The 112,201-nt window shown below is 68.4% G+C and carries 113 protein-coding genes and 3 pseudogenes (2 of these 116 cut by a window edge); 63 read left to right on the top strand and 53 right to left on the bottom strand.

Annotated elements, in window-relative coordinates:
- A protein-coding gene (locus PSS76_RS23545) for a response regulator (protein WP_005514250.1) crosses the window boundary here: on the top strand, window positions 1-25 show its end. Its footprint begins 620 nt before the window's first position; only the last 25 of its 645 coding nucleotides appear in the window; its start codon lies off the left edge, out of view; it ends in the stop codon at window positions 23-25.
- Window positions 26-32: 7 nt separating this feature from the next.
- Here the strand turns inward: PSS76_RS23545 and PSS76_RS23540 are convergent, their stop codons facing one another.
- Window positions 33-377 (bottom strand): hypothetical protein, encoded by a 345-nt coding sequence (locus PSS76_RS23540; protein WP_064058129.1) that lies wholly within the window; start codon window positions 375-377, stop codon window positions 33-35.
- Here PSS76_RS23540 and PSS76_RS23945 point away from each other — a divergent pair.
- Window positions 303-596: an Rv1535 domain-containing protein gene (locus tag PSS76_RS23945; RefSeq protein WP_350317251.1), complete on the top strand. Its 294-nt coding sequence runs from the start codon at window positions 303-305 to the stop codon at window positions 594-596. The two genes, PSS76_RS23540 and PSS76_RS23945, sit on opposite strands and share 75 nt — an antisense overlap.
- Window positions 597-661: 65 nt before the next feature.
- Here the strand turns inward: PSS76_RS23945 and PSS76_RS23940 are convergent.
- Together PSS76_RS23940 and PSS76_RS23530 are read right to left on the bottom strand one after the other, a co-directional pair.
- Window positions 662-3,088 (bottom strand): annotated as a pseudogene (locus PSS76_RS23940) (cation-translocating P-type ATPase); the annotation flags it as partial.
- 1,551 nt (window positions 3,089-4,639) lie between these two features.
- Complete coding sequence (locus PSS76_RS23530) at window positions 4,640-5,026, bottom strand: hypothetical protein (protein ID WP_005514244.1); 387 nt, start codon at window positions 5,024-5,026, stop codon at window positions 4,640-4,642.
- A gap of 352 nt (window positions 5,027-5,378) precedes the next feature.
- On the opposite strand from PSS76_RS23530, the gene PSS76_RS23525 reads away from it, so the two are divergent.
- The 9 genes from PSS76_RS23525 to PSS76_RS23485 all read left to right on the top strand — a co-directional run bounded on the left by PSS76_RS23525 (window position 5,379) and on the right by PSS76_RS23485 (window position 13,990).
- Complete coding sequence (locus PSS76_RS23525; RefSeq protein WP_013415517.1) at window positions 5,379-6,413, top strand: NrtA/SsuA/CpmA family ABC transporter substrate-binding protein; 1,035 nt, start codon at window positions 5,379-5,381, stop codon at window positions 6,411-6,413.
- A 2-nt stretch (window positions 6,414-6,415) separates the two neighbouring features.
- Window positions 6,416-7,273, top strand: a complete 858-nt coding sequence (locus PSS76_RS23520; protein ID WP_013415518.1) for an ABC transporter permease — start codon at window positions 6,416-6,418, stop codon at window positions 7,271-7,273.
- Window positions 7,270-8,082 (top strand): ABC transporter ATP-binding protein, encoded by an 813-nt coding sequence (locus PSS76_RS23515; RefSeq protein WP_337456709.1) that lies wholly within the window; start codon window positions 7,270-7,272, stop codon window positions 8,080-8,082. Before PSS76_RS23520 ends, PSS76_RS23515 begins: the two co-directional genes overlap by 4 nt.
- A complete protein-coding gene (locus PSS76_RS23510; RefSeq protein WP_064058131.1) occupies window positions 8,079-9,116 on the top strand; it encodes an ABC transporter substrate-binding protein in 1,038 nt (345 codons plus the stop codon). The genes PSS76_RS23515 and PSS76_RS23510 overlap by 4 nt, the downstream gene beginning before the upstream one ends.
- Complete coding sequence (locus PSS76_RS23505) at window positions 9,113-10,159, top strand: LLM class flavin-dependent oxidoreductase (protein ID WP_106851234.1); 1,047 nt, start codon at window positions 9,113-9,115, stop codon at window positions 10,157-10,159. The genes PSS76_RS23510 and PSS76_RS23505 overlap by 4 nt, the downstream gene beginning before the upstream one ends.
- Window positions 10,156-11,313 (top strand): LLM class flavin-dependent oxidoreductase, encoded by a 1,158-nt coding sequence (locus PSS76_RS23500; protein WP_106851235.1) that lies wholly within the window; start codon window positions 10,156-10,158, stop codon window positions 11,311-11,313. Before PSS76_RS23505 ends, PSS76_RS23500 begins: the two co-directional genes overlap by 4 nt.
- Window positions 11,314-11,323: 10 nt before the next feature.
- Window positions 11,324-12,031 (top strand): class II aldolase/adducin family protein, encoded by a 708-nt coding sequence (locus PSS76_RS23495; protein ID WP_242420355.1) that lies wholly within the window; start codon window positions 11,324-11,326, stop codon window positions 12,029-12,031.
- A 24-nt stretch (window positions 12,032-12,055) separates the two neighbouring features.
- Window positions 12,056-13,000 (top strand): ABC transporter substrate-binding protein, encoded by a 945-nt coding sequence (locus tag PSS76_RS23490; RefSeq protein WP_022595013.1) that lies wholly within the window; start codon window positions 12,056-12,058, stop codon window positions 12,998-13,000.
- A 102-nt stretch (window positions 13,001-13,102) separates the two neighbouring features.
- Window positions 13,103-13,990, top strand: coding sequence for a spermidine synthase (locus tag PSS76_RS23485; RefSeq protein WP_221278587.1), 888 nt, complete (start codon window positions 13,103-13,105; stop codon window positions 13,988-13,990).
- A gap of 361 nt (window positions 13,991-14,351) precedes the next feature.
- On the opposite strand, the gene PSS76_RS23480 is transcribed toward PSS76_RS23485, so the two are convergent.
- The 7 genes from PSS76_RS23480 to PSS76_RS23450 all read right to left on the bottom strand — a co-directional run bounded on the left by PSS76_RS23480 (window position 14,352) and on the right by PSS76_RS23450 (window position 20,619).
- On the bottom strand, window positions 14,352-15,653 hold the full coding sequence (locus tag PSS76_RS23480; RefSeq protein WP_337456708.1) for an HNH endonuclease signature motif containing protein: 1,302 nt from the start codon (window positions 15,651-15,653) through the stop codon (window positions 14,352-14,354).
- 31 nt (window positions 15,654-15,684) lie between these two features.
- Window positions 15,685-16,080, bottom strand: coding sequence for an SdpI family protein (locus PSS76_RS23475; RefSeq protein WP_337456707.1), 396 nt, complete (start codon window positions 16,078-16,080; stop codon window positions 15,685-15,687).
- 62 nt (window positions 16,081-16,142) lie between these two features.
- On the bottom strand, window positions 16,143-16,550 hold the full coding sequence (locus PSS76_RS23470; protein WP_064079219.1) for an OsmC family protein: 408 nt from the start codon (window positions 16,548-16,550) through the stop codon (window positions 16,143-16,145).
- Entirely contained in the window at window positions 16,547-17,911 is a 1,365-nt protein-coding gene (locus PSS76_RS23465) for an LLM class flavin-dependent oxidoreductase (RefSeq protein WP_337456706.1), read from the bottom strand. The genes PSS76_RS23470 and PSS76_RS23465 overlap by 4 nt, the downstream gene beginning before the upstream one ends.
- A gap of 8 nt (window positions 17,912-17,919) precedes the next feature.
- A complete protein-coding gene (locus PSS76_RS23460; RefSeq protein WP_064079205.1) occupies window positions 17,920-19,002 on the bottom strand; it encodes an NrtA/SsuA/CpmA family ABC transporter substrate-binding protein in 1,083 nt (360 codons plus the stop codon).
- Window positions 19,003-19,039: 37 nt separating this feature from the next.
- Window positions 19,040-19,771, bottom strand: coding sequence for an ABC transporter ATP-binding protein (locus tag PSS76_RS23455; RefSeq protein WP_064075945.1), 732 nt, complete (start codon window positions 19,769-19,771; stop codon window positions 19,040-19,042).
- Window positions 19,771-20,619, bottom strand: a complete 849-nt coding sequence (locus PSS76_RS23450; protein WP_081185381.1) for an ABC transporter permease — start codon at window positions 20,617-20,619, stop codon at window positions 19,771-19,773. Before PSS76_RS23450 ends, PSS76_RS23455 begins: the two co-directional genes overlap by 1 nt.
- 192 nt (window positions 20,620-20,811) lie before the next feature.
- On the opposite strand from PSS76_RS23450, the gene PSS76_RS23445 reads away from it, so the two are divergent.
- Entirely contained in the window at window positions 20,812-21,435 is a 624-nt protein-coding gene (locus tag PSS76_RS23445; protein ID WP_049910272.1) for a GntR family transcriptional regulator, read from the top strand.
- On the opposite strand, the gene PSS76_RS23440 is transcribed toward PSS76_RS23445, so the two are convergent.
- Window positions 21,436-22,221, bottom strand: coding sequence for an enoyl-CoA hydratase/isomerase family protein (locus tag PSS76_RS23440; RefSeq protein WP_064079207.1), 786 nt, complete (start codon window positions 22,219-22,221; stop codon window positions 21,436-21,438).
- Between the two features lie 142 nt (window positions 22,222-22,363).
- On the opposite strand from PSS76_RS23440, the gene PSS76_RS23435 reads away from it, so the two are divergent.
- Both PSS76_RS23435 and PSS76_RS23430 read left to right on the top strand, forming a co-directional pair.
- Window positions 22,364-23,290, top strand: coding sequence for an SPFH domain-containing protein (locus PSS76_RS23435; protein WP_005514225.1), 927 nt, complete (start codon window positions 22,364-22,366; stop codon window positions 23,288-23,290).
- An 11-nt stretch (window positions 23,291-23,301) separates the two neighbouring features.
- Complete coding sequence (locus PSS76_RS23430; RefSeq protein WP_005514223.1) at window positions 23,302-23,505, top strand: type II toxin-antitoxin system antitoxin; 204 nt, start codon at window positions 23,302-23,304, stop codon at window positions 23,503-23,505.
- Window positions 23,506-23,549: 44 nt separating this feature from the next.
- Here the strand turns inward: PSS76_RS23430 and PSS76_RS23425 are convergent, their stop codons facing one another.
- Together PSS76_RS23425 and PSS76_RS23420 are read right to left on the bottom strand one after the other, a co-directional pair.
- Window positions 23,550-24,548 carry an MBL fold metallo-hydrolase gene (locus tag PSS76_RS23425; protein WP_337456704.1) on the bottom strand — a complete coding sequence of 333 codons (999 nt, stop codon included), beginning with the start codon at window positions 24,546-24,548 and terminating at the stop codon, window positions 23,550-23,552.
- Window positions 24,549-24,654: 106 nt separating this feature from the next.
- The gene (locus tag PSS76_RS23420; protein WP_013415528.1) at window positions 24,655-24,933 is read right to left on the bottom strand and encodes a GNAT family N-acetyltransferase; all 279 of its coding nucleotides are present in this window, start codon (window positions 24,931-24,933) and stop codon (window positions 24,655-24,657) included.
- Between the two features lie 205 nt (window positions 24,934-25,138).
- On the opposite strand from PSS76_RS23420, the gene PSS76_RS23415 reads away from it, so the two are divergent.
- From PSS76_RS23415 to PSS76_RS23400, 4 genes are all read left to right on the top strand, one after another.
- Window positions 25,139-25,588, top strand: coding sequence for a DUF6325 family protein (locus tag PSS76_RS23415; protein ID WP_172504570.1), 450 nt, complete (start codon window positions 25,139-25,141; stop codon window positions 25,586-25,588).
- A 16-nt stretch (window positions 25,589-25,604) separates the two neighbouring features.
- A complete protein-coding gene (locus PSS76_RS23410; protein WP_022595024.1) occupies window positions 25,605-25,940 on the top strand; it encodes an SHOCT domain-containing protein in 336 nt (111 codons plus the stop codon).
- A gap of 21 nt (window positions 25,941-25,961) precedes the next feature.
- Window positions 25,962-26,339 (top strand): SHOCT domain-containing protein, encoded by a 378-nt coding sequence (locus PSS76_RS23405; RefSeq protein ID WP_013415531.1) that lies wholly within the window; start codon window positions 25,962-25,964, stop codon window positions 26,337-26,339.
- Window positions 26,340-26,413: 74 nt separating this feature from the next.
- Entirely contained in the window at window positions 26,414-26,692 is a 279-nt protein-coding gene (locus PSS76_RS23400; protein ID WP_013415532.1) for a hypothetical protein, read from the top strand.
- Window positions 26,693-26,704: 12 nt separating this feature from the next.
- On the opposite strand, the gene PSS76_RS23395 is transcribed toward PSS76_RS23400, so the two are convergent.
- The 4 genes from PSS76_RS23395 to PSS76_RS23380 all read right to left on the bottom strand — a co-directional run bounded on the left by PSS76_RS23395 (window position 26,705) and on the right by PSS76_RS23380 (window position 30,488).
- Window positions 26,705-28,108, bottom strand: coding sequence for a hypothetical protein (locus PSS76_RS23395; RefSeq protein WP_337456703.1), 1,404 nt, complete (start codon window positions 28,106-28,108; stop codon window positions 26,705-26,707).
- Window positions 28,105-28,554 carry a DUF7144 family membrane protein gene (locus tag PSS76_RS23390; protein ID WP_005514211.1) on the bottom strand — a complete coding sequence of 150 codons (450 nt, stop codon included), beginning with the start codon at window positions 28,552-28,554 and terminating at the stop codon, window positions 28,105-28,107. Before PSS76_RS23390 ends, PSS76_RS23395 begins: the two co-directional genes overlap by 4 nt.
- Before the next feature lie 131 nt (window positions 28,555-28,685).
- Window positions 28,686-29,705 (bottom strand): TY-Chap domain-containing protein, encoded by a 1,020-nt coding sequence (locus PSS76_RS23385; RefSeq protein WP_084867317.1) that lies wholly within the window; start codon window positions 29,703-29,705, stop codon window positions 28,686-28,688.
- Window positions 29,706-29,831: 126 nt separating this feature from the next.
- Window positions 29,832-30,488: an NUDIX hydrolase gene (locus PSS76_RS23380; protein WP_084870830.1), complete on the bottom strand. Its 657-nt coding sequence runs from the start codon at window positions 30,486-30,488 to the stop codon at window positions 29,832-29,834.
- 64 nt (window positions 30,489-30,552) lie between these two features.
- On the opposite strand from PSS76_RS23380, the gene PSS76_RS23375 reads away from it, so the two are divergent.
- Complete coding sequence (locus PSS76_RS23375; protein ID WP_081185388.1) at window positions 30,553-31,521, top strand: ADP-ribosylglycohydrolase family protein; 969 nt, start codon at window positions 30,553-30,555, stop codon at window positions 31,519-31,521.
- Entirely contained in the window at window positions 31,518-32,027 is a 510-nt protein-coding gene (locus PSS76_RS23370) for an O-acetyl-ADP-ribose deacetylase (RefSeq protein WP_084870831.1), read from the top strand. The genes PSS76_RS23375 and PSS76_RS23370 overlap by 4 nt, the downstream gene beginning before the upstream one ends.
- 1 nt (window position 32,028) lies before the next feature.
- Here PSS76_RS23370 and PSS76_RS23365 read toward each other — a convergent pair whose 3' ends face one another.
- Window positions 32,029-32,760, bottom strand: a complete 732-nt coding sequence (locus PSS76_RS23365) for a FadR/GntR family transcriptional regulator (protein ID WP_005514202.1) — start codon at window positions 32,758-32,760, stop codon at window positions 32,029-32,031.
- 35 nt (window positions 32,761-32,795) lie between these two features.
- Entirely contained in the window at window positions 32,796-34,463 is a 1,668-nt protein-coding gene (locus tag PSS76_RS23360; protein ID WP_069856015.1) for an L-lactate permease, read from the bottom strand.
- 214 nt (window positions 34,464-34,677) lie between these two features.
- Between PSS76_RS23360 and PSS76_RS23355 the strand changes: the two genes are divergently transcribed.
- Genes PSS76_RS23355 through PSS76_RS23345 form a run of 3 tightly spaced genes read left to right on the top strand, consistent with a single transcriptional unit; the run spans window position 34,678 to window position 37,582 of the window.
- Entirely contained in the window at window positions 34,678-35,433 is a 756-nt protein-coding gene (locus PSS76_RS23355; protein ID WP_022595031.1) for a (Fe-S)-binding protein, read from the top strand.
- A complete protein-coding gene (locus PSS76_RS23350; RefSeq protein WP_337456702.1) occupies window positions 35,430-36,944 on the top strand; it encodes a LutB/LldF family L-lactate oxidation iron-sulfur protein in 1,515 nt (504 codons plus the stop codon). Before PSS76_RS23355 ends, PSS76_RS23350 begins: the two co-directional genes overlap by 4 nt.
- Window positions 36,941-37,582 carry a LutC/YkgG family protein gene (locus tag PSS76_RS23345; RefSeq protein ID WP_337456701.1) on the top strand — a complete coding sequence of 214 codons (642 nt, stop codon included), beginning with the start codon at window positions 36,941-36,943 and terminating at the stop codon, window positions 37,580-37,582. The genes PSS76_RS23350 and PSS76_RS23345 overlap by 4 nt, the downstream gene beginning before the upstream one ends.
- Here PSS76_RS23345 and PSS76_RS23340 read toward each other — a convergent pair.
- From PSS76_RS23340 to PSS76_RS23315, 6 genes are all read right to left on the bottom strand, one after another.
- Entirely contained in the window at window positions 37,563-37,949 is a 387-nt protein-coding gene (locus PSS76_RS23340) for a VOC family protein (RefSeq protein WP_337456700.1), read from the bottom strand. The genes PSS76_RS23345 and PSS76_RS23340 overlap by 20 nt on opposite strands.
- Window positions 37,950-37,960: 11 nt before the next feature.
- Complete coding sequence (locus PSS76_RS23335; RefSeq protein WP_337456699.1) at window positions 37,961-38,758, bottom strand: helix-turn-helix domain-containing protein; 798 nt, start codon at window positions 38,756-38,758, stop codon at window positions 37,961-37,963.
- Window positions 38,759-38,817: 59 nt separating this feature from the next.
- A complete protein-coding gene (locus tag PSS76_RS23330; RefSeq protein WP_139809649.1) occupies window positions 38,818-39,135 on the bottom strand; it encodes a hypothetical protein in 318 nt (105 codons plus the stop codon).
- A gap of 273 nt (window positions 39,136-39,408) precedes the next feature.
- A complete protein-coding gene (locus tag PSS76_RS23325) occupies window positions 39,409-39,792 on the bottom strand; it encodes a hypothetical protein (RefSeq protein ID WP_139791971.1) in 384 nt (127 codons plus the stop codon).
- 1 nt (window position 39,793) lies between these two features.
- Window positions 39,794-40,507, bottom strand: a complete 714-nt coding sequence (locus PSS76_RS23320) for a hypothetical protein (RefSeq protein ID WP_337456698.1) — start codon at window positions 40,505-40,507, stop codon at window positions 39,794-39,796.
- A 23-nt stretch (window positions 40,508-40,530) separates the two neighbouring features.
- A complete protein-coding gene (locus tag PSS76_RS23315; RefSeq protein WP_081187937.1) occupies window positions 40,531-40,839 on the bottom strand; it encodes a type VII secretion target in 309 nt (102 codons plus the stop codon).
- A gap of 151 nt (window positions 40,840-40,990) precedes the next feature.
- Here PSS76_RS23315 and recC point away from each other — a divergent pair, with 151 nt between their 5' ends.
- The 3 genes from recC to recD are packed head-to-tail and all read left to right on the top strand — an operon-like array spanning window position 40,991 to window position 49,397.
- Entirely contained in the window at window positions 40,991-44,248 is a 3,258-nt protein-coding gene (recC, locus tag PSS76_RS23310) for an exodeoxyribonuclease V subunit gamma (protein WP_337456697.1), read from the top strand.
- Window positions 44,249-44,262: 14 nt separating this feature from the next.
- Window positions 44,263-47,556 (top strand): UvrD-helicase domain-containing protein, encoded by a 3,294-nt coding sequence (locus tag PSS76_RS23305; RefSeq protein ID WP_337456696.1) that lies wholly within the window; start codon window positions 44,263-44,265, stop codon window positions 47,554-47,556.
- Window positions 47,553-49,397, top strand: coding sequence for an exodeoxyribonuclease V subunit alpha (recD, locus tag PSS76_RS23300; RefSeq protein ID WP_337456695.1), 1,845 nt, complete (start codon window positions 47,553-47,555; stop codon window positions 49,395-49,397). The genes PSS76_RS23305 and recD overlap by 4 nt, the downstream gene beginning before the upstream one ends.
- Window positions 49,398-49,400: 3 nt before the next feature.
- On the opposite strand, the gene PSS76_RS23295 is transcribed toward recD, so the two are convergent.
- Entirely contained in the window at window positions 49,401-50,048 is a 648-nt protein-coding gene (locus PSS76_RS23295; RefSeq protein ID WP_337456694.1) for a hypothetical protein, read from the bottom strand.
- A gap of 38 nt (window positions 50,049-50,086) precedes the next feature.
- Here PSS76_RS23295 and PSS76_RS23290 point away from each other — a divergent pair, with 38 nt between their 5' ends.
- The 4 genes from PSS76_RS23290 to PSS76_RS23275 all read left to right on the top strand — a co-directional run bounded on the left by PSS76_RS23290 (window position 50,087) and on the right by PSS76_RS23275 (window position 52,460).
- Window positions 50,087-50,458 (top strand): type VII secretion target, encoded by a 372-nt coding sequence (locus PSS76_RS23290; RefSeq protein ID WP_337456693.1) that lies wholly within the window; start codon window positions 50,087-50,089, stop codon window positions 50,456-50,458.
- Between the two features lie 33 nt (window positions 50,459-50,491).
- Window positions 50,492-51,241, top strand: coding sequence for a hypothetical protein (locus tag PSS76_RS23285; protein ID WP_337456692.1), 750 nt, complete (start codon window positions 50,492-50,494; stop codon window positions 51,239-51,241).
- 118 nt (window positions 51,242-51,359) lie between these two features.
- Complete coding sequence (locus tag PSS76_RS23280; protein ID WP_337456691.1) at window positions 51,360-51,620, top strand: hypothetical protein; 261 nt, start codon at window positions 51,360-51,362, stop codon at window positions 51,618-51,620.
- Between the two features lie 129 nt (window positions 51,621-51,749).
- A complete protein-coding gene (locus PSS76_RS23275; RefSeq protein ID WP_337456690.1) occupies window positions 51,750-52,460 on the top strand; it encodes a DUF2510 domain-containing protein in 711 nt (236 codons plus the stop codon).
- Between the two features lie 82 nt (window positions 52,461-52,542).
- On the opposite strand, the gene PSS76_RS23270 is transcribed toward PSS76_RS23275, so the two are convergent.
- Complete coding sequence (locus PSS76_RS23270) at window positions 52,543-53,226, bottom strand: SIMPL domain-containing protein (protein WP_337456689.1); 684 nt, start codon at window positions 53,224-53,226, stop codon at window positions 52,543-52,545.
- A gap of 236 nt (window positions 53,227-53,462) precedes the next feature.
- Between PSS76_RS23270 and PSS76_RS23265 the strand changes: the two genes are divergently transcribed.
- Window positions 53,463-54,218, top strand: a complete 756-nt coding sequence (locus PSS76_RS23265) for a hypothetical protein (protein WP_337456688.1) — start codon at window positions 53,463-53,465, stop codon at window positions 54,216-54,218.
- Between the two features lie 109 nt (window positions 54,219-54,327).
- On the opposite strand, the gene PSS76_RS23260 is transcribed toward PSS76_RS23265, so the two are convergent.
- Entirely contained in the window at window positions 54,328-55,092 is a 765-nt protein-coding gene (locus PSS76_RS23260; RefSeq protein ID WP_337456687.1) for an 8-oxoguanine DNA glycosylase OGG fold protein, read from the bottom strand.
- Between the two features lie 140 nt (window positions 55,093-55,232).
- On the opposite strand from PSS76_RS23260, the gene PSS76_RS23255 reads away from it, so the two are divergent.
- Both PSS76_RS23255 and PSS76_RS23250 read left to right on the top strand, forming a co-directional pair.
- Window positions 55,233-55,700 carry an NfeD family protein gene (locus PSS76_RS23255; RefSeq protein ID WP_337456685.1) on the top strand — a complete coding sequence of 156 codons (468 nt, stop codon included), beginning with the start codon at window positions 55,233-55,235 and terminating at the stop codon, window positions 55,698-55,700.
- A complete protein-coding gene (locus PSS76_RS23250; protein WP_443147382.1) occupies window positions 55,694-56,566 on the top strand; it encodes a slipin family protein in 873 nt (290 codons plus the stop codon). The genes PSS76_RS23255 and PSS76_RS23250 overlap by 7 nt, the downstream gene beginning before the upstream one ends.
- Before the next feature lie 6 nt (window positions 56,567-56,572).
- Here the strand turns inward: PSS76_RS23250 and PSS76_RS23245 are convergent, their stop codons facing one another.
- The gene (locus PSS76_RS23245) at window positions 56,573-57,157 is read right to left on the bottom strand and encodes a T3SS (YopN, CesT) and YbjN peptide-binding chaperone 1 (protein ID WP_337456684.1); all 585 of its coding nucleotides are present in this window, start codon (window positions 57,155-57,157) and stop codon (window positions 56,573-56,575) included.
- A 359-nt stretch (window positions 57,158-57,516) separates the two neighbouring features.
- Between PSS76_RS23245 and PSS76_RS23240 the strand changes: the two genes are divergently transcribed.
- Together PSS76_RS23240 and PSS76_RS23235 are read left to right on the top strand one after the other, a co-directional pair.
- Window positions 57,517-60,606 carry an N-6 DNA methylase gene (locus PSS76_RS23240; RefSeq protein ID WP_337456683.1) on the top strand — a complete coding sequence of 1,030 codons (3,090 nt, stop codon included), beginning with the start codon at window positions 57,517-57,519 and terminating at the stop codon, window positions 60,604-60,606.
- 869 nt (window positions 60,607-61,475) lie between these two features.
- Window positions 61,476-62,303, top strand: a complete 828-nt coding sequence (locus PSS76_RS23235; protein ID WP_337456682.1) for a hypothetical protein — start codon at window positions 61,476-61,478, stop codon at window positions 62,301-62,303.
- Between the two features lie 945 nt (window positions 62,304-63,248).
- Here the strand turns inward: PSS76_RS23235 and PSS76_RS23230 are convergent.
- The gene (locus PSS76_RS23230; protein WP_337456681.1) at window positions 63,249-64,628 is read right to left on the bottom strand and encodes an FAD-binding oxidoreductase; all 1,380 of its coding nucleotides are present in this window, start codon (window positions 64,626-64,628) and stop codon (window positions 63,249-63,251) included.
- 93 nt (window positions 64,629-64,721) lie between these two features.
- On the opposite strand from PSS76_RS23230, the gene PSS76_RS23225 reads away from it, so the two are divergent.
- The 5 genes from PSS76_RS23225 (at window position 64,722) to PSS76_RS23205 (ending at window position 68,726) form a co-directional block, all read left to right on the top strand.
- The gene (locus PSS76_RS23225) at window positions 64,722-65,369 is read left to right on the top strand and encodes a maleylpyruvate isomerase family mycothiol-dependent enzyme (protein WP_337456680.1); all 648 of its coding nucleotides are present in this window, start codon (window positions 64,722-64,724) and stop codon (window positions 65,367-65,369) included.
- On the top strand, window positions 65,366-66,106 hold the full coding sequence (locus PSS76_RS23220) for a DUF429 domain-containing protein (RefSeq protein ID WP_337456679.1): 741 nt from the start codon (window positions 65,366-65,368) through the stop codon (window positions 66,104-66,106). Before PSS76_RS23225 ends, PSS76_RS23220 begins: the two co-directional genes overlap by 4 nt.
- A 106-nt stretch (window positions 66,107-66,212) precedes the next feature.
- Window positions 66,213-66,743, top strand: coding sequence for a DUF3558 domain-containing protein (locus PSS76_RS23215; RefSeq protein ID WP_084960876.1), 531 nt, complete (start codon window positions 66,213-66,215; stop codon window positions 66,741-66,743).
- A 30-nt stretch (window positions 66,744-66,773) separates the two neighbouring features.
- Window positions 66,774-67,148, top strand: coding sequence for a hypothetical protein (locus PSS76_RS23210; protein WP_226347485.1), 375 nt, complete (start codon window positions 66,774-66,776; stop codon window positions 67,146-67,148).
- 93 nt (window positions 67,149-67,241) lie between these two features.
- Window positions 67,242-68,726, top strand: coding sequence for a PPE domain-containing protein (locus PSS76_RS23205; protein WP_337456678.1), 1,485 nt, complete (start codon window positions 67,242-67,244; stop codon window positions 68,724-68,726).
- 21 nt (window positions 68,727-68,747) lie between these two features.
- Here the strand turns inward: PSS76_RS23205 and PSS76_RS23200 are convergent, their stop codons facing one another.
- Genes PSS76_RS23200 through PSS76_RS23185 form a run of 4 tightly spaced genes read right to left on the bottom strand, consistent with a single transcriptional unit; the run spans window position 68,748 to window position 74,572 of the window.
- Entirely contained in the window at window positions 68,748-69,338 is a 591-nt protein-coding gene (locus PSS76_RS23200) for a hypothetical protein (protein ID WP_337456677.1), read from the bottom strand.
- Between the two features lie 13 nt (window positions 69,339-69,351).
- Window positions 69,352-70,791, bottom strand: coding sequence for a bifunctional HAD family hydrolase/lysophospholipid acyltransferase family protein (locus PSS76_RS23195; protein ID WP_084845252.1), 1,440 nt, complete (start codon window positions 70,789-70,791; stop codon window positions 69,352-69,354).
- Window positions 70,788-73,088, bottom strand: a complete 2,301-nt coding sequence (locus PSS76_RS23190; protein WP_081122358.1) for a glycerol-3-phosphate 1-O-acyltransferase — start codon at window positions 73,086-73,088, stop codon at window positions 70,788-70,790. Before PSS76_RS23190 ends, PSS76_RS23195 begins: the two co-directional genes overlap by 4 nt.
- Complete coding sequence (locus PSS76_RS23185; RefSeq protein ID WP_337456676.1) at window positions 73,085-74,572, bottom strand: wax ester/triacylglycerol synthase domain-containing protein; 1,488 nt, start codon at window positions 74,570-74,572, stop codon at window positions 73,085-73,087. The genes PSS76_RS23190 and PSS76_RS23185 overlap by 4 nt, the downstream gene beginning before the upstream one ends.
- A gap of 194 nt (window positions 74,573-74,766) precedes the next feature.
- Between PSS76_RS23185 and PSS76_RS23180 the strand changes: the two genes are divergently transcribed.
- The 3 genes from PSS76_RS23180 (at window position 74,767) to PSS76_RS23170 (ending at window position 77,063) form a co-directional block, all read left to right on the top strand.
- Window positions 74,767-75,054: an FmdB family zinc ribbon protein gene (locus tag PSS76_RS23180; protein ID WP_037085402.1), complete on the top strand. Its 288-nt coding sequence runs from the start codon at window positions 74,767-74,769 to the stop codon at window positions 75,052-75,054.
- A gap of 30 nt (window positions 75,055-75,084) precedes the next feature.
- The gene (gene fmdA, locus PSS76_RS23175; protein ID WP_013415584.1) at window positions 75,085-76,338 is read left to right on the top strand and encodes a formamidase; all 1,254 of its coding nucleotides are present in this window, start codon (window positions 75,085-75,087) and stop codon (window positions 76,336-76,338) included.
- Window positions 76,339-76,691: 353 nt separating this feature from the next.
- A complete protein-coding gene (locus tag PSS76_RS23170; protein WP_005514112.1) occupies window positions 76,692-77,063 on the top strand; it encodes a hypothetical protein in 372 nt (123 codons plus the stop codon).
- On the opposite strand, the gene PSS76_RS23165 is transcribed toward PSS76_RS23170, so the two are convergent.
- Genes PSS76_RS23165 through PSS76_RS23155 form a run of 3 tightly spaced genes read right to left on the bottom strand, consistent with a single transcriptional unit; the run spans window position 77,021 to window position 79,200 of the window.
- Window positions 77,021-77,680, bottom strand: coding sequence for a Type 1 glutamine amidotransferase-like domain-containing protein (locus PSS76_RS23165; protein WP_013415586.1), 660 nt, complete (start codon window positions 77,678-77,680; stop codon window positions 77,021-77,023). The genes PSS76_RS23170 and PSS76_RS23165 overlap by 43 nt on opposite strands.
- Window positions 77,681-77,683: 3 nt before the next feature.
- Window positions 77,684-78,505, bottom strand: a complete 822-nt coding sequence (locus tag PSS76_RS23160; protein ID WP_013415587.1) for a maleylpyruvate isomerase family mycothiol-dependent enzyme — start codon at window positions 78,503-78,505, stop codon at window positions 77,684-77,686.
- Window positions 78,502-79,200, bottom strand: a complete 699-nt coding sequence (locus PSS76_RS23155) for a mycothiol-dependent nitroreductase Rv2466c family protein (protein ID WP_337456730.1) — start codon at window positions 79,198-79,200, stop codon at window positions 78,502-78,504. The genes PSS76_RS23160 and PSS76_RS23155 overlap by 4 nt, the downstream gene beginning before the upstream one ends.
- A gap of 201 nt (window positions 79,201-79,401) precedes the next feature.
- On the opposite strand from PSS76_RS23155, the gene PSS76_RS23150 reads away from it, so the two are divergent.
- Window positions 79,402-80,940: an AMP-binding protein gene (locus tag PSS76_RS23150; RefSeq protein ID WP_337456675.1), complete on the top strand. Its 1,539-nt coding sequence runs from the start codon at window positions 79,402-79,404 to the stop codon at window positions 80,938-80,940.
- A 14-nt stretch (window positions 80,941-80,954) separates the two neighbouring features.
- Here the strand turns inward: PSS76_RS23150 and PSS76_RS23145 are convergent, their stop codons facing one another.
- Window positions 80,955-81,317, bottom strand: a complete 363-nt coding sequence (locus PSS76_RS23145) for a DUF488 domain-containing protein (RefSeq protein ID WP_005514105.1) — start codon at window positions 81,315-81,317, stop codon at window positions 80,955-80,957.
- Between the two features lie 269 nt (window positions 81,318-81,586).
- On the opposite strand from PSS76_RS23145, the gene PSS76_RS23140 reads away from it, so the two are divergent.
- From PSS76_RS23140 to PSS76_RS23130, 3 genes are read left to right on the top strand one after another with little or no spacing between them, the layout of a single operon-like run.
- Window positions 81,587-82,702 (top strand): Re/Si-specific NAD(P)(+) transhydrogenase subunit alpha, encoded by a 1,116-nt coding sequence (locus PSS76_RS23140; protein ID WP_037084388.1) that lies wholly within the window; start codon window positions 81,587-81,589, stop codon window positions 82,700-82,702.
- A complete protein-coding gene (locus PSS76_RS23135) occupies window positions 82,703-83,029 on the top strand; it encodes an NAD(P) transhydrogenase subunit alpha part 2 (RefSeq protein WP_005514102.1) in 327 nt (108 codons plus the stop codon).
- Window positions 83,029-84,459: an NAD(P)(+) transhydrogenase (Re/Si-specific) subunit beta gene (locus PSS76_RS23130; RefSeq protein ID WP_005514100.1), complete on the top strand. Its 1,431-nt coding sequence runs from the start codon at window positions 83,029-83,031 to the stop codon at window positions 84,457-84,459. The genes PSS76_RS23135 and PSS76_RS23130 overlap by 1 nt, the downstream gene beginning before the upstream one ends.
- A 115-nt stretch (window positions 84,460-84,574) precedes the next feature.
- On the opposite strand, the gene PSS76_RS23125 is transcribed toward PSS76_RS23130, so the two are convergent.
- The 4 genes from PSS76_RS23125 to pdhA form a co-directional block, all read right to left on the bottom strand.
- Entirely contained in the window at window positions 84,575-85,762 is a 1,188-nt protein-coding gene (locus PSS76_RS23125; RefSeq protein ID WP_084969010.1) for an MFS transporter, read from the bottom strand.
- Between the two features lie 125 nt (window positions 85,763-85,887).
- Complete coding sequence (locus PSS76_RS23120) at window positions 85,888-87,000, bottom strand: dihydrolipoamide acetyltransferase family protein (protein WP_084870860.1); 1,113 nt, start codon at window positions 86,998-87,000, stop codon at window positions 85,888-85,890.
- Entirely contained in the window at window positions 86,997-87,998 is a 1,002-nt protein-coding gene (locus PSS76_RS23115; protein WP_337456674.1) for an alpha-ketoacid dehydrogenase subunit beta, read from the bottom strand. Before PSS76_RS23115 ends, PSS76_RS23120 begins: the two co-directional genes overlap by 4 nt.
- Entirely contained in the window at window positions 87,995-89,092 is a 1,098-nt protein-coding gene (gene pdhA / locus PSS76_RS23110) for a pyruvate dehydrogenase (acetyl-transferring) E1 component subunit alpha (protein WP_337456673.1), read from the bottom strand. The genes PSS76_RS23115 and pdhA overlap by 4 nt, the downstream gene beginning before the upstream one ends.
- Window positions 89,093-89,259: 167 nt before the next feature.
- On the opposite strand from pdhA, the gene PSS76_RS23105 reads away from it, so the two are divergent.
- The gene (locus PSS76_RS23105) at window positions 89,260-89,769 is read left to right on the top strand and encodes an Lrp/AsnC family transcriptional regulator (RefSeq protein WP_084956993.1); all 510 of its coding nucleotides are present in this window, start codon (window positions 89,260-89,262) and stop codon (window positions 89,767-89,769) included.
- A 118-nt stretch (window positions 89,770-89,887) separates the two neighbouring features.
- The gene (locus PSS76_RS23100; protein WP_013415596.1) at window positions 89,888-90,916 is read left to right on the top strand and encodes a phosphotransferase family protein; all 1,029 of its coding nucleotides are present in this window, start codon (window positions 89,888-89,890) and stop codon (window positions 90,914-90,916) included.
- A gap of 7 nt (window positions 90,917-90,923) precedes the next feature.
- Here the strand turns inward: PSS76_RS23100 and PSS76_RS23095 are convergent, their stop codons facing one another.
- The 5 genes from PSS76_RS23095 to PSS76_RS23075 form a co-directional block, all read right to left on the bottom strand.
- On the bottom strand, window positions 90,924-91,382 hold the full coding sequence (locus tag PSS76_RS23095) for an acyl-CoA thioesterase (protein WP_013415597.1): 459 nt from the start codon (window positions 91,380-91,382) through the stop codon (window positions 90,924-90,926).
- 28 nt (window positions 91,383-91,410) lie between these two features.
- Window positions 91,411-91,893, bottom strand: a complete 483-nt coding sequence (locus PSS76_RS23090; RefSeq protein WP_005514086.1) for a DUF6328 family protein — start codon at window positions 91,891-91,893, stop codon at window positions 91,411-91,413.
- Between the two features lie 9 nt (window positions 91,894-91,902).
- The gene (locus tag PSS76_RS23085) at window positions 91,903-92,745 is read right to left on the bottom strand and encodes a shikimate 5-dehydrogenase (RefSeq protein ID WP_013415598.1); all 843 of its coding nucleotides are present in this window, start codon (window positions 92,743-92,745) and stop codon (window positions 91,903-91,905) included.
- Window positions 92,746-92,788: 43 nt separating this feature from the next.
- Window positions 92,789-93,493 carry an HNH endonuclease family protein gene (locus PSS76_RS23080; protein ID WP_337456672.1) on the bottom strand — a complete coding sequence of 235 codons (705 nt, stop codon included), beginning with the start codon at window positions 93,491-93,493 and terminating at the stop codon, window positions 92,789-92,791.
- 78 nt (window positions 93,494-93,571) lie between these two features.
- Complete coding sequence (locus PSS76_RS23075; protein ID WP_005514083.1) at window positions 93,572-93,889, bottom strand: hypothetical protein; 318 nt, start codon at window positions 93,887-93,889, stop codon at window positions 93,572-93,574.
- Between the two features lie 88 nt (window positions 93,890-93,977).
- On the opposite strand from PSS76_RS23075, the gene PSS76_RS23070 reads away from it, so the two are divergent.
- Window positions 93,978-96,785: a DEAD/DEAH box helicase gene (locus tag PSS76_RS23070; protein ID WP_491963294.1), complete on the top strand. Its 2,808-nt coding sequence runs from the start codon at window positions 93,978-93,980 to the stop codon at window positions 96,783-96,785.
- A complete protein-coding gene (locus PSS76_RS23065) occupies window positions 96,782-97,585 on the top strand; it encodes an SWIM zinc finger family protein (protein WP_069855966.1) in 804 nt (267 codons plus the stop codon). The genes PSS76_RS23070 and PSS76_RS23065 overlap by 4 nt, the downstream gene beginning before the upstream one ends.
- A 17-nt stretch (window positions 97,586-97,602) precedes the next feature.
- On the opposite strand, the gene PSS76_RS23060 is transcribed toward PSS76_RS23065, so the two are convergent.
- The 3 genes and pseudogenes from PSS76_RS23060 to PSS76_RS23050 form a co-directional block, all read right to left on the bottom strand.
- A complete protein-coding gene (locus PSS76_RS23060) occupies window positions 97,603-98,850 on the bottom strand; it encodes an amidohydrolase (protein WP_084969012.1) in 1,248 nt (415 codons plus the stop codon).
- Between the two features lie 104 nt (window positions 98,851-98,954).
- Window positions 98,955-99,120 (bottom strand): annotated as a pseudogene (locus tag PSS76_RS23055) (thioredoxin-disulfide reductase); the annotation flags it as partial.
- Window positions 99,121-99,282: 162 nt separating this feature from the next.
- Window positions 99,283-99,834, bottom strand: coding sequence for a helix-turn-helix domain-containing protein (locus PSS76_RS23050; RefSeq protein WP_084846432.1), 552 nt, complete (start codon window positions 99,832-99,834; stop codon window positions 99,283-99,285).
- A gap of 81 nt (window positions 99,835-99,915) precedes the next feature.
- Between PSS76_RS23050 and PSS76_RS23045 the strand changes: the two genes are divergently transcribed.
- From PSS76_RS23045 to PSS76_RS23035, 3 genes are read left to right on the top strand one after another with little or no spacing between them, the layout of a single operon-like run.
- On the top strand, window positions 99,916-100,281 hold the full coding sequence (locus PSS76_RS23045; protein ID WP_084846433.1) for a hypothetical protein: 366 nt from the start codon (window positions 99,916-99,918) through the stop codon (window positions 100,279-100,281).
- Entirely contained in the window at window positions 100,278-100,997 is a 720-nt protein-coding gene (locus tag PSS76_RS23040) for an ABC transporter ATP-binding protein (RefSeq protein WP_084846434.1), read from the top strand. Before PSS76_RS23045 ends, PSS76_RS23040 begins: the two co-directional genes overlap by 4 nt.
- The gene (locus PSS76_RS23035) at window positions 100,994-101,791 is read left to right on the top strand and encodes an ABC transporter permease (RefSeq protein ID WP_084846435.1); all 798 of its coding nucleotides are present in this window, start codon (window positions 100,994-100,996) and stop codon (window positions 101,789-101,791) included. Before PSS76_RS23040 ends, PSS76_RS23035 begins: the two co-directional genes overlap by 4 nt.
- A 159-nt stretch (window positions 101,792-101,950) precedes the next feature.
- Here PSS76_RS23035 and PSS76_RS23030 read toward each other — a convergent pair whose 3' ends face one another.
- The 3 genes from PSS76_RS23030 to PSS76_RS23020 form a co-directional block, all read right to left on the bottom strand.
- Window positions 101,951-102,214 carry a hypothetical protein gene (locus tag PSS76_RS23030; RefSeq protein ID WP_139810579.1) on the bottom strand — a complete coding sequence of 88 codons (264 nt, stop codon included), beginning with the start codon at window positions 102,212-102,214 and terminating at the stop codon, window positions 101,951-101,953.
- Window positions 102,215-102,725: 511 nt separating this feature from the next.
- Window positions 102,726-103,397 (bottom strand): response regulator transcription factor, encoded by a 672-nt coding sequence (locus PSS76_RS23025; protein ID WP_272818716.1) that lies wholly within the window; start codon window positions 103,395-103,397, stop codon window positions 102,726-102,728.
- Window positions 103,382-104,716, bottom strand: coding sequence for a sensor histidine kinase (locus tag PSS76_RS23020; RefSeq protein ID WP_337456667.1), 1,335 nt, complete (start codon window positions 104,714-104,716; stop codon window positions 103,382-103,384). Before PSS76_RS23020 ends, PSS76_RS23025 begins: the two co-directional genes overlap by 16 nt.
- A gap of 132 nt (window positions 104,717-104,848) precedes the next feature.
- Between PSS76_RS23020 and PSS76_RS23015 the strand changes: the two genes are divergently transcribed.
- The 9 genes and pseudogenes from PSS76_RS23015 to PSS76_RS22975 all read left to right on the top strand — a co-directional run.
- The gene (locus PSS76_RS23015; RefSeq protein ID WP_084846439.1) at window positions 104,849-105,736 is read left to right on the top strand and encodes an ABC transporter ATP-binding protein; all 888 of its coding nucleotides are present in this window, start codon (window positions 104,849-104,851) and stop codon (window positions 105,734-105,736) included.
- Between the two features lie 131 nt (window positions 105,737-105,867).
- Window positions 105,868-107,271: a hypothetical protein gene (locus PSS76_RS23010; RefSeq protein WP_337456666.1), complete on the top strand. Its 1,404-nt coding sequence runs from the start codon at window positions 105,868-105,870 to the stop codon at window positions 107,269-107,271.
- On the top strand, window positions 107,258-107,899 hold the full coding sequence (locus PSS76_RS23005) for a hypothetical protein (RefSeq protein ID WP_084846441.1): 642 nt from the start codon (window positions 107,258-107,260) through the stop codon (window positions 107,897-107,899). Before PSS76_RS23010 ends, PSS76_RS23005 begins: the two co-directional genes overlap by 14 nt.
- Window positions 107,900-108,247: 348 nt before the next feature.
- Window positions 108,248-108,679, top strand: a complete 432-nt coding sequence (locus tag PSS76_RS23000; protein WP_084846442.1) for a hypothetical protein — start codon at window positions 108,248-108,250, stop codon at window positions 108,677-108,679.
- A gap of 21 nt (window positions 108,680-108,700) precedes the next feature.
- A pseudogene (locus PSS76_RS22995) lies at window positions 108,701-109,090 on the top strand (MmyB family transcriptional regulator); the annotation flags it as partial.
- Between the two features lie 72 nt (window positions 109,091-109,162).
- Window positions 109,163-110,158, top strand: coding sequence for an alpha/beta fold hydrolase (locus PSS76_RS22990; RefSeq protein ID WP_337456665.1), 996 nt, complete (start codon window positions 109,163-109,165; stop codon window positions 110,156-110,158).
- Window positions 110,104-110,475, top strand: a complete 372-nt coding sequence (locus PSS76_RS22985) for an alpha/beta hydrolase (RefSeq protein ID WP_337456663.1) — start codon at window positions 110,104-110,106, stop codon at window positions 110,473-110,475. Before PSS76_RS22990 ends, PSS76_RS22985 begins: the two co-directional genes overlap by 55 nt.
- A gap of 141 nt (window positions 110,476-110,616) precedes the next feature.
- A complete protein-coding gene (locus PSS76_RS22980) occupies window positions 110,617-111,141 on the top strand; it encodes a WxL domain-containing protein (RefSeq protein ID WP_084846473.1) in 525 nt (174 codons plus the stop codon).
- Window positions 111,142-111,214: 73 nt separating this feature from the next.
- Window positions 111,215-112,201: the 5' portion of a COG1361 family protein gene (locus PSS76_RS22975; RefSeq protein WP_084846444.1), read on the top strand. 42 nt of this gene lie beyond the right edge of the window; only the first 987 of its 1,029 coding nucleotides appear in the window; the start codon lies at window positions 111,215-111,217; its stop codon lies off the right edge, out of view.

Here is a 112,201-nt window from a genome sequence, read left to right as displayed (position 1 = left end):
GGTGCTCGCGCACCTGCGGTCGTGATCCGGGGTCACGCGCTCTCGAGTGCCTCGCCCACCTCGCGCAGTGCCCGGTGCCGCTGGTCCTCGGCGAGCGCGTGGCCGACCGCGATCGCCAGCGCGACCGGCCAGTCGATCACTTCGAACGCCGCGAGCAGACCGAGGGCGCCGAGGTAGGCGAGTTGTTCCGGCTTGGGGACACCGACGTCGCCGATGAGCGGCAGGCGGATCGCGAACCGCGATCCCTGCGCGATGCGTTCGAGGGCGTCCCGGTGCGAACCCGGACCGTGCGCTGACGAGTCGTGCGCTCCGGAGCCGGGGGATCCCCCGCTGCGCGACGCCCGGTCGGCGCCGCGGTCGAGCGTTGCTTCGGTCATCGTTCGTCCTGCCCATCCTCGTCGTTCACCTGCCGTACACCTGGGCCCGTCATCGTGGGAGTCGTGATCGTTTCGTTATCCACGCTCTCCGCGTTCGCCTCGGCCGTCCGCCCGTCGGGACCGGATCCGTTGACCGGTGTGGTCACGTCCGTGCTCACGCCGCCGTTGCGCCATGCGTACGCGGTGCTGCTGCGGACCGGGGTTCTCGTCGTCGACTGACCACCCCGGCCGTCGCGCGCCGACCACCACGCGAGGGCGTGCGGGGCGAGCGCGGCGGCAGCCGTCGCGCCCACCGCCGGGCCCAGCGCCTGCGCCCACGCGACCGGTCCCAGGGGCGTGCATCCGAGGAATTGGCTCAGCCCGGGAACGCTGACCACCCCGGCCAGCGCCGCCAGCGATCCCGCGGCGGTCACGACCACGAGGGGACTGCGGGAGTCGATCAGTGTCTGCCCCAGTTGGGCGCCGACCAACGCCACGAGTCCCACCGTCGACGCTCGCCGCGGCCGCCCGGTGAGCGAGGCGATGCCCCACGCGACGCCGGCGCCGGCGGCTGTCGCGGTCCCGCGGATCGCGACGGTCCGCCACAGTGCGGCGCTGTCCGGTCCGCGGCCGTCGTAGGCGTGATTGCGGTTGGGCGGGCTCACGGCGAGCGCCGCGGCGGGTAGCGCGTCGGTGAACAGGTTCACGAGCAGCAGCTGCCGCGCGTTGAGCGGAGCCCGGCCGCCGATCGCGCTGCCGATCAACGCGAACGCCACCTCGCCCGCGTTCCCGCCGAGCAGGACCGCGACCGCCGACTGGACGCGTTGCCACAGCTGCCGGCCCTCGTCGACGGCGTCGAGGATGGCGTCGACGTGCCCGCCGATCAGCAGGATGTCGGCGGCGCTGCGGGCCGGATGACTGCCGTGGGAGGTCACCCCGATCCCGATGCTCGCGGCGCGGATGGCGGCGGCGTCGTTGGCACCGTCGCCGACCATCGCGCACACGCTCCCGGAACGTTCGAGCGTCTGCACGATCTGCACCTTCTGCTCGGGGGACATCCGGGCGAACACCCGCCGCTCGCGGACCGCGGCCTCCTGCCGCCGATGGGAGAGCGACTCCCATTCGCTCCCGCTCATCACGTCGTCGGCGTCCACGTCCAGTCCCAGGTCCCGGGCGATGGCGGCCGCGGTCACCGGATGGTCCCCGGTGATCAACCGCACGGACACGCCGCGGTCCTCGAGTTCGGGCAGCAGGTCGGTCGCCTCGGGGCGGATGGTGTCGGACAGACCCAACAGTCCGAGCGGTTCGAGTCCACGGCCGCACAGGGATTCGACGACGTCCGGGTCCTCGGCGGCCCGTGCGACCGCGTCGTCGGGCACGGTGCGTCGGGCCACCGCGATCACCCGCAGACCGTCCTCCGCCATCGACCGGACGTCGTCGACGATCGTTTCGAGCGCGTCGGGGGCGGCCCCGGTGCACGCGGCCAGAATCACCTCGGGGGCACCCTTGACGAGCAGCTCGGTGCCGTGCAGCGCCGCCGCGTACGGCCGTCCGGCGCGGAACGGCAGGACCACGTCCGAGACCGGTGCCTCCGCTCCTTCCTCGGTCGCCTCGGCGGCCTCGACGACGGCGCGGTCGGTGGCGTGCGCGGCGGTGCGCCCGTCCGGCGTCACCGACGTCCGGGCGGCCGCACGGACCACCCGGGCGTCGTCGCACGTGCCGATCGGACGGATCTGCGTCACCCGAAGCCGGTCCTGGCTGAGGGTTCCGGTCTTGTCGAAGCACGCGACGTCCACGCGGCCGAGGGCCTCGACCGACCGTGGGGTGCGCACGAGCACCGAGGCGCGGGTCAGCCGGCGCGCGGCCGCCTGCTGTGCCAGCGTCGCGACGAGCGGAAGCCCCTCGGGGACCGCGGCGACCGCCACCGCCACGCCGCTCGTGACCGCGGAGCGCAGGCCCCCGCCGCGCAGCATCGACGTGGCGGTGACCAGCGCGCCACCCCCGATGCTGACCGGGAGCACCCGGTCGGTGAGCTCGCGCAACTGCGACTGCAGGCCCACCTTCCGGACCGGCGCGGGGGACAGGGCCGCGGCCCGGCCGGTCTCGGTGTCGTCGCCGACGGCCGTGACCAGGGCCGTCGCGGTGCCGGTCAGCACGGTCGTGCCGGCGAACAGCATGCAGGTCCGTTCCGCGAGCGGCACACCGGGAGTCGCGTCGGTCTGCTTGTCGACGGGCATCGACTCGCCGGTGAGCGACGACTCGTCCACCTCGACCCCGTCCGCCTCGACGAGTCGTCCGTCGGCTGGCACCACTTCACCGGGCCGGACCACGATCACGTCGCCCGGCCGGAGCAGCGCGGCATCGACCGACTCGGTGGTGTCGGTGCCCGGGCGGATCCGTCGTGCCGGGGCGTCCTGGCCTGCGAGCAGACGGGTGAGGAGCCGTTCGGCATGCAGTCGCTGGGCCGCCGACAGCGCGGCGTTGCCGACCAGAACCGTCCCGACGAGGATCGCGTCCACGGGAGACCCGAGCACGGCACTGGCCGCCGAACCGGTCGCCAGGATCGGGGTGAGCGGATCGGCCAGTTCGGTGCGCAGTGACCGGCCGAAGTCCCACACACCGGAGGCGGGACCGCGGATTCGGCCGACCGTCGTGCCGATCCGTCCGGGACCCGCAGCGGCACGACTCGGCGGCGGCGACTCGACGGTCCGGCGCACCCTGTCGACCGACATCGCGTGCCAGTCGTGCTGCGGGCTCGGGCGGGGCGGCTCCGCGCGGAGCACGCCGCGGGCGAGGCTGCGCCCGGTCCACAGGGCCGCACCGGCGCCGACACTGACGGGCCCCGGGCCGCGCCCGTGGGTCCCCGGGATCATCAGCAGTGAGCCGAGAAGTGACGCGCCGGAAGCGATCTCGATGCCGCGCCGACTCGCGGTACGGGCGGCGGGCAGTGCGCGCAGGATGCGCCAGACCGCCCCCAGATCCGGCACCAGCAGATCCGCCGGCGCCGCCGATTCCGGGCGCAGGGCCAGGCTCACGTCGGCGGCGAGCACGGCTCGGGGGCAGTCGACGCTCAGCACGGCGACGGTCGCCCCGGATTCCTGCAGGCGTTCGACGGTCGACCGGAGGTCGGAATCGGTGGAATCGCCGGGCTTTCCGAGGTCGTCGAACGCCGAGCGCAACGTGCCCAGCGCCTCGTCGTCGACGGAGTGCACGGTGATGCCCGCTTGGCGGGCCTGTTCGAGCAGGGCGCCCGCCAGCGCGTCGCGGACGGGGGAGATCAGCACGGCGGCGTCGGGATCGTCTCCGGGGTCGGCAGCGTTGTCGATGCCGGCCAGGGAGTGCCACCCGGTGTCGAGTTCTCCCGACTCGATCGCCGTCCGTGCCGCTTCCCACACCCCCGCGCGGCGGTGGTCGTCGACGCCGCGGATCCGGCTCACCCGCAGGTCCGCGGTGAGGAGCGCACGCGGATCGACGACGAGCGCGGTCACGGCGTCGAGCCGGCGCAGCACGTCGGGCCCGCGGCTCAGCACACCGTGGTCGTCGGCCAGTCCGCGGCCCAGGGTGCTCGCGAACGACTCGCGGGCCGTGCGGGCCGCCTTGGGTGCGGTGACGAGCGCCGCCGTTCCCGCCGCTCGGACGCTCCCGGTGGCCGCTCCCACCGCCGCGACCCCGCCCAACTGTGCCCACGCCGCGCGCTCGAGGTGACGGTCCACCGGTCCGGCCGCGGCGAGGTCGGGGGCCGCGGTTTCGGGCACCGGGCGGTGCGTGCTCCGTAGCCACGCGCGCCGGTTGGCCAGCACCTCGCCGACCACGGAGGCGCGGAGCAGGGCCTCGATCGCGAGCGGGGGCGGCGCCTGCACGAGCGTGAAGCTCGCGGCGGTGAGGGTCGAGAGGAGGAGGTCGGTGCGCGGACGCCCGATGCCCGCCTCGAGCAATCGGCGCAGCGCGGGTTGATAGTCGAGTAGGACGATCGGTGCGGCGACGGCGGACGGTAGCCGCGGCACCCGGAACAGGCGGCCGGTGGCCGCGGCCCCGAACCCTACCGAGTGGGCGGCCAGCGCGATGACGCGCGCCGAGAGCACCCCGTCGTCCCACGCGGTCGGCACCCGGGGGAGAACATCGGCCGTCGCGTCGCGGGATCGGGTCGGGGGCGCGAACACGCCCGTGAGCACTCCGGCGGTCGCGGCGGTTCCCACCGTGACGGTCGTGATCGCGGCGTGCGCCGTCCGTCCGGGAAGGCTGCGAGCCCGCTCGACGAGTGATCCGACCCCCGGAATCCGCACCTAAGTGGCACGTCCCGGCGGCCGCGAGGCGGAGGACTTCGCTGCGCTGTCGTCCTCCGCGCCGGCCTCGTCCGCGCGGGAGCCGTCGGTGGGCGCGCCGCGCTCGTGCAGTTGCCGGAGCACGAGCGCGGCGCCCCCGACTGTCAGGACCACCGGCCATTCGACGAGTCCGACGGCGCCGGCCGCGGCCATCGTCAGCACCGCGGCGGGTGTGGAGTGGCTGCCCCGCTCGAGGCCGCGGCGGGTGCCGCCGGCGACGCCTCCGACGGCACCGCGGACACCGCCGACGAGGCCTCCCACGGCGGCGCCGCCCAGCGCGCCGATGGACGACGTGGTCACCTCGGCGATGCCGGAGACTGCGCGCACCGCGCCGCCGGTCAAGGACATCGACCCGTTGCCGGATCCGTGACCGGTGTGGGGGGTGTTGTGCGGGGTACTGCCTGTTTGTTCCATCGAACGCCCATCGTTCGGTTCGGGGTGGGCCCGCGCCCATGTCCGACGCGGGATCACGATTCACCGCTCCAGGCGAGTCTAAACCGGACCACTTGCGATGTGAACCTCTGTCGGCCCGGACGACACGAATTCCCCTGTGTGTCAAGCGTTGTGTTCACGTAAAAGGCAAACGGTGGAATCTCGACCGTTCGGTCCTAACGTTGTTCACCGTCACCCCCGCACCACGCCGTCGAATCGATGTGGCGCGTTCGCTTTTCATGTGTTCCCTTCCTCCGAGGAGTGCCCGATGTTCCGTATGCGCCGACTGCCCCGAGCCGCTCTCGCGCTCGCGCTCGTTCCCCTGGCGGGTATGGTCGTCGCGTGTGGCGGCGAAGAGGCGTCGGCGTCCGCCGACGCTCCGGCCGGTCAGAGCTTCACCCTCAAGGTGTACGACCCGGGCAACTCCGGGGCGATCGCGGTCGGCAAGCGCGACGGAGACTTCGACCGTGCGCTCGCCCCGCTCGGTGCCAAGATCGAATGGGTCAAGACCACACCGGGATTCAGCTCCAACCTCAAACTGTTCAACACGGGTGAACTGGACATCCAGACCGGCGCGTACAGCCCGGTGGTCGGCGCGCTGTCCAAGGACGTCGGCGTCCGGATCTTCGCGACGTCGGATCCGTACAACAAGGATCAGAGCGGCATCGTCGCCACCGCCGCGTCGGGGATCTCGTCGCTCGAGGACCTGAAGGGCAAGCGGGTCGCGGTGAACCCGGCCGCCAAGGGCGAGTACATCGTCCTCAAGGCGCTCACCGAGGCGAACATCCCGATCGACTCGGTCGAGCGGGTGCCCCTGCAGCAGACCGACGCGGCATCGGCGTTCTCGACCGGACAGGTCGACGCGTGGGCGTCGTTCCTGGCGCCGTACCAAGAGGCGAAGGCCAAGGGCGCCAAGGAGATCGTCACCGAGGGCGACATCAAGTCGGTCGACAACACGATCATCGCCGGCCGGACCGCGGTGCTGCAGGAGCATCCCGAGGTGGTGCAGAAGTTCCTCGAGGTCACCAAGGACCTCACCCGCCGTCAGCGCGAGAATCCGGCCGCGTTCGAGAACGTCTTCGAGCAGGCCGGGCCGCGCGCACTGAGCGGCCAGCGCCTCGACGACGCGATCGCGCTGGGAGGCCAGGTCACCGACTTCCGCTACCCGACCGCGGCCGACGAGGCCGATCTACAGTCGGTGGCCGACCTGTTCTACCGCAACGGCGTCATCCAGCGGCAGCTCACCGCCGCCGACCTGACGTTCGACCTGCAGGGTGCGGTCGCGTCGAAGCCGGGAGCCTGACGGTGACCGCGACGTTGAAGGACGCGGGACGCCCGAGCGCGGCGGCGGCGGGGCTCGAGCTCGAGACCCCCGCGTACCGCCGGCACCGCAGCCGACCCGCGTGGCTGTCGCTGCCGTTGCGTCTGCTGGTGCCCGCGGTGCTCGTCGCAGGGTGGTGGATCGGATCCGCCACCGGCCTGATCTCCGAGGCCGTGCTGGCCTCGCCGGTCAAGGTGTGGGACGCGTTCGTCGAGCTGTACTCCACCGGCCAGCTGGTCGACTTCTCGCTCGCGTCGTTGCAGCGGGCCGCGATCGGTGTCTTCTTCGGCACCGTCATCGGCTTGGTGCTCGGGGTTCTGTCGGGGCTGTCGACGCTCGGTGAGGAGCTCATCGACTCGACGATGCAGATCAACCGGGCCGTCCCCTTCCTCGCGCTGGTGCCGCTGTTCATCGCGTGGTTCGGGATCGACGAGACGTTCAAGGTCGTCCTCATCGCGGTCGCGACGGTGGCACCGATGTACGCCTACACGTACCTCGGCGTCCGCAACGTCGATCGCAAGATGGTCGAGGCCGCCCGCGGATTCGGACTCACCGGATGGCGCCTGGTCGCCGAGGCCATCCTCCCGGCCGCGCTGCCCGGCGTGCTGATGGGACTGCGGATCTGCCTGTCGCTCAGCATCACCGGACTCATCGCCGCCGAACAGGTCGGCACCCGCGAGGGCATCGGCTACCTGGTCACGCTGGCGCAGGAGTACAACCGCACCGACTACATGGTGCTGTGCGTGGTGTTGTACGCGGCCCTCGGTCTGGTCTTCGACGCGATCGTGCGGGTCGTCGAACGCTTCGCGATGCCCTGGCGTCGCCTGGCGGTGGTCCGATGAGCGCGGCGCAGGCCCCCCTGCCTCCGCTCGCGGAGCGGGAGCGGACGGCGACGACCGCTGCCGCCCGCCGCGCCGGGGAACCGGTCGCGGTGCGGCTGCAGGGAGTCCGGAAGAGCTTCGGCGACAAGACGATCCTCGGCGGCGTCGACCTCACCATTCATCGCGGCGAGTTCGTCGTGCTGCTCGGTCCCAGCGGCACCGGCAAGACCACATTGTTGCGCCTGCTCACCGGACTCGAACGGCCCGACGGCGGCGAGATCCTCGTCCCGCACCAGCGCACCGTCGTCTACCAGGAACCGCGGCTGATCCCGTCGAAGCGGGTTCTCGGCAACGTCGTCGTGGGGCAGCGCCGCGGCACGGCGGTGAAGCAGGCCGGGACCAAAGCGCTCGGCGAGGTCGGTCTGGCCGGCAAGCAGCGGGACTGGCCGGCGACGCTGTCCGGTGGTGAGGCGCAGCGAGTCGCGCTGGCTCGGGCACTGGTCCGCGAGCCGGAACTGCTGCTGCTCGACGAGCCGTTCGCCGCGCTGGACGCCCTCACCCGCCTGCAGATGCAGGACCTGGTCGGCGATCTGGTCGCTCGGCACCGGCCCGCTGTCCTGCTCGTCACCCACGACGTCGACGAGGCCGTCCGTCTCGCCGATCGCGTGCTGATCCTCAACGAGGGATCGTTCGCGGTCGATGTCGACATCGACCTCGCACGTCCCCGCGATCGGAACGACCCCGAGGCCCTGCGCTACCGCGCGGCGTTCCTCGCTGAGCTCGGCGTCGGCAGAGACGCCACTCACCACCCCGGAAGGAGTGCCCCGTGACCATCGCATCACCCCTCGACACCCTCTGGTACACACGGTGCCCCGTCCCGACCGCGAGCGGGCTCGCGAATTCGCTGGGCTGGTTGTCCGAGACGGCCGACGACGCCGGGCTGCGGTTCGGCATCCTGCAGGACGCCGACGCCGAACTGGCCGGCAGGCATTTCGACCACGGGCTGCCGAGTCTGATCCGGGAGGGCGGCAACGTGCCCGCGCTCGCGGCGCGGGCCGAGGGTGCACCGACCCGGCTCGTCGGACTGACGTGGATCGACGAATCCCAGGCGATCCTGGTCGGACCGGCCGCATCCCTGGATTCCCCCGCGGAACTGGCGGGTCTGCGCATCGGTATCCCCGCGTGGGCGGACGACCGGGCCCGCAGCTTCCCGCGGGCGATGGCACTGCACGGCTTCGCGTCGGCGCTGCGCCTGGGCGGTCTCACGTTCGCCGACGTCATCACCGTCGAGGTGCCGGCCGAGCCGAACCCGCAGGTACGCACCGGATCCCGGTCACGCACCACCACGTGGGGCGTCGAGGCCCTGCTGCAGGGCGATGTCGATGCGATCTACGTCAAGGGCGCGCGGGCGCAGGAGGTGGCCCGCGAACACGGTCTGCAGGTCGCCGTCGACCTCGACGCCACCGCATCGAAGCGGCTGCGCGTCAACAACGGCACCCCGCGGCCGATCACGGTGCACGCCGACCTGCTCGAGTCCCGGCCCGAGCTGGTCACCGCGTTCCTCGCGCAGACGCTGCGGGCCGCCGACTGGGCCGCCGGCAACCTCGACGAGGTCCGCGACGTCCTGGCCCGGGAGACGAACTCGGGGGCGGCCGGCGTCGAGGCCGCGTACGGCGACACGTTCCACCGCGACCTGCACCCGACGCTCGACGCCGACCGGCTCGAGCTGCTCGACGTCCAGAAGCAGTTCCTCTACACGCACGGCTTCCTGGCCACCGACTTCGATCTCGCATCGTGGGCGGCACCCGAGCCGCTGGCCCAGGCCCGTGAGCTGCTCGCATCCGAACGGAAGGTGGCATCGTGACCGAGTTCCTGTGGGAGCTGCCGGTACGCGGCGACGGCCGGCACGTCGGCGCCGTGTCCGAACGTCGGGACGGTTTCGACTTCCTCGACCAGGCGATCCTTGCTGCCGAGCTGTCCGGTCTCGACGGCGTCGTGGTTCCGTACGACCCCGAGGGGGACGACTCGTGGGTGGTGGCCGGCACCGCTCTGCGCCAGACCCGGCACGCCCGCGTCACCGTCGAGTTCCATCCGGCGTTCGGCACCCCGGTGTACGCGGCCAAGCTGTCGGCGACGCTGCAGCGGCTGTCCGCGGGGCGGCTCGACTGGCGAGTGCGGGTGGACGTCGACGACGATGATGCGCGTTCGCGCGGCGACGGTGTCACCGGGACCGACCGCTACCGTCGGGCCCGCGAGTTCCTTACCGTCGCACGCGGTGTGTGGAACGAGCAGCAGGTGCTACCGGGGCGTTTCGGGGGCACCGGCTTCGAGTTCGCGGGCGAGTTCTACGACGTGATCGACGGCGGCTTCCGCGGAATCCTCTCCGGATTGCCTGCACCCACGGTGTATCTGTCCGGGACGTCGCCCGAGGCGATCGCACTGGCGGCCGAGCACGGCGACGTGCACCTGTTGGACGAGCAGTCGCACGGCATCGCCGCCGTGGCCTCCGAACTACGCGGCACCGCAGCCGAATTCGGACGCGAGGTTTGCGTCGGGCTCGAACTCCCGATCGTCGCCCGCGAGGACGCCGACGAGGCCTGGGCCCGGGTCCTCCGGCAGTGGCGTGAGGTGCATCCCGAAGCGACGGCGGCCGACGTGCGCGCGCTCGCGTTGGACGGATCCCGTTGGGCCGGCTTCGACCGCATCGGCTACCGGCAGCAGATCGGACTGGTCGGCAGTTACGAGGACGTGGCGCAGGCCCTGTCGCGTTACCGGGAAGACGGTGTCGAGGTCTTCGTCCTCACCGGACACCCGCACCTCGAGGAACTGCACCGCGTCGGGGAACACCTGCTGCACCTCGTCGACCCCGCCGGCCGCACGCTCGCTGGACAGGAGATCTCCGCATGAGCACCGACTTCTACTGGCGCATCGGGATGGAGGGCGACCACGCGTCGCTGCGCACTCCGCGCCGCTACAACCGTGGACACGCGGGCGGGCACGGTCCCGGCAACATCGCCCCGGCGATCCGCGGCGGTGAACTCGACGGGTACAGCTACATCGACCACATGGCGGCGGTGGTGAAGGCGTCGGAGTCGGCCGGATTCGTCGGGGGTTTGCTCCCGTCGTTCCCGATCACCGAGGACCCGTGGGCGGCGGCGTCGGCGCTGGCGCGGGAGAGCGACACGTACCGGTTCATGGTGGCGTTCCAGCCCGGGTTCCTGCATCCCGTGCAGGCGGCACGGATGTCGGCGAGCCTGCAGCGTGCCACCGGCGGCCGGCTCGTCTACAACATCATCAGCGGCGGCGGGGGAGCACCGCAGCTGTGGTGGGGTGACAAGGTCGCGCACGACGACCGCTACGCGCGCACCACCGAGTTCCTCGACGTGCTGCGCGGGGTGTGGGACGGGACGCCGTTCGACTACGACGGACGCTTCTTCCGCACCGAAGGTGCCGCACTGCCACCGCTGCTGGCGGGCCAGCCGTTCCCGGAGGTGTTCTTCTCGGGGTCGTCCGGTGCGGCGGTCGCGGCGGCGGGCGCGCACGCCGACTACTACCTGTCCTGGCTCGAGCCGTTCGCGGACCTGCGCGCCAAGTTCGACGGTGTCCGCGAGCATTCCGCGAAGCTCGGACGAACTCCGAAGTTCGCGGTGCGCATCGACGTCGTCGCGCGGCACACCGAGGAAGCGGCGTGGGCCGAGATCGAGAAGGGGTGGGCGTTCGTCGATCGTGAGGCCGCCAATCGCGCCGCGCAGGGTGATTCGGTGGGAGCTGCCCGCATCGCGGGCTGGGTGCCGGAGACCATCACCGGTTATCGCGACCTCGAGGTCCAACCCAACGTGTGGTGCGGCTTCAGTCTCATCCGCGGGGGACCGGCGTTCGGGCTCGTAGGCAGCTACGAGCAGGTCGCCGAGCGCCTCGACCAGCTGATCGATCTCGGCGTGGACGCCTTCATCCTCGCCGGCAACCCCCACCTCGAAGAGGCCTACCGCGTGGGCGAGGAGGTGCTGCCGCTGTTGCGCCGCACCACGCCCACCCCGGTCCGCAGTCTTTCCGTCCGATAGGAGCAGTCCCATGACCAGCACCGAAGTTCGAATCACTCCCGCGATCGAGGCGTTCGTCGACGACGCCCGCCGCGCCGCCGACACCGCGTTCCGGGTGTTCCGGGAGACCGGCACCGTCTCCGCCAACGGCACCGTCAACTTCGTCGAGCGCGTGCCCGGCGAGGAACTGGCGGTCGCGCTCAACGAACCCGGACCGTGGGCCGAGGACCGCAGTGCGAAGCCGATTCTCGCGACGTTCGACGGCGAGGTGCTGTCCGGCGACGGACCCGCAGGCTTCGTCACCGGTTACGCCAAGGTGTTCCGGGAGCACCCCGAGATCACGTCGATCGTGCACGTGCACACCCCGTGGCTGGGCGGGTGGGCGCAGACCCACCGCACGCTGCGCATCAAGTACGCAGCCTCGCAGCGCCTGACGCTCTCGCGGGACATCCCACCGCACATCGACCGCAGCCAGTCGCCGGGCGATTTCATCCTCGACCGCCTCGTCGACGACCCGGATCTCGTCGCCATCTTCGAGGCCAACGGCGGCGTCAACGTCATCGGCCGCGCCGGACTGCTCGAGCTCGCCAAGTTCGTGGTGCTGCTCGAGGAGGGTGCGCAGTACCAGGCGCTCGGCGAACTGGTCGGCGGCACCGCCGATTTCGATGCCACCAATCTGGTCGCCCAGTGGGGCCGCAGTGGCCTGCTCGACGAGGCCCGCCGCCGCGGACTCGTCTGAGCCCGGACAGTCAGGAGCATTCCCATGACGATTCGAGTCGGGTACTTCCCGAACAACAACTCCCTGTTCGCGCTGCGCCACAACGGACTGCTCGAACTCCGCCTGCCGGACGTCGAGTGGGTCGACCTGCGTGAGCTGCCCGCGCCGCAGCGGGTCGATCCGCGGCACGGGTTGCCGACGCTGCACTCGGACTGGCTCTTCGAGGCCGGCGGTTACGACGTCATCGGCACCGGCTTCACTCCGCCGATCACCGGTCTCGGTCAGGGCCGCGACCTCGTGTACGTCGGCATCTCGGGACCGCGGGTCGAGAACGGCCGGCTGGTCGCGCTGTCGGAGTCCGGGATCCGGACGGTTTCGGACCTGCGCGGCAAGCGGGTCGGTGTCGCGCACGGCTCGTGGCAGACCACCCTGGTGTTGCTGGCACTGGACCGCGACGGCCTCACGTGGTCGGACATCGTCCCGGTGGACGTCGACGTCGACCGCGGCGGAGCCGCGCTCCTCGCCGGGGAGATCGATGCGTGGGTCGGCGCCTACCCGGGCCTGGCCGAAGTGGAGGCGCAGACGAAGGTGCGGACCCTCGTCGACACCGACGGACTGTTCAGCCACCCGTCGCTGTGGTTCGTGCGGCGGGAGTTCGCCGAGACCCGCCGCCCGGAGCTCGAGGCGGTGATCGCGGCGCTGCAGGAGTCGGACGCCTGGATCGTGGCGAATCCGCGCGAAGCGGCGCGCTTCTTCGTCGAGGACGCGGAGCGTCGTGGCGGTACGGCCGACCTGGACCGATGGGAACAGGCGCTGCGCGGACGACCCTTCGGGATCGGCGCGGTGACCGATGAGTTCCTCGACGAGCAGCAGCGTGCGGCCGACCTGTTGCACGCCAACGGTCTGCTGCCGCGTGCCGTCACCGTGCGCGACGCGGTGCTGCCGTGGATCGGGGAGGTCGTCGAGGCGAGCCGTCCGGCGACGGTCTGAGGGGAGGGGAATCCGGCGGCCGTCCCGCTGCCGCCCACCGCTACCCTGGTATCCGAGCGTCTGCTGAGGTTGCGGCGCTGGTGAGCAGCAGGGATGGCGTCGATGGGCAGGCAGCGGGGCGGCCGCAGGAGCGAGGGCCGCGATCCTCGTGGCGACGGCGGGCCTGTCGCCGGCACCTACGAGATCGATACGGGAAACTGCGAGCTCGAGGAGGATCCGTTCGACCAGCAGAGCTGGATCCTGCGGATCAACGGTGAGCCGAGTTCCCACATCGATCTCGCCGATCCGCGAACGCTGGCGTTCGACTACATGCGGTGGATCTCGGAACTGGTTCTTTCCCAGTGGGATTCGTCGTCGAAACTGCGTGTACTCCACCTGGGCGGTGGGGCCTGCACGCTCGCGCGGGCCTTCGCGTCCCTGTACCCCGATGCGCGGCAGGTGGTCGTCGAGCTGGACGGCCGACTCGCCGTGCTGGTGCGGGAGTGGTTCGACCTGCCCCGCGCGCCGCTCCTGCGGGTGCGGGTGGGGGAGGCGCGGGCGGTGACCGAGACGCTCACCGAGGACAGCCGCGATGTGATCGTCCGGGACGTGTTCGCGGGCAACAGCACCCCACATCTGTTGACCACCCTCGAGTTCACCCGCCAGGCACGCCGTGTGCTCGCGCCGGGCGGAATCTACGTCGTCAACTGCGGTGATACCCCGGACCTGCGTGGCGCCCGGGCCGAGGCGGCGACCATCGGCGAGGTGTTCGAGCACACCGCGATCATCGCGGACCCGGCGATGCTCAAGGGCAAACGCGACGGCAACATCGTGATCGCCGGCAGCGACGTCCCGATCGCGACGTCGTCGGCCCTCGCGAGCCGCGTCCTGGGCGGAGGTACTCAGGCACACGTATGGCAGGACGCCCAGGTTCGGAAGTTCGCCGAGTCGGCCAGGGTGCTCCGGGACGATGCAGCAGCCGCTGCGGAATCGCAACCCCCGCAGGGCTGAGGCGGCGAGCGCCATCTTTGCGGTGGCAGCCGTCGACGCCACCGCAGGTTCTCTGTAAGCGCCCTGCTCCGTCAGCCGTTGCTGCCGCAGCCGTTCACCGATCGCGTTCGCCGGGTGGACTTCTCACTCACGACACCTTGCTGCGCGGCGCTCAGCGTGCACAATGCCACGCATCGCGCTGCTGCTCGGACACCGGGATGTGAGGCGATAGCGCGGATCATGCCGACCGTCGATGACATGGAAGCTGCCCTTCTCTTCGAACTCGGTACTCGCGGAACCCCACATAGAATACCCTGAGGGGGTATACCCGATTCGGCGCTGCGTGGTCACGCGCCTGTGCACGTCCGCGCGCAGGCGTCGATCAGGCCGCGCGGGGTCCGGCTCGGCCGTGTGCGGGGATGGGCTTCTTGTGTGGGTCGACGGTGGATGGTGGGGTGAACCACGGCTTTCTGTCCGGGCCTATGTGGACTTCCCAGTGGGAGTGGTGCAGCAAGGTGTGGTGGTAGCGGCAGAGTAGGACGAGGTTGTCGAGGTCGGTGGGTCCACCGTCTGCCCAATGCTTTACGTGGTGGCCTTCGCAGTGGGCGGGTGGTGTGCCGCAGCCGGGGAAGGCGCAGCCGTGGTCGCGGGCGATCAGGGCGCGGCGCTGTTTCTTCGACACGGTCCGGCTGCTGCGGCCGAGATTCAAGGGGATGCCGTCGTCCATGACGATGGGTGTGAGGTGACAGTCGCACGCGAGCCGCCGGGCGGTGGCGATGGACAGCGGCCCCGTGTGGGGCATGCGTGCGATGTCTTTGTCGCCGAACAGGTCCGAATCGCCATCCGTGGGCGTCCACTCGTGTGCCGACTCGCTGCGGGCGAGATCGCTGGCGTTCACATGCAGCGACAGGTGGGGCCGCTCGCCGCCCTCGATCGGCGCGTCGCCGGAGTCGAGGTAGCGGCGCAGGATCTCGGCGAACGCATCGGCCCGCTGCCGTGCCGGGGTGCGTTTCTCGGCCGGGTCGTCGAGAAGAGTCCGTGGTTTGGTCAACGCTGAGAGTGCCGTCAACAGCATTTCACCGGTCACGGCATCGAGGTCACCTTTGACGGAGACGCGGCCGTTCAGAGTTTTCGAGGCGTGGAATTCGTTGCGTTCGGTGTCTTCGCTGGGTGGGAGTTCGTCGGATTCGAAGATCCGCTCCAGCCGGGAGATGCAGGTGCGGACGGTCGTGGTGGTCGCGGCGGGACCGGACGCGGCGTCCAGCAACACTTTCCGGCACGAACCAAGCGCTTCGTTCGGCATTCCGCGGGTTGGGGTTTCGCAGAACTTCCCGATCAACGCCGCGTGCTCGGCCGATACAACTCCCGCATTGAAGGCGTCGGCGATCTCGGGCTGCCGGCTGAGCATCCGGCCCAACGCGAGGATCCGTGCCGCGGCCGGCACTTCCAACAGTGAGTTCGCGGCCAACCACTGCTTGACACTGCGAAATCCGAGGGTGTCGAACGAGACTGCGCGCTCATCGATTTCGGCAACCGCGACGACCCTGAGAGCCTCCAGACGTTCGATCTCGCGAGACATCTCGATCACCGACCGCACGAGGTCGGGTTCGACGAGCCGACGCACCTCGGCAGGCTGCAGCGCGGTGGCCGTGATGCCCGAATTGTTGAGTCCCCCCGGATTCATGACACGAGCCTAGTTCGAACTGATGTTCGAGTCAATGCTTCATGGTGCGACTTGCCTCTGAGGTGTCCTCGTCCGAAGCCACCTCGCGCGCTGCTCGTACTCCGACCCAGGCTCCGCCGAGGGTGAACCCCAACAGGCACGCGGCGCCGGCGAAGCCGAGAGCGGTGAGCATCGCTTCGGGCATCGGGATCAGTGCGCTCAGGCCGGCGACGATCGCGAGTCCGCCGCCGATATCGGTCCACGGCCTGCTCGCGCCGTGTGCAGCGGACCAGGTCTCGTCGCTGTGCATGGTCGTCGGGGTGCGGATGCCCGCGAGGGAGTTCCTCCCAAGGCGTCCGGTGGCGGCCGCGCGTGAGGTCCAGGTGATCGCGATACCGGCGATCACGAACGTCAGACACAGGGTTATCCGCAAGCCGATCGAGTCCATGCCGCCACGCTAGGCCATCGAGTCCGGAATCGGCCTTTCCGGACGTCGATGGCCTAGCGCCGTCAGCGTGCGATCACCATCAGTTCGATGTTGCCGCCACGTCTGATCGTGTTGTAGATCGGACAGGATGCGACGAAGCGGGCAGCAAGCGTGTCCGCGTCGGCCTGCTCGACACCGTCGACGGTGATCGTCACGTGTGTGAAGTCGTAGCGGGTGGGGTCGATGGTTCCGCGGCCGTGCGAGGCGACCACCTCGATGCTCGTCATGCCGAGGCCCTCGGCTGCGGCGTTGGCTTCGAAATTCGCCATGGCACACGAAGCCAACGCCGACAGCAGCAACTCACCCGCCTGGATCGACTCGCCGGGCCCGAGACGAGAATCGCTGACAAGGTGGTTGGCGCGGGCGTCGAGCACGTACCGCCCGGGGCGGCCCGCGATCGTGTGTCCGGTGACGACAGCGACGTTGCTCATCGGATCCCGGCCGCGGCGCGGGGGACGCGGTTGGTCCACTCGCCGCGATCCGGGCGGGCCAGGCCGAGATTCTCGCGAAGGGTGGCGCCCTCGTAGTCGGTGCGGAAGAGGCCCCGCCGCTGCAACTCCGGTACGACGAGTCTCGTGAAGTCTTCGAAGCCGCCGGGCTGGTACGGAGCCTGGACCATGAAGCCGTCGCATGCGCCCCCGGTGAACCACTGCTCGAGACCGTCCGGGACCTCCGGCGCTGTGCCGATGAAGCCGCCCTCGACGCGGCCCCCGTACTGTTTGCCCAGTTCGCGCAGCGTCAGACCCTCGCGCTCGGTGATCTCTCGGACCTCGCGGTAGTGGCCCTCTACGCCGGGTACCTCGACCTCGGGCAACCTCTCGTCGAGTGGAAAGGTCGATAGATCGACGTCCAAGTGGTAGGCGAGTGTGGAGAGGCCACCGAGAGGAGGGATGAGCTCGAACAACTCGTCGAACATCTGGTGCGCAATGGCGTTGGTGGGACCGATGATCGGCGCAATCGACGGCAGGATCTTCACCTGCTCGGGGTCCCGGCCGTGGGCGGCTGCTCGGCCCTTGATCTCGGCGTAGAAGTCCTGCGCGGACTCCAACGATGCATGGCTGCAGAAGATCACGTCCGACCAACGCGCTGCGAAGTCCTTGCCCTTCGCCGACGCGCCGGCCTGGATCACGACTGGGTACCCCTGGGGTGGCCGCGGGACGTTGAGCGGGCCCTGGACCGTGAACCACTCGCCCTTGTGCTCGATGGCATGCACCTTTTCGGGATCGGCGAACAGCGGCGCCTCGGTGTCGACTACCAGGGCGTCCTCCTCCCACGAATCCCATAGCTTGCCCGCGACCTCGAGGAACTCGTCGGCACGCTCGTATCGCTTGTCCCGGGGGAACTGTGCGTCGCGGTCGAAGTTTCGGGCCTCGGACTCCTGGAAGGATGTGACGACGTTCCAGGCAGCGCGGCCATCGGTCAGATGGTCGAGCGTCGCGAACGATCTGGCGACGGTGAACGGCTGTGCATAGGTGGTTGAGACGGTCGCTGCCAGGCCCAGATGGTCGGTGACTGCGCTCATCGATGTCAGCACGTGTAGCGGGTCGAGGCGCAGGGACCCCAGCGCGCCGTTGCGCAACTGGGTGTCGGTGCTGGAACCGAAACGGTCCGGCACCGAGAGGATGTCGGCAAAGAAGGCGAGGTCGAAGCGGCCGTCTTCGAGCGTGCGGGCGATGTCCTGGTAGTACCGAGCGTCCAGCCACCCGGGAACCGAGCTTGGATATCGCCAGCCACCAGGGCGTCCGGGGCCGGCCGTGACGAAGGCGGCAAGGTGCATCTTGTTGTCGGACATGTCGTTACCTACTTCGCAAGTTCCTGGTCGATGACGGACTTGATCGAGTCGAATCGCGGATCCTGCAGCCACGTGGTCACATCGACCCGGTCCGGATACACGCCGAGTCGATGGAAGTTGTCTGCGAGATCCTGCGTGCCCGCTATCGCGTCCGCTCCGATCGTGGTGAAATCTCCGGCCCCGGAATAGGACAGGCGGCCGGCGCGCACCAGATCGAGGTAGACCTGGGCTTCGAGCTCGCTGCCGGCGAACCCTCCGAGGCGGGTGAACTCGGAGACAGCCGCCTCCGGGTTGGCGTCGATCCAGCGCTGAGCGTCACGAACGCTGCGGACCAGGGTGGCGGTTTGCTGCGGGTGGTTGTTCGCGAACGACTCGCTCGCGACGAAGAACGCGTAATCGTAGGTGCGCACACCGGGCAGCGTGACGGCGTTGTGCTTGCGCTGGGCCAGTTCCGCCATCGGCTGCCAGGTGATCCACGCGTCCACCTTGCCCTGTGCGAACGCGGCTTCCGCATCCGCGGCGGTGAGGTTGACGTACTCGATGTCGTCGATCGTGAGACCGGCGGACTCGAGGTACTTCACCAGACTGTAGGTGCCGGTGGTCCCGCGATGATCGGCGACTTTGCGGCCCTTCAGATCGGTGACGGATCGGATAGTGGACCCCTGCGGGACCAGGATGTCGACCTCGTCGGACGGGAGGGGATACGCGACGAGCGGAACGATCGGCACGCCGCCGCCGATCGCGTAGATCACCGCGGTCGCGGTCGCGAAGGAGAAGTCGACGCTGCCGGACTTGATCGCCTCCATGACAGGCAGCGACGCCGGGAACCCTGTGGGCCATTGGATCGGGACCCCGCCGAGGTCGGCCGAGACGTCGAAGCCACCGAGGCCGTGGCGCAGCACGGTACCGGGCTCGGCGTTGCCGTCTCCGATCAGTGCGTACCGCACCTGGGTCAGCGGACCGGTGTCGGTAGTCGAGGAGTTACCGGTGCCGCATCCGGTCAGTGCGAGGGCTGACAGACCGAGCAGACCGGCACCGGTCGCGCGCAGGAACCCGCGTCGATCCAGGGTCGAGGAGGAGGAGGGGGGCATGAGAGGTGATCCTTCTGTCGATTGCGCTGGGTGTAGATCAGACGCCGGATGGTGCCGCGTCGGCTTCGAGGAGCCCGTCGAGGAACTCCTCCTTCCAGGCCGCGAGATCTGGGTTGCCGCGGGCGCGGGGGCGGGGGAGATCGATTCGAAGTTCACGAGTGATTCCGCGATCGGTGAGGAGCAGGACTCGATCGGACAGCGTGAGTGCTTCCTCGACGTCGTGGGTGACGAGTAGAACGGTACGGGGGTACTCGGCCAGGACTCGCTCGAGAAGTTGTTGCATCTGGACGCGGGTGATCGCGTCGAGCGCGCCGAACGGCTCGTCGAGCAGCAGGACATCGGGGTGGTGCAGTAGAGCGCGGGCGAGCGCCACGCGTTGCCTCTGACCACCCGACAGCTCCGAGGGCCAGTCGTTCTCGCGTCCGGCCAGACCCACTTCGGTCAACAGCGCGGCCGCCTCGTCGCGTCTGCCGCGCGTCCCGAGCTGGACGTTGTCGAGGACACTCCGCCAGGGCAGAAGGCGATCTTCCTGGAACATCATCCGCGACACGGTTTTTCCACCGCCGGTGGTGTCGATCCGGCCGGAAGTGGGTTCCTCGAGTCCGGCGATGATCCGCAGCAACGTGGACTTGCCGACGCCGCTCGGTCCGAGGAAGGTGACGAACTCGCCGGGGGCGATGGACAGGTCCAGATCGGCGAGAACGTGTTTGTCGCGGTAGCGGTGCCCGATGCCCGTCAGTTCGAGACCGATCAGCTCCATCGCCGTCATCATCGATTTCCTCTCCGATAGTTGGGGTTCCAACGCAGGACGCGGGCCTCGACGAGTCGGATGATCTGGTCGGCGACAAGTCCGGCGAGGGCATACAGCACGATCGCCAGCACGATGCGGTCGTTGCGTAGGAGATCGCGTCCGTTCTGCGCGAGATAGCCGATGCCCTCGCTCGTCGCGATGGTTTCGGCCACGACGAGCGTCAGCCAGGCCACGCCGAGCGCATAGCGGATTCCGGTGAGGATCATCGGCATTGCACCGGGGACGACGATCTGACGGATCAGCGCACCTCGGCGGAGTCCGTACGAGCGCCCGAGCTGGACGAGTTTGGGATCAACGGTGCGGATCCCGGCGACCGTGTTGAGATACACGGGAAAGATCACACCGAGCGTGACGAGCACAATCTTGGGTAGTTCGCCGATTCCGAACGCTGCGATGAGCAGCGGCACCAGCGCTAGGTGGGGCAGTGCCCGCAGCATCTGCAGGGTGCGGTCGACGACGCCCTCGGCGATCCGGGACAGACCGACAGCGAAGCCGAGTGCGAGACCGATCGCCGCGCCGATGCCGAAGCCGATCACGATGCGACGCACGCTCACCGACAGATGTCGTTGGAGTTCGCCGTCGCTCCACAGCCGGGCGGCGGTGTCGAACACCTTGCTGGGCGGCGGAAGGATCGTGGCCGAGATGGCTCCCGTCGACGAAGCCCACTGCCAGCCGATCAGCACGAGCAGAGGCACGATCCACGGCAGTACCGCCGAGGCCGACGGGAGCGGCCGCACGCGGCGTCGGCGGGCGGAGGCGGGCGACCCTGTGGGCGCCGTCGGCCGGGTGAGCGTGGTCTCAGACATGGGGGCGTATCACTGCGTGCACGGATGACAACATCGGATTCTCCTGAGAGGAAGGGGATTTCAGGAGAGTAGATGCAAGGGGATGCAAATGACGACATCTGTATACACATGGATTTGAAGTCTTTACAGTGGCTCACGACCTCTGGTAAGCGTTGCCGGACGGAAGACTGCGAACAGAGGGGGACAGTGGTGGTGGCGAATGGGTCGAACCCGTACATCGAACTACGGGGGCGTATCACCGGCGGCAGGTACCGCCCGGGTTCGACGCTCGTGCCCACTGCGGTGGGCGCGGAGTTGGGATTGTCCCGAACTCCCGTGCGGGAGGCGCTGCACCGACTCGAGTTCGACGGTCTGGTGGTCCAGGTGTCGCGGGGTTACCGAGTGCGGGAGCGAACCGCGGAGGAGGTGCTCGAGATCTGCGATGCGCGCATCGCCCTGGAATCGGCGGTCGCCCGATCCGCGGCGGTCAAACGCACCGATCTCGACCTGGCCCGGCTCACGCGGTTGTTCGACGAGGCCGGTGCGGCTGCCGACCCGGCCGACGCCCTACGTCTGCACAACGCGTGGCACGGGGCGTTACGGGACGCCGCCCATAACGCGACCATCACCGAACTGATGGAGCGTCTGGACGCGCAACTCGCGGTGTATGACGCGGAGGAGTCGCGGGCGCCATCGAATCTCGAGCAGATCGAGGCCGAGCACGAGGCGATTCTCGCTGCGGTGCGTGCCGGCGACGGGGAGCGGGCGCGTGCTCTGATGATCACGCATCAGGAGCGCACCCGCGACATCCGGCTCGCGGCGATGGCCGCACGCTGATCATGCTCCCGCCGGCAGTTTCGTGAAGTCGGCGGGTCGGCCTTCCGCGAACGCCGCCAGGGCTTCCTCGTTCGCCGGTCCGCCCAGCATCTCGCGGAAGTGAGCATTCTCCCGTTCCCGTGCCTCTGCGATCGCGGTCCGCAGCGGTTCGGTCATCGTGCGTTTGACCGCGACGAGGCTGGAGATCGGTTTGGAAGCAAGGATTTCCGCGTGTTCGCGGGCGACTGTCAAGAGCTCGTCCGGCGTGCACACGCGCCATGCCAGACCCATCTCCTTCGCCTGTGAGGCGTCGATCCACTCCGAACTCAGCAGTGCCCACGCCGCGTTCTGCCGCCCGATCAGCGCCGGCATCAGGTAGCTCGATCCGGCCTCGGGGACGACGCCGAGGTTGGTGAACGGATAGCGGAGACGTGCGGTGTCGGCCATGAACGTGAGGTCGGCGAACCCCAGGATCGTCGCACCGGCGCCGAGTGCAAGACCGTTGACGGCGCAGATCAGCGGCTTCGGGAAGGCAGCCAGTGCGTCGACGAGTCCATTGAAACCGTGCTTGCCGCGCTGATAGTCCGGGTCGGTGTTGAGCGCCTGCATCTCTCGGAGATCGGTGCCGGCGCTGAAGGCGCGGCCGTTCCCGGTTAGCAGCACGACGGCGACGGTCGGGTCGTCTGCCGCGTCCAGAAGCGCTTCGGTGGTGGCGTCGTACAGGACTTCACTGAACGCGTTGAGTGCCTCGGGGCGGTCGAGTGTGAGGGTTCGGACGCGGGCGTTGTCCTCTACCAGGATGCTCATACTCGAAGACTAGAACGAATTTCAGGGGCCGGGTAGGTCTTTCTCAGGCCCGGTCCGCGCTTTGCTTAAAAACTGATATCACTTTAATATCTGTTTCGAACGAGCGCGGCCGAGCGGGCCGTGCGGACGAGGAGGGCACGCGATGGCATCCGAAACCGAAGTCGCCGGTAGGGGTGTGGTGGAAGCGACCGGGGTGGTGGAGCGTCTCGGCTGGTCCGCCAACGGGTGGCCCGTCGCGGTCGGCGGACTGCTCGCGGTGCTCGCGGGCGCCGGGGTGATCACGGCTGGGGTTCTGCTGTGGTCGGACGTGAACATCCCGCTGATCGTGGCCGGCTCCCTGGTGGTCGTCGCGGCGCTGATCGCGCTGGTCGGACTCGTCCTCGTCGAACCCGGCCAGGCTCGAGTCCTCCAGTTGCTGCAGGGTTCGTACGCCGGGACGCTGCGCGAGGACGGACTGCGCTGGATCAATCCGCTCAACACCCGGCGGGCCATCTCCACCCGAATCCGTAACCACGACACCGGCAAAGCGAAGGTGAACGACGCCGACGGCAATCCGATCGAGATCTCCGCCGTCATCGTCTGGCAGGTGCGCGACACCGCCCGCGCGACGTTCGACGTCGACGACTTCGAAGAGTTCGTGGCCGTCCAGACCGAGGCCGCGGTGCGCCACATCGCCGGCAGTTACCCGTACGACGGTGACGGCACGTCGATCTCGTTGCGGCAGAACGCCGACGAGATCACCTCCCGGTTGTCCGAGGAGGTCGGGGAGCGGGTGCGGTCGGCGGGTGTGCAGGTGATCGAGTCGCGCATCAACCAGCTGGCCTACGCGCCGGAGATCGCGCAGGCGATGCTGCGGAGGCAGCAGGCCGGTGCCGTCATCGCGGCCCGTGAGCAGATCGTCCACGGCGCGGTCGGGATGGTTGCGTCGGCGCTGGATCGGCTCGAACGTGAGCACACCGTCGAACTCGACGAGGAACGCAAGGCCGCGATGGTCTCCAATCTGCTGGTGGTCCTGTGCGGAGACCAGAGCGCCCAGCCGATCGTCAACACCGGCACGCTCTACCAGTAGGCTGCGTCGTCATGGTCGAACGCAAGAAGGTGCTGTTGCGCCTCGACCCCGCGGTGCACGACGCGCTCGCACGGTGGGCTGCGGACGAGCTGCGAAGCACCAACGCCCAGATCGAGTTCCTGCTGCGCCGCGCACTCGACGACGCCGGACGGGCTCCGGCCGGTGCGGAGCGCATGCGGCGGCCGGGGCGTCCACGTAAGGACGAGGAACAGTAGAAGGGGCCCGGCGGTGAAAACCGCCGGGCCCCTTCTCGATTCGTTCAGCTGCGGGTGAAGCGGGCGGGATCGCTGCCCGGTACTTCCGCCACCTGGCCGCGAGCGACGAGGTGGCGCAGGTGGGCTGCGGCCTCGGACAGCGCCATGCCCTTCGCCATGGGGTGGAACTTGTCCCACGGCCGGTACCACTTCATCCGTTCGGCCACCTGCCACACCGTGATCTCGTCGTCGGCGAACGCGCCGTAGAGGTGGTCGAGCCGCTCCTCGTGGTGATCGAGCAGTTCCCCGGCCCGGCCCGCGACGTCGGTGATGGGAACGCCGTGCGCCCCCAGCCCGCGGGTGATGTCCATCTTCTGCACCCGTCGCAGCGAGTCCATGAACTCGGCGAGCGCGTCACGCTCCTCGAGCGGGTACACGAAGTTGCCGACGTGCGGGGTGGTCTTCTGCAGCACATGGTCGCCGGTGAACATCACGTCGGCGTCCTCGAGGTAGAAGCACACGTGGCCGGGCGTGTGGCCCGGTGTGTAGACGGCCTGCAGGCTTCGACCCGCCAGGGCGATCAGTTCGTCGTCGGCGAGGATCCGGTCGGGGGCCGATTCCGGCCCGACCGGCGGATCACCCTGTGCGGACTTCTGGAAGGCCTCCCGATCGGCGACCGGCGCGCCGGCGCGCTCGAGGTTGGACAGCTGGAAGTCCATCCACTCCTGGTCCCGGCCCGACGACATCTTCTCGAACATCTCGTGGTCGGCCTCGTGCATCGCGATCCACGCCCCCGACGCCTCCCGGACGCGTCCGCAGAGGCCGGTGTGGTCGGGGTGGAAGTGAGTGAGCACGACCCCCTCGACCTCGGACACCGAGTGCCCGACCGACTCGAGGCCCGCGGTCAGCCCGTCCCAGCCCTCGTCACCGTCCCATCCGGCGTCGACCAGTATGAGTCCGCCTGGCGACTCCATGGCGTAGACGAGCGTGCTGCCCAACGGATTGTGGGACATAGGAACCGTGATCTGGAAGATGCCATCTCCGATGGCCGAAGCATCACTCATGCGCGCAACCTCGTTGACTAGTTGAAACCCGTTCTAACTATGTCTCCATAGTTACCCCGTGGCGCGCGGCCGCGGTGAGGCAGGTCCCACTCGACGGAAAACCGGGCTAGGCGACCAGGTCGGCGTACTCGGGATGGGACTGGACGTACTTCGCGACGTACGAGCACGACGGCACGATCTTGAGGCCCTGTTCGCGCGTCGCGTCGAGTGCTGCCTTGACGACCTGACCGGCGATGCCCTGACCACGGAAGTCGGGCTCGGTCACGGTGTGCCCGAAGTCGCGGACCCCGTGCGCCTCGACGTAGTCGGCGTATCCGGCGAGGGCGTCGTCGACGTAGATCTCGAAGCGGCTCTGATCCGCGTTGTGCTCGATCCTGTTCGCCACGGTCGGGCTCCTTTCGTGTTGCTTACGATCGCACGTTACCTCGGTACAAGGCCCGGCCCGGATCGGTCTATTCCCGCGGACCGGCTTTGCCGAACACCGCTTCGGTCGCGCGCCCCGATGAGATACTGATGACGCAGCATCGAGGCTCTTCCGTTTCAGACTCAGCCCTTCGAGGAACAGAGGTCGTGCGGTGGACGACAAGCAGTTGGACGATTCCGAGTTCGACGAACTCGGTCCCATCGATTACGCGGTCGTGGAATTCCCGGCCGGGCGGAATCCCGACGGCTCCGCGCTGCCGATCCTGGTCGACCTGGTCGAACGCGGCATCATCCGGGTCCTCGACCTGGTGTTCGTCCGGAAGGACGACGACGGCTCGGTGGTCGGTCTCGCGATCGAGGATTTCGGGTTCGGCAGCGAAGTCGACGTCACGCTGTTCGCGGAGGCGTCGTCGGGGTTGCTCGACCGCACCGACCTCGACGAGGCGGCCGTCGCGCTCGAGCCTGGCAGGTCCGGAGCGATCCTCGTCTACGAGAACTGCTGGGCGGCACCGTTCGCGACGGCGCTGCGACGTCAGGGCGCGCAACTGGTGGCGTCCGGGCGCATTCCGGTCCAGGGCGTTCTGTCGGCGCTCGACGCGCTCGACGCCTCCACCTGAGAATCGAGGAGCAATCATGCCGGGTCTTCTCCGAGGCGTAGCCCGCACCGCCGTGGTCGCAGGAACCGCCACTGCGGTGTCCAATCGGGTGTCGCGCAGGCAGGGCCAGCGCTGGGCAGCACAGCAGGCTCCGCCCCAGTACGAGTCCGCGTCCCAGTACGAGCCCGCACCGCAGTACCAGTCGGCGCCGCAGTACGAGGCCGCACCGCCGCCCCCTGCGGCGCAGGCGCCGGCCGCCGCGGGAACCGTCGACCGGATCAGCGCGCTCAAACAACTCGGCGAACTCAAGGCGCAGGGAGTCCTCACGGAGGAGGAGTTCGCCGCGGAGAAGGCCAGAATTCTGGCGTCGTGACCCACCGAGGAGGAGCCGAAGATGGACAGCTTCTGGAACGTCGTCGCAGTGATCCTCGCCTGCTTCATCTTCGGCGCATACCTCATCGTCTTGTTCGCGGTGTTCGCCGATCTGTTCCGAGACCACAAGATGTCGGGGGTTGCGAAGGCGTTGTGGATCGTCTTCCTGATCTTCCTGCCGTTCGCGTCGACGCTGGTCTACGTCATTCTCAAGGGCGACGACATGGCGCGCCGGGCGCACTCCGACTTCGAGCGGGTCGAGCACGCCGAGCACGAATACGTCGAGCGCATATCTCGGGGTTCGCGCGCGCACCAGATCCACGAGGCGAAGCAGATGCTCGACGCGGGCCTCATCGACGACTCCGAATTCCAGGAACGGAAGCAGCGGGCGCTGAGCTGAGCCGCCGCGCTTACCCCATTCCGGCCGTCCGGCCTGGAATAGTGCGCAGTCATGGAATCTGTCGGGGCGCCACGATGCGTGCGCTGAAGGTGCTTGCGACCTGTTTCGGGTTGGTGCTCGGTCTGCTCACCCTCGCGGTCGTCACTCTCGTCGAGTGGGTCTGGCTGTCCGAACCCGTCCGGACCAACTTCGCGTACGTCGGCGAGTACTCGTACGGCAGCGTCTCCGTGGCGGTCGATCGCTCGTGGATGCTGGTGGCGCTCATGTATCCCGTTGTGGGCGCAGTGCTCGGGTGGCTGTCGGCCGTCGCCGCGATCCGGTTCGGCTGGAAGCTCACGCGTGGCGACTCGTGACCGACGTGTGAATCACGGTGCCGGAGATACCTCGTCGGCCTCCCGCTCGTCCCCGGACTCGACGTAGCCGCGGGTCGGCCGCGCCAGGACCTCGAGCACCAGGAGCGCGAGGAGGGTGCCGACGACGATCCAGAACACGACGAGACCGGTGGGGTAGCGCCAGAAGACCAGGAGCAACGCTGCGATCCCGATGATCGTGCAGCGCAGCGGAACCCGAAGCTGGAATGCCCATCGTTCGATGCTGCTCGGGGTGTGGCCGTGCACGGGACGGTTGACCACGGTGACGGCACGACCGAACCCCCGCCGCACGGCCATGGCCGAGGAGGATCCGCCGACCAGATAGGCGCCGACCGCGACCACCAGCGCCGCCACCGCCACTGCACGCAGGCTGGTGCGCAGCGGCACGAGCACCGTGTCGACCACCGCGGCCGCGGCATCGGCGGACAAGACGTCGGCCGGGATGTCGTCGATGTAGATCGCGCGGGCCACGAGTATCGCGATCGCGAGGACGAGCATCCCGAGTGCCACCGACAGCCCGGCGAGTGACAGGGTGCGCAGGCGACGACCACGTGGAGCGAGCGCGACCGCACCGGCGATGCAGGCTATGCCGAGCCACGGCAGTACTGCGGACGCCTTGTCGAGTGCGTTGACCGCGCGTTGGGCCTTCACCAGATTCGGGGACTGGAACAGCACGAACTGCTTGTCGACCGACGGAATGTTCTGCGCGATCGTGAAACCGCGGTCGGTCAATGCGGTCTTCACATTCTCGATGATCGTTGCCAGCGAGATGCTCACGGTGCCGCTCTGATCGACCTCGACGGAACTGATCCCGTAGTTGCCGGTGACGACCGACACGAGGGCGCTGTGGGCGCGGCGGTTGGCCTGGATCCACAGATCCTCGAACTGTTGGGATTGCACGAACGTCGACACCGTGTCGTGGACGAAGCTCTTCGCCTGACCCGCGATCACGGGCGACAACCCGGTCAGGAGCTGATTGACGCGCGGAGCGTTGGACGCGACGTTCGAGGCCTCGGTGATCGCGCCCAGCGCTTCCGCAGTGAGCGCGTCGATGTCGACGCGGCTGAAGATCTCGTCGGTGATCTGGTTGGTGACCTCGGCCTGGATCGCAGGATCCTCGCCGAGCGGTGCGACGGTGGTGATGTACCGGTCAGTGTCGAGGATCTGGCTGCGCACGAAGCGGGACGTCACCGACACGATCGCCAGCACGGCGACGAGGACCAGGAGCACCGTAACGCCGATCCACCGCAGGGTGTGCCGTGGGGGGCGGGCGGGCGCCGCGGTGGCCGAACCCGATCCGGCGACCTGGGTGCGCAGCGTCGCAACCTCGGCGCGAAGGCGTCGCAGTTCCGCCCGTTCGTCGTTGTCGAGCAGACCGTTTCCGGCGTCGTTCGTCATGGCCGCGACGTCTCCTCGGGGTTCCAGGTGGCAACCGCCCAGATGACCACGGCGTTGAGCGCGATGATCGAGATCGCCCACATCGGGTAGTTCGGCAACCACAGAAAGTTGACGAGAATCGACACGCCGCAGATCACCATCGCGGCCACCCGGGCCCACGCGCGGCCGGTGAACAGCGCCGCACCGGCGGCGGCGACGACAATGCCGAGTACCACGTGGATCCAGCCCCACCCGGTCTCGCCCAGCTGGAATCGGTAGTCGGCGTCCAGGTCCAGCACCTTGTCACCGTCGACGGCGGACAGGCCCTGGAGGGCTTCGAGCAGGCCGACCGTGACGAGCAGGACCGCGCCGCCCAGTGCTGTTCCCTTCGCGACGGCCTGCTCGACCACGGTGTCGCCGGCGAAGAGCCCGTCGTGACCGTGGTTCTCGGGCGTGCGGTCGGACATGGGTGCCCCTTCCGTCGGCGCAGAATCGTGCACGGAACCTGATTGTGCTCCGCTCCCGCGATTCCGGGACCGAGTTCGTCCAGGTTCCTCAGTCCGTCAGGAGCCGCGATCGGCGAGCGCGACGGCGTCCGTCACTCGGCACCTTTCGGTTCGTGGCCGGAAGGACCGAGGGAATTCGGTGCCTCGCCGTCGATCTCGTCGTCCGGCGGGTCGTCGACGATGCGGGCGCCGCCGAACCGCGCCGCGAATGCCGTGTCGACGGAGGCCGCGAACCGGCCCAGCTGGTCGAGGGCGTCCGCGAGGTGGCGCGGCACGAACGGATTGGCCGAGACGTCGACGGACGCGTTCAGCCGGTCCTCGTCGAGAGTGAACCGGATCGCGGGCCAGCGGCGGGTGAGGTCGCAGATCATCTCCGCGGCGCGGGTCCGGCCGCTGATCGAGTGCAACAACGGCATCCACGCCCGCACCAGTGGTTGATCGGGGTGCGCGATCACGAACACCGGATGGTCGTCGAGCGTGAGCACGACGTCGCCGTCCTGGTCGAGGCGTGGCATGAACCCGAGCGACTGTTCGACTGCCCGCGCGATCAGTTCGCGTAGCTGCTGCGGATCGTCGGGGACCGTCGCGACAGTGTCGTCCACGTACGGGACGGCGAACTCGTCACCGGTCTCGACGTCCGGGATGCCCAGCAGGTCGGAGCCGGCGAGGGTGCCGACGATCTCGGGTCGCAGGAAACTCGGATGCGGGACGCTCCACACCTCGCGCAACGTCGTCACGGTCATTGCGGCACACTGGTCGGCCCAACGTTGTTCGCGATCGACGAAGAACGCGGACGAACCCTCGTCTGGGTCGTCGTCGGGTCCGTGGGTGGGTGCGGACCAGCCCAGGTTGCGGAGGATGTTCTCGGCTGCCGGGGCCAGCTGGTGGCGGGGTGCGAGGTACGCGTTGGACGACACCTCCCCACGCAGCATGACCTCGTCCCACACGAGGAACTGCACCCACGGGGCGAAACCCTCCACCGTGGATTCCTCGGCCCACTCGAGGACGAGGACGTCGTCGTTGCGCATGGCAGCGAGGTGGTCGGCGAGGCGGCGCTGGAAGCGGTTCCAGGACCGGTCGATTGCTGCGTCGAAGGTGTCGGAATCGATCATGAGCCCCCTGTCATTCCGGATGGAGCCTCACCGGGCAAACCTGGAAACGGGCGCCCGGTGATGTGGTGATCAAGGTAGCGCGGACCCCCGACAGGATCGTGGACGGCGACCCCGGCGTGTGGCCGTTCAGCCCGCGAGCAGCGCCGTCGCGCCGGCGGGGAGCTCGGCCCCGGTGCGGCGGAAGATCTCGGCGGGCCGTCCGGCGCCACCACTGCTGGTCCGCCCGGTCGTCTCGAGTGCCTCGACGACCAGTCGCCGGAACGTGTCCTTGGGGAGGGGGCGGTCGTAGATCGCTTCGTAGAGCCGGCGCAGTTCGAGCACCGTGAACTCCTCGGGCAGCAGCCCCGACGGATCGACGTGCCGGGAGTAGCGGGCCCGTAGATCGTCGACCGCGTGCGACACCATCTCGGCGTGGTCGAATGCCAGGGGTTCGCCGGGGCCGCGGTCGTCGATCCGCACCAGTCGCACGTCGTGGGGCAGTCGGTCGACCGGCAGCGCCGCGCCGTGGGCCATCGACAGCACCCAGCCGCGGTCGTCGCGGTCCGGCGCGTCGAACATCGCGAGCTGATGGAAGTCGGTGCCGGTGAGGTCGGCCTTCGTGCTCAGGGCCCGCTCGGCCGCATCGGACAGGCGTTCACCCGGATGCAGGAAAGTGCCCGGCAGCGCGAGGCCGCGCGGCCCGTCGACCACCACGACGGCGAGTCCGCGCTCGTCGACGGTGAGTACCGCGACGTCCACGGCGACCGATGGACGGGGATAGTCGGTGAGGGACTTCTCGTTCACGGTTGCAGATTAGCGCACCCATGATCTAATCTTTAGCGCAACATTGATCTAAAAGGGGTTCTTCATGGAGCTGAACGAAATTCGGGCCGATCGCGTCGGGGGCGTGCTGCTGGCCACCGCCGCGGGTGACGCGCTCGGTGCCGGATACGAATTCACCACCCCGCGTCCGGACACCGTCATCGACATGATCGGCGGCGGGATCGGAGCGTTCGCACCGGGGGAGTGGACCGACGACACGTCGATGGCGCTCGCCATCGCCGAGGCGGCCGCCACCGGCGTTGACATCTCCACCGTTGCCGGACTGGATGCGGTCGCCGCCCAGTTCGTGCGCTGGTACGACTCCGACCCCGCGGACATCGGGAACCAGACGCGCGCGGTGCTGTCCACGCGCCCCGCCGACGCTGCCGCGATGCGGGAGCGCGCGTGGGCGGTGCCGGGGCGCAAGGGGGGCAACGGCTCGCTGATGCGGACCGCGCCGGTGGCGCTCGCGTTCCTCGACGACGAGGGTCGCTGCGTGCGCGCAGCGCGGGCGATCGGCCTGCTCACCCATCACGACGAGCGGGCCGTCGAGGCGTGCGAGATGTGGACGTACGCCATCCGGCACGCCGTGCTGCACGGCACGTTCGACGGCGTGCGCGGCTACCTCGAGATCGCCGACAGCGGCACCCGCGCGTACTGGTCGCCGTTGCTCGACACCGCCGAGACCGGCACGCCCGCGGACTTCCCGAACAACGGTTGGGTCGTCGACGCACTGCTCACGGCGTGGTGGGCGATCGCCGGGACGCCGCAGGGGCCGGAGCAGCTGCCCGCTGCGCTCGAGCGTGCCGTGCGCGCCGGCCACGACACCGACACCACCGCTGCCATCGCGGGCGGTCTGCTCGGTGCCCGGTGGGGCGCGTCGGCGGTGCCGGACCGCTGGCGCGCAATGCTGCACGGCTGGCCGGGCTACCGCGGGGACGACCTGGTCCGGATCGGCCTCGACATCGCGTCACGAACGGCCGTGACCGACACCGTGAACGGAGAACCGAAATGACCGTCATCGACGTCGCCGAGGGCGACATCACCACGTTCCGGACGGATGCGATCGTCAACGCCGCCAACTCGACGCTGCTCGGCGGCGGCGGGGTGGACGGCGCCATCCACCGCCGCGGTGGACCGGCGATTCTCGCCGAGTGCCGCACGCTCCGGTCGACCACGCTGCCCGACGGGCTCGCCGAGGGTGCGGCGGTCGCCACGACCGCCGGAAACCTCGCCGCGTCGTGGGTGATCCACACCGTCGGCCCGCGGTTCTCCCGCCACGAGGACCGGTCGGGCTTGCTGCGCTCCTGCTACACCCGCAGCCTCGCGGTCGCGGACGGGCTCGGCGCGCGGACCGTGGCGTTCCCGCTGATCTCGGCGGGTGCGTTCGGGTGGCCCACTGAAGACGCTGTAAAGCAGGCGGTCTCGGCGATCCGGGCGTCGCGCACCGCCGTCGACGTGGTCACGCTGGTCGCGTTCGAGTCGCACGTCGCGAACCTGATGCGGCGCGCCGCGGGGTGACTCAGGCGTCGTGGCGCAGGCCCTCGTAGTAGCCGCGGATGTGGGCGACGATCCGTTGCTGCGCGAGGGACGCGTCGCCGTTGCGGACCGCCTCGACCAGACCACGGTGCTCGTGCCGCAGCCGGGTGCACGTCGTGGGCCACGCGATCCGGTCCACCCCGCCCACGACGTACGACTCGATCGACGCGCGCAGCCCGGCCATCATCGCGGCGATCACCTGGTTGCCGGCGGCGTCGGCCATCGCGACGTGGAACTGGGCGTCGAGCACGAGGAACTCGTCCGAGCTCAGCGACGGCTCGTCCATCGAATCGAGCAGTTCGACGGCGGTGCTCAGATCGACCGTCGGCTGGGCGGCGAGGGTCCGCATCACCTCGGACTCGAGCACGAGACGGGTCTGCACGACGTCGGAGACCGGGAAGCCGTGCGCCGCGACCTGCATGCGCATCAGCATCGTCATACCGCCGGTGGGGCGGGAGACGATCATGGCGCCCGCGTTGGGGCCGGACCCGGTCTGTGCCTTGAGGAGACCGAGCGCCTCCATGACGCGCAGCGCCTCCCGGACGGACGACCGCCCGACGCCGAGATCGGCGGCGAGGGTGCGTTCGCCCGGGAGGCGCTGTCCCGGAGCGAGCTCGCCCGACACCATCATCTCCTCGACCTTGCTGAGCACGTGCTCCCAGGCGCGCGGGTGCGCCGTGACCAGCAGGTCGGACGGAGTGGGTTCGGACGACATGACACGTCAGCCTAGGCGGTGTCGATCGGGCGTGGTCACGGCAGCATCCAGCTGAGGACCGGGGTGGACTGCAGGTAGACCAGCGTGCACAGGATCACCAGCATGCCGAGGCTGTAGCCGATGACCTTTCGCAGCAGGATCGGCTCGCTGCCCGCCTGCCCCACGGCCGTGGCCGCGATGGTGAGGTTCTGCGGGCTCACCAGCTTTCCGACGACGCCGCCGGAGGTGTTGGCGGCCACCAGCAGTGTCGGGTCGATGCCGGCCGTCTGTCCGGCGGTCTGCTGCAGCTTCGCGAACAGGGCGTTGGCGGAGGTGTCGGAGCCGGTGACGGCGGTGCCGAGCCAACCCAGCATCGGTGAGAAGAACGCGAAGATCGAGCCGGTCGCGGCCAGCCACGTGCCGATCGCGACGGTCTGGCCGGACTGGTTCATCACGTAGCTCAGCCCGAGGACGGTGGCGACGGTGGCGATCGCGAGCCGCATCTTCACCAGCGTCACGCCGAGGGTCACCACCGACATGCGCGGCGTGAGTGGGAAGCGGCCGTCGTCCGTCCACAGCGCGTACACGATCGTGACGATGACGCCGCAGATCAGCAGCAGTGTGCCGGGATTCGACAACCACGAGAAGGTGTAGATCGCGCTCGAGGCGGGAGCGCCGGTTCCGGTCAGCAGGTTGCCGAACAGGCCCGGCCACTCGATCTTCCGGTCGGTGCCGGACAGCCACTTCGGGATGTCGACGCCGACGGTCCACAGCTTCGCGATGCCGAAGACGACGACCACCAGCAGGTACGGGAACAGAGACATGAACACGCGCGACGGGCTCAGCGCTTCGGCCTCGACCTGCGAACGCTGGTCGTCCGGGGTCTTCGGTGCCCAGAAGCGGAGCATGATCACCGCGGCGGCCAGGCCGGCGAGGGACGCGACGACGTCGGTCAGCTCGTACGAGAAGTGCGCCGAGCACCAGAACTGGGCGAGGGCGAAGACCGCGCCGGTGACCAGGGCGATCGGCCACACCTGCTTCATGCCGCGACGGCCGTCGACCAGGAACAGCAGGAGCAGCGGGACGAACAGGGCCAGGATCGGGGTCTGCCGTCCGACGACGGCGGCGATCTCGGTGGCCGGGATGTCGGTGAGGTTGCCGGCGGTGGTGATCGGAATCGCCATGGCGCCGAAGGCAACCGGTGCCGTGTTGGCCACCAGGACGGTGACCGCGGCACGGATGGGCGGCATGCCGAGGGCGATCAGCATCGCGCCGGTGATCGCGACCGGTGCGCCGAAGCCGGCGAGGGCCTCGAGCATGCCGCCGAAGCAGAAGGCGATCAGCATGGCCTGCACGCGCATGTCGCCGCGGCCGATCGAGTTGAACACCCGTCGCAGGTCCTCGAAGCGTCCGCTCACGACGGTCAGTTCGTAGAACCAGATCGCGGTCACCACGATCCACATCACCGGGAACAGGCCGAACGCGATGCCCTGCAGCGCGGACAGTCCGGTGAGCGACGCCGGCATGTCGAAGCCGATGATCGCGACCAGGGCCGCGGCGGCGAGCGCGCCCAGCCCGGCGTACCAGGCCTTGAGCTTGAAGCCGGCCAGCAGCACGAAGAACGTGGCCAGCGGGACGAGGCCGACCAGCGCCGAGGCGGTGAGGCTGCCGCCGACGGCGTCGGTCGCGGGGGTGAAGGTCACCGCGAGGGTCTCGGTTTCCACATGAAACTCCTGGATTGCGCCGCGGGGATGACGGCGTTCGGGGGCGGGCCGGATATGACCGCTGTGTGGTCAGACCACAGGACCGTACACCATGACCCCGATCACATTCGAGCGCTGCACGAAAGTTGGGGCAGAACCGCGTCAGTTGTTGCGTCAAGGCTGTGACCATGCGTTACTGTGGTCAGACCACACCGACGATCGCCTGGAGAATCGCATGCGAATCGCGCTGTTCGCGACGTGCATGGGGGACACGATGTTCCCGAATGCCGCCAAGTCCACCGCACTGCTGTTGACCCGGCTGGGGCACGAGGTCGTGTTCCCGCCCGGGCAGACGTGCTGCGGCCAGATGCACGTCAACACCGGCTACCAGCCCGACGCGCTGCCGCTCGTGGCGAACTACGCCGACAACTTCGGCGACGCCTCGATCGACGCCGTCGTCGCGCCGTCGGGGTCGTGCGTCGGGTCGGTACGGCACCAGCACGAGATCGTCGCGTCCCGCTACGGCACCGCGGCCCTCTGCGGGCAGGTCGAGACCGTGAAGGCGAAGACGTACGAGCTGTCGGAACTGCTCGTCGACGTCCTCGGCGTCACCGACGTGGGCGCCTACTACCCGCACCGCGTCACGTACCACCCCACGTGCCACTCGCTGCGGATGCTCGGTGTGGGCGACAAGCCGCTGCAACTGCTGCGCGCGGTCCGCGAGATCGACCTCGTGGAGCTGCCCGAGGCCGACGCGTGCTGCGGCTTCGGTGGCACGTTCGCGATCAAGAACGCGGAGACGTCGACGGCGATGCTGGCCGACAAGATTCGCAACATCGGCGACACCGGTGCCGAATACTGTTGCGCCAGCGACTCATCGTGTCTGATGCACATCGGCGGCGGGATGTCGCGGCTGCAGATGGGCACCCGGACGGTGCATCTCGCCGAGATCCTGGCCTCGGTCGAGTCCAGCGTGGAGGTGAGCGCATGAGCGACGTCGCACTCGGCCTGCCGGCCTTCCCGCCGCGCGCCCCGAAGGGCGTGGGCTTCCTGCGCGGCACCGAGAAGTTCCCGGCCGCCGCGCACCACGAACTCGCGAACACGCAGCTGCGCAGCAACATCGGCAAGGCCACCCACACGATCCGGGCCAAGCGCCTCGCCGTCACCGGCGAGTTGCCCGACTGGGAGGACCTGCGCGACGCCGGAGCGGCGATCAAGACCGATGTGATGAACCGGCTGCCGGAGCTGCTCGAACAGCTCGAGGCCGCCGTCGTCGCGCGCGGCGGCGTCGTGCACTGGGCGGCCGATGCCAACGAGGCCAACGAGATCGTCACCCGGCTCGTCCGCGAGACCGGCTCCGACGAGGTCATCAAGGTCAAGTCGATGGCCACCCAGGAGATCGAGCTCAACGAGCACCTCGAGGCCAACGGCATCCACGCCTACGAGACGGATCTCGCGGAGCTCATCGTGCAGCTCGGTCACGACAAGCCGTCGCACATCCTGGTGCCCGCGATCCACCGCAACCGCTCGGAGATCCGGGAGATCTTCCTGAAGGAGATGGACGGCGTCGATCCCGCGCTCGACGACAACCCCAAGCACCTCGCGGCCGCCGCGCGGAAGTTCCTGCGGCACAAGTTCATGACGGTGCCCGTCGCGATCTCCGGCGCCAACTTCGGCATCGCCGAGACCGGCACGCTCGGCGTCGTCGAGTCCGAGGGCAACGGCCGGATGTGCCTGACACTGCCGCAGACGCTGATCACCGTGATGGGCATCGAGAAGGTGATCCCCACGTACCGGGATCTCGAGGTGTTCCTGCAGTTGCTGCCGCGCTCGTCCACCGGGGAGCGGATGAACCCGTACACGTCGATGTGGACCGGTGTCACGCCCGACGACGGCCCGCAGAACTTCCACCTGGTGCTGCTCGACAACGGCCGCACCGCCGCCCTCGCCGACAGCGTCGGCCGCGAGGCGCTCAACTGCATCCGCTGCTCGGCGTGCCTCAACGTGTGCCCGGTGTACGAGCGCACCGGTGGCCACGCCTACGGCTCCACCTACCCGGGCCCGATCGGTGCGGTCCTCACCCCGCAGCTGGCGGGCATGGACGGCAAGGACGACCCCAACTCGACGCTGCCGTTCGCCTCCAGCCTGTGCGGTGCGTGCTTCGAGGCGTGCCCGGTGAAGATCGACATTCCGTCGCTGCTGGTCGAGCTGCGCCACCAGAAGGTGGAGAAGTCCGGCTTCGGCGCCGAGGCCGCCGCGATGAAGGCGGCGTCGATCGCGATGTCATCCGCGAAGCGGTTCACGGTGACGCAGAAGGCCGCCGGGCTCGGACGCGTCGTGGCCGGCAAGAAGGGCAAGATCTCGACACTGCCGCCGCCGCTCAGCGGGTGGACCGACGCCCGCGACATCCCGGCGCCGCCGAAACAGACGTTCCGGCAGTGGTGGGACTCCGCCGAGGGCCGCGCGGCCATCGCCGACGCACGGAAGGACGGTCAGCGATGAACTCGCGTGACGTGATCATGGGACGCGTTCGCGATGCGCTGACGCTGGCGCCGCCGAAGACCGTCGAGGTTCCACGCGAGTACCGGACCGGTCGCACGATGCCCGACGCCGACCGCGTGGAGCTGCTGGTCGATCGGCTGGTGGACTACAAGGCCGTGGTGCATCGCAGCTCGGTCGCGGAGCTGCCCGACGTGCTCGCCCGCGTCTTGACCGAGGTCGGTGCGCGCCGCGTCGGTGTGCCTGCCGGACTGGACAATTCGTGGCTGTCCCGGTTCGACGGCGAGGTCGTGGTGGACTCGCCGACCGTGCCGGCGCCCCAGCTGGGCGATCTGGACGGTGTCGTCACCGCGTCCGCGGTGTCGTGCGCCGAGACCGGCACCATCTTCCTGGACGGCAGCCCCGACCAGGGCCGTCGCGCCCTGACACTGGTGCCGGACCTGCACGTGTGCGTGGTGACCGTCGACAGCATCGAGGTGGGGGTGCCCGAGGCGATGGCGCGGCTGGTGCCCGAGCGGCCCACCACGATGATCAGTGGGCCGTCGGCGACGTCGGACATCGAACTCGAACGCGTCGAGGGCGTGCACGGTCCGCGGAATCTGCACGTGGTGATCGTGGGGCCTACCGAGGTTCTCCACTGACGATCCACACGTGACCGAACGGATCCTTCACTCGGCCTTGGCGTTTGCCGTAGGGGCGATTGTCGACCGGGATCACCAACTCGGCGCCGCGGCTGACCATACGTTCCGCCGTCGCGTCCGGGTCGGGGACGGTGATCATCAGCAGGACGGGTGATCCGCCCGTCGCGGCGGGATCGTTCCATCCCCATTCCGGGACGCTCTGGGCGAGGGCGAACGCGGCCGAGTCGGCCTCGAGTTCGGCATGGTTGACGATGCCGTCGTCGTCGGCCACCCGCATGACGAGTTCGGCGCCGAGCGCCTCGCGGTAGAACGTGATCGCCGCATCGGCGTCGGATACCAGCAGTTTGGGGAGCAGTTGACTGTTCATGTGCTCCATCGTCACGGCTGAGGGCGGCGCCAGCCTTGTAAATTTCGGCCCTCTTCGTCGAGCCAGGCGGTCGGGGTCGTGTCCATGAGGTCGCGGAAGTCGCGGACCAGGTGACTCTGGTCGTGATAGCCGGAGGCGCTGGCCACGTCGGCCCAGGACGCGGCGCCCGCGCCGGCGCGGTTCACGGCCGCTCCCAGACGCGCCACCCGCGACGCGAACTTGGGGGTGACGCCCAGCGCCTGCCCCATGACGTCCCGCAGTCGTCGAGGGCTCAGGTGCGCGGCGCGCGCCAGTTCGTCGGCCGACATCGTCCCGTCGTGGGCGTCGATCAGCGCAAGGGTTCGGAAGGCGTCCTCGCTGCCCTGGCTGCGGTTCGCCGACAGCCGCTCGAGGAGGCGCGCACGCAGCACCGCTTCGCGCTGGTGGGCCGGGCGTTTGGCCAACTCCTGGCGCAGCGGCTCCAGCCACGGCAGCACCGCATCTGCGCTGACGCCGCCCGCGTCCAGCTCGCTCGGCGGCATCCCGGTGAGCCGTTGCAGGGCGGACGCCGTCAACTCGACGTAGACCGTCGGCTGCTGTGGTCGCAGCACGGTGGCCGAGGTCGGGACTCCGGGGCGCATCAGCCCCGTCAGCACGGCGTGGTCATGTGTGGTGCGGCCGTCGTAGCGGACCTCGATGGGCGCGTCCAAGCTGATGACGAGGCGGGTGGTCAGGGTCGGAACGGCGCGGTGCACCCGCTCCGGGCCGGAGTGAGTACTGACGGACACCACACCGATGCCCGCGGCATGACCGGCCTGACGGAGATCCACTCCTGCATTGTCACACTTGACGGGGGCGTGGCCCAGGAGTTCGAGCCGCCGCGCGAGGCTTACCGCTGGAGGTCCCGCACCGCCGCCGCGAAGGCGGGGTGCGGGTCGGTCACGATCACAGCGGAGCCGTCGGGTGTCGCGGTGGCGTGCAGGATCCGCTCGGCCCGCGTGGTGTAGGCGACGGGGACGGACAGGGCGATCGCGCACAAGGCGCCGACGAAGGCAGCTGTGACGCCTGGGCCGCGGATCCCGACAAACCCCAGAATGATCGTTCCGACGAAGGCGAGTGCGCCCGCGGTCGCGAGGATTGCCGCCAGGAGACGGCGGCGGAACAAACCTCCCGCGCACCGTGAGCACAGCGGCCACTCCGTGCGCACGGCTGGTTCCTCGCGAAGGCGCCTGACGAGGTTCTCCATCGCCTGCCAGAAGGGGACACCCCCTGGAAAATACGACCAGGCGCCGCGCGGAAGATCCACCGTCACCTTGGTGTGTGGACGGATCCACGCCGTTGTCGTTGTGGTGGCGGGCTGTCCGTGCACGACGCAGACTGCCGGCAAGGCGGCCGCAAGCGCGAGTCGGGGGCCAGGCTCGTGGCCGTCTGTCGTTCGTGTTTCAAGCCTCACAGAGGGCGGGGAGTCTGCCGACATCGTCTACCACTCGGAAGACAGAATGCGGCGCGGTGTCGGCGCACCGCCTTCGTCGTCGATAGGTGGTGGTGATTCGGCTGGGGAGCCGTCGTCCCTCGAACTCGACAGTTGGAGCTCTCCTTCCGCGGCAAGGGCGGCACGCGAGTCCCCGTCAAGTTCGTTGTACTTCTCGGCAAACTGCCCGACCAGCGGATCGAGTACGCGCCCGAACGCCGCGGTTCTGACGACATCTCGGAGTTGTGCGCGCCCGCTCAGCACATCATCAATCAGCTTTGTGAACTCCTGATCGGGGCTGTGCCGCTGAAGGGCTCTCAACGAATCTGCAAGGTGGCGAGCCAGTCCGGGATCTCCGCCTGTGACGTCCTGCAGTGGATTGCTCAAAGCCATTTCAAGCTCCTGGATGGTCGTACGACTGTGTCGGAAGCTGGTGTACTGCGACGTTCTCCAGACCCGCCATATGACCTGTGATCAGTCCGATCGAGCCTTGGGCGCCGTCCCAGGCCTTGCCTGTGGTGTCGACGGCTTGGCGCCAGACTGCCGATGCAGATACGACCTGAGCGACAACAGCGGCACCTCCAATCGCCCCGCCGACGCCAGTCCAACCAGTGAACATGGCTGCGGCTGCGGTCACTGCGATTGTGATCAGCCGATCGAACAACGCTTGCCACAGGCCTTTGACCGCATTCGCCGTCTCATACATGCCGACTGCGATTTGCTGGACTTGGTCACCGATCCGCGCGAGATCATGTGCTTGGCTGCTGATCGAGTCGCTGTACTCAGTAAAGTACTTGGACGCTTCGTCGGCAGCGCCCCCTGTCCAATAGGAAGAAAGCCCGATTATGTCTCGGTCGATCAGGCTGGAGTAGTCCTCATTGAAATCACCCAAGGTGGAGATCGCTATGCCAGCGCGCTGGATTGCCTCCCAGTCGCCTGCGAACTGAGCGGCAATCCATGCCATCGGGTCTTTTCCACAGACCAGTTTTGCTGCTTCGTTGAACCAGTATGTGGTGCTCATGTATTGAGCAGCGCCCAGGATGTTCTCGACGAGGTCCGGAACCGGATCGCTCGCGACAGGATCCTTCAGTTCGATCGCTGTTGTCATTCTTCCCCCCGGAAGGATCTACGTCAGTAGGTGGATTCGATGCGGTTGCTCGAGGCGTCGTCGCTCGCTCGGTACATCGTTGCTGCGCGCGTGAGTTCGTTCGCTGCATCTGCGGACAGTTGAGACATTCGACGAAAGTTCTCCGACAACAAGTCGTGCAACCCACTGAGCTTCTCGACCACGGGGACGAACATGCGCCCTTCCGCGTAGCCGATTGCTGTCCACTGCTCCGCGTACTTCCTCGCGGCGTCGGCTTGTGCGCTGAGGTCCGCGACGTGTCGCGCGAATGCATCGACGTCGTCGGGTTCGACGAAGAGATCTGGATCTGACATAACGCCCCCCTGGCTACTACTGTCGCGTGGCAGCCTAGCAACCGGTCGTTGGCGCGTTTCTTGGCCGTTCGGAACCGTCGGACTCGTCGGATCGGTGTGATAATGCTTGGCCGATGCTGCACAGTCGCCGACACCGTAGGGAGATCCGCACTTGCTGACGTTGCACCGCGCCGAGAGCGCCGGAACGCTCGCGTCTGCGCTCGCTCAGGTGCTGGTCACGCCCCTTGCGGACCCGTTCGAGCGTGAGGTGATCGCGGTCCCGGCGAAGGGTGTCGAACGCTGGCTGACGCAGCGGCTGTCGCACGTGCTGGGTGCGGGTGATTCCGGCCACGATGGTGTCGCCGCCAACATCGAGTTCCCGTCGCCGAATCGGCTGATCGACCAGGCGCTCGCAGCCGCCACCGGCTACGACGTCGACGACGACCCGTGGCACCCGTCGCGGATGCTGTGGACGCTGCTGCAGGTGATCGACGACTGCCTGGCCGAGCCGTGGTGCACCGTCCTCGCCCGACATCTCGGTCACGGCGCCGACGACCATCGCGCCGGCCGCCGCTACGGCACCGCCGCGCACCTGGCCGAACTGTTCCGCGCGTACGGCTCGCAGCGCCCGGCGATGCTCGTCGACTGGGCGGCCGGCCGCGACACCGACGGCACGTCGCCGCTCGACGCCGACCTGTGCTGGCAGGCCCAGCTGTGGCGAAGGCTGCGCGAGCGGATCGGCAGCCCCAGCCCCGCCGAGCGCCTCGACGCCGCATGCGCGCGGCTGCGCGACGAACCGGCCCTGCTCGAGCTGCCCGAACGGCTGTCGCTGTTCGGGCCCACCCGGCTGGGCGCCGACCAGATCGCGGTGCTGTCCGCACTCGGTGCCAACCGCGATGTGCACGTATGGATTCCGCATCCGAGCATCGAGATGTGGGGGGAGCTGGCCGACACCGACCCGCCGCGTCGCCGCGCCGACGACGTGCGCGCGCTCGACGTCGCGCACCCGCTGCTCGCCAGCCTCGCCCGCGACGTGCGTGAGCTGCAGTCGCGGCTCGGCGCCATCGGGATGGTCGACGTGCACCACCCGGGGCCGTCGCGCCCGGCGACGCTGCTCGGACAGCTGCAGTCCGACATCGCCGCGGACCGGCAGCCGTCGTCATGGCCGGTCGACGACACCGTCGAGATCCACTCCTGCCACGGCCCGGCCCGCCAGGTGGAGGCCCTGCGGGAGCGGCTGCTGCACCTGTTCCAGAACGATCCGACGCTCGAGCCGCGCGACGTCGTGGTGATGTGCCCAGACGTCGAGACGTACGCGCCGCTCGTGCGGGCCGCGTTCGGCCAGGGCGTCCAGGGACCGCTCACCCACCCCGGGCACCGCTTGCGGGTGCGGCTCGCGGATCGTGCGCTGCACCAGACCAATCCGGTGCTGGGAGTGGTGGCGACGCTGCTCGACCTCGCGGACTCCCGGGTCACCGTCAGCCAGGTACTCGATCTGGCTGCGACCGCGCCCGTGCGCCGACGGTTCCGCTTCGACGACGACAACCTCGAACGCATGCGGGAATGGACCGTCGCCGCGGGCGCGCGGTGGGGGATCGGGCGCCGCGAACGCGGTGCGTTCGGGCTCGGCGACTTCGAACAGAACACCCTCAAGGCCGCGCTCGACCGCATCCTGCTCGGCGCCGCCGCCGATGACGCCGACGGCGAATGGCTCTCGCTCGCACTGCCGCTCGACGACGTCGAGAGCAACGACATCGACCTCACCGGGCGCCTCGCCGAGTATGTCGACCGGCTCGACGTGTCGCTGCGCGGACTCACCGGACCGCAGTCGGCAGAGCAGTGGTCGGCGGCGCTGGCCCGGGCCCTGGACCTGCTCGTCGACGTCGCCGAGGCCGACGCGTGGCAGCTGGGGCAGGCGCGCCGCGAACTGGCCGCGGCCGTCGAGCACGGCGGCGACACGCAGCTCCGACTCGCGGACGTGCGCGCGATGCTGCGCTCACGCCTCGCGGGCCGCCCCACCCGCGCCAACTTCCGTACCGGGGAGCTCACGGTGTGCACGATGGTGCCGATGCGCTCCGTCCCGCACCGGGTGGTGGTGCTGCTCGGGCTCGACGACGACGTCTTCCCTCGTGGCACCGGCATCGACGGCGACGACGTGCTTGCCCGCGATCCGCTACTAGGAGAACGGGATCCGCGCAGCGAGGACCGCCAGTTGCTGCTCGACGCCATCATGTCCGCGAGCGAACGGCTGCTGCTGTTCTACACCGGCGCCGACCCGGTCAACGGCACACCCCGCCCGCCCGCGGTGCCGCTCGCGGAGCTACGTGACGTGCTCGCGGCGATGGCCGGGGCGGACGTGGTGCAGCGGCATCCGTTGCAGCCCTTCGATCCCCGCAACTTCGATCCGGTGGGTCCGCGCAGCTTCGACCACGCGGCACTCGGCGGTGCCCGCGCCGCGCAGCAGCCGTCCGTCCCGGCGCCCGCGTTCCTGCCGGAACCGCTGCCACCGATCGAGCCCGGCGACGTCGACCTCGCCGAACTGATCTCGTTCCTGGAGAACCCGATCCAGGGTTTCCTGCGGCAGCGGCTCGGTTTCCGGGTGCCCGACCTCGACGAGGACGTCGCCGACACCCTCGACCTCGAACTCGACCCGCTGGCGCGGTGGGGGATCGGGGAGCGGATGCTCGGTGCCCGGCTGGCCGGCGCGGACCCGGCGGCGTTCCGGGCCGCGGAGTGGCGGCGCGGCACGCTGCCGCCCGCGCGGCTGGGTGACGCCGCGCTCTCGGTCATCGAATGGACGGTGGACTCGCTGGCCCGCGCGTCGACGCCGGTGCACGCCGGACCGTCCGAGGCCGTCGACATCGACGTGGACCTCGGCGGCCGACGCCTGGTCGGCACCGTCGACGGGGTGCACGGCGAGGTGATCGCGCGCACCACGTTCTCCCGGTTGGCCCCCAAGCATCGGATCGGGGCGTGGGTGCGGCTGCTCGCCGTCACCGCCACCGGCCGGTCCGGGAACCTCACCGCCGTCACCACCGGCCGCGGCAGCGGGCGCACCCCGGTGATGCGCTCGACGCTCGTGGCACCGGAGAACGCGGCCGAGATCCTCACCCGGCTGGTCGAGATGCGGGACCGCGGGCTGGTGGAGCCGCTGCCGATGACCACGGCATCGTCGGCGGCGTACGCGGACCAGCGGTTCCGGGGCCGCTCCATCGAGTTGGCGCTGGTGGCCGCCGAGCGTGCATGGACCGGCGACTTCGGTGACGGCAAGGACCGGCACGTCCGGTTCGTGCACGGGCCGGACGCGGAGCTGGCGGTGCTCACCGCCAAGCCCGCGCCGCCCGGGGCGTACGAACCGAGCTGCTTCGGCACCGAGGCCGCGGTGCTGTGGGGGTCGCTGCTCGCGGCCGAGACCCTGGGGGAACCGTGACGGACACCGCGATCATGACCGACACCGCCTTCGATCTGTTCGCGCCGCTGCCGCAGGGCACCACGGTGCTCGAGGCCAGCGCCGGCACCGGTAAGACGTACGCGATCGTCGGGCTCGCGGCCCGCTTCGTCGCCGAGGAGGACGTCGACCTCTCCCAGCTACTGCTGGTCACGTTCAGTCGCGCCGCCACCAAGGAATTGCGCGAGCGCACCCGGGAGCGGTTCGCCTCCGCCGCTGCCGGATTGGCGGACCCCATCGCCGCGCGCGCCAGCGAGGATCCGCTGGTCGCGCACCTGGCCGACACCGACGACGCCGAGATCGCGCTGCGGCGCCGACGGTTGATGCAGGCGCTGTCGGACTTCGACGCCGGCACCATCGTCACCACCCACAGCTTCTGCCAGCGCATGCTCGACGGTCTCGGCATCGCGGGCGAGCGGGATCCGGACGCGGTGCTGGTCGAGGAGGCCGAGGACCTGGTCGCGGAGGTGATCGCCGACCTGTTCCTGCACCGCTTCGCCCGCGCCGACTCCCGCACCCTGCGCCCTGCCGACGCCCGTGCCGCCGCCCGGGCCGCGATCTTCGACCCGCAGTCCGTCCTCGCCCCCGAGGACGCCGAGGGCACCCGCGCAGGCGACGCCGTCGCGTTCGCCACCGCGGTCCGCCAGGAGACCCAGCGCCGCAAGCGGCTCGCGGGCATCCGCGACTTCGACGACCTGCCCGCGCTGCTGCACGGCGTGCTCACCGATCCCGAGCACGGGGAGGCGGCGTGCCGCCGGGTGCGCGACCGCTACCGCGTCGTCCTGGTCGACGAGTTCCAGGACACCGACCCGCAGCAGTGGGGGATCCTGCGCGCCGCGTTCCACGGCCATTCGAGGCTCGTCCTGGTCGGTGACCCCAAGCAGGCCATCTACGCGTTCCGGGGCGCGGAGGTGCTCAGCTACCTCGACGCGGTCGGCTCCGCGCACAGCCATCAGGAGCTCACCACCAACTGGCGCAGCGACGCCGATCTGGTTGCCGCACTGGGGCATCTGCACGGCGGCGCCGCCCTGGGGCACCGCGACATCGTCGTGCACCCGGTGTCGGCAGCGAAGCAGGGGTCGCGGCTGCAGGGGGCGGCGCCGCTGCGGCTGCGCTACCTGTGTCGGGCGGGTGCCGGACGGCTCAACAACTCCGGCTATCCGGCCGTCGGGGCGTTGCGTTCGCGGGTCGCGGCGGACGTGGCCGCGGACATCGTCGAACTGCTCGGCAGCGGCGCCACGTTGGAACTGAACGGCGTCACGCGGCCCGTCGAACCCGGTGATGTCGCGATCCTCGCCGGCACCAACGCCCAGATCGCGCTGGTGCGCGAGGCCCTGGACCGGGTCGGGGTGCCGTCGGTTCTCGCGGGCGGCACCAGCGTCTTCGAGACCCCCGCCGCCACGCACTGGTTGCAAGTGCTGCAGGCGCTCGAGCAGCCGCACCGCCCCGACCGGGTCCGGCTCGCGGCGCTCACCCCGCTCATCGGCTGGACCGCCGCCGACGTCGACGCCCGCAGCGACGAGGTGGTCGCCCGGGTCGGCGGGCAGCTGCGGGAGCTGGCGACGGTGTTCGCGCAGTCCGGGTTCGCGGCGCTGTTCGAGCGGCTCGCCGCCGAGTCCAGGCTCGAGGCGCGGCTGCTGACCGTGGCCGCGGGCGAGCGCACGCTCACCGACCTGCGGCACATCGGGCAGCTGCTCGGCGCGGTCGCCGTCGACGAATCCCTCGGTCTCACCGCGCTCACCGGCTGGCTCACCGACCGCATCAAGGACCCGAAATCCGGGGGCGGCGATCGCAGCCGACGCCTCGACAGCGACGCGGCCGCCGTGCAGATCGCGACCGTGCACGCCAGCAAGGGACTCGAGTACCCGATCGTGTACGTGCCGTTCGGGTGGAGCACCGGCCGCTACGCGGATCCCAACCGGTTGCTGCTACACGACGAGCACGGCCGCCGCATCCTCGACATCGGCGGCGAGGGCAGTCCCGGCTACGGCGACCGCCGACGGCAGCGCGACGCCGAGGCCGCGGGCGAGGATCTGCGGCTGCTGTACGTCGCGCTCACCCGCGCCCAGTGCCAGCTGGTGCTGTGGTGGGCGCCCGCGTACTCCACCAACGAGGCGCCGCTGCACCGCATGCTGTTCGGCCGCGAGCCGGGGGAGTCGGACGTCCCGCAGAAGGTGGGCGTGCCCGAGGACCCGATGGTCGCCGAGCAGCTCACCCGCTGGGCGGAGGCCGCGCCGGTGACGGTGGAGGTGCAGGCCGTGGGCGCCGACCCGATCCCGCAGCCGTCGTGGACGCCGCCGCAGGAGGAGACCGGGGAGCTCGCCGCCGCCGTCTTCTCGCGGTTGCTCGACGCCGGCTGGCGGCGGACGTCGTACACGGCGCTCACCGCGTCGGCGCACGAGCATCCGGGTGTCACCAGCGAGGCCGAGGAACCGGAGATCGAGGACGAGCCGGAGGAGCCTGCGCTCATCGCGGCCGCGCCCGCCCTGGGCATCCCGTCGACCATGAACGCCATGCCCTACGGCGCGGTGTTCGGCACCTTGGTGCACGAGATCCTCGAGCACGTCGACACCGCCGCCGACGACCTCGAGGCCGAGCTGGTGCGGCACTGCCGTGAGGCCGTGGCCGCGCGGATGTCGCAGGTCGATCCGGTGGCGCTGGCCGAGGCGCTGCTGCCGGTGCTGCGGACCCCGCTCGCCGGCGGCGGCACCCTCGCCGACATCACCCCGCGAGACCGGCTGCCGGAGTTGGACTTCGAGCTGCCCCTCGCCGGCGGCGACGACCCGGCAGTGCTGACGGTGACGCTGCACCGGATCGTGGACCTGCTGCGCAAGCATCTGCCGCCCGACGACGTCCTCGCGCCGTACGCGGACCGGCTCGCGACGCTGGATCCGACGCCGCTGCGCGGCTACCTCACCGGCAGCATCGACGCGGTGCTGCGGCTCGAAGGCCCCCGGTTCGTGATCGTCGACTACAAGACCAACCGGATCGCGCCCGGCGAGGTGACCACCGCCGACTTCACCCGCGAGTCGATGGCCGGGGAGATGATGCGCTCGCACTACCCGCTGCAGGCGCTGCTGTATGCCGTTGCGCTGCACCGGTATCTGCGGTGGCGGCTGCCCGGCTACACCCCGGAGACCCACCTGGGTGGGGTGCAGTACCTGTTCGTGCGTGGCATGGTCGGCCCCGACACCCCGGACGGGGCGGGCGTGTTCGACTGGGATCCGCCCGCCGCGCTGGTGGTGGAACTGTCGGATCTGCTGGCGGCCAGTGTCGAGGAGACCGCATGATCGAGGCACGCGTCGCGCAGCGCGGCAAGGGAGTCCTGCGGGAGTTCAACGAGGCCGGGGTGCTCGAGGCCGCCGACGTGCACGTCGCGCTGCGGCTCGCGACGCTCAGCGGGGAGACCCGCGAGCCCGTGCACCTGGCGACGGCGCTGGCGGTGCGGGCGGTGCGATCGGGCTCGGTGTGCCTGGACCTGAGCCGGATTCGGGAGGTGACGGTCGACGAGGAGTTCGAGGTCGACCCCGCGGCGCTGCCGTGGCCCGACGACGCCGTCGTCGCCGAGGGGCTGGCGTCGAGCCCGCTGGTGGTCGGCGGACAGGCCGGGCCGCTGCGGCCGCTGCGGCTGGTGGACGGGCTGCTGTACCTGGACCGGTACTACCGGCAGGAACAGACCGTGCGCCGGATCCTGGACGAGCGCGCGCACGGGCACCCGACCGTCGACGAGGACCTGCTGCGGGCCGGACTGGACGAGTTGTTCCGGGACTTCGCCGACCCGTCGCGGCCGTCGGACGCCCCGGACCGGCAGCGCATCGCGGCGGCCGTCGCGGCCACGCACTGGACTTCGGTGATCGCCGGCGGCCCGGGCACTGGCAAGACGCACACGGTGGCGCGGGTGCTGGCGCTGCTCGCGCGGCAGCAGCCGGGACTGCGGATCGGGCTGGCGGCGCCCACCGGCAAGGCGGCGGCGCGGCTGCAGGAGTCGGTGCGCGAGCAGGCGGAGCTTGTCGGGCTGCGGTCGGAGTTACCGGCGATGACGCTGCACCGGATGCTCGGGTGGCAGCGGGGGACCAGCCGGTTCCGGTTCAACGAGACCAACCATCTGCCGTACGACGTGATCGTGGTGGACGAGACGTCGATGGTGTCGCTGACGATGATGTGCCGGCTGCTCGAGGCGGTGCGTCCGGAGGCGCGGCTGGTGCTCGTCGGCGATCCGGACCAGTTGACGTCGGTGGACGCCGGCGCGGTGCTCGCCGACCTGGTGGCGCGGCCCGTGACCGGCGTGGAGAATCCGGTGCTGGCGCGGGTGGTGGGTGCGGACCTCTCTGCGTCGGACGATCCGGCCGAGGCGGCGCTAAGTGCGTCGGAGCGGGACCGGCTGCGGGGCGGGGTGATTCGACTCAGTCGCGGCCGCCGGTTCGGTGGCGCGATCGCGCAGCTGGCGGTGGCAGTGCGGGACGGTGACGAGGACCGCACGCTCGAGATCCTGCGCAGCGGGGCGGCGGACGTGTCATTCGTCGACCCCGAGGACCTGGCGGGGCTGCGCGCCGATGTGGTGTCGACGTCGGCGGAGGTGACGGCGGCCGCGCTGGCCGGCGATGCGGCGGGCGCGGTGCGGGCGTCGGAGAAGCATCGGCTGCTGTGTGCGCACCGGGAGGGCCCGTTCGGGGCGTCGTGGTGGGCGCGCAATGCGATGACGTGGATCGGGGAGGCGACCGGCAGCAGGCTCGACCCGGAGCGCTGGTACGCCGGGCAGCCGCTGATGGTGACCGCGAACGACCACGAGATGCGGATCTATAACGGCGACACCGGGGTTGTGGTCGAGGGCGCGGATGGTGACTTGGTTGCGGCCTTCGCGCGCGGCGAGGAGCCGTATCTGGTGCACCTGAGCCACCTGGCGTCGGTGCAGACGGTGTACGCCATGACGATTCACCGCAGCCAGGGCAGCCAGTACGACGTGGTCTCGGTGATCCTGCCGGGCGAGGAGTCGTCGCTGCTGACGCGAGAGTTGCTGTACACCGCTATCACCCGTGCGCGGACGCACGTGCGGATCGTCGGGACCGAGGCGGCCGTGCGGGCTGCCGTGGGGCGACGGGTCCTGCGGGCGAGTGGGTTGCGGCGGGGCTGAGCCCTAGTGCTCCTCGGTGCGCTCGCGGAGCGGGTTTCGTTCGGCGCCCATCGCGACCGCGACGCGCGCATAATCCGGGTGTGGGTTGTCGATGATCAGGCGCGTGCCGTCCTCGCTGACGGTCGCGCGAGCGAACTCGTTGATCCATCGTGCGGACGCGGCGGTGACCACCAGTATGCCAAGCCCCGCGAAGAGCGAAAGGGCTACGAGACCGTCTTGTGAGGACTCGGCCAGAGCCATCGGCACGGCGATGAGCAGGAGCAGGGTAATAACGAGCAGCGCCCCGGACCGGGCGCGCCGTCGGTAGAGCCAGCCTCGGCATGCGGGGCAGCCATGCGTCGTGATGGTGGTCGAGTAGGCCGTCGCCAGGCGGTTCACCTGTCGGAAGATCCGGTCCGAGGTGAACACGAAATCGTGCAGTAGTTGCGAGCGACGTGACTTGCGATCGAAGTCGGTCGTCGGTCGTGAATAGCACCGGAAACGCTTCGACCAAGTCGCAGGCTCGCCGTGTGCCACACAGAGTTCGGGCATCGGGATCGCAACGAAGCGCATTACCTTCCGTACCTGGGCGTGATCCTTCCATCGGCCGAGTTCGTCGTCAGACCCTTCACGCAGCGGGAAGGCGACCTGGTCCGTCGTTGAGGGAGCCACGATCGGTATGCATAGCCTCTGGTCGTGGCCCAGCGCAAGTGCTTCCGGCCCCACTGGTACGTTGCCAATGTTATCGGCGCCCGGGGAGGGGCTCCGGCCAGAGATTGGGGGATGCGGTGCTTGTCGATCCGAATGCACTCGATACGTTCGCTGCCAAGTTGGGTGACCTCGCTGGGCAGGTGTCGGAGGCCACTGCCTATCTGGAAGAGCATTTGTCGATCGGAATGGCCGACGGCCGCATCTTCCTCTCGGTTGCACCCACGGTCTCCGCCGTCCGGGCGCTTCTGTCGGACAACGCCGCAGCGATCGGGCGCCTGGTCGCCGCGTCGGGTAGTGAGATCGCCCGTACCGCCGACCAGTACCGGGCAACCGATTCGACGAACGCCACGGCATTGGACCGCGTGTACTGACCGCTACTGATCGACTTTCGGAAGGGAGGACCGATGACTGATGATCCGCGAAGCGCGTTGCAGGACCCGGCTGCCGCGGACCCGGTGCCGGATCCGCTCGAGAACGCCCTCAGTGGCTCCTATTTGAGCCCGAGTTATTGGCTGACCGTGCCCGTCATGGGGGCACTCGGAATCATTGGGGTGGAGAAGAACCCGGTCGACACGATCGCGGATTGGGTGGCCGGCGATTGGGCGGCAGTGCAGGAGGCCGGTCGTGCGGTGAAGTCCGTCGGTGACTTCAACGCAATGATGTCCGAGGCGCTGTCGTCGGCGACGAGCACTGCTGTGGTGTCATGGGAGGGTGAGGCCGCAGATTCTGCAGCCGGCTACTTCGACGAGTTGGCTCGCGCCGTCGAGTCTCAGCGGCAAGTGATCAATTCGATGGGTGCGGAACTGGAGACGGTGGCCCTCGGGATGTATGAGTTCTCACAGTCCGTCAAGGGACTGTTGGGGACTGCGACGGATTTGATGATCCAGTTCCTGATTGAGTTGGCCGCGGCCGGTGCGTCGACTTTCGCAGCGGCAACCGGAGTTGGTGCGATCATCACGGCGAGCGCCTGGGCGGTAGCACTCGCCACGGGGTGGAAGGTCTTCCAGACGATCCAGAAGATCGTCGACGTCGTCAACAAGGCATTCATGGGCGCGCAAGCCGTTGCAGGCCTGGTCGCCGGATACATGGGCGCCGTCGGGGACTCAAAGCTCCCGGCCCTCCCTGGCGCCGCCTACGGTCAAGGTGGGGTGTGACATGGCTGCAGATCGCCCGTTGCTTCCTTCACTCGAGACCGATCCGGCGATGGCGCTGTAACTGAGGAAGTCGCTACAGATCCTGTCGGACGCCACGCCCGACCCGTCGTTCAAGAAGATGGTGGCCGATATCCTCTCGGGACGGGCGAGCCTGCGCGACGTCGTCGACTCGACCACCTTCTCGAGCGTCGTCAATCCCCTCGTCAGCGGGGCTGTCACCGAGCTGTCACAGCTGAGTACCGAGGAGAAGGAAGGGCTTGCAGCACAAGGGCAGCGGAGGATCGAGGAGGAGTACGCGGGCTCGAACGCCGACGCTCCTCTGGAAAGTGACGACGAGTACTTCGACGACCCGCCGCCGATCATGGGCACCGACTGGTAGCGGCCCGAGCGCCGCTGCGTTTCGCCTCGCCTGTGGCGAGAACCCTGGTCGCATCGAGCCGCGCATCGACGTCGGCCGGTTCGGGGCCTTCGCTGGGTTGAGTTCGATACCTCTTGATATAACCTCCGAATGAATATTAAACCTTCCGGTTGGTATCCGGATCCGGAGAACGCTCCCAGCACCCTTCGGTGGTGGGATGGGAACCAGTGGACGTCTGCAACCCAGACAGGCGGGCCTGGACAGCAACTGACCGATCCGACGCCTAAGACGGCGCCGAAGCGCAAGGGCTGGAAGCTCGCTGGCGGGATCGTCGGAGGTTTGGTCGTCCTTTCGATCATCGGAAACATGATCGGAGGAGAGGACGATCCGGCCGAGTCGGAAGCAGTCCCGACAACGTCGACCGCTATCCCGCTCGCTACCAGCGCTCCCGCGCGGACGGCGGAGTCGAGTTCTGTAGTCGCCGCGCCTAGTTCCGGAGCGCTCGCTCCGACTGTCGCTGATGCGTCGGGATTGTCTGACGCCCGGTGTGCAAGTGCAAGCCCCAGCCTCATTGCCCAGATCGCTCGGGGTCTCACCGACAACAGTCTGACGCTCGCGAATGGTCTGGTGATCGAAGACGGCCCGTATACCTTCGTCGGCGCGACGATGTTGCGTCCGGACGGCCAGATGGAGAACCGTTCCGACGTTTGGGTTGTTCTGGGTGGCAGGGTGTATGCATCCACCGGGGGCGCCCGAAACGAGACGTCGTGGCCGAAGGCGAGTAGCAACATCGACATCTCGCCGGGCGACGAGCGGGTGCAGGCGCTCGATCAGTGCGTCATCGACGTCACAACTCGCTGATTCCGCTGTGTCTCGAGTGAGGAAGCGGCTCGTCGTCGTGGATTGATCGGTGTAGTCGAGCGGGCTTGCTTCGTGGCGTCGGTCAGGACGCCTCGAACCGGGCTTCCACGTCGGCCCGAATAAGTAGCGGCTCGGGACGCAGTTCGACGGTCGGGCTGCCGGCGTCGTGCGCCGGAGCCGACGCTGCCATCGCCCGCATAACCGGCGGTCCGAAGTCTGGTCGCTGTCCCGCATTCAGCATCCCCGGGTCGGCCAGCGCGACGGCCTCGATGCGCTTGCACCCAAGGCTCCGGGTGTAGCCCTTGGCCTTGGCGAGGGCGTCCCGCACCGCGAGATCCCGGACTCGCGCCACCGCCTTCGCGTGGGCCGTCCGGGTGAGCTTCCACTCCAAGCGCGTGACGTTGACGCCCTCGATCGCCGACGCCCGGTCGACGAACGAGGCGACGGCGTCGAGATCGCGGAACGTCACGGCCGCGGTGGCCATCGACCGGTAGTTCCACGGCAGCTTCTTGCCCTGCGGGTGATACGGGCGGTAGCGGGAGTGCTGCACCTGATCGAGCGACCAGCGGCGCAGTGGCCGGGCGGCGTCCTTCTCGAACGAGCCGACGAGTTGCGTGACCGCGGCCGCTGACGAGGTCGCGGCGTCGGACGCCTCCGCGCGGGTGGCGGCGTCGAACTCGATGTTCAGGTGGACCACGCCGCGATTGGGCGTGACCGAACGTTCGGCGTGGCCGGTGACGGTGATCGTGACGGGATTGGTGGGCATGCCACCAGTGTCCCCGAACATGGCCAGTGTGCAGAACCTAAGTGATTGGACCGTCGATGCGGCGGAGGTAGATCCGCAAGGAGGCTGAGCTGATCGACCGCCGGCCCGGGTAGACCGCGGAAGGGGCCGCCGTGCCGAGGTGAGAACGCCGGTGAGGCGGTGAACGGGGCGGGGTTGTCGTTGGTGCAGAGTGTCTCCACGCACGGATGTCGGTACGCGCCATTACCGTCCGATGCATGGGAATTCTGACAAGCATCCAGTCTGTAGTCGTAATAATGGCGGGATTGACGACTGTGACGTCAGCGTCGATCGCGCGATTCTTACGGTCCCATCGGGAGGACCGTCGGCAGAAGCAGATATCAGCTCTGCTGGAGCAAGCTGAAACACCAGGTCTCAGCGAGACCGTCATCGAAGGCATGCTGGCCAGAGCCCGCCGCATGATCAGCTGGGACTTCGCGCGCGACAAGTACCCGGAACGGTCCGGTGTGGTCTCGATGTTGTTGCCGGTTGTCGGCGTTGCGGCTGTTCACCTTGTCATTACGTGGCCGGGGCTGCCTGCGGGCGCCGTCCCTCCGGTAATTTCGTGGGTCGTGTGGATCGCAATGGTGTGGTCGATCTGCAACGCGTTGCGTCGATTCATCGTTTTCGATGCAGACGCTGCGCGACAGAAACTATGTCAGCTCGGATCGGGTGCCGATATCGACCGCATGGAACCTCCGTACGGCGTGCGTGACTACCTGTTGGACGGACTGAAGGTTCGTAGGTTCCGAAACCCTGAGTTGAGGGTTCCCACAGTCAATTTGATTCTGCGTGATGCCTGGTGTCTGCAAAATCGCGTGCCGACAGGTGACCGGAGGCTCTCCGAGGTTGTGGTCGGCGGCTTCCTTCCGGAACTTGATTCGAGCGCGGAATGGGAACGACTCGGAGAAGGGATCGATGTTGCATACATTAACGCCGCAATTCGTAGACGAAATGGGGGCTTTCGCACATAACCCTCTTGCGAAGTGCTGGCGATCCGTCGTCGGGCGATGGCCCGATCGGCGGTTGCACACGTGCCCGACGGGAACTGCCTTGGTGACGATGATTCGGGAATTCGGCGCTTCAGAACAGCGTCGGCTCGGCGCGGGCGCCGCTGCGTGCCTCCTGCACGCGGGCATTCCAGCGCTGCACTAACCACATCTCGATCAGCTCCGGGTCGGTGCCCACCTGCATCGCCCAGGCGCTGAGCAGTTGCAGATAGCGGTCGTAGCGGCGGAGCGTGAACCCACTGACCGATGGCTCCTCGAGCCAGCCCTCGTGGATGAGCGTCGAGACGCCGTGCTGGTCGATCAGCTGGGCGCGGACGCCGTCGCGTCGCACTCCGACCGCCCACATGAACAGCGCCATCAGCGGCACCCCGACGCCGGGCATGTCCGGCCAGCCCGACCAAGCGTCACCCGACGGTTCGGGGATCCGCTTGTCCTTGGCGCACCGGTCCAGCACGTTCTTGATCTTGGCCAGTGGTTCCTGCTCGGCGTAGGGGTTGAAGACGTCGGGCAGGCGGCGGGTCGCCCGGCGGCTGCGGTGCGCGCTGCGCCAGGCCGCGCACAAGAACAGCAGACCGAGGGCGTCGTGCTCGGAGTCGACCAGTTCGCTGCCGAGTTGCAGATCGTTGCGCTGGACGACGGCGATGCCGCGGTCGACCACCCGACGGTCGAGATCCCGTCCGTGCAGGACGATCTCGTGCTTGTGCTCGTGCAGGTGGTGGTTCCACCAGTCGAGGTCGACGTGCGCGCTGTCATCGAGGACGTGCAGCGGATAGGCGCGGGCGCGGCACCATTGCACGCAGGCCTCCGGTGGCGCGAACCCGTCGTCGAGCAGATGCATGTGGCGATGATTGCACCAGGTACCGACAGCGGCGGGGCGCGACACGGTGGCACCCCGCACGATGCGGGCATACCTTTGACGGTGAGGGCTCGATCGCGAGTGGCTACGCGAGGCGACCGGGCCCTCGCAGGTGACCGCTGATGGCTGCATTGGGTGTGTTGGCGCTGGTACTGGGCGTGCTGCTGATCGTGATCGAGGCGCACGTTCCGACCTACGGCGCGCTCGGCGTGGCCGGGACCCTGCTCGCCGGAACCGGGGCGTGGCTGCTGTTCACGTCCGGCGGACTCGGGCTCGAGGTGGCGCTGCCCGTGACGCTGGGTGTCGCGGTGGTAGGACTCGGCGCGGTCGCCGTCACCGGTCGGAAGGTCCTGGGCGCGCGGCGCGAGCCGGTGCGGACCGGCGCGCAGTCACTCGTCGGGTCCGAGGCGCTGGTCCGGAGCTGGGACGGCCACCAGGGGCAGGTAGAGCTGGGCGGCGAATTATGGCGCGCCCGAATGGAGTTTGGCTACACCGAGACGCCGGGTGCGGGGGAGTCCGTCGTCATCGAGGGGGTGCGTGGACTCACGCTGAGCGTGCGTCGTCGGGAACCGTGGGAGTTGCCATGTTGACCACGATCATTCTGGCCGTCATCGTCGTCGCGCTGCTCGCGGTGATCGTCGCGTCGGCCGCCGTCCGGGTGCTGCGCGAGTACGAGCGTGGCGTGCTGTTCAGGCTAGGCCGGCTCGTTGACCTGAGGGGACCCGGCCTGGTGCTGCTGATCCCGGCGGTGGACCGCATGGTGCGGGTGAGCCTGCGGACCGTCACGCTGAACGTGCCGATGCAGGAGGTGATCACCCGGGACAACGTGCCGGTGAAGGTCACCGCCGTCGCGTACTTCCGTGTGGTGGACGCGGACCGGGCGATCGTCGGGGTGGAGGACTACTTCGCGGCGACGTCGCAGATCGCGCAGACGACGCTGCGGTCGATTCTCGGCAAGGCCGAGTTGGATGCCCTGCTGGCGGAGCGGGAGCGGCTGAACGAGGACCTGCAGAAGGTGATCGACCAGCAGACCGAGCCATGGGGCGTGAAGGTCACCACCGTGGAGATCAAGGACGTGGAGATTCCGCGGGACATGCAGCGGGCCATCGCTAGGCAGGCGGAGGCCGAGCGTGAGCGGCGCGCCAAGATCATCAATGCGGAGGCCGAGTTCCAGGCGTCGGCGCGGCTCGCCGAAGCCGCGGACATCATCAGCCGCAATCCGACCACGCTGCAGCTGCGCTACCTGCAGACGCTGGGGGAGTTGGGTGGGGAGAGCACGTCGACCGTGGTGTTCCCGGTGCCGATCGATCTGATCCGGCCGTTCCTGGCCGGTGACGCGGTTCCGGCGCCGTCGACTAGTAACGAGCGGCCTGCGTTGCGGGGGCGGAGGGACATGGAGTCGCTCATCGCCGGCTGGACGTCGGTGCGGGCCGACGCCCAGCGGGCGACCAAGTAGCGAGCGTCAGTTCGACGGCTTGCCGACGGGGATGGACTCCCCGAGGTCGCCGGCGTCGTGGCCGTCGCGGCAGGCGCAGTCATCACCGCAGCCGCCGCATCCGCCGGCGTAGGAGTCGTCGTCGGCGTCGCAGTCGAGGACGCCACCGAGCTTGGCGGCGAAGTCGTCGTCGAGGTCGTGGGTGAGCTCGTGGATCTCGTCGACCAGGTTGATCAGGTGCTGCGGCGCGAACGGGTCGGCGTCGACCAGGGTCGACACCAGCAGATGCCCGTCCTCGATCGTGAAGCGCAGGCGCGGCCACTCGGCGGACAGCTCAGGCAGGTTCTGCACGGCGGCAGCGCCGTCACCGAGCTCCGAGAGGATCGACGCCCACACGTGCAGCTGCGGACCGTCCTCGGCGACCGTGACGTAGAGCCCGAAGCCGTGGACCGGGATCGCGATGTCGCCGTCCTCGTCGACCTCGGGCGCGCTGCCGAGGAGTTCGGTCAGCGTGCGAAGGCTCAGGGCCTGCAGCTGCTCGCGGCTGTCGGTCGCGATCGCGAACGCGCCATCGAGCTGAAGCGGCTGGTCAGTGGTGTCGTGCTCGGTCATCATTCCCCTGTCCGGCGCCGGCCGGATCTACGGTTCGGGCGCTGCAAAGTCTGTGGTCGTTGGGTGTCAACGGTATCGCGGACCTGGCCGGAAACCAGCATCCACAGCGGACAGCGGCAGCCCTCATTGCGAATAGGCCGCCGTCGTTTACGGCCGATCAGGCGCTCGTGTCACATGTCACCGCCGTATGTGCATCCGACGCATCCGTGTGAGGGGCCGGGGCCGCTGACTCGGAAGTCCGCTGATACTAAACGGCTAGGTTCTGTCCCTGCACTGAACCGTCGGTGTCAGGTGCGACGATCACTACTCGTGGAAGACGATCCAGCAGAGGGGATCGCAGACCGAAGGAGAACCCGACCGTGTTGGTTAACGATCTGATTGCTCGTCTTGCATCACCAGACACGACGGCACGCACCGAAGCAGACATTCAGTCGGATGTGAAGATTCTTCTCTTAAGCGGCCAGTTCGGACTGGACGAACCATCGCTCGAAGAGCAGGTGGGAGATGGCTCTCGACGTCGAATTGACGTCGCGATCGGAGCCACGGTCATCGAAGTCAAGAAGTCCTTGGCGAACGAACTGGCGGCTGAGGATCATATCGCTCAGCTGGGCGGCTATGTCCGGACCAAGACCAGGCGGGAGCAATCGCGGTACAACGGCATCCTGACCGACGGCCGGCGCTGGTGGCTGTTCGAGACTGACCCCGCGGACGGCGAGTTCAAGCGGCGCTCGATCTTTGAGCTAAGCAGCACAGATCGGGCCGACAACCTCATCGAGTGGTTGCAAGCAGTGCTGGCAACCCATTCGAACGTCAAGCCGATGCAGCGCACCATCGAGAAGTTCCTCGGCAGCTCATCACCGGCCTACGAGCAGGACATTTCGTACTTGCACGGGCTGTACCAGCAAGTCGCCGACGATCCCACGGTTCGTTTGAAACGAGGCCTATGGGCGCGCCTGCTGCGTAGCGCTCTGGGGACTGGATTCCAGAATCAGGACCAGCTGTTCTTCGCCCACACACTCCTGGTGATCGAGGCCGCTGCCATCGGACACGCCGTCATGGGGGAACCTCTCGCGGACTTGGCTGGCGATCCGCAGCGTCTCATGCGAGGCGAGGCATTCGCAGACGCCGGCATCTACAACGTGATCGAATCGGACTTTTTCGATTGGGTCCTGGCCGCCGAGGACGGGGGTCGGTTCATCACCAGACTTATACACCGAGTCGCGGTGTTCGACTGGAGTCAAACCGACCACGACGTACTTAAAGTGCTCTACGAATCGGTGATCCGCGCTGACACGCGTAAAAGCCTGGGCGAGTACTACACCCCGGACTGGCTCGCGGAAGGCATCGTTGCGAAGGTCGTGACCGATCCGCTGAAGCAGCGAGTACTCGACCCCGCATGCGGCTCGGGCACCTTCGTCTTTCACACGGTCCGACGCATTATCCAGTCCGCCGTTGAACACGGATGGGACAACAAGCGACTGCTTGACCACCTACAAGAACACGTCTTCGGACTCGACATTCATCCGGTTTCGGTGCTGCTGGCCCGCATCACCTACCTACTGGCGCTCGGTGACCGGCTGCAAGACGATCGAGACGAAATTTGGGTGCCGATCCACCTTGGTGACTCGGTGCAGTGGCACCAGCCGCCCGACCACGACGAAGACGCTATCCGCATTCGCACTGAGGGCATTGACCTTGCGCTCGGATCCGAAGAATCGACCCTGTTCGAGCTGGCAAACACGCTGATCTTCCCGCTGGCAAGCATCGACGATCCTGGAACCTTCGACCGATTGGTGACGGCGATGACCAGCGCAGCTAAGCGTCACATCGATAACGCGAAGAAGCGCCCTTCGGTCAAGCCGATCCTGACCCAGTTCGGTATCCCCGACGGGCATGATGCCGGCATTCTTACCGAGACCTTTAACCTGCTGTGTGATCTCAATGCGCAAGGCCGTGACAGCATTTGGGGCTACTTCGTACGCAACCAGGTCCGACCAGTGTGGCTGTCGATGTCTGGCCGCCGTGTCGATGTGCTCGTGGGCAACCCGCCTTGGGTTGCGTACCGGTTCATGACCCCTGAAATGCAAGCCAAGTTCAAGGCCATGTCCGAAAAGCGCAACCTGTGGCACGGCGCGAAGGTTGCAACACACCAGGATCTCGTGGGGCTGTTCATCGTCCGCGCCGCCGAGAAGTACCTTAGCGACAGCGGCACCTTCGGTTTCGTCACCCCGCTGGCAGTGCTCAGCCGCCAGCACTACGAGGGATTCCGCGCGGGCAAGTGGGGCCCGCAGTTGCGCGGCGAACTGACTGAGCTGTGGGACCTCGACGCGGTACGACCGAACGGCTTCTTCCCAGTCCCCGCCGGCGTCGTGTTCGGCACCCGGCACTCCTCAAGCATTGATTTCGAAGCCGAGGACGTTCCCTACGGTTCGCCAGCCACCAAGACGGTGCTGACGGGGCTGCGGAACATCGACGGATGGGCGGCAACCTCTGCGGCACTGACCTTCACCACAGTCCCCAACCGCGCCATCACAGCAGAAATCGAAGGTGGATCACCATACCGGTCGAATGTGACACAAGGTGCAGTCATCACGCCCCGTTGCTTGTTCTTCGTTGTCGAGGAACAAGTTACGAACAAGCTCGGCCAGACAGCCGGACGCACCACTGTGCGATCTCTGCGAACCGCCCAAGAAGACAAGCGGTGGAAACCGGTACCCGATGTGACAGGGGTAGTCGAAAACCGGTTCATCTTCGACGTGCACCTAGGATCAACGATCGCGCCGTTCCGGCCACTGGCCACGTGGCGTGCTGTCCTTCCGATTGAGAAGGAAGCTCTTATCCGGCGCGATCGCATCGCCGATCACGCCACAGGTCTTGGCCATTGGTGGACCACTACCTCGGCCCTGTGGGAAGTGAACAAAACCGCCCAGAGCAAGCTATCGCTCGCCGAGAGCCTGAACTACCAGAGCAAGCTCTCTAAGCAGCTCGGCGGTACCAAACACCGTGTCGTCTACAGCAAGGCCGGCACGAGGATGGCCGCGGCGCGGCTCGACAATTCCAAACAGGTCATCGACCACACCCTCTACTGGCTGCCCGCCCGCGGGATCGACGAAGCACGCTATATCGTCGCTGTCCTCAACGCTCCGGCTCTAACTGAGGCTGTCACGGAGTACCAGTCCCGCGGCCTCTTCGGGGCGCGTCACTTCGACACCTATGTTTGGCGACTCCCCATCCCCAGGTTCGACCAGAACGACCCCTTGCACCGACAGATCGTGGACCTCAGCATCCAAGCTGAGGAATTAGCAGCTGGAGTGGACCTAGAAGGCTTTGGATTCCAGAAGGCACGAGGGCTCATTCGTGCAGGTTTGGACGCGGCAGGCATCAGCGACCAACTCGATGTCGCGGTGCGCAAACTGCTTGATGGGGAAGGCGAAAGTACCACCGTATGATCGTCGCGGAGTGAACCCGCGGACCAGCCCGGTAGGGCGAACTGCTGAGAATACTCTTCTCTGCTCCATACGCGCCCAAATCGACATCTGCTGACGCCTCAAGGCCACTAAGCGGCTGTGACGTCTCGGGCCCCGTGTAACCGAGCATCGTGTGTTGCACGGGGTCCTCCCTTTGAGGAGATCGTCGAGTAGAGGGTTACTGGGTGTCGATGCAAACCTGGCAGTCGTTCCGAGGGCAATGACTGGGAGTGCACTGCTTCACGAAAGTAAGTCTCAACGGCCCAGAAGGACCAATCGCGTGTCGAGACGCACCTAGGTCGGCCCGTTGTCCGGGTTCCAGGCACGTGGCGCGCGCATGGCAGTATGACCAGAAACGCCCGCGGGCGGATCCTCCGCGGATGGCGGAGACTGATTGCAATTAGACGGGGGCACGGGGTTACGGTTGCACCCGCACGGACAGTATCGGCTGTTTTAGAACGGTTCGGCTCGACCTTCTGAGAGTTCACAGCTGCCTTCCGCTGAGAGTGCGACTCGATAGACTCAAGGACGGCGGTCGCCGGTCGTGAAGACCAAGCTGACCAAACGTGAAGTCCTGCAGCTTGCTCAGCTCCCACAACTGACCTACCGACCACATTCACGGTCTCGATGACCGCGACCTCAGGCACGACGAATTCTAGGCCTCAATCTTGGATTTGCGCACGAATCGCATCCTATCGACTGAATTCGAGCATGGGAACTGGTCAGGACGTTGGCATCGATGACGACAATCGACCTACTCGCGCATCCATTCTGACCGAGAGAGTTTTGCTCGCGACGTCAAGCGCCTGGCCGGCGAAGCGAACCATTCTGGTGTATCTACAATCTGCACTGTGACTCAACACATCATCGGCGCGCTCGACGGCGTCATCGTGACCCTCTCGGATAGCCGCACGACGTTCGACGAAGGACCGCCGAGGGACGCAGTCGTCAAATACTCGAAATATCCGTCGCGTTCCGACTCCTGTCAGGAAGGCGCACTCGCTGCCGTAGTTCTCGTCCAAGGTCGAGCGAACTTTAACGACAGAGATGACGACGGAACGGTGCGCTCGGGCACGAATGAACGCGAAGCTGCCGAGATCGTTACCAACTTCCTTGCAAAACGCAGCGGAACGTACTCGTCCCTGCAGAAACTTGGTGACGACATCTGGCAGCACATCATGGAGGAACATTGGTACGGCTGTCCTAGTTGCCGGAAGGAGCTTAACAACTCCAAGCAGGAGAACGAGCCCGCCTGCAGCTATCACCATGACACCGGCTTCTCGCTCTTCGTTGCCGGGGTCAATGCGGATGAGGGACCGGAGCCGATGCTCTACCAGCGGGTACTCGGACGCCGTCGAGGCGGGACGGACCGCATCAAATGGCCATACCACGACACGATGGCAAACGGTGGCCGCGCGGAAGTAGCCCTCTACCGTGGGTACGGTGAAAACCCCGCCGACTACCGTGAAGGGCTCGAGAAGTACTGGGATGATCTCGTCGACAGTTTCAACAGAACCGCGGCCATGGCTCCTTGCACTGACGGACCTGGAGGGACGGAGATCTCCACCGTCGGCGGGACAATCCATTCAATCATCGTCGATCCCAAAACCGGCGTGACAGAGAAGGCGGAGCGGCCCGAGATCGCTGTCGAGTGCGGACAGGACGGGTACAAGGAGTAGAACTAGTGTGGTGGCACCCGTCAGCTGTCGTACTCTGCGCTCCAGCAGTTCGGCTTGTTGACGATTGTCAAACAACTCGCGCTCGTCTACTGATCTGGGACGAGGGTCGACGATTTCTGCAGTCGGGCACTCGATGGACGAGGTGGCAAGTCGTCTCCATAGCCGCTGCAAGGTTCAACAAAGCCGTTGGCGTTAAGTGGAGGCAGCCATCTTTCGTGCGGGCCGCATGTCGACTGCAAGTAAAGGTCGCGGGGTCATCAAGGTCCATGGCTGTGCGGTGCGCGCCCGAGCCGGGGAGGCCGAGTACCGAAAGTTGCTCGTCGCGCGTGAATCGCAGATCGGAGTGGACTGAGCACCAAGAGAATCAGTCGATGCGCAAGCACCTCAAGGCCCTGTATGCGACCGTTGACGTTTGATGGTTGGTCTGTCGGCACAGGACCCAGAGCTTCGTACAGTGTTCGCGCGGGCCCTCCAGGATTTGACTCGGCTATGGACGGCATCCCCGCCCGCGGTGGTTCTCAGCGAAGAAAGCCTGGTGTCGAACCGGACCTCCAGCTCCTCCGCATACCCCGACCGCTGTTCACCGCCGCCTTCAGTGAGGGCCAATACGTCTTGTGGCTTGGCTCGGGTATCAGCTGACTAAGGACGGGTAGCGGGACACCCTGATCTGTTCACGCTGCTTGCCGTCACCGACCGACACCCCGGCTGAGGATGTAGTGCTCGTCAGCACGCAGCTCGTCGCGCTCTTCATCGGGAAGGGCTTGGACTTCGACGACAGGTGCTGTTATGGGCGGGCCAGCCACGCGCGTAGAAGACTCCGGCTTACGTACGGTTCGGATTATTAAGGGACGAAAGCGCTATCGCGCAGTCCGCACTTCTGGGGGTTCAGTTCAGTGCGCGTTCGTTCAAGCTCCATAGGTGAGTCGATGCAATGCGGCGATCGAATCAGGTAAGCACCGCACCCGGATTTAGAATCCCCAACGGATCGAGTGCATTCTTGACCCGCCGGTTCAGCTCCATGACGTCCTCGCCGAGCTGCCCGGGCAGCCAGTCCCGCTTGAGCCGCCCGACCCCGTGTTCGCCGGAGATGGTGCCGCCCAGGGCGATTGCCAGCTCCATGACGCGGGCGAAGGCGGTGCGGGCGCGGTCGGTCATGTCGGGGTCGGTGGGGTCGAAGACGATCAGCGGGTGGGTGTTGCCGTCGCCGGCGTGCGCGACGGTGCAGATCAGGACATCGCAGTCCTCGGCGATCGCCTCCACGCCGGTGATGAGCGCGGGCAGCTGCTGCATCGGCACGCCGACGTCCTCGAGCAGCAGGCTGCCCATCGCCTGCACCGCGGGGAAGACGGATCGTCGTGCGGCGGTGAAGGCGTCGCCCTCGACGGCGTCGTCGGTGGCGAACACCTCCGTCGCACCGTTCTTTTCGCACGCCGCGACGATGGTCGCGATCTCCTGCGCGCCAGCGGCGCCGGGCGCATCAGACTGGGCGAGCAGTAGCGCGCGGGCGTTGCGGTCCAGGCCCATGCGGACCGCGTCCTCGACCGCGTTGATGGATGCGTGGTCCATGAACTCGAGCATCGCCGGACGCATCTCCCGGGTTATCGCGAGGACGGCGTCGGCCGCCGACTCCACCGACGGGAATGACGCGACCACCGTCGACGCCGGCGGCTGCGCCGGGATCAGCCGCAGCGTCAGTTCGGTGATGATGCCGAGGGTGCCCTCGCTGCCGACGAACAGCTTGGTCAGCGACAGGCCGGCCACGTCCTTGAGGAGCGGGCCGCCCAGCCGGACGGCGGTGCCGTCGGCGAGGACCACCTGCATGCCGAGCACGTAGTCGGCCGTCACGCCGTACTTGACGCAGCACAGCCCGCCCGCGTTGGTGGCGGCGTTGCCGCCGATCGAGCAGATCTCGTACGACGACGGGTCCGGCGGATACCAGAGCCCGTGCTCGGCGGCGGCCTGCTTCACCTCCGCGTTGAGCAGGCCGGGTTGGGTGACGGCGACTCGGGTAACGGGGTCGACGGTGATCGCCCGCATCCGCTCGGTGCTCAGCACGATCCCGCCGTCGACCGCGCTCGACCCGCCGGACAGCCCGGAGCCCGCGCCGCGCGGGACCACCGCGATCCGATGCTCGGACGCCCACCGGATCGCCGCCTGCACGTCCTCGGTGCAGGTCGCGCGGACCACCGCGATCGGGGTGCCGGCGTTGGGGTCGGCGGCCCAGTCCTGGCGGTAGCCGGCGGTCATGTCCGGATCGGTCAGCACGGCGCCGTCGGGCAGCGCGCCGATGAGTTGATCGAGAACAGCCGGATCCACCGTCGTCATGCGTCCATCATGCTCCTGCGTGCCGGATTTGCGACCGAAGGTAACGACCGGGCGATAACGTCGGGGCGACCGTACGTCGACGAGGGGGTTGTGGTGGCGGAGTTCGAACGGGACCGGGATCTGTTGATCCGACTGTGGCGGATGTGGGCGAAGCGGGCGGCGGAGCTGTCCGACGAGCAGTGGACGACGGAGACTCGGTTGCCGGGCTGGACCGTCCGCGACGTGTACGTGCACGTCACCCCGGACGTCCTGATCGCGATGCTCGCCGCGCCCGCCGCCGACGGTGAGGCGAAGGTGACCAGCGCGGCGGCGATGCTCCGGGTCTTCAACGCCGACCCGGCCGCGATCGAACCGATGCACGCGCAGCTCGCCGAGATGGTTCGACAGATGGCGGCCGACATCGACCGCGCCAGCGTCGTCCAGCGTTTCGGTTCCGACCTGCCCGATGCGTTCGAACGGCTCGCCGGGCTGAGTCGCGACACCGTCATCCCGCATCCGATTCTGGAGTCGGTGTCGCTCGGCGCCTTCCTCGACATGGCGATCATGGAGGCGACCGTCCATTGGCTCGACGTGATCGACGCCGTCGGCGGTGACGAGCCCGAGGCGATGGCCCTCGAGCGGGCGCGGGACGTGCTCGCTGCGGTGCCCGATCCGCTGGCATTTTGGCGAAGCGGCGACGGGTCGCGCGGGCGACCCGGTGTTGCCGGTGATGCGCTGAGGGTCGATAGCCTCGCGGGATGAGGACTGTCGGCATCGATCTTGCGGCCGAACCCGCGAAAACCGCTGTTGCGACGATCGATTGGGGTGAGCGATCCGCTCGGGCCGTCGGCTTGCGGCTCGGGGCGAGGGACGATGACCTTGTGGAAGCGGTCTTGGGTGCGGACCGATGCGGGATCGACGCACCGTTCGGGTGGCCGGATGCGTTCGTCGACTTCATAATCGCGCATCACAATCGGGAACCCCGCCGTGAGCTCGAGCTGAGCAACCGCGCCGGACGGCTGCCGCTGGTCCGACGGCGGACTGACCGGGTGGTGCACGAGGTGACGGGCATCGTTCCGCTCAGTGTGTCGGCCGACCTGATCGCGCACGTGGCGTTGCGGTGTGCCGGCCTGTTGGCGCGGCTCGCGATCGACGGTGTCGACACGGATCGCGTTGCGGGCGCCGTTGCCGAGGTCTACCCGGCCGCCGCGCTGCAGCAGTGGCGTTTGCCCTTCCGTGGATACAAGGGATCGACGAATCCCGAGAAGCTGGCGCAGTTGGTGGCGAGCTTCGACGAGGCAACGCCATACCTGGACCTCGCCGACTTCCGCGGAGCGTGTGAAGCGTCGGACGACGCGTTCGATGCGGTGGTGGCGGCGGTGATCGCGCGGGCGGTCGCGGTGGGGCATACGCGATTGCCACACGGAGCCGACACCGAAGTTGCTGGTCGCGAGGGGTGGATTCACCTGCCGACCGTCCCGCTATCGGCGCTCGGGTGAACTGGAGCGACGAATCGTCAGGAATCTCGCGATGGAGGGGAACCAGAGAGACCGAACCTGCGTCTGTTTAAGGTGAAGCGGTCTGGAACGAGGGGAGGAGGTCCGGATGCGGGTGACTGCTGTGATCGGGCTGATCGGTGCGGGTCTGCTGCTGGCGGGATGCGGGTCGGGAACGGTGTCGGGGGATGCCGACGCGGAGGGGACTGCGGCGGGGGAGCCGGTCTTCAGTCCGTGTGATGACATTCCTGGTGAGGTGGTTGGGGCCCTTGGCGTCGATCCTGCTACCGAGGAACGCGACATCCTCGGCGTAAAACAGCCTGGCTGGAACGTGTGTGGCTGGCGCGGTTCGGAGTACTCAGTGTCAATCTTCGCGACCACCCGCACTTTGGATGAGGTGCGCACGAACGACCGCAATGAAGATGTCTTGCCCGTAGAACTAGACGGTCGAGAGTCGTTCTCGTACCGGGAAACTACGGACACGAACCGTGAATCTTGTGATGTTGCGATGGACACGGCAGGTGGCGCCGTACTGGTCTCAGTCGGATTCCACGTACTTACGCCACCGAGCAATCCAGAAGAGCCGTGCAAGGTAGCTGAAGAAGCGGCTCGGGCCGTCAGTTCGTACGTTCCAAGGTAGCTGACAACAATGTGGGTTGGGGGAGTTGAGTTGAACGAGACGGGTAACTGGTCCGGGCTGATCGCGGCGGCGGAGCAAGGTGATCTCGAACTCGAACGTGGTACGGCCTCGAACTGTGCCAGGGCGTGCGAGCATCTCATCGACCAACTGACGCGAATACTCGACGGTACGCGCGGACTTGCCAAAATCGATGGATTGGGTCCTCTGCCATCCGGAGTGGCGCTGGCATCGAAATTCGGGCGAAAAGCAACAGGCGGCGACTACTCGCTGGACCATGCGATTGCCGACCACATTCGTGTGGTCGGTGACATGAGGGACGTGTTCCAGAAAATCGAAACCCGCTATGCCGCGGCGGAGGAAGCGAATACCGCGGCCGCAAGCGCTGTGGAGTCGCAGCTCAACTAAGACTTCCGGGGCCGCGCCACTGAGGGGATGGCGCGGCTCCGGATCCGCCTCGGACGGCGTCGCCGACCGAGGCATGAGACGAGGGGGAGAAGGATGGGACTGCCGGACTTCGGTGGCTGGGTCGAAGGCATCAGCAAGGACATTGTCGAATTCGGCAAGCATCCGGCGAACAAGGTGCTCGACCTCGTCACCGGTTACGACCTCAACGAACGCAGCCGCGTGCGCGACGAACAAGCCGCCGGCAACGCCGAACGGGACGAAATCTACCTGCAGCAGGCCGGGCTCTACGGCAGATTCAGCGGCAGATTCGACGACCCGGCCCTCGGATCACCCGAAGCTTTCGAAGCCATGTCCCACGAGGACATCAAAGCCGCCGTCGACGGAATGAACGGTGGATCCCTCCGCGCCAGTGCAGAAGGCTGGACGAAGATCGGCGAATCACTCCAGCAAGCCCTCAACGACTTTCGCGACTTCATCACCACCGAAACCGACGGCAAATGGGAAGGCGTAGCGAAGGACTCCGCGACCGCCGCAACAGGAAGATACGCCACCGAATCAGGGAAACTCGCCGAAGCCGGCACCCTCATCGGCACCAAGATCACTGAAGCGGCCACCGGCGTCGACCAGGTCAAGGCCACCGTGCCGCCCGTCTCCAAACGCTCCCTCCTCGAGGTCGCGTTCGACGCAGGAATGCCCACCGCCGGCCTCTTCAAACGCCTAGTCCACGACCAGGACGAGGCACACCAGGAAGCCATCCAAATCATGCGGACCGTCTACACCCCGGTGATGCAGCAGGCCGACACCAACGTGCCGAGACTCCCCGAACCTCCCCGTGTCATCGCCGAGACCCAAGGTGCATCGCCCGCGAGTGGTGGTGCACCCGGCATCGGCACGCCGGGATCGACAGCGCCCTACACCGGGGGACCGAACTCAGGATCGCCCATCCCGCCACTTCAGACTCCTGGCAGCCCCATACCCGGCGCAACACCCGGAACGGGTTCAACACCCGACGCGTTCAACCCCATCGCTCCGGCCGCCCAGCCCACCTCCAACGACCAGTTCACCGCACCGGCCGACGCCACGACGAACCCGGCCGCAGCCTGGACCGCACCCGCGGCCGCCACAGGGCTGGACGGCACCCGCGCAGGACAGTCCGCCTACGTCATTCCCGGTATGGGCGGGGGCGCCGGATCCTACTCGGGCGCAGGCGGCTTGGGATCGAACGCAGGATCGGGCATCGGCGCAGGAGCAGGAGCAGGAGCCGGCGGCTACGGAGGCGGAATCCTCACCGGCGGATACGGCTCCGGCGGAATGGGTTCCGGTGGATCAGGAATCGGAGGCGGCGCCGCAGGGGCGTCGCCCAGCGCCACTGCGGGCGGAGCATCGGGAACGACGGCCGCCGGCACCGCCGCGCGAAATGGTGCTGCCACCGGCGGCATGATGCCCGGCGCCGGGGCTCGCGGGCGCGGCGACGACGACGCCGAACACAAGACGCCCGGCTACCTGGTCAACGTCGACAACGGCAGCGAACTCATCGGCAACCTGCCCCTGGCCGCTCCACCCGTCATCGGGAGCTGAGGCGGCCGGGCCGGGCCCGAGCTAGAGGCCGATCAGCTGCTTGGCAGCAGACACGGCGGCCGGCGCGTCCAGCGACGGCATGTTGTCCCACTGGCCACCAGTGATCGTGACCTTGACCTCCGGTGTCTCGACCGTCGTCACGATCACTCCGGCGACGGCCGTCGTCATCGGGAGCGTGTAGGCGACACCGCCGACCTTCTCGATCGCGGGATCCGGAAGGACGGACAGCTTGCCGGCCTCGAGGTCGCCCTTCGCCGGCACCTCACCGGTCCCGGGCTCGATCAGCACCTCGACAGAGCGGATCTCGCTCAGCGAGGTGGCGCCGTCCGGGGTCTCCCAGTTGCAGATCACGCCGTACTCGTCCGCCGCATTCGACGGCTCCTCCTGCAGCCCCGCAATGTACTGCGCGACCACCGGCGCGACATCACCACAACTCGAGAAGCGCGCCAAGACGTCCGCACCCGAAGCGCGCGCACCGTCACCACCGGCGACCGTGCCGACCGCGGCCTCCGTCGTGGCAGGTGAAGCCGTCTCGGCATCATCGGAACCGCAGGCGCTCAGTGCCGCGGCAAGAACGAGAACCACTGGAACGAACCGGGCGTTTCGGATCATGTAGGCACTGTACCTAGGCCTTCACCGGCCCTGCCCGCAGGACGTCGTCGAACCGCTCCCGGACCTCGGCGACGTGCTTGTCGAGGTTCTCGACCGTCCAGCCGTCGGTACTGATGGGCTCCAGGACGTCCACGTACACCTCGCCGGGGTGCGCGACGAACGAGTTGCGCCACATCAGATCCCCGGCATTGTGGATGACGATCGGCACGATCGGCACCCCCGCCTGAATCGCCAGGTGGAAGCCGCCCTTCTTGAACCGGCCCAACCGGGGTGTGGGGGAGCGGGTGCCCTCCGGCGCGATCGCGATCGACGTTCCGTGTTTGAGCTTGTCGACCGCCGGTTGCAGTGCAGCCCGCGCCTGCGTGGTGTCCGTCCGATCCACGTACGCGACGTCCAGGAGGCTGCCGATCGCGGCGAAACGCGGATCGTGCGCAGCCTCCTTCTTCGCCACACCCGTCGCGTCCCGGCGAACGACCTTGCCGACCAGCAGCAGATCCAGCGAACTCTGATGGTTGAACATGAACACAGCCGGCCGGGCACTCCACGCGTTGTCCTCGCCGGTGACGTGCACATTGATCCCGCAGATCGACAGTGCCGCATCCGGTCCGAACGTGCCCACCACATTCGCCGCGGTTCTCCTGCTGCGGGTCAGCGCGCCCGCCCCGAGACCTGCAGCTGTCGCGACGGTCAACGCCCCCAACGCTGTCGCCGTGCGCAACGTCGCGATCGGCGTCGCGCCCCGCTCCGGCCGCGCCAGCCGCACCGACAACCAGCCCTCGGCTCGCGCGATCCCCGCGAGCTTGCGGTCCGGATTGAGCGCCACCGGACGACCCACCGAATCGAGCATCGGAACATCCTCGACCCCATTGGAATACGCGAACGCCTCCGACAGCGGCGTCCCCGCCTGCTCGGCGAACGCCCGCACCGCCGCCGCCTTCGCCGGACCCCACAGCGCCGGACCGGTGAGCTTGCCGGTGAGCATGCCGTCCACCACCTCCGGACGGCTGCAGAGGATCTCGTCGATGCCCAGGTCGTACGCGACGTCCTGCGCCTGATAGAGGGTCGCCGACGTCGCCAGCACGATTCGGTGCCCGGCCCGGCGGTGGGCGTCGAGCAGGCGTCGGACATCCGGGTAGATCATCGCGGCGATGTCCTGCCGGAACAGCCGTTGGCTCCACTCCCGCAGCTCGTCCTCGCGCCGGCCCGCCAGCCCGGTGACCGCGATCTCCATGAGCCGGCCGACGTCGGCGCCGCGGAACTGGGTGTCGAACGCGGCCCCGGTGGTGCGGAGCAGCTCGGCGACATTGAGGTCGAAGCGGCGCAACCGGTCCCGATACACGACGCTCGCGGTGTAACCGGTGATGAGGGTGCCGTCCAGGTCGAACGCGGCCAGCGTCCGCGGCCCCTGCGGCGCGGCGGCGATCGCGGAGTAGATGTCGTCGAGACGGTTCATTGCTGCGCCCCCGGCCCCTCGACGAACTCGGCCACCGCATCGACGCTCTCGACCTCGTCGAGCTTGGCGTGCGCCCGGGCGCGGATCTCGCGTACCCGGCGCACGAGGGTGCGGATCTCGTCGGCGAAGTCGCGGCGCGCCTGCAGCACCGCCGGATCGGTGCTGTCGATCAACCGCCGGTTGCGGGCCAGCTGCAGGGCGGTCGCGAACAGCTCCGACGAGATCGACTCGCTGCTCGCGATCTGCTGGCGGAGCCGACGCTGCTGCGCGAGCGCGAGGCACTCGGCGAGGAACGTCTTCTCGTCGAAGTCCGGGCCCACAGGGGCGTCCAGCAGATGATCGGCCACCACCACGTACGCCTCGAGGAACGGTTGCAGCACCCGGTGCGCGAGGTACGGCCGCACCTCGTCGAGGATGTGCTCGACGTGCTCGGGATTGCTCAGATCGCTTTCCCAGGCCGGGTCGATGAGGCTCAACTCCGACCGCAGTTCCTGCTGGAACGTGTCCTTGTCGCTGAAGAAGAACTCGAACTTGAGCAGGTCCCGGATGCGCTTGGCCTCGGCCCAGCCGTCGGTGAGCGGGTCGGCGAACTTCTCGTCCACCGCGGCGCACAGCACCATCTCGGCGATGGCCCGCACCACCAGGAAGTGAATGGTGTTGTTGCGGTAGAACGCCGCTACCAGACCCTGGTCCTTGCCGAGGTAGTAGACCCGTTCGTTGCCCTCGTCGAACCGCCGCAGCACCCCGGAATCGAGGTGGGTGAACAGCGCCTTGCGGATCACCTGCGGATTGGTGAGGTCGACGTCGCCGGCGGTCGGCAGCTTGCGGGCGGTGATGTAGTCGACCATCGGGCCGAGGATGAAACCGAGCTCGGGGACGGTCAGTGCCCGGTCCTCGATGCCGAGGAACGCGAGCATCACCAGCGACGATGCGGTGATCGGGGTGACCTCGTTGATCCGGTGACTCACCTCGATCCCGGTCTTCTGGATCGCGAGCCGGAAGTCGTCCTCCTGCGCCAGCGACTTCCGCAGCGACAGGGGACGTCCCACCGTGACGTGCGCGACGCCGCGGCGCTGCCCCTGCGCGCGGACGTAGCCGACCATCCAGCGGAAGCTCTCCTTCCGCTTCTCCGCGCCGTGCGCCTCCGCGGCCATCGCGTTCACCTCGTACAACTGGTCGTACACCAGCGAGACGGGGACGAGATAGACGTCGGGCGCCTCCGACGACTCGAACGCCTTCGCCAGATACGTCAGCAGCCCGTACCGGGGCGGGCGCAGCTTGCCGGTGCGCGAGCGCCCGCCCTCGATGTACCACTCGAGGTTGAAGCGCTTGTTCATCAGGAACCGCATGTACTCGCGCAGCGTCCACTTGTAGATCTCGTCGCCGTCGAACTTGCGGCGGATGAACACCGTGCCACTGCGCTTGCTGATCGGGCCGATCGGCCAGAAGCTGACGTTGAGCCCGCCCATCACGTGATTGAGCGGCAGATCGTTCGCGAGCAGCGCGGGCCGCAGCACCAGCGGATCGAGGTACGAGCGGTGGCTCGGCAGGAACACCAGCGAGTGTTCGCGGTTGAGTTCCCGCAACTCCTCGAACCGGGTGGTGTCGACGTCGAGCCGATACGCGCGGGAGAAGTAGCGGCCCAACTGATCCCACAGCGCGATCGCGCGCCGGCTCTGGGCGGCCACCATCTCGTCGAGGTCCGCACGGGCCCGGCGTTCCACGTCGGCGACGGTGAGATCGAGTTGCGCGGCAAGCTTCTTCACGCCCGCGGAGAAGCGGCCGGTGTCGGTGATCTCCTCCACCACGAACTTCGACACCTTGTACTGGGTGCCGAGCAGCTTCCGCTCGGCCCGCTCGAGCGCGAGGGCGGCCTGACGCCGGACGAAGTCGGGCAGCGACCCACCGCCCCGCTCGGCCAGCCGGTCGCGCATCTCGTTCAGCGACGCCGGATCGCCCTCGATCACCCGGCACCGTCCGGGATCGGTCCGCAGCACCCGCCGCTGCGCGCTCCGTCCGATGTGCAGCGGGTCCCGCGCCGAGAGCACCTCGCGAAGACGCTGCCCCCGATGACCGTTGGTGGTGTCCGGCATCCACACCACCCGCACCGGAGTCAGCACCGGGTCGTCGTCCCGCAGCGCCAGCGACGACAGCGCCTGCCCCGAGGTGCACATGGTGACGGTCGGCTCGCCGGACTCGGCCTCCCGCCGGCCGAGCCACGTCCGCAACACCCGGTCCTCGGTGTCGGTCATCTCCTCGGTGAGATAGATCCGCGGATGCCGCTCCGGATCGGTCATCGCTGCGCTCCCTCCGCCGCGTCCTCGGCGGCGCCGCCCAGCGCCACCACCTCGTCGAGACTTTCCTGCATGCAACGAATGAAGAGCGCGGGCTCGGTGACCGCCGCGGTGTCGATGTTGACGCCGATACAGCACGTCCCGACGTGCGAGACCATCGTGGCCATCACCGCGCAGCCCGGCGCCGGCCCGAACGGGAACATCCGCTCGATCCGCGCGCCCGCCAGATACACCGGGACCGGCACGCCCGCGACATTCGACGCCTGCAGGTCCAGACCCGAGGACTGCGACAGGTACCACTCGGCGAGCAGCCGGGTCGGCAACCGCACCAGCAGCGGCGACGCCGCCTCGACGATGTCGAGGGCCGGCTCCTCGCGCAGCGCCAGCACGATCGCGCGGACCTTCCGGATCCGCTTGGCCGGGTCGGCCTCGGTGGCGGGACCGGCGAACCGCACCGCGGCGATCCGGTTCCCGCCCGACGGGTCGGCCGCCGACCGCATGTTGATCGGCATCCCCATCGGGACCTTGCCGATCTCCGCGCCCATCGCCTGGTGGTAGCGGCGGAACCCGCCGAGCAGCGCCGCGATGTACGCGTCGTTGACGGATCCGCCGGCCGCGTGCGCGGCGAGCCGCAGCTCGTGCAGGCCCACCTCGAGCACCCCGAACCAGCGTCCCAGTCCACGTTCGCGCAGCAGCGGCGACCCCGTCGCCGGCGGCGGCTGCACCACCCGGCGCAGCGACCCGGCGTAGTCGAGGACTTCGCCGGCCGCGTCGAACGGTCGGGTCACGGCGGTGGCGGCCGCCCGCAGCGATCCGGACACCAGCCCGGTGAGTCGCCGCGGCGCCTTGCGGATCCCGGAGACCACGTCGCGGCCGAGCGCCCCGAGATCGGACAGGTGCTCGGGCGGCGCGGGCTCGCGATCGGGCTTGTCCGGCGTGGGCTCCGGACGGCGGCTGTGCAGCAGCGCCATCATCTGGATGCCGCCCATGCCGTCGGTGATGCTGTGGTGCGTCTTGACGACGTACACCGCGCGCCCGTCGTCGAGTCCCTCGATGAGCATCGCGATCCACGGCGGACGGGCCTTGTCGAACGGCTCGGTCGCCAGATGCCGGCAGACGCGCAGCGCATGATCGAGGTCGCCCCTGTCGCCCGGCAGCCGGATCCGGCGCAGGTGGTAGTCGAGGTCGAACTCGGGATCGACCGACCACACCGGGTTGCCCAGCCCCAGAGCCGGTTCCACGGCCCGCATCCGGATACGGGGCACGATGTGCGACGCCCACTCGTGCGCGCGTACCAACCGGTCCCAGTCCGGCGCCTTGTCGAGGATGTCGACCGCGACGATGGGCGTCCGCAGTTCGGGACGCACCTCCTCCATCCGCCACATGCCGGTCTCGAAGTCCGACATGGTGCGGCTCTGACCCCACGCGACCGCGGACAGATCGACATCCACCGCGCTCGGTGGAACGAACGGTTGTCCCTCGGTCATACGCGCTCCTCGGAGATCAGTCCTCGGTTCGATTCGACGTCGTCTCAAGTGTGGACCCGTTCGCGCGGCAGCGTCCCCGGATTGGCCGCTTCCGGGTCCGGACACCTGGGACAACTCGGATCCCGCGCGGGAGTGCCGCCGGTCCGTTAACGTTCGGGGCACTTCGATCCTTGCCCCGGCGAAAGGACGCGGTCATTCCTCTCTACCAATTCCGGTGCGCCCAGTGCGGTCCGTTCGACCGGCACTTCCCGATGGCGGACGTCCCCGACAGCTCCGACTGCCCGCACTGCGCGTCGGACGGGCGCCGGCAGATCACCGCGACCCGGCTCGGCCGGGGCGGGTCGGCGTCGATGCGGTTGCTCGACGCGACCGCCCGCTCCGCGAGCGAGCCGACCGTGGTCTCCGGGCCGGCTCCGGGCGCCCGGCGCACCCCGCAGAAGGTCACCACCAATCCGCTCCACCGAAAGTTGCCCCGCCCCTGAGAAATCCGCCCGTCCGCGCTAGGAGGCTCGATGCCCGAATTGCTGTTCCCGCTGGATTCGAACAAGAAGTTCACCGAGCAGGAGAAGATCGGCCACAACCGGTGGCACCCCGACATCCCGGCGGCCGTGACCGTGAAACCTGGCGACTCGTTCCGGGTGCACTGCCGCGAATGGTTCGACGGCGCGATCCACAACGACGACTCGGCCGACGACATCCTGAACGCGCCGCTCACCACCGTGCACACCCTGTCGGGGCCGTTCGCGGTGGAGGGTGCGAAGCCCGGTGACCTGCTGGTCGTCGACATCCTCGATCTCGGACCCATTCCGCAGGAGGATTCGGGGCCGCTCGCCGGCCAGGGCTGGGGCTACACCGGCATCTTCCCGCGCGACAACGGCGGCGGGTTCCTCACCGACCAGTTCCCCGACGCGTACAAGGCGGTGTGGGACTTCGCCGGGCAGACGGCGACGTCGCGGCACGTGCCGCACGTGAAGTTCACCGGCATCGTGCACCCCGGCCTGATGGGCACCGCCCCGTCCCACGCGCTGCTGGGCAAGTGGAACACCCGCGAGGCCGCGCTGATCGCGACCGACCCCGACCGGGTGCCGCCGCTCGCGCTGCCCCCGGAACCGCGGGACGCGATCCTCGGCTCCCTCTCGGGCGCCGACTTCGACCGTGTCGCGGCCGAGGCCGCCCGCACCGCTCCGCCCCGCGAGAACGGCGGCAACCAGGACATCAAGAACCTCACCAAGGGCAGCCGCGTCTTCTATCCGGTGTTCGTCGACGGCGCGAACCTGTCGGTGGGTGACCTGCACTTCTCGCAGGGCGACGGCGAGATCACGTTCTGCGGCGCCATCGAGATGGGCGGCTTCATCGATCTGCGTGTCGACATCATCAAGGGCGGCATGGAGACGTACGGCGTCTCGGAGAACGCGATCTTCATGCCCGGCAACACCGACCCGCAGTACTCCGAGTGGCTCGCCTTCTCGGGGACGTCGGTGACCCTCGACGGCGAACAGCGCTACCTGGACTCGCAGCTGGCGTACCAGCGGGCGTGCCTGCACGCGATCGACTACCTCACGAAGTTCGGCTACAGCCCGGAACAGGCGTATCTGCTCCTCGGTGCCGCGCCCATCGAGGGCCGGTTGTCGGGCGTGGTCGACATCCCGAATTCGTGCGCCACGGTCTATCTGCCGACCGCGATATTCGATTTCCCGATCGCCCCGTCCGCCGACGGGCCCGTGCGGATCGATCCGGGAATCGGGGCGCCGCACTCGGCGCGCTGACGCATCCATTTCCGACGGCATCGTCGGCGGCCCTCTCGCCGCCGGCGGTGCCGTCCTCGGGCTGCGCAGGCTACCAGGACAAAGCGCCTTTTCGGGGTGCTACGACCGGACTCCGCCCGAATTCTTTGTGTCGAGTTTCGTGCGAATGTAACTGCAGGTGAACGGCAGGTTTCGTTACCTAATCGTGATGATCAAACCGTAACGCCTCGGTCATTCGTCACGTTAGCGTCGATCTCAATCGCCCGGCGCTATCGAAGCGTTACGCGATGACACAACATCTACATTCTCGTCGCCCGGATCGTGATGTCCGACTGTGCGAGATCGGGCCGTCGGGGAGAAAGGGGCGCGGAGTCGTGAGCGCTTCGTCGAACTGCATCGAGAACTACATCGCGGCCATGTTCGCGTACGAATTCATGGACGGCGGTGTCGACCTGGACTCGCTCGAGCGCATCCACCGCGGTGACGTCCGCGACTGGGTCGGTGCCGTCGCGGGATCGGGTCTGTTCACCAACGCGCAGGTCGCGCGCGTCGATGCCGGTTGGCGTCACGATCCCAAGTCGCTCCTCGACACCCTGCTCTCCGAGGCCGACGAGATGACCGTCAAGCGGTGCGAGATGACGTGGGCCGCTCTGGACCGCATCGAGTCGCCCGCCGAGCGTCGCGAGCTGGTTGCCGTCGGTGGCTACAGTGCCGCGGTGGCGCCGGCGTCCACGACGATCGCCTGATCGTCGGTCAACATTCGATACCGAACCCCGGCAGCACGGCAGGCCTCGACCATTCGGGCCGCCTCGCTGCCGGGGTTCGCCGTATCCACGGACCCGTCGGCGGCGGCCGCGCAGTGCGGCACGATCGAGAAGTCGACGAAACCCAGCCCGTCCCAACGTGGTTCGACGCCACACACGGGCGCCACCTCACCCGGATCGTCGGCACTGTCGATCCCGACCAGTGACGGCGACATGATGCACGCCCCGGCGCTGTACCCCGCATAGGCCAGCCGTCCGTCGCGGACCAGGGCGGCGAGTACCGCGTCGCCGCCGCTGCGCGCCAACTGAGCGCGCAGCACGAACGTGTTGCCGCCGCGCACCCACACCGCCCCGAATCCCGACAGGGTGTCCGCCAGCCGCTCCGGGGCGCCGACGTAGTGGCGCAGATCCACCTCGGTCGGGGTGAACCCGAGCCTGCGGAGCGGGACGACGTCGCTCACCAGAGCCGACTCCCGCGCCCGGGCCGGCCACGCGTCCGCGGCGTTCGCGATCACCGCGATCGGCCCCGGCCCGCCCACGAGCTCGACGAACCGGTCCACGTGAGCGCCGAAACGATACGACGACAGGAACAGGCGCACGGGTCAGATCGTGAAGGCCAGGTGGTCGACGATCCGGCGACCCACCTCGGTGTCGCCGCCCAGTTCGAACTCCGGTACGTGCTCGGCCGCTGTCGTGCGACCGGTCGCCAACCGCGTGAACAGGCGCGAATCCATCGCGATCGTCGACGTCGCCGGCCCGGACAGCTCCGGCACCACCGCGGCGCGTCCGTCGACCTCCACGTGCAGCGTGCGGGCCAGCGGTCCGGACAGCTCGAACGTCACCCGGGCGCCCTCCGGGGCGTGGCCCAGCTTGCCGACGACGAAGCCGAGTGCACCGGCGATCTCCTGGAACGCCAGGTTGCCGCGCGAGCCGCCCTCGTCCCCGGCGGGACCGCCCAGCGCATCGCGGATGTCGTGCTCGTGAATCCAGCAGTCGAACAGCCGGATTCGCATGAAGCGGCCGTACGTGGCCGGTCCGGCCGGGGTGACGGCGGCCGCGTCGAAATCGTCCTGCGTCATGTCGCCGAGCACCTCCAGCCGGCTGGAGGTGATCTCCCGGAACATCGCGAGGATCTGCGGCCCGGTGTGGGCGCGCAGCCCCTCCACCCAGCGTTCGTTGAGCGCGCCGATCTCGTTGCGCACGTGGGCCAGTCCGTGCACGTCGATCGCCGTCGCCGGCGGTTCGAGGCCGGACAGCATCGACTCCGTCCCGATGATGTGCGAGACGACGTCGCGCACCGTCCACCCGGGCAGCGCGGTCGGGGTCAGCCAGGCGTCGCCCTGCACGGTGGAAAGCACGTCGTCGAGCACCGCCCACTGCTCGGACAGTGCGTCGACCAGGATGCCCTGGGGGAACTCGCTCATCTGTCACTCTCCGTTTCCGCCGCGGGGAGGTCGACGACCTCACCTCGATCGACACTCTGCCAGTCGCGGCCCCGCACGTACGGCTCCAGCGCGCGTCCGATGTCCGCGGCGTCCGACGCGCCCTTGATCCGCTGGATCTCGTAGACGTGCGGGAACTCGAGCAGTTCGGTGACGGTGTTCCAGAGCCGCACCGCGGCCTCGCCCGAGGGCGGATCGATCAGCACCGGGCCGAAGAACGCGGTGCCCTGGACGAACAGCGTCGGCACCCCGAATCCACCCGCCGCCACCACCCGGTCGTGATCCGCGCGGACGTCGTCGTGCGTGGTGGGATCGGCGAGAGCGGCGTCGAGTAGCGCCGGATCGAGGCCCAGGCGCTCGAGCAGGCCGCGGGCTACCGCCGGGTCGTGCGGTTTGCCGCCGTCGACGTGCAGCAGGTGACCGGTCGCGAAGTGCCACCGGTCCAGCAGATCCATGCTCTCGCGGCGCAGCAGCGCACCGACCCGCATCAGAGACCACCCGTACGACCACTCGCGCTCCCACGGGTGCTTCTGGTCGTCGCGGCGGTTGATCTCCTCGAGGCTGAAGAAGCGCCACGCGATGTCGATGCCGGTCTCGGCGCGTACGTGCCGGATCCAGCGCGACGCGTGGAACGCGAACGGGCACATCGGGTCGAAATGGAAGTCGACCGAGGTGATCGGCTCGGCGTCGGTACCCCTGTCCGTGGCCACCCTGCCACTCTAGGACCGAACGACGGCCGAGGCGACGACTCGACACGCAAACGTCGTACCGGGTCGGCTTTTCGAACGATTCGGGCGAAACCGCTCCGGAGATGCAGCCGAAGGTGGACCATCGACGCAGACCGATCATGCGAATCACCGTTCACATGAGGAGCCGCCGTGTTTCCGGGAACCTTCGTCGCCGGCACGCCCGACAAGCCGGCGGTCATCCGCCCCGCCACGGGTGAGCAGCTCACCTACCAGCAGCTCGACGAGCGGTCACTGCGGCTGGCCCGGTACCTGCGCGCGATCGGGATGCGGCCGGGCGATCACCTCGCGGTGGTCGCAGGCAACGACCTGCGGGTGCTCGAGGTGTACTGGGCGGCGCTGCGATCCGGGCTTTACATCACCGCCGTCAACTGGCATCTCACCCCGGCCGAGGCGGCGTACGTCGTCGACGACTGCGAGGCGTCGGCACTGGTCGTCTCGGCGGACGCGGCCGCGGCCCTCCCGGCGGATCCGACCGAGCTCCCGAAGGTGCGCTGCCGATTGGTGTTCGGGGGAGCGGTCGACGGCTACGACGACTACGAAGCGGTGCTCGCGCAGCAGTCGGACGAACCGCTGGAATCCCAGCCGCGCGGGCAGGACATGCTGTACTCGTCGGGCACCACCGGCCGGCCCAAGGGGATCAAACCGCAGCTGCCCGAGGGGCAGGTACACGAGACCGTCGACCCCTACACCGCGGTGTTCGCGCCGATGTACGGCTTCGACGCCGACACCGTCTACCTGTGCCCGGCACCGCTGTATCACGCTGCGCCACTGCGCTTCTGCGGCACGATCAACTCCGTCGGCGGGACCGTGATCGTGATGGACCGGTTCGACGCGGCCGAGGCGCTCGCGCTGATCGAGCGGCACCGCGTCACGCACAGCCAGTGGGTGCCCACGATGTTCGTGCGGATGCTCAAGCTGCCCAGCGAGATTCGCGACCGCTACGACGTGTCCAGCATGCGTGTCGCGATCCACGCCGCCGCCCCGTGCCCGGTCGAGGTCAAGCGCGCGATGATCGACTGGTGGGGCCCGGTGATCCACGAGTACTACGCGTCGACCGAGGGGGCGGGCGCGACGTTCATCGACAGCGCCCAGGCGTTGGCCCGCCCCGGGTCGGTGGGCCGCGACGGGGTCCTCGGCATCGTGCACATCTGCGACGAGGCGGGGCACGAACCGCCGACGGGGGAGATCGGCACCGTGTACTGGGAGCGCGACCAGGTCCCGTTCGAGTACCACAACGATCCCGTCAAGACGGCGTCCGCGCAGCACCCCGACCATCCGACGTGGACCACGAGCGGCGACATCGGCTACCTCGACGACGACCGCTTCCTGTATCTCACCGACCGCGCGGCGTTCACCATCATCTCCGGCGGGGTCAACATCTATCCGCAGGAATCCGAGAACGTCCTCACCCTGCATCCGAAGGTGTACGACGTCGCGGTCATCGGCGTGCCGCACGACGAGATGGGGGAGGGGGTCAAGGCGGTCGTCCAACTGGTGGACGGTGTGACCGGGAACGCAGACATCGAACGCGAACTGCTCGACTACGTCCGTGAGCGCGTCGCGCACTACAAGGCGCCCCGATCGATCGACTTCGTCGACGACCTACCGCGCACCCCGACCGGGAAACTCGTCAAGCACACCCTGCGCGCGCGGTACGTCCCGGCGTAGGGATCGGCGCGGGGTCACAGCTCCCGGAAGTGCTCCTGCAGGACGGCGGCGTGACTGTGGTCGAGGTCCTTGGTGGCGGTGAGCAGGACGAGGGGACGGTCTCCCGCGAGGGTCAGCACGCGCTCCACGGCGCTGCGTCCCTCCGCGGATTCCAGCTCCGTGAGATAGCGGGAGCGAAACTCGCCGAACTCTGCTATGTCGTGGCTGTACCACCGCCGCAGATCGGTCGACGGCGCGAGGTCCTTCGCCCAGTCGTCGTAATGGAACGAATCCTTGCGCAATCCGCGCGGCCACAGCCGGTCGACGAAGACTCGGAAACTCGGTTCCGCGGCCGGATGGTCGTACACGCGTTCGATGTCGACGGCCCGAGTGGGCATCTCCGAACCTCCGTTTCTTGGGCCTACCCGGACGCGACGTTACGTCCGTGTGAAATGGTGAGCTGTATCACAAAAAGTGTCTCTTACAGTGGTATACCTCTGTTCGGACTCGATTCAGACACTCCGGCCGACTTGCGCGTGCCCCTTGCTCACGGTAGTTCTGCTTACCATCGTGGACCACTTGCATCGGTCGGGTCATCGTCCGTCGATCGCTCGATAGTTGCCGCCCGTCGCGGCAGGCACACCATCTACCGCAGGAAGTCGAAACATTGGATACATCGAAGAGCGCGGCACAGGTGCGCCCATCGGTCGGTGTCGTTCGGGAGACGAGCGACGGCGAACGACGGGTGGCACTGGTGCCCAAGGTTGTGGCGTCACTGGCCGCCAAGGGAGTCGACGTCGTCGTCGAGCCCGGTGCCGGACTGGGTGCCCTGATTCCCGACGAGCTGTACAAGGAGGCCGGCGCCACCATCGGTGACGCGTGGACCTCCGACGTCGTCGTCAAGGTCGCACCCCCGTCGGACGAAGAGGTCGGCAAGCTCCGCTCCGGGCAGACGCTGATCGGCTTCCTCGCCCCGCGCAACGCCGAGAACCAGATCGGTGCGCTGTCCGCGGCCGGTGTGAGCGCGTTCGCCGTCGAGGCGATCCCGCGCATCTCCCGCGCCCAGGTGATGGACGCGCTGTCGTCGCAGGCGAACGTCGCCGGCTACAAGGCCGTCCTCGTCGCGGCGTCCGAGTCCACCCGCTTCTTCCCGATGCTGACCACCGCGGCCGGCACCGTGAAGCCCGCGACCGTCCTGGTCCTCGGTGTGGGTGTCGCGGGTCTGCAGGCGTTGGCCACGGCCAAGCGTCTCGGCGGCCGCACCACGGGTTACGACGTGCGTCCCGAGGTGGCCGACCAGGTCCGCTCGGTCGGTGCACAGTGGCTCGACCTCGGCATCGACGCGGCCGGCGAAGGCGGCTACGCCCGTGAGCTGACCGACGCCGAGCGCGCACAGCAGCAGCAGGCGCTCGAGGATGCCATCAAGGGCTTCGACGTCGTCATCACCACCGCGCTGGTGCCGGGTCGCCCCGCGCCGCGCCTGGTGACCGCCGCTGCCGTCGAGGGCATGAAGCCCGGCAGCGTCATCGTCGACCTCGCCGGCGAGACCGGTGGCAACTGCGAGCTCACCGAGCCCGGCCGGACGGCCGTCAAGCACGGTGTCACCATCTGCTCGCCGCTGAACCTCCCGGCGACGATGCCCGAGCACGCCTCGGAGCTGTACTCGAAGAACGTTGCGGCCCTGATCGAGCTGATGCTCGACGAGAACGGTGCGCTGGCACCCGACTTCTCGGACGAGATCCTCGCCGGTGCGTGCGTGACCGGATCGAAGGAGACCCCCTAGATGTACACCGAACTTCTGGCGAACATCGCGATCCTGGTCCTGGCCGGGTTCGTGGGCTTCGCTGTCATCTCGAAGGTGCCGAACACGCTGCACACGCCGCTGATGTCGGGCACCAACGCCATCCACGGCATCGTCGTGCTCGGCGCGCTGGTCGTTCTCGGCCACCTGCCGTCCGACGCCCCGTGGTCGATCAAGATCATCCTCTTCGTCGCGCTGGTGTTCGGCACCCTGAACGTCGTCGGCGGCTTCGTCGTCACCGACCGCATGCTCGCGATGTTCAAGCCGAAGAAGGACGCGCCTGCCGTGAAGAAGGGGGCTGACGCCTGATGAGCTACCTCGTCTCCATCCTGTACATCGTCGCGTTCGCGATGTTCATCTACGGTCTGTCGGGCCTGACAGGCCCGAAGACCGCGGTGCGCGGCAACTACATCGCTGCCGTCGGCATGCTGATCGCGGTCGTCGCGGTCCTCATCGACATCCGCGACACCGACCACTGGGGCCTGATCATCGGTGGTCTGCTCGTCGGTATCGTCCTCGGCGTCCCGCCGGCACTGCGCACGAAGATGACGGCGATGCCGCAGCTCGTCGCGCTGTTCAACGGCGTCGGCGGTGGCACGGTTGCGCTCATCGCGTGGGCCGAGTTCCTCAACTCCGACGGCTTCACCACCGTCGAGACGGTGCCGTCGGTGCCGTTCATCGTCGGCTCGCTGTTCGCCGCCATCATCGGTTCGGTCTCGTTCTGGGGCTCGCTGGTCGCGTTCGCGAAGCTGCAGGAGCTGTTCAACAAGAACTTCGAGAAGAAGGTCGTCGCCTCGGCGAAGGCGTTCCAGCTGGCGAACATGATCCTCGCGGTCGTCTCGGTCGGCATCGCGATCTACATCGGCATCCAGGCCGACCCGGCCAACGATCCGACGTCCGCGCTGTGGATCGTCGGCCTGCTCGTCGCCGCCGGCGTCATGGGTCTGTTCGTCGTCCTGCCGATCGGCGGCGCCGACATGCCCGTCGTCATCTCGCTGCTCAACGCGCTCACCGGTCTGTCGGCCGCGGCCGCGGGTCTCGCGCTCAACAACCAGGCGATGATCGTCGCCGGCATGATCGTCGGCGCGTCCGGCTCGATCCTCACCAACCTCATGGCCAAGGCCATGAACCGCTCGATCCCCGCGATCATCTTCGGCTCGTTCGGTGGCGGTGACGCCGGCGGCCCCGGCGGCGCGGCATCCGGCGGCACCGTCAAGGCCACGTCCGCGTCGGATGCGGCGATCCAGATGGCATACGCCAACCAGGTCATCGTCGTCCCCGGCTACGGTCTCGCCGTCGCGCAGGCCCAGCACGCGGTCAAGGAGATGGCGGCCCTGCTCGAGGAGCGTGGCGTCGAGGTCAAGTACGCGATCCACCCGGTCGCCGGCCGCATGCCCGGTCACATGAACGTCCTGCTCGCCGAGGCCGACGTCGCGTACGACGCGATGAAGGAGATGGACGACATCAACGGCGAGTTCGCGCGCACCGATGTCACCGTCGTCATCGGCGCCAACGACGTCACCAACCCGGCCGCACGCAACGACTCGAGCTCGCCGATCTACGGCATGCCGATCCTCAACGTCGACCAGTCCAAGTCGGTCATCGTGCTCAAGCGCTCGATGTCGTCGGGCTACGCCGGCATCGACAACCCGCTGTTCACCGCAGACGGCACCTCGATGCTGTTCGGTGACGCCAAGAAGATGGTTTCCGAGGTCACCGAGGAGCTCAAGGCCCTGTAGGCCTCGGCGCATCACGGAAGACGAAGACGGCAACTGGCGGACGCGTCCCCCTCCGCCCGTCAGCTGAAGGGTCCCTTCACTCGCTCCCAGCGGGTGAAGGGACCCTTCCGCCGTTTCAGCCGACCGCGACGGCGCGGGTCGCGGGCCGGTCCACGATGCCGGCGAAGCGGGCCGCGACCAGGACGCACACCAGCGGCACCACCATCGCGACCGTGAGCGGCACCAGGTGGGTGAGCCAGCCGATGGTCGCCGGCCCGGCGAGGAAGCCGATGTACCCCATGCCCACGACGCGGGACATGTTCGCCCCCGCAGCCCCGGCCCCGAGGTTCCCGGCCGCGGTGAAGATCTGCGGCACGCACCCCGACAACCCGAGCCCGAACAGGGCCCAGCCGAGCAGCGTCGTCGGCAGCCACGGCGACACCACGACCGTTGCCATCCCGGCCGCCGCGATCAGCGTCCCGTACCGGACCACGGCGACCGGACCGAGCGCCGAGCTGACTCGGTCCGCGGTGAACCGCCCCACCGTCATCGTCAGCGAGAACGCGCCGAACGCGAGCGCGGCCACCGACGCCGGGACGTCCAGATGCTCCTTGACCTGCAGGGTGGACCAGTCGTTGGCGACGCCCTCGGCGAGCATCAACGCGAACGCCACCGCGCCCAGCGCGAGCACCCGTGGCGAGTACCGCCCGCGCCGGCGTTGCCCGTGAGGTTCGGGCTGCGGATGCGCCGACGGCGGAAGCAACCGGGCGGTGCACAGCGCCACAGCGGCGAAACCCAGCACCGACGACGCGGCCAGCGTGACGGCCGGTGACCAGCCGGCCCCGATGGTGACCGCGCCGACGAGCGATCCGACGACGCCCCCGATCGAGAACATGCCGTGGAAAGCCGACATGATCGGGCGGCCGTACTCGCGTTCGGTGAGGACGGCCTGCGAGTTCATCGACACGTCCAGGGCGCCGTTGCCGAACCCGAAAACCAGCAGCGCCAGACCCAGCTGCCACGCCGTGGACGCGAGCCCCGGTCCGATCACCGCGATCGACAGCAGGATCCCGCTCAGCGCGACCAGCAGTCGGCTGCCGTATCGGTCGGCGAGCGGCCCCGCCAACTGCATCCCGGCGATCGCGCCGAGCGCGAGCAGCAGAAGCAGCGACCCGAGCGTCGAGTGGGCGATGTTCGTCCGGTCCTCGATCGCGGGAATGTGGACCACCCACATCGCGAGCAGGAAGCCGTTGATGCCGAACACCCCGAAGATCGCGGCGCGGGCGGCGGTCAGGTGGCGCGGGCGCGGGGTCGGGGTGTCCACGTTCCCCTTTGTACCGAATCCCGCGCGCAGCTGAAGGGACCCTTCGTGCGCTGACAGCTGCTGAAGGGACCCTTCAGCTCGCGAGCGGAGCGAGCGAGGGGCGGATGCGGGGGAGGGGAGCGAGTTCAGAGCAGGGCGAGGAGGCAGGTGACCGGGTCGTGGAGCGTCGCCCCGAGGTCCGCGAGGAACCGCGACGCCTGTTCGCCGTCGACGAGGCGGTGATCGACGGTGAGGCCGAGTGTCGTGACGTCCCGCGCGACGATGTCGTCGCCCACCACCCACGGCCGCCTCGTGATCGCGCCGAGCGCGAGGATCGCGGCCTCGCCCGGGTTGAGGATCGGGGTGCCGGTGTCGATGCCGTAGACGCCGACGTTGGTGATCGTGATCGTTCCGCCGGTGAGGTCGGACGGCGTCGCCCGCCCGGCCCGCGCGGTGTCGGTGAGTGCGCCGATCGCCCGGCACAGCTCGGACAGGGGCAGCCGATCCGCGTCCTTGACGTTCGGCACCATCAGGCCTCGCTCGGTGGCGGTCGCGATGCCGAGGTTCACGTAGTGCTTGGTGACGATTTCCTGCGCGGCCTCGTCCCACGCCGAGTTCAGCGACGGATGCGCCCGCAGCGTCAGCAGCAGGGCCTTGGCGACCAGCGTCAGCGGGGTCACGTGCAGGCCGTCGAACGCGGCCGCTGTGCGCAGTCGCTCGAGCAGCCGCACCGACTCGGTGACGTCGACGGTGAGGAACTCGGTGACGTGCGGTGCGGCGGCGGCGCTGGCGACCATGGCCGCCGCCGTCTCGCGTCGCACCCCGCGGATCGGCGTCCGCGTCTCGCGGGCGTCCTGGGCGTCGCGGCGGGCGTGGACGGCGCCCGACCGAACTGCCGGTGGCCGGGACACGTGCGGCTGCGGACGTCGGCGTCTGCTGACGGTGGGCGCCGACGGTCCGTAGCCGACCAGCACCACGTCCCGGCGGGGAGCCGGGGGAACCTCGTCCTCGTCGCCGGCCGTCTCGACGCGGATGATGGGCGTCCCGACCGGCACCGTGGTCCCGGGCTGCACGAGCAACTCTCGCACCACCCCGGCGAACGGCGACGGCAGTTCCACCGATGCCTTCGCTGTCTCGACCTCCCCGATGGTCGCGTTGAGTTCGACGGTGTCTCCGACCGCGACGGCCCACGACACCAGTTCCGCCTCGGTGAGGCCCTCGCCGAGGTCTGGCAGCCGGAACTCCTCGAGGCGGCTCATGCGAGCACCTCGTCGACGGTGGCGAGGATGCGGTCGGCGTCGGGCACGTGGTGATGCTCGAGCTTCGCCGGCGGGTACGGGATGTCGAAGCCGCCGACCCGCCGCACCGGCGCCTCGAGCCGGTAGAAGCACCGCTCGGACACCCGCGCCGCGATCTCCGCGCCGAGGCCCAAGAAGACGGGAGCCTCGTGCGCGACGACGAGCCGCCCGGTCCGCTGCACCGACTCCTCGACGGCCTCGAAGTCGATCGGCGCCAGCGAGCGCAGATCGACCACCTCGAGCGAGGTGCCCTCGTCGGCGGCGATCGCGGCGGCCTGCAACGCGGTCGGCACCATCGAGCCGTACGCGACGACCGTGACATCGGTGCCGGGCCGGGCGATCCGCGCGCGGTGCAGCGGCAGATCCGGCGGGTCGTCGAGGTCCACGGCGCCGCGGTCCCAGTAGCGCCGTTTGGGTTCGAGGAACACGACGGGGTCGTCGAGCGCGATCGACTGCCGGATCATCGCGAACGCGTCGGCCGGGGTGGCGGGGCAGACGACGCGAAGCCCCGCCGTGTGCGCGAAGTACGCCTCGGGGGACTCCGAATGATGCTCGACGGCACCGATCCCGCCGCCGTACGGGATGCGAATCGTCAACGGCGCCTTCACGTGTCCGCGGGTGCGGTAGTGGATCTTGGCGACCTGCGAGACGATCTGGTCGAACGCCGGGTAGACGAAGCCGTCGAACTGGATCTCGCAGACGGGCCGGTATCCGCGCAGCGCCAACCCGAAAGCCGTTCCCACGATCCCGGATTCGGCGAGTGGGGTGTCCATGACGCGCGCCGGCCCGAAGTCCTTCTGCAGTGCGTCGGTGATGCGGAAGACGCCGCCGAGCTTGCCGATGTCCTCGCCCATCAGCAGCACCTTGGGGTCGTCCTCGAGTGCCCGGCGCAGCCCGGCGTTGAGGGCGGCGCCCAGCGTCAGCGTGGTCCTCGGTGTCGCGCTCGTGGTGACGGTCATGACGCTGCCTCCTCGCCGGTGGTCAGGGTGTCGAGGTAGGCCCGGTAGGCGGCGCGCTCCTCGTCGATCAGCGGATGCTCGGTGGCGTACACGTGCTCGAACAACTCGTCCGGTCCGGGATCGGGCGCCTCCAGCGCGCCGGCCCGCAGCCGGGCGGCGACGTCGTCCGCCCGTCCCTGCACTCGGGCGTCGAACTCGGCGTCGAACAGGCCCTCGCGCTCGAGGAGGCGCCGCATCCGGTCGATCGGGTCACGGGCCCGCCACAGCTCCGACTCCGCGGCGGTGCGGTAGCGGGTCGGGTCGTCGGACGTGGTGTGCGGACCCATCCGGTACGTGACGGCCTCGACGAACGACGGTCCGCCGCCGTCCCGCGCGCGGCGGGCTGCCTCGCGGGTGACCGCCAGCACCGCGAGCACGTCGTTGCCGTCGACCTGGACCGCGGGCATGCCGTATCCGGCGGCACGCGCCGCGATCGGGGTGGGGCTCTGCAGGTGGACTGGTTCGCTGATGGCCCACTGATTGTTTTGGCAGAAGAACACCACCGGTGCCGCGAGGCTCGCCGCGAAGCCCAGTGCCTCGGACAGATCGCCCTGACTGGTCGCGCCGTCCCCGAAGTACACGACGGTGGCGATCTCGGCGCCGTCCAGGTGCGCTCCCAGCGCGTACCCGGTCGCGTGCAGACCCTGCGCGCCGACCACGATCGCGGGATTGGTCATGTTCACCGTCGCCGGATCCCAGCCGGAGTGCGCGCACCCCCGCCACATCCGGGTCATCACGTGCGGGTCGACGCCCCGGCAGTACGCGACGGCGTGCTCGCGGTAGCTCGTGAAGATGTAGTCGTCGCGCTCCAGCGCGCGTGCCGACCCCACCTGGGCGGCCTCCTGGCCGAGCAGCGGCGCCCAGATACCCAGTTGGCCCTGCCGCTGCAACGCGGTGGCCTCGGCGTCGATCCGCCGCGATACGACGAGATCCTCGTACAGGGCGCGCAGCTGCTCGGGCCCGACGTCGGACACCAGCGCGGCGTAGTCGGGCCGGTGCACGCGCTGTCCGTCGGGTTGGACCAGCTGCACCGGGAAGGCGATTCTGTCGGCCATCGTCGGTCACCTCGTCGCATCGATCCGGGTCCGCCTCGTGAGCGGATGCCCGAATGGGTGTGCTCTACCTCACAGCATCCACCGTTCGGCGATCTGCGCAAGCGAAGTCGCAACGATTCAGCACGATGCACGGTTTCGGGGGGCGAAACGGTGGCACACTGCGAAAGGTGACCACTCTCGACGCCACCGACGCCCGTCTGCTGCTCGAGCTGTCGCGCAACCCCCGGGCCACGGGCGTGGAACTCGCGCAACGGCTCGGGCTGTCGCGGAACACCGTGCAGGCGCGGCTGTCCCGCTGGGAGGGGTTGGGGGCGCTCGGCGGTTTCGATCAACTCGTCGATCCCCGGGCGCTGGGCTACCCGCTGGCGGCCTTCGTGTCGACGCGGGTCGACCAGCACCAGCTCGACGCGGTGGTGGACGCGCTCGCCGACATCCCCGAGGTGGTCGAGGTCTACGGCATGACGGGGCTGACCGACCTGTCGGTCAAGGTGGTGGCGACCGACGCCGACGACCTCTACCGGTTGGCCGGGCAGATCCTCAAGATTCCCGGCGTGGAGCGCACCAACATGGCGCTCGTGATGCGCGAACTGGTCGGGCCGCGCACGGCGCCGCTGCTCGCGCGCGCCGCGCACGGTCGTGGATCGCAAACACCCGCGCGGGGGCAGCCCGGCGACTAGCATCGTCGGACGGGCGTCGACCGGGGGTGCGGGATTCGACGGAAATGACCGGCATGACGAATCGATCGATCCGAACAGCGGATACAGAATGCGGGACACCGGAGGGGAGTGGTGCGCAATGAGTGTTGTCGGCCTCGACGAGGACGCCGTCGCGAGCTGGATCACCGGTCTCGGTGTGGGCGCACTCGCGCCGCTGTCGTTCGAGCGCATCGGTAGCGGGCAGTCGAATCTCACCTTCGCAGTGCGCGATTCGGGGGGCGGCCACTGGGTGCTGCGACGGCCGCCGCTCGGGCAGTTGCTGGCGTCCGCGCACGACGTCGGCCGCGAGTACCGCATCCTGGCCGCGCTGCAGGGAACCGGTGTCCCGGTGCCGAAAATGCTTGGTTTGACCGATGATCCGGCGATTACCGATGTGCCTCTGGTGCTGATGAGCTACGTCGACGGGATCGTGATCGACGACGAATCGGTAGCCGAGCGCCTCGACCCCGAGCGCCGACGCGCCATCGGGCTCTCGCTGCCGAAGGCGCTCGCGAGCATTCACCGGGTGGATCTCGAGAGCGCGGGTCTCGAGGGCCTGGCCAGTCACAAGCCCTACGCCGAGCGGCAGCTCAAGCGGTGGTCGGCCCAGTGGGAACAGTCCAGGACCCACGATCTGCCCGCGATCGAGGACTTGGCGGCGCGCCTCGCCCGCAACGTCCCCGAGCAGACCGAGACCACTCTGGTGCACGGCGATTTCCACCTGAGCAACGTCATCACGTCCCCCGAAGAGGGCCGGGTCGTGGCGATCCTCGATTGGGAACTGTGCACGCTAGGCGACCCGCTCGCCGACCTCGGAGGGCTGCTGGCGTACTGGCCGGAGCGTGGTGACGGTGTGCGGGGGCCGTTCATGGCGTCGACGCTCGACGGCTTCCCGACCCGCGACGAACTGGTCGAGGTGTACGTGCACGAGACCAAACGCGACGTCTCGGCGGTCGGCTTCTGGCACGTGCTCGCGCTGTGGAAGCTCGCGATCATCGCGGAGGGTGTGTTGCGCCGGACTCTCGACGATCCGCGCAACCGGGCCGAACGGGGCGGCCCCACAGCGGAACTCATCGACGACGTGGTCAGGCGCGCGGTCGCGACGGCGGACGCGGTGGGGTTGAACTGACCGGGCGTCAGTCCAACTCGAACATCAGCAACGTTGCGGCGCTGCGAATTTCGGGTGGAATCGGCGCAGGCTGCCGGGTGTCGGGATCGACGTAGACGTGCACGAATCGTCCGGTGGCGGACAGTTCCAGGAATCCCTCCGCGTCCTCGCGGAAGACCGCCAAGGCGTACACGATGTCGGAGACCTCGATGCGCTCGACGGACAGGCCCACGTGCAACTGATCGGGGAACGACAGCTCACGCACGAACCGGCACGAGGCCTCCGTCACGATCCCGATCGCGGGTAGCCGTCGGACGTCGAGGCCGGTACTCGCCATCAGCCATCCGTTGATCGCGGTATCGAAATACGAGTAGTAGGAGACGGCGTCGACGTGCCCGTAGTGGTCGTCGTCGGCCCACCGCGTCGGCACCGGCCACAGTGCCGGAAACGCCTCGGCCCGCGGTTCGGGCTCGTCGGGGGCTGCCATGAAACCGACGATAGCGCCTGCGATTCGGTCAGCGCAGCTCGTCGTCACGCCGCAACAGGGCGGGCACGGCGAACCACAGGGTGCCGAAGACCAGTGCGGTGCACGCACCGATGAGCTTGGCGACCCAGCCACCGACCGCGACCTCCGCGACGATCAGCACGGTGCCGACCATGGTCGCGGCCAGGAAGACCGAGCCGGCCAGCGCGCAGCGGTTGGCCTGACGCAGGATGTCCTCGCGCCGACGGTGCCGGAACAGGATCCGATGCCACACCGCCGGAGCGATCAGCAGTGCCGACGACATGGCGGCGCACAGCACCGTGGCCAGATGCAGGGTGCGGACGTAGTCGGACTGTTCCTGGTAGACCTCGGTGAACACGATCGCCAGCAGGAACGCGAACAGGATCTGCACCCCGGCCTGTTGCACGCGCAACTCCTGCAGCAGCTCGCTGAAGTTGCGGGCGAGGCGCGTGCTCTGCGGTTCGTCCGGGTCGTGCGGCGGCAGGCCGGCCATCGGGAACTCCTAGGCCTTCGAGGGGGCCCTCGAGAACTCCGACGCGTGGCGGATCTGCTCATCGGTCGGGCGCACCCCGGTGTACAGCGTGAACTGCTCCGCCGCCTGCAGCGCGATCACTTCCGCGCCGGTGATCACGGTCTTGCCGGCCGCCGTCGCGAGCCGGATCATCGGGGTCTCGGCGGGCATCGCGACGACGTCGAAGACCGCCTCCGCGGCGTGGACCGCGTCCTCCGGAAACGGCAGTGCTTCGGATTCGGCGCCGCCGGCCATCCCGACCGGGGTGGCGTTGACGAGCAACTGCGGATGGGCGGCCCCGAGCTCGGGAAGCCACTCGAAGCCGTAGGTGCGGGCCAGGGCCGGTCCGGTCTCGGCGTTGCGCGCGACGACCGTGACGGTGCGGAACCCGGTATCGCGCAGCGCGGCCACCACGGCCTTGGCCATGCCGCCGCTACCGGCGACGGCGACCGTGAGCTCCGGTCGCAGCTCGGCGCGGTGCAGCAGGTCGGCGACGGCCTGGTAGTCGGTGTTGTAGGCGTGCAGTTCGCCGTCCTCGTTGACGATCGTGTTCACCGAGTCGATCGCCGACGCCGACGGGTGCACCACGTCGACATGCTCGATGCACGCCTCCTTGAACGGCATCGACACCCCGCATCCGCGGATGCCGAGCGCGCGGATCCCGGCGATCGCGGCCGGGAGATCGGTGGTGGTGAACGCCTTGTAGACGAAGTCGAGGCCGAGCTCGTCGTACAGATAGTTGTGGAAGCGGGTGCCGATGTTGCTCGGCCTGCCCGACAGCGACATGCACAGGCGGGTGTCCTTGCTGACATCTCCGGTGATCGTTCGGCTCACCCGTCCACGCTAACCGGCGGCGGGGCATCGCGTCGGCGACTCGTCATCCGCAGTCGGCGGCGACAGCGGCGATCGCGTCGCGGTCGGCGGCGGTGATCGGCAGGCCGTAGCGCACGGCAACACCGAGATACTTGCCGACGTAGAAGCAGTGGTAGGCCGGATCCGACGGCAACCAGCCCGACGGCGTGCTGTCCCGTTTGGCCTGGTTCTCCGGACCACTGGCGGCGAGCAGGTTGTAGGTGACGTCGTTCGCGAAGTCGCGGCGCCGCTCGATCGGCCACCGCGCGGCGCCCATGTCCCACGCCGCCGGGAACGGATACACGTGGTCGATCTGCACAGCGTTCGCGTCCTGCTTGGTGAACGCGAGCGTCCGCCCCGAGTAGGGATCGGCCAGCGTGCCCGCGACGACGACGCAATCGCGGGTACCGCCGCGGAACTCGACGTCGGTGAGATCGGCCGCCAGGACGTCGTTGCGGGTGTCGCAGCCGTCGTGGCCGCCGGGACCGGTGTGATCGTCCGACCAGGCCGGGCCGAACACACAGGCCTGCCCGCCCTGGCATCCGCGCTCGTAGCCCGCGACGTCGGGCCGGGACCCGACCACCTCGACCCGGGCGAGAAGGCCCTCGACCGCGGTGCGGGACGGACTGCCCGGCGCGGGTACGACCGTGCCGGGCACCGCGGCGCACGCCGCCGACACGCAGGCCAGCGCGACGGCGCCGGCCCCGAGCAGAATTCGACCTCGCCCCACCGCTGCCCCTCCCCGGACCGCTCACTGTCGCAGCGAGTGTGCCGGACGGTACCGACAGGGCAGGTGCGCGCGGCCGGTTCAGGAGTGCGGGAACTTCGCGGCGTGCAGCGATCCGGCGTCGACGCCGTCGTGCCCGATGAGCCACGAGCCGCCGTTCTGCCGGCATTCGGCGATCTTGCCGAACACGCTGAGCAGGAAGCCGACCGCCTCCTCCGGCGTGCGGGTGGTGGCCAGGCGGTGTGATTCGCCCTGTTTGGTGACGTCGAGCCAGACGCCGGACTGACCGTCGAGGCGCATCGCGACGATGTGATCGGCGTCGACGAAAGCGACCTTGCGCTGCTGCCAGGGCGTACTCGGCGAGTACACCTGTTCGAAGACCTGAAGCATGATCGTCATCGGCGCCGACCTTCCCTCTGCGCCCAGTATGGGCCGGGTGGCGGGCGGGAATCCAGGGATGTCGGCTGCGGCTGGTTGGATGGACGACATGCTGCACGGGCTCTGGTCGCCGGGCACGGGCCTCCTGCTGTGGCGGGGCCCGGACTCCGAGCTGCCCGATTTACCCGAGCCCCTCGCGCGGGTGCTGCGCCGGCGCTTCCGGCGGCACCACACCGTGCACGTGCCGGCGGCCGTCGGGGTCGAGCAGCAGCGGGTCCCGGTCCTCGCGCTGGCGCCGGCCGAGGCCGCCGACGTCCTGCTCGCGGTCCCGGACGACGCGTCCGGTGTCTCGGGGGACCTGCGCTACCTGGCGCACGTCGCCCGGGGCGTCGAACGGTGGGCGCGGGCCGGTCGCGTCGTGCCCGAGCTGTACCGGACCGAGGGGCACTGGTGGCCGCGCTGGCGGCTGCTCGGCGGCGAGCGCCAGCACGCGTGGCTGGCCGAACTGGCGTCCGCGATGCCGCCGGCGCAGCGGTTCGAGGGCACCCCGCGCGAGATCCTCGACGACTTCGTCGGTGAACTCACCGACGCCGTCGTCCGCGAGCTGTTGGGGGACCGGGACGCCGAGCACCCGTTGCTGCGGGCGCTGCTGCGCGGGGAGCCGTACGACGGCGGCAACCACAAGATGGCGACCGGGCTCGACGCGTGGCGCGAGAGCCTCACGGTCGACGAGCCGGAACTGGTGTTGCGGTTGCTCGAGCCGGAGCCGGCGGAGGGTGACGAGTCGGACCTCGCCGACGACGCCTTGTGGCGTCTGCAGGTGTGCCTGCGCGCGGAGGGCGAGGCGCCCGCGCCGGTCCGGTTGCACCGGACGGAGTCCCGGCTGCTCGAGATCGCGGTGCGCAAACTCGCCGCCGCGGTGACGGCGTATCCACGGCTGCGGGACCTGCCCACCGACCCCGACAGCCTCGATCTGCTCCTGCCCACCGCGGTCGTGACCGACCTGGTGCTGCACGGGGCCCGGGCGCTCGAACACGCCGGTATCCCGCTGCTGTTGCCGCGCGCGTGGGCGGCGGCCTCGCCGTCGCTGCGCGTGAAGGTGTCGTCGCCGCCGGTACCGGCCGCCGCGGAGGACCGGGCCGTGGGCATGAACGAGATCGTCGGCTACGACTGGGAACTCGCGCTCGGCGACATGGTCCTGACTCCCGACGAGCTGACCCGGCTCGCCGAGACCCAGAGCGATCTGGTCCGGCTGCGGGGGCAATGGGTGCAGGCCGACGCCACCGTGCTGGCGCAGGCGGCCCGGTATGTGACGCAGCGCAATTCGGGGGAGGACGGGACGCTCGGAGGTCTGCTCGGGCAGCTCACCGAGGCGGAACGGCCGCCGGTCCCGGTCGAGGAACTGCATGCCACCGGGTGGGTGGGCACGCTGCTCGACGGCACGCTCGAGCCGGTGCAGGTGCCCAAGCCCGCCGGGCTGAACGCCGAGTTGCGGCACTACCAGCAGCGCGGGCTGGACTGGCTGGCGTTCATGAGCGAGACGGGACTCGGCGCGGTCCTCGCCGACGACATGGGCCTGGGCAAGACGCTGCAACTGTTGGCGCTGCTCGCGCACGAACGCTCCGACAATCCCACCCTGCTGGTGTGCCCGATGTCGGTGGTCGGCAACTGGCAGCGTGAGGCCGCGCGATTCGTGCCCGACCTGCGCGTGCACGTCCACCACGGCGCCGACCGCCGCCGCGGCGAGGACCTGGCCGCGGCGGTCCGCTCCAGCGACCTGTTCATCACGACGTACTCGCTGCTCGCCCGCGACGTGGCCGGTCTGGGGGAGCAGTCGTGGCGCCGCGTGGTGCTCGACGAGGCGCAGCACATCAAGAACTCCGCGACCGCGCAGGCCCGCGCTGCCCGGGCCATCCCGGCCGAGCACCGCATCGCCCTCACCGGCACACCCGTGGAGAACCGCCTCGACGAGTTGCGGTCCATCCTCGACTTCGTCAACCGTGGAATGCTGGGCAGCCCACAGGCTTTCCGGGCCCGCTTCGCCGTCCCGATCGAGCGGGAACAGGACGAGGCGGCGGTCACCCGGCTACGTGCGGTGACGTCGCCGTTCATCCTGCGCCGCGTCAAGACCGACCCCGCCGTCATCTCGGACCTGCCGGAGAAGCAGGAGATGACGGTCCGGGCGAATCTCACCGTCGAGCAGGCAGCGCTGTACCGGGCCGTCGTCGACGACATGCTCAAGAAGATCAAGGACACCGAGGGAATGCAGCGCAAGGGCGCGGTGCTCTCGGCGCTCACGCGCCTCAAGCAGGTGTGCAACCATCCTGCGCACTTCCTCGGCGACGGGTCCGGGGTGCTGCGGCGCGGCCGGCACCGGTCCGGCAAGCTGGCGCTGGTCGAGGACATCCTCGATTCGGTCACCGCGGACGGTGAGCGGGCCCTGTTGTTCACCCAGTTCCGGGAGTTCGGTGACCTGGTGGTGCCGTACCTCGAGGAGCGGTTCGGGACCGATGTGCCGTTCCTGCACGGCGGGGTCCCCAAGGCGCGCCGCGACCGGATGGTGGAGCGGTTCCAGGGCGACGACGGGCCGCCGGTCATGCTGCTCTCCCTCAAGGCCGGTGGCACCGGGCTCAACCTGACCGCCGCCAATCACGTGGTGCACCTGGACCGGTGGTGGAATCCCGCGGTGGAGAACCAGGCCACCGACCGAGCCTTCCGGATCGGACAACGCCGCGACGTGCAGGTCCGCAAGTTGGTGTGCGTCGGCACCCTCGAGGAACGGATCGACGCGATGATCTCGAACAAGCAGGAACTCGCGGATCTGGCGATCGGCACCGGCGAGAAGTGGATCACCGAGATGAGTGCCGACCAGTTGCACGACCTGCTGATCCTCGGCGACGAGGCGGTGGGCGAATGAGTCCGCAGCGCGGCCGTCCCGACTTCAGCGCCTTCGGTAAGCGTCGCCCCGTCGTCGGTGGTGTCGAATCGGCCTCCAAGAGAGGCGCGTTCGCGCGCGGTTGGTGGGGGCGGGCGCTGATCGAATCGCTCGAGAAGGTGGGCGACACCGGCCGGCTCAGCCGCGGCCGCACGTACGCCCGCGGCGGTCAGGTGGTGGCGCTCGACATCGCGGCCGGGCGCGTCACCGGTGAGGTGCAGGGCAGCCAGCTCGCGCCGTTCACCGCGGTGGTGACGCTGCGGACGCTCGACGACGAGCACACCGCCGAACTGGTCGAGACGATTCGAGCGACCCCGGGCACCCTCGCCGCGCTGGCCTCCGGTGCGGTTCCGCAGGAACTGGCCCCGATGCTGCTGCCCGACGGCGGACGCGAACTCGACTTCGACTGCACGTGTCCCGATCCCGGCTGGCCGTGCAAACACGTGGCCGCGGTCGCGTACCTGCTCGCCGAGCGCGTCGACCGCGAGCCGCTGACGATGCTGACGGTGCGAGGTCTCGATCTCGACACGCTGACGCGGGCCGTCGGCGGTGAGGACGACGACACCGGCCGCACCGGCACCGACGACCACTTCGGCGACGGTGCACGGTACACGCAGTTGCCCGAGATCGAGTTCGCGGCCGCGCCGGACGATCTGGACGCGATGTTGCTGCGCAAGGTGCTTCGCGACGGCGCGGAGGGCGAGACGGAAGTGGTCGCGGCACTGCGCGATCTCGACGAGTGCTATCGAGCGCTCGGCAGCGGATTCCGCAGGCGGCGATAGCCGGGAGGGCGGCCCGCTCAGGACGTCGGCGGCAGCCAGGCGCGGGCGGCTGTGACGAGGGCCGCCACGCCGATGGGCAGCGTCGGTTCGATCACCGGCGCGTAGTGCGGCGAGTGGTTGGACGGCACCTTCAGCAGGGCCGGATCGGTCATGTCGCCCGTGGTGAACAGTGACGGATCCGCACCGCCCAGGAGCCAATACGACAGCGGGGCACCGGAACTGGTCGCGAGGATCCCGACGTCCTCGCTGCCGGCGCCCGCGCCGGGATCGAGAATGTTCTCCCGTCCCAGCCACACGCCGAGGGCATCCAGCGTCTTGCGGACCGTGTCGGGGTCGTTGGTGACGATCGGGAACTGTTCGATCTCGGTGATCGTCGGCTCCTCCGGAGCCCCGGCTGTCCGGGCCTCGCCGCGCACGATGCGGTCGACGCCGTCGAGAATTCGCTGACGCACCCGTGTGTCGTAGCTGCGGATGTTGAGCTGGAGCTCGGCCTCGCCGGGGATGACGTTGGCGGCGTCGCCGGCATGGATGGAGCCGACGGTGAGGACCGCGGTCGCGGTTCCCGGGATCTCGCGGGAGATGACGGTCTGCAGGCGCAGCACCGTCGCCGCCGCCATCACGACCGGGTCGACCGACGTCTCCGGCATCGACCCGTGCGCGCCCCTGCCGACGAGCCGCACCCGCAGCGAGTCCGATGCCGCGTACGACGGGCCGGGGTGTGCCCCGATCTTGCCGGCCGGCAGGGGCGATACGTGCTGGCCGAGAACGACGTCGGGCTTCGGGAAGCGGTCGAACAGACCGTCGTCCACCATCGCCTGCGCGCCGGCGCCGAGTTCCTCGGCAGGCTGGAACACGAGCATCAGGGTGCCCGCCCAGCCGGACCGGTCGTCGGCGAGTACCCGCGCAGCGCCCAGTAGGCAGGTGGTGTGCAGGTCGTGGCCGCAGGCGTGGGCAACCGGCACTGTGGAGCCGTCGGCGTCGGTGGCCGTCGCAGTGCTGGCGTAGTCGAGCCCGGTCTCCTCGCGGACGGGCAGAGCATCCATGTCCGCGCGGAGCAGCGCGGTCGGGCCCGCGCCGTTGTTCAGGACACCGACCACCCCGGTCCGGCCCACCCCCGTGGTGACCTCGAAGCCCGCCTTCCGCAGATGCTCCGCCACGATCCCGGCGGTGCGATGTTCCTGGAAACCGAGTTCGGGATGGCGGTGCAAGTCCTTGTACAGGTCGACGAGACTCGGGTCGATCCTGATGTCAGTGGGGACGGTCATGGCATTCCCTTCGAGAGCCGTCATCCGATGCTCTCAGCTCCGGGGCGGGGCGGGGCGGCTTCTCGGCCGAGGGGTCTGATCGTTACGTTCGGTGTGATCCCGTTCCGTCCGATGACGAGCTCGCTGCGCGGGTCGTGGCCGATCGCGACGAACATTCCCGGTGACGTCCAGCGTCGACTGCTCGCCGGTGACGGTGTCGCGGACTACCAGCCCGGTGACGCTGTTCTCGCCGAGGACCTCGATGGGCTCGGCGTTGGTGACGAAGCGGACGTCTCACCTGTCCCCGTACAGATGTCGTGGGAATCTGCTGCGGGAGGCGCACACAGCCAATGGGCACACCGACCAGCACCAAAGTATCGAAACGACCTGCAAAACAAGATGAAACACCGGATGAGTATCCGGACGCACCCTGACGAACTGTTGCGGGCTGATTCAATCGTCCTCGCCGGTGATCGTTGGGGGACTGGGAATCACCGCGGTGGTCAAGGCGATGCGAGTGCGGTCCCCGCCGAAGTCGGTTTGGTACGGCGCGAGTAGCTCGGCGAGCCGTGTCTGGATCTGCACGAGGTCGTCGGTGGTGACGTAGAGCGGTGTGGTGCCGAAACCCAAGTAATTCCGCAGGTTTCGATCCTCGTTCTCGATGAACGTGTCGAAACTCTCGCCGAGTGCGCTCAGGAAGGTCAGGAAGGCGTTTCGGAGTTCTGCGTCGCTCATCGCATTGAGATCGTCGTGCCCGACGTGTGCCATGCGTTCCCCGAGCGCGAGTGTTCGTTCAATGGTCCCGCGCACGCGGCGCTCGTCGACGACGGTGACGATCTCCGCGTCGATCAGTGCCGCCACGTGCCGGTAGAGCGTGGCCTGGGTGACGCTCGGCAGTGCCGCCCGGAGTTCCCCGGTCGTCAGCCGGCGACCTCCGAGCTGCTGCACAATCCGCAACCGAACCGGATGCAGTACGACGTCGGCAATTGTCGACTTGCTCGCCATCGGGACCTTTCGCGATTATTATCACTCTGATAATGTTCTCAACATCGATACGAGCTTACCGTCGACGGGAGACTTGACGCTATGGCGCAACTGATCTACGACGAAGCAGCCCTGCATCTGACCTTTTCTCGGTGGGAAGCCCTGCTGGTCCGCCATTCCGCCATGGCTGTACCGCTGAACTCGATCTCGACCGTCGAGGTGTTGCCGGGATGGACCTCGGAAATTCTCGGCATCAGATCCGGCCTGACAGTCTCCGGCTACCTGAAGGTCGGCACCTTCTTGCACCCCCGCGGCACCACTCGGCTGGTCTCGATGAAGCGTGGCCACCCGACACTGCGTGTCGGACTTCGTGGGCGCTACGCCGATGAGAAGTTCGGCGAACTGCTTCTCAGCAGCCCGGACGCATACGAGGTCGCCGATGCCCTCCGACTGGCCGGTGTGCGATGAAGGGCGTCTCCATCCAAGTCAACAGCCTCGCAAAGAGATTCGGTCGAGTAGAGGCAGTCGGCGGCGTTACCTTCACGGCCCAACCGGGTCAGGTGACGGGTTTTCTCGGACCGAACGGCGCCGGCAAGTCCACGACTTTGAGGATGCTGCTCGGACTGACCTGTCCGGACCGCGGAACTGCGCTGTTCGCCGGCATCGCCTACGGCGACCTTCCGTCCCCCACGCGAACCGTGGGCGCTGTACTGGACATCGCGGCGGCGCATCCTGCTACCACCGCCCGCAATCACCTCCGTACCTTCTGCGCCCTCGGCGGTCACCCGTCGGATCGGGTCGACGAGGTGATCGAAACGGTCGAACTGGACCGGTTCGCCGACCGGCGCGTAGGCGGTTACTCCACGGGCATGCGACAGCGCCTCTCCCTCGCTACCGCCCTGCTGGGCGACCCGGACGTGCTCGTTCTCGACGAACCGTCCAACGGCCTCGACCCGTCGGGAATTGTGTGGCTACGCAACTTCCTTCGGGATTTCGCTGTCTCCGGCGGTACCGTCCTGATCTCCAGCCACGCCCTCGGTGAACTGCAGAACAGTATCGACGACGTGGTGCTCATCGACCACGGACAGATTGTCTGGACGGGCGCCCTGCTCGAACTCACGACGCGAGGCGACACATTGGAAGAGGCATACCTCAGACTCATCGCCCGGGAGAGTGCGATATGAAGCATGCCGTCCGCGGTGAACTCACGCGACTGTTCTCCACCCGCCTCCCCATGTGGGCACTGATTGCGGCCGTCGCGAGCGGCGCCGGACTCACAGGGCTGCTGGGCTTGGTGGGCCCGGAGAACGCATCGCCTCCGATGCCCGCTCTCGACACCTCGGAAGGTGTGGGAATCGCTATCGGCCTCGCTGGGCTGCTCCTGTTCGTGCCCGCACTGTTCGGCACGGTAGCCGTCACGAGCGAGTACCGCCACAAGACCATCGGCTCGACGTTCCTTGCGGTGCCTCGTCGCGGCAGGGTGCTCGGCGCGAAACTGGCTGTCTACAGCGTATTTGGGCTCGCTTATGGACTGCTGATGTCGTTGTCGTCGGCAATCGCCTTGTGGTCCGTCGTCACCATGCGCGGAATTACCCTCGGCGCCTCCGCCGGCGACCTGGTGACACTTCTTGCCCGCCTGGCTGTGGCCGCCGCAATCTACACGGTGCTCGGCATGGGTATCGGTGCTCTGGCACGCAACCAGCTCGTGGCCGTGGGAGTCGTGCTCGGGTATTTCTATCTTGTTGAGCCTGCGCTCATGATCGTCCCGGGACTGGGTGCCTTCTATCCGTTCCTTCCTGGAGGCGCGACTGCTTCACTGATGGACTTCACGTTCCTCGCCGATACCGTCGCCCAGGAATCTTCGCTGGGAGTGCCCGCATTGCTCTCGCCGCTCGTGGGCGCGCTCGTGCTCCTCGGCTACGCGGCGGCTGCCTCGGTGGTAGCAGTGACGTCGCCGCTTCGACGGGATCTCACGTAGCGTCGCCGCCTGAGCAGTGCTGCGCGGTCCGGCGGGTCGGATACGCCGAATTTACGCAGAACCGACCGATCAGGGGACGCCCTCGTCCGAGGACTCGTCCCGCCTCGCTCAGCAAATCACCTCGACGCCGGCAACGGGCGGGCGGAGATGCGGGGAGTTTCAACCGAAAGCGGACAGAAACCGTTGCGCCGCAGGGGCAGTGTCCGGTGCACCGCCGCCGCCGCGCAGAAGGGGGCTGTGCGGCAGGGGGACAAGTGGTTTCCCGTGCACGCCGGCGCGCACGCCGACGAGGAGTGGTTCGTCTCCGAACGCAGCGACCTGGCGTACGTCCCCGCGATCGGCGCGGCCGGACGGGAAGCCCTCGAGCAGGCCGATATCGGAATCGATCAGGTGTCCGTCGTGGACCTGCACTGCTGTTCCCATTGGCGGTGTAGGCCGCGGCGGCGGAGCCGGCGGCGTCACCTTCGCTCGGGCGCCGCTGAACACCTACTCCATCCTCGGTATCACCGCGCTCGTCCAGTCTCTGCGCGGTGTAGTCGAGGTTGGGATGCGGGTGCGCCGGCCCGGCCAGCGCACTGCGCTAGCCGACTTCCCCGGGTAGGCGACGATCGAGGCCTACGGCTTGCCGGATGCCCTGATCATCGGCGCGCTGACCGCCACCGCACGCGGGCGCTGACACGCACCACCGATCCGGCTGCACTTCTACAAGCACCACCGAGCCCACTCCGCCATCGGCGGCCAGTCACCAGTCACCAGTCACCAGGCTGACCAACGTCCCTTGACATCACAGGTAGCCCGCGCCAGGAATGGTCTCGAAGCGGGCCACGGGGATCTGTGCCGCAAGCTGCGCCCCTTGGCTGCGGGCGGTGGCCACTGTCGTCAAACAGAAGGCCGGGGCATCAACACATCGGATGATTCGGGCGTCGGATCTGTCTCAGCCGAGCTCGTGGCGGCGTAGATACGCGAGCACGGCCAGCACCCGACGATTCGTGTCGTCGGTCGGCGGCAGCACCAGTTTGTTGAAGATGTTGCCGACATGCTTGCCCACCGCCGATTCGGTGATGAACAACTGTGCGGCGATCGCCGCATTCGAATGTCCCTCTGCGATCGAGGCGAGCACCTCGCGTTCGCGCGGCGACAACTGCGCCAACGGATCCCGCCGGCGACGGAACAACTGCTTTATGACCATCGGATCGATCACAGTGCCGCCGGCGACCACTTGACGCAGAGTGGAGACGAACTCCTCGACATCGACGATGCGATCCTTCAGCAGATAGCCGACCCGCCCACCTTCCGCACCCATGAGTTCGTCGGCGTAACTCAGTTCGACATACTGGCTCAGCGCCACCACGGCAAGCCCCGGATAGGTTCGTCGCAGTGCCACTGCTGCGCGCAACCCCTCGTCGGTGAAACCCGGCGGCATCCGCACATCGGTCACAACCAGATCCGGACGGTGCTCGGCGACAGCCGATTCCAATTTCACGGCATCGGGGACTGCAGCCACGACCTCGAACCCGAATCGTTCGAACATCGCGGCGAGGCTTTCGCGCAGCAGTGCACCATCCTCGGCGAGGACCACTCGCACGGCAGTCAGTTCTCGATCCACGGCAACTCCACACGGACAACGGTGGGCCCGCCAGGCGGGCTGGACAGCAGCATTCTGCCGTCGACCGCCGCGACCCGGTCGGCCAGGCCCGTCAGACCGCTCCCTCGTTCCGGATCCGCACCACCGCAGCCGTCGTCCACGATCTCAACGACCAGCAGATCCCCGGCGCGTCGGACAGCCACTGCGACGGCCGTCGCATCCGCATGCTTGGCGACGTTGTTGAGCGCCTCGACCACGACGAAGTACGCTGCGACCTCGACATCCAGGGCGGGGCGGGATGGGATGTCCGCCGTGACGCCGACCGGGGCCATGAAGTCTTCGGCCAGCGCACGCAACGCGTCGGGCAGGCCACGATCGGTGAGGACCCTCGGATGGATTCCCCGAATGAGTTGCCGTAGTTCCGCCATCAATTCCTTGGCCTGATCATGCGCCTGCGACACGCTTTTCGCGGCTGCGGAATCTGGTGGGAGGTCAAGTTTGGCCATACCCAACTGCAAGGTGAGGTTGACGAGCAGCGACTGCGCACCGTCGTGCAGGTCCCGCTCGATCCTCCGACGTTCCGCCTCGAAAGAATCGACCAACCGGGCCCGGGACCGGGACACCTCCACAAGTCGTGCACGAAGCGCGTCCGGGTCGTCGCCGCACAACAACGACCGGGCGAGCGCACCGTGCAGTCCCGCGATCAGAGCACTCACATACGGGATCGCGGGCAGCAGAAGTAGACCCGCGATCGCGTACGGAATGGCCTGGTCGACTGCCGTGATCTGGCTGAAACCGAGAGCCACCGCCTCGTCGCCGTCACTTACCAAGAGGGGGCTCACCACCATCACCACGATGAGTCCGACGATCACCGCACCCGAGAGCCACAACGCGGGCACCAGAGTGAGCAGCAGGAACGCATAGCCGAGCCCCCTCCATGTCGCCGTCTCGGTGTAGCGGGTGCACACCCACGCCCACAGGCCCGCTGCCGGAGGGCAACGGTGAGCCGAGAGCGCCCGGTCGCGGCTCACCAGGCGCAGGCGCGTTCGTTCCAGAGCTGCGAGCGGTATCGCCACCAACGGGCCGAGCCCGAACACCAGCACTGCGCCGAGGACACCGAGGAACAGCACTCTGCCGAGTGGTTGTGGATACATGCCGGCGCCGGACCATACGGCGAGCACGAGCCACGGGACGCAGAACGCTGCGAATGGCAACGCGACCACGCACACCACCGGGACGGTGGTCAGCACGTGACCCAGCGACCGCCACGGCCACTCGGTCAGCAGAAAGCGCCGCCGTGTGATCGCGGTGAGTACCGTGGTCGGTTCGTTGGAGGACACCGAGTGAGCCTATCGACGCGGTCGCTGCCTCAGGATGAGGTGGAGGGCAGCCGAAAGGTGGTGCTGGCACCACCTTCGATCGGCGGCGTGGACCCAGTGACCGCACCACCGGTCGAATGGTCAGCTGAAGTCATGCAACTGGAGCTGAACCACGTCACCAAAACCTATCGGGGTAAACAGGCTGTCACCGACGTCAGCCTGCGGGTCGGGCCCGGGGTTCTCGGCCTCCTCGGCCCCAACGGAGCCGGTAAGTCGTCGCTGATGCGCATTCTCTCCACGACCACCCGCCCGACCACCGGTACGGTCATGTGGAACGGTACCGACATCGTCGCTCGGCCGGAGCCGCTCCGACACGTCCTCGGTTACCTCCCGCAGGATTTCGGCGTCTACCCGAATCTCAGTGCCGGAGAGTTCCTCCGGTATCTCGCCGCAGTGAAAGGTCTGACTTCGCGGTCGGCCAAGGCGCGGGTCGACGAGCTGCTCGAACTCGTCAACCTGACGGAGACGGGATCGCGGCCGGTGGGTACGTTTTCCGGCGGAATGCGCCAGCGTGTCGGTATCGCGCAGGCGCTCCTCAATGACCCCGAGCTGCTCATCGTCGACGAACCGACGGTCGGGCTGGATCCCGAGGAACGCATGCGGTTCCGCAATCTGCTCGGGGATCTGGCGAACGACCGGATCGTCATCCTGTCCACTCACATCGTGTCGGACATCGAAGCGATCGCCGACGACATCGCGATCCTCACCGCCGGCGAACTACGTCGGCGGGGCACCCCCGAGGAACTTCTCCGTTCCGCGGACGGTCGGGTGTGGGAAGCGACGGTCCCGGTCGATGCCGTGACCGAGATCCGGCAACGAGCGACGATTACCCGCACGGTTCGAACGGCACAGGGTGTGCGTGTCCGTGCGGTCGCCCATACACCTCCGATGCCGGGGGCTCGTCCTGTCGAACCCGATCTCGAAGACGCGTACGTCAACGCGGTCCACAGCCCGATGGCGCCCGCCGGGGTGATCCGATGACAGGCGCTGTCGCTGCCGTCGCGATGGCAGACTTCCGGGATCGTTCGCGGCGTCCCGCGTTCCTGGTGACGGTGCTCGGCGCTGTCGCACTCGGCTATGTGGCCGTCCCGCCGGTATCGGCGACGTACGCGATGGTCAAGGTCGGATCGTTCCGGGGACTGTACGACAGCGCGTACATCGGCATGTTGCTCGCCATGATCGGCAGCCTGTGGTTGCCGCTGCTCGGGTTCTACGTCGTCCGCAGCAGTATCGCGCGCGACATCTCCACCGGCGTAGGCGAAATGCTTTCCGCCTCCCCGTTGCGCACGCCGACGTATCTGCTGGGCAAGTATCTGAGCAACCTGATGGTGCTCGCGGCGATGGCTGCCGCACTCGCCCTGATCGCACCCGTGATGCAGCTTCTCCGCGGGGAATCCACTAGCCTCGACATGACGGCACTCTGGCTTCCGATCGTGCTGTTCTGTCTTCCTGTCCTGACCGTGGCCGCAGCAGCCGCCGTCGTCTTCGAAACGGTCCCGCTCTTGCGAGGGGGTTCGGGAAACATCCTGTGGTTCTTCGTATATCCGTCGATGTTCCTCGCCGGGATTCCGCTGGTCTACGGATCAATTACCACAGGGTTCCAGGCAGACCTGGCGACGCAGCACCCCGGCATGGATGACGAGATCTCGATCGGGCTCACCGCGGAACCGGGCGCACTTGGGCAGTTCACGTGGTCCGGGATGGACATCGACACGACTCTCGTCATCGCGAGTGCGGGGTTGATTGCCGCCTCGACGATCGTCGCCATCCTTCCCTCCCTCTGGTTCGGCCGGTTCGGCCCCGCACGGTGGCAACGCACTCCCTCGCATATGTCTGCCGCACCTGCAACCGAAGCTCCCGTTGCACCGGCGTTCTCACAGAGCGCGCGAACACTGTCGCCGGCCGAGCGTGGACAGTCGTTCCCCGGGTTGCTGCTCGGCGAGGTGCGCATTCATCTCGAAAGCGTGTCGCGGTGGTGGTGGCTCACACTCGCGATCGTAACGATCACAGCCCTCGCCGTTCCCGCTGATCGCGCGGGCACCGCACTGCTCTTCGCATGGTTGTTGCCGGTGCTGCTGTGGTCACGTCTCGGGACACTCACCTACGAACAAGGCGTCGCTCCCCTTGTGCAGTACGGTGTCTCGTCTCGCATCAGACTCATCGCCGAGTGGGGTGCAGGCGTGCTTATTGCGGTCATCGCGGGTGTCGGCCCGCTGGTGAAGATGCTGCTTGCAGCGGACGCGACCGGAGTCGCCGCATGGGTTGCGGGTGCGACGGTAATCCCTGCCCTTGCGCTTCTGATCGGGTCGATCGGCCGGACTGCACGCGTGTTCCAGGCCCTCTACCTGTTGATCTGGTACGCCGTGCTCAACGGGGTCGCAGCGGTCGACGTCATGGGCGTGCTCCGCACCGATGGGTCACTCGGCGGCCCGTCCCCACTGTTGTCCTTCGGCGTCAGCGCCGTGCTGATCGCCTCCACCGTACTCGTTCAGGAGATTCGCCATGCCCGTCGTTGAAACCGCACCCCGGAGGTTCCGCGTCTTTGCCGGCGTTGCGGCAATCGCACTTTCGTCTGCAGCACTCACCGGCTGCACTGCCGATTCCACGAGTCACGAACAACGGAATGACAGCTACAGCGGCGCCACGTCCGTCACCCTCGATTTCGATGATGCGGGTGCCAAACAGTTCGGTGTCACCACCGCAGCCCTGAGCGCCCAGGTGATCGGCTCCGACCGCGACGACATCGAGATCCGGCGTTCCTTCGAGTTCACCGACGGCGACAAGCCCGAGGAACGCATCGACACCGACGGGTCCGGTCTGATGATCAGCGCGAGTTGCCCCGATAGATTTGCCGTCGGTAGCCCCACCTGCGTCGCCCGATACGAGATCGCCGTTCCGTACGGGACTGTAGTACAAGGGAATTCGAAGTTCGGCGATCTGACGGTGATCGACACCCGTGCCGCCGTCGATCTGAACTCCCGCTACGGTGACGTCACGCTTGTCACCGGCCCGGGCGGTTACGCGGTGGACGCCGTCTCGGCGACGGGCACAAGCACCATCGAGGTGCCGCAAGATCCCGCCGGCATACCGGTGCGCCTACGGTCCGGAGATGGCGCCGTCTCCGCAATGACGGACCCTCGCTGAGACCAGAGCGAAGTACCTAGAGTGAATGCACGCCTCGCAGGGACGGTACTACCAGGCGGCCACTCGAGGTGTGTGGTATCGGTCGTCGCCGATCTCGCCGCGGGCCAGGCACTGTGCGAGGAGCTGCTCAGGAGTATCGGCGTGAGGATGGGCGGCTGTGTGTCCGGGCGAGTACTCGAATGACCAATCACCGCGAGGACGATCAACACCCAGAACGCGATCATCGCTATGATCATGAGCGCGTAGCGCCACCCGTTCATGCTGTTGGCGGACCAGAACATCATCGGTGGGCCTCTGCATTGCGCCAGATTCGTAGCTCTTCAGGCAGCCCGCTCTACCTTCCCTTGATTGGCGTCCAAGTATGCCGAGGCGTTCTTTCAAGAACGCGATGTCCTTGTCCTGCTCGAGCATCTGCTTGCGGAGACGGGCGAGCTCGGTGCGTTCCGCTGCAGTCAACCGCTCATCACCGGTCGTAGTTGCTGCTTCGACCCGGTGGCGTTCGGCGGCGGCCCAGCGGCCGAGCAGACCTTCGAGAGTTCGACGATCAAGTTCGTGTGGCGGTGGGCTGGCCGTAACACAGTTGCCATGCCCGGCGATGAACCTGGGACAGAAGAACACGTGAGATCGAGGGAAGGCGCGCAGACAATGGGTTCGAACGATTTTGCAGCTCAGATCGGGAGTTGGCTCCGCGACGGCATGCTCGCCGGGAATCCGCTGGCAATTGCGGCGGCTGCGATCCTCGCGCCACTCGGCATGATCCTGGGATCGACGACCCTGTAGCTTCACCCCTACGCCCGACTGGGATCGCGTGTCACTCTGTTGGAGCCGCCCGTCAACGTGCTGCGCTTGAGCTGGCACCCGGACGGGATGGCGCCGCGGATCACGAACCTTGCCCAATGGCGCGCGTACGTGTTGCACCGGCTGGACCGGCAGATCGACGCGACGGGCGACGACGAACTGCGCCGGCTGCGCGTCGAGCTCACCGGGTACCCGGGCGGCGCCGACGCGACCGAGGCCGGGCCGGCGCTCGTCGTGCCGCTCCGGGTGCGCGCGGGCGATCACGATCTGTCGTTCGTCAGTACGACGACGGTCTTCGGTACGCCGCTCGACGTCGCGGTGTCCGAGCTCGCCATCGAGACGTTCTTTCCCGCCGACGCGGCGACGTCCGAGTTCCTGGCAGCGCGCCGGTAGGCGGCCGACCAGCGCACTTTCGCGAGCCCTCTACCGTGGAACCGCGGCAATACAGGCGAGGGATTGGTGAGAATGCGTCGGACGGCGGTGTGGACGGGTGTGGCGGTGCTCGGCGCCGGCGCGCTGTCCGGGTGTGGCGGAGCCGTGGCCGCCGACACCGTTGCGTGGCAACCCTGCGCAGACCTGGCCGCGTACGTCACCGATCTCGGCGTGGACGAGGGTGTGGTCGATCGCCTGCAGTGCGCGTCGGTGGACGTCCCGCTCGACTACGACGACCCTGAAGGCCGGACGATCGAACTCGCGCTCAGCCGTGTCGTGGGAACCGATCCGGCCGCGCCCACGCTGTTCGTCAACCCCGGCGGTCCCGGTGTCGAGGGCCGCAGCATGGCGGCCACGGTGGCCTCGAGCCTCGGGCTCGGTGGCACCGTCGTCGGGATCGATCTGCGCGGTATCGGCTACTCGTCGCGCATCGACTGCGCTGAACCCGACGAGCCGGACACCCGCGACGACGAGAGCCTCGCCGGATACGCCGACAACATCGCAGCCGCCAACAGAGACTGCGTCGAGGCCGACCCGGAGTTCGTCGGGTCACTGACCACCGCGAACGCTGCCCGCGACGTCGACGCGGTTCGGGGCGCGCTGGGCCTGGACACGATCGACTTCCTCGGCGTCTCGTGGGGCACCGTCCTCGGCGCCGAACTGCAGTCGAGTTTCCCCGAGCACCTGCACCGGGTTGTCCTCGACAGCATGGACTACACCGGCACCTCGGCGGGCGACGCGTTGTGCTCGCGGCGGCCGACCCGGACGTTCCACCGGAGATGGTGCCCGACGCGGCCGCCCTCGGGGCCGGGGACGATGGTGGGGTCACCCCCGACGAACCCGATGTGCCGCCCGGTGACGCCCCGGCTCCCGACGACAACGACGCCCCGCTCGACCCGGCAACCACCGAGTTCCTCGAGCGTGCGTTCGATCCGACGGCCGGAACCGCCTACATCTGCAATAGCCTCGACTCCGTGGGCGACAGCACTGTCCAGCTCGCCGAACACCGGACGATCAATGCGGCGCTGAATCGAAATCCCCAGCGGCGCATCGAGTTCCCGGCCGACTCGGACGTGCCCGGCGTAAGTCTGTGCAGCGGTTGGCCCCTCGCTGCCGAGCCGACGGCCGTGGCGAACACCGGCACGGACCTGCTGATCATCGGACACCGGGACGAGTCGGTCACCCCATATGTGTGGGCGCTCGATGCGCAAGCCGCGATGGGCGGCCGGCTCCTGACAATCGAGGATGGTGTGCACGGGTCGACGGTGGGGTCGTCGTGTGGCTGGCTCGTCACCGATTTCCTCCGTGCAGGCCGGCTCTCGCAAGATGTGTGCGATCCGACCTGATCTCTTCTGGTCGACACGTGGAGTTGAAAGACCGTCCAGGACAGGTGTTTTCACATTCAACCAACCGACCGGTCGAGACTTTCGGTGTTAGGGTCCGTTTCATCCGTGTGCTGTCGGGGCGCACCTCACGAAGGAGTGATCATGCGGAAACAACTGGCAAGTTTCGGGGTGGCGGGGGTCGCGGTCGCTGCCGCGTTGGTCGCTCCGGCCAACGCGAGTGCGGAGGACACCACCACAACTTTCGAACTCGTGGCCGGAGGGCTGAGCATCGCTCCTCAGGCCTCTGCCGCGCTCAACACCGCGCAGACCGGTGCATCGGACGTCCTCGGACTGTTGGGGGAGGTCACGGTCACCGACAGTCGCGGTAACAATGCGGGTTGGACAGTCACCGTGTCCTCGTCGGAGTTCGCGTTGGCTGCGGAGAGTGGAGATACCACGATTGCCGCGACTCAGGTGCAGTACAACCCCGGCACCGTCGAGCGCACGGGAACCGTGACGACGACCCCGTCGGCCGTCGCCGGACTCGATTCCGCCAAGACCGTGGTCGCGGGTACTGCCGCGCGGGGCAACAACACCGCCAGCTGGAACCCGACGTTGACCGTCGGACTGCCGTCGGACGCTCTCGCCGGTGTCTACACCGGAACGGTTTCGACGTCCGTCGCCTGACCCGGAGATCGGTGTGGGTGCGGCGTCCCGCACCCACACCGATTCCCATCACCGCCCTGGGGGATCTTTCAGAGTGCGCAGCTCTCATCACTGCACCAGTTTCGTCGCCCGGCGGATCGCGTCCGTCGCGGCTCTGATCAGCGCGTTCGCGTTGCTGGCGTCCGGGTCGGCGCTCTCCGCGGCCCAGTCGTCGCCGACGCAGAACGAAGGCATCGGTGTGCGCCTGCTCGAGGCGCCGTCGAACAACGGAAGCGACCCGCGTGCGAGGGTGTACATCGTCGATCACCTCGCGCCGGGAACGACCATCAGCAGGCGATTCGAGGTTACGAACACCACGGGCGAGGCCGCCGATGTGCGGCTCTATCCTTCGGCGGCGGGGATCGACCGCGGCCAGTTCACCGGGGCGGCCGGTCAGGTCGCCAACGACCTGACGACTTGGACCTCGATCGCCCCCGCCCAAGTGCGGGTGGACGCACATTCCGCCGCCGAAGCCGTCGCGACCATCGCCGTACCGCAGGACGCGCCTCCGGGGGAGCAGTACGCGGTCCTGTGGGCCGAGGTCCGCTCGGCGGCGTCGCCGCAATCGCCGGTCGCGCAGATCAGCAGGGTCGGTATAAGGCTGTATCTGTCTGTGGGGCCGGGTAATCCGCCCGCGGCCGATTTCGCCATCGAGTCCCTGACCGCCGCACGGTCCGACGACGGCACGCCGGTCCTCGAGGCCAACGTCCGCAATACCGGTGGGCGGGCACTGGATCTGAAGGGCAGGCTGACGCTCGGCGACGGGCCCGGCGGGCTCAACGCGGGTCCGTTCTCCGTCGCGGGAATCACCACGTTGGCGCCCGGTACTGCCGGTGCTGTCACGGCGACACTGAACAAGGACATTCCGCCCGGGCCTTGGAACGCTTCGGTCACCCTCGAGAGCGGGTTGGTCGAGCGCAGTGCCGCAACGCAGATCACGTTCCCCGACTCCGGAAGCGCCGAGTTCGGCGTTCCAGGGTCGCGCCACCTCCCCGCCGTGTTCATCGGGTTGGGCGTCCTCGCGCTGATCGCGGGCGTCACC

The sequence above is a fragment of the Prescottella sp. D32 genome (genome assembly GCF_037287305.1).
GTDB lineage: Bacteria > Actinomycetota > Actinomycetes > Mycobacteriales > Mycobacteriaceae > Prescottella > Prescottella equi.
The sequence above is the reverse complement of the archived record's forward strand: the minus strand, read 5'-3'. Positions and strand labels throughout refer to the sequence as shown.

Coding starts and splice junctions, on each gene's coding strand:
- PSS76_RS23540 (WP_064058129.1), bottom strand. CDS start 377: ATGACCGAAGCAACGCTCGACCGCGGCGCCGACCGGGCGTCGCGCAGC.
- PSS76_RS23530 (WP_005514244.1), bottom strand. CDS start 5,026: ATGTCCTTGACCGGCGGCGCGGTGCGCGCAGTCTCCGGCATCGCCGAG.
- PSS76_RS23525 (WP_013415517.1), top strand. CDS start 5,379: ATGTTCCGTATGCGCCGACTGCCCCGAGCCGCTCTCGCGCTCGCGCTC.
- PSS76_RS23515 (WP_337456709.1), top strand. CDS start 7,270: ATGAGCGCGGCGCAGGCCCCCCTGCCTCCGCTCGCGGAGCGGGAGCGG.
- PSS76_RS23500 (WP_106851235.1), top strand. CDS start 10,156: ATGAGCACCGACTTCTACTGGCGCATCGGGATGGAGGGCGACCACGCG.
- PSS76_RS23495 (WP_242420355.1), top strand. CDS start 11,324: ATGACCAGCACCGAAGTTCGAATCACTCCCGCGATCGAGGCGTTCGTC.
- PSS76_RS23490 (WP_022595013.1), top strand. CDS start 12,056: ATGACGATTCGAGTCGGGTACTTCCCGAACAACAACTCCCTGTTCGCG.
- PSS76_RS23485 (WP_221278587.1), top strand. CDS start 13,103: ATGGGCAGGCAGCGGGGCGGCCGCAGGAGCGAGGGCCGCGATCCTCGT.
- PSS76_RS23480 (WP_337456708.1), bottom strand. CDS start 15,653: ATGAATCCGGGGGGACTCAACAATTCGGGCATCACGGCCACCGCGCTG.
- PSS76_RS23475 (WP_337456707.1), bottom strand. CDS start 16,080: ATGGACTCGATCGGCTTGCGGATAACCCTGTGTCTGACGTTCGTGATC.
- PSS76_RS23470 (WP_064079219.1), bottom strand. CDS start 16,550: ATGAGCAACGTCGCTGTCGTCACCGGACACACGATCGCGGGCCGCCCC.
- PSS76_RS23465 (WP_337456706.1), bottom strand. CDS start 17,911: ATGTCCGACAACAAGATGCACCTTGCCGCCTTCGTCACGGCCGGCCCC.
- PSS76_RS23460 (WP_064079205.1), bottom strand. CDS start 19,002: ATGCCCCCCTCCTCCTCCTCGACCCTGGATCGACGCGGGTTCCTGCGC.
- PSS76_RS23455 (WP_064075945.1), bottom strand. CDS start 19,771: ATGACGGCGATGGAGCTGATCGGTCTCGAACTGACGGGCATCGGGCAC.
- PSS76_RS23450 (WP_081185381.1), bottom strand. CDS start 20,619: ATGTCTGAGACCACGCTCACCCGGCCGACGGCGCCCACAGGGTCGCCC.
- PSS76_RS23440 (WP_064079207.1), bottom strand. CDS start 22,221: ATGAGCATCCTGGTAGAGGACAACGCCCGCGTCCGAACCCTCACACTC.
- PSS76_RS23435 (WP_005514225.1), top strand. CDS start 22,364: ATGGCATCCGAAACCGAAGTCGCCGGTAGGGGTGTGGTGGAAGCGACC.
- PSS76_RS23430 (WP_005514223.1), top strand. CDS start 23,302: ATGGTCGAACGCAAGAAGGTGCTGTTGCGCCTCGACCCCGCGGTGCAC.
- PSS76_RS23425 (WP_337456704.1), bottom strand. CDS start 24,548: ATGAGTGATGCTTCGGCCATCGGAGATGGCATCTTCCAGATCACGGTT.
- PSS76_RS23410 (WP_022595024.1), top strand. CDS start 25,605: ATGCCGGGTCTTCTCCGAGGCGTAGCCCGCACCGCCGTGGTCGCAGGA.
- PSS76_RS23405 (WP_013415531.1), top strand. CDS start 25,962: ATGGACAGCTTCTGGAACGTCGTCGCAGTGATCCTCGCCTGCTTCATC.
- PSS76_RS23400 (WP_013415532.1), top strand. CDS start 26,414: ATGCGTGCGCTGAAGGTGCTTGCGACCTGTTTCGGGTTGGTGCTCGGT.
- PSS76_RS23395 (WP_337456703.1), bottom strand. CDS start 28,108: ATGACGAACGACGCCGGAAACGGTCTGCTCGACAACGACGAACGGGCG.
- PSS76_RS23390 (WP_005514211.1), bottom strand. CDS start 28,554: ATGTCCGACCGCACGCCCGAGAACCACGGTCACGACGGGCTCTTCGCC.
- PSS76_RS23385 (WP_084867317.1), bottom strand. CDS start 29,705: ATGATCGATTCCGACACCTTCGACGCAGCAATCGACCGGTCCTGGAAC.
- PSS76_RS23375 (WP_081185388.1), top strand. CDS start 30,553: ATGGAGCTGAACGAAATTCGGGCCGATCGCGTCGGGGGCGTGCTGCTG.
- PSS76_RS23370 (WP_084870831.1), top strand. CDS start 31,518: ATGACCGTCATCGACGTCGCCGAGGGCGACATCACCACGTTCCGGACG.
- PSS76_RS23365 (WP_005514202.1), bottom strand. CDS start 32,760: ATGTCGTCCGAACCCACTCCGTCCGACCTGCTGGTCACGGCGCACCCG.
- PSS76_RS23355 (WP_022595031.1), top strand. CDS start 34,678: ATGCGAATCGCGCTGTTCGCGACGTGCATGGGGGACACGATGTTCCCG.
- PSS76_RS23350 (WP_337456702.1), top strand. CDS start 35,430: ATGAGCGACGTCGCACTCGGCCTGCCGGCCTTCCCGCCGCGCGCCCCG.
- PSS76_RS23345 (WP_337456701.1), top strand. CDS start 36,941: ATGAACTCGCGTGACGTGATCATGGGACGCGTTCGCGATGCGCTGACG.
- PSS76_RS23340 (WP_337456700.1), bottom strand. CDS start 37,949: ATGAACAGTCAACTGCTCCCCAAACTGCTGGTATCCGACGCCGATGCG.
- PSS76_RS23325 (WP_139791971.1), bottom strand. CDS start 39,792: ATGGCTTTGAGCAATCCACTGCAGGACGTCACAGGCGGAGATCCCGGA.
- PSS76_RS23320 (WP_337456698.1), bottom strand. CDS start 40,507: ATGACAACAGCGATCGAACTGAAGGATCCTGTCGCGAGCGATCCGGTT.
- PSS76_RS23315 (WP_081187937.1), bottom strand. CDS start 40,839: ATGTCAGATCCAGATCTCTTCGTCGAACCCGACGACGTCGATGCATTC.
- PSS76_RS23305 (WP_337456696.1), top strand. CDS start 44,263: ATGACCGACACCGCCTTCGATCTGTTCGCGCCGCTGCCGCAGGGCACC.
- recD (WP_337456695.1), top strand. CDS start 47,553: ATGATCGAGGCACGCGTCGCGCAGCGCGGCAAGGGAGTCCTGCGGGAG.
- PSS76_RS23285 (WP_337456692.1), top strand. CDS start 50,492: ATGACTGATGATCCGCGAAGCGCGTTGCAGGACCCGGCTGCCGCGGAC.
- PSS76_RS23280 (WP_337456691.1), top strand. CDS start 51,360: ATGGTGGCCGATATCCTCTCGGGACGGGCGAGCCTGCGCGACGTCGTC.
- PSS76_RS23275 (WP_337456690.1), top strand. CDS start 51,750: ATGAATATTAAACCTTCCGGTTGGTATCCGGATCCGGAGAACGCTCCC.
- PSS76_RS23270 (WP_337456689.1), bottom strand. CDS start 53,226: ATGCCCACCAATCCCGTCACGATCACCGTCACCGGCCACGCCGAACGT.
- PSS76_RS23265 (WP_337456688.1), top strand. CDS start 53,463: ATGGGAATTCTGACAAGCATCCAGTCTGTAGTCGTAATAATGGCGGGA.
- PSS76_RS23260 (WP_337456687.1), bottom strand. CDS start 55,092: ATGCATCTGCTCGACGACGGGTTCGCGCCACCGGAGGCCTGCGTGCAA.
- PSS76_RS23255 (WP_337456685.1), top strand. CDS start 55,233: ATGGCTGCATTGGGTGTGTTGGCGCTGGTACTGGGCGTGCTGCTGATC.
- PSS76_RS23250 (WP_443147382.1), top strand. CDS start 55,694: ATGTTGACCACGATCATTCTGGCCGTCATCGTCGTCGCGCTGCTCGCG.
- PSS76_RS23245 (WP_337456684.1), bottom strand. CDS start 57,157: ATGACCGAGCACGACACCACTGACCAGCCGCTTCAGCTCGATGGCGCG.
- PSS76_RS23230 (WP_337456681.1), bottom strand. CDS start 64,628: ATGACGACGGTGGATCCGGCTGTTCTCGATCAACTCATCGGCGCGCTG.
- PSS76_RS23220 (WP_337456679.1), top strand. CDS start 65,366: ATGAGGACTGTCGGCATCGATCTTGCGGCCGAACCCGCGAAAACCGCT.
- PSS76_RS23215 (WP_084960876.1), top strand. CDS start 66,213: ATGCGGGTGACTGCTGTGATCGGGCTGATCGGTGCGGGTCTGCTGCTG.
- PSS76_RS23205 (WP_337456678.1), top strand. CDS start 67,242: ATGGGACTGCCGGACTTCGGTGGCTGGGTCGAAGGCATCAGCAAGGAC.
- PSS76_RS23200 (WP_337456677.1), bottom strand. CDS start 69,338: ATGATCCGAAACGCCCGGTTCGTTCCAGTGGTTCTCGTTCTTGCCGCG.
- PSS76_RS23195 (WP_084845252.1), bottom strand. CDS start 70,791: ATGAACCGTCTCGACGACATCTACTCCGCGATCGCCGCCGCGCCGCAG.
- PSS76_RS23190 (WP_081122358.1), bottom strand. CDS start 73,088: ATGACCGATCCGGAGCGGCATCCGCGGATCTATCTCACCGAGGAGATG.
- PSS76_RS23185 (WP_337456676.1), bottom strand. CDS start 74,572: ATGACCGAGGGACAACCGTTCGTTCCACCGAGCGCGGTGGATGTCGAT.
- fmdA (WP_013415584.1), top strand. CDS start 75,085: ATGCCCGAATTGCTGTTCCCGCTGGATTCGAACAAGAAGTTCACCGAG.
- PSS76_RS23160 (WP_013415587.1), bottom strand. CDS start 78,505: ATGAGCGAGTTCCCCCAGGGCATCCTGGTCGACGCACTGTCCGAGCAG.
- PSS76_RS23145 (WP_005514105.1), bottom strand. CDS start 81,317: ATGCCCACTCGGGCCGTCGACATCGAACGCGTGTACGACCATCCGGCC.
- PSS76_RS23135 (WP_005514102.1), top strand. CDS start 82,703: ATGTACACCGAACTTCTGGCGAACATCGCGATCCTGGTCCTGGCCGGG.
- PSS76_RS23130 (WP_005514100.1), top strand. CDS start 83,029: ATGAGCTACCTCGTCTCCATCCTGTACATCGTCGCGTTCGCGATGTTC.
- PSS76_RS23120 (WP_084870860.1), bottom strand. CDS start 87,000: ATGAGCCGCCTCGAGGAGTTCCGGCTGCCAGACCTCGGCGAGGGCCTC.
- PSS76_RS23115 (WP_337456674.1), bottom strand. CDS start 87,998: ATGACCGTCACCACGAGCGCGACACCGAGGACCACGCTGACGCTGGGC.
- pdhA (WP_337456673.1), bottom strand. CDS start 89,092: ATGGCCGACAGAATCGCCTTCCCGGTGCAGCTGGTCCAACCCGACGGA.
- PSS76_RS23100 (WP_013415596.1), top strand. CDS start 89,888: ATGAGTGTTGTCGGCCTCGACGAGGACGCCGTCGCGAGCTGGATCACC.
- PSS76_RS23095 (WP_013415597.1), bottom strand. CDS start 91,382: ATGGCAGCCCCCGACGAGCCCGAACCGCGGGCCGAGGCGTTTCCGGCA.
- PSS76_RS23090 (WP_005514086.1), bottom strand. CDS start 91,893: ATGGCCGGCCTGCCGCCGCACGACCCGGACGAACCGCAGAGCACGCGC.
- PSS76_RS23075 (WP_005514083.1), bottom strand. CDS start 93,889: ATGACGATCATGCTTCAGGTCTTCGAACAGGTGTACTCGCCGAGTACG.
- PSS76_RS23070 (WP_491963294.1), top strand. CDS start 93,978: ATGCTGCACGGGCTCTGGTCGCCGGGCACGGGCCTCCTGCTGTGGCGG.
- PSS76_RS23065 (WP_069855966.1), top strand. CDS start 96,782: ATGAGTCCGCAGCGCGGCCGTCCCGACTTCAGCGCCTTCGGTAAGCGT.
- PSS76_RS23060 (WP_084969012.1), bottom strand. CDS start 98,850: ATGACCGTCCCCACTGACATCAGGATCGACCCGAGTCTCGTCGACCTG.
- PSS76_RS23050 (WP_084846432.1), bottom strand. CDS start 99,834: ATGGCGAGCAAGTCGACAATTGCCGACGTCGTACTGCATCCGGTTCGG.
- PSS76_RS23045 (WP_084846433.1), top strand. CDS start 99,916: ATGGCGCAACTGATCTACGACGAAGCAGCCCTGCATCTGACCTTTTCT.
- PSS76_RS23040 (WP_084846434.1), top strand. CDS start 100,278: ATGAAGGGCGTCTCCATCCAAGTCAACAGCCTCGCAAAGAGATTCGGT.
- PSS76_RS23035 (WP_084846435.1), top strand. CDS start 100,994: ATGAAGCATGCCGTCCGCGGTGAACTCACGCGACTGTTCTCCACCCGC.
- PSS76_RS23030 (WP_139810579.1), bottom strand. CDS start 102,214: ATGGGAACAGCAGTGCAGGTCCACGACGGACACCTGATCGATTCCGAT.
- PSS76_RS23015 (WP_084846439.1), top strand. CDS start 104,849: ATGCAACTGGAGCTGAACCACGTCACCAAAACCTATCGGGGTAAACAG.
- PSS76_RS23010 (WP_337456666.1), top strand. CDS start 105,868: ATGGTCAAGGTCGGATCGTTCCGGGGACTGTACGACAGCGCGTACATC.
- PSS76_RS23005 (WP_084846441.1), top strand. CDS start 107,258: ATGCCCGTCGTTGAAACCGCACCCCGGAGGTTCCGCGTCTTTGCCGGC.
- PSS76_RS22990 (WP_337456665.1), top strand. CDS start 109,163: ATGCGTCGGACGGCGGTGTGGACGGGTGTGGCGGTGCTCGGCGCCGGC.
- PSS76_RS22980 (WP_084846473.1), top strand. CDS start 110,617: ATGCGGAAACAACTGGCAAGTTTCGGGGTGGCGGGGGTCGCGGTCGCT.